Annotated in this window: 103 protein-coding genes, 3 pseudogenes and 2 other annotated features (1 of these 108 cut by a window edge); of the genes and pseudogenes, 95 read left to right on the forward strand and 11 right to left on the reverse strand. The window is 38.6% G+C overall.

Annotated elements, in window-relative coordinates:
• Positions 1–478, reverse strand: partial view of a LysR family transcriptional regulator gene (locus EW028_RS17500; protein WP_054548523.1) — the 5' portion only. 404 nt of this gene lie to the left of the window's left edge; the window shows 478 of its 882 coding nt (coding positions 1–478); the start codon lies at positions 476–478; its stop codon lies off the left edge, out of view.
• 113 nt (positions 479–591) lie between these two features.
• Here EW028_RS17500 and EW028_RS17505 point away from each other — a divergent pair, with 113 nt between their 5' ends.
• Positions 592–1,611, forward strand: a complete 1,020-nt coding sequence (locus EW028_RS17505; RefSeq protein WP_131521789.1) for a YeiH family protein — start codon at positions 592–594, stop codon at positions 1,609–1,611.
• Positions 1,612–1,722: 111 nt separating this feature from the next.
• Here EW028_RS17505 and EW028_RS17510 read toward each other — a convergent pair whose 3' ends face one another.
• Positions 1,723–2,055, reverse strand: a complete 333-nt coding sequence (locus tag EW028_RS17510; RefSeq protein ID WP_048395499.1) for a heme oxygenase — start codon at positions 2,053–2,055, stop codon at positions 1,723–1,725.
• Positions 2,056–2,274: 219 nt separating this feature from the next.
• Here EW028_RS17510 and EW028_RS17515 point away from each other — a divergent pair, with 219 nt between their 5' ends.
• The 12 genes from EW028_RS17515 (at position 2,275) to EW028_RS17570 (ending at position 14,184) form a co-directional block, all read left to right on the forward strand.
• The gene (locus EW028_RS17515; RefSeq protein ID WP_103119010.1) at positions 2,275–2,961 is read left to right on the forward strand and encodes a response regulator transcription factor; all 687 of its coding nucleotides are present in this window, start codon (positions 2,275–2,277) and stop codon (positions 2,959–2,961) included.
• A complete protein-coding gene (locus EW028_RS17520; protein ID WP_131521790.1) occupies positions 2,945–4,360 on the forward strand; it encodes a sensor histidine kinase in 1,416 nt (471 codons plus the stop codon). The genes EW028_RS17515 and EW028_RS17520 overlap by 17 nt, the downstream gene beginning before the upstream one ends.
• Before the next feature lie 209 nt (positions 4,361–4,569).
• Entirely contained in the window at positions 4,570–5,271 is a 702-nt protein-coding gene (locus EW028_RS17525) for a polyphosphate polymerase domain-containing protein (RefSeq protein ID WP_131521791.1), read from the forward strand.
• A gap of 19 nt (positions 5,272–5,290) precedes the next feature.
• A complete protein-coding gene (locus EW028_RS17530) occupies positions 5,291–5,974 on the forward strand; it encodes a DUF4956 domain-containing protein (protein WP_131521792.1) in 684 nt (227 codons plus the stop codon).
• 42 nt (positions 5,975–6,016) lie between these two features.
• Positions 6,017–7,801: a CotH kinase family protein gene (locus EW028_RS17535; RefSeq protein WP_131521793.1), complete on the forward strand. Its 1,785-nt coding sequence runs from the start codon at positions 6,017–6,019 to the stop codon at positions 7,799–7,801.
• Positions 7,802–7,888: 87 nt separating this feature from the next.
• Positions 7,889–8,491, forward strand: a complete 603-nt coding sequence (locus EW028_RS17540; RefSeq protein ID WP_131521794.1) for a class I SAM-dependent methyltransferase — start codon at positions 7,889–7,891, stop codon at positions 8,489–8,491.
• Between the two features lie 403 nt (positions 8,492–8,894).
• Positions 8,895–10,115 carry an ABC transporter substrate-binding protein gene (locus EW028_RS17545; RefSeq protein WP_016992165.1) on the forward strand — a complete coding sequence of 407 codons (1,221 nt, stop codon included), beginning with the start codon at positions 8,895–8,897 and terminating at the stop codon, positions 10,113–10,115.
• Between the two features lie 146 nt (positions 10,116–10,261).
• On the forward strand, positions 10,262–11,137 hold the full coding sequence (locus EW028_RS17550) for a branched-chain amino acid ABC transporter permease (RefSeq protein ID WP_131521795.1): 876 nt from the start codon (positions 10,262–10,264) through the stop codon (positions 11,135–11,137).
• Between the two features lie 12 nt (positions 11,138–11,149).
• Positions 11,150–12,085, forward strand: coding sequence for a branched-chain amino acid ABC transporter permease (locus EW028_RS17555; protein ID WP_016992163.1), 936 nt, complete (start codon positions 11,150–11,152; stop codon positions 12,083–12,085).
• Positions 12,085–12,864: an ABC transporter ATP-binding protein gene (locus tag EW028_RS17560; RefSeq protein ID WP_131521796.1), complete on the forward strand. Its 780-nt coding sequence runs from the start codon at positions 12,085–12,087 to the stop codon at positions 12,862–12,864. The genes EW028_RS17555 and EW028_RS17560 overlap by 1 nt, the downstream gene beginning before the upstream one ends.
• Positions 12,864–13,571: an ABC transporter ATP-binding protein gene (locus tag EW028_RS17565; RefSeq protein WP_048395515.1), complete on the forward strand. Its 708-nt coding sequence runs from the start codon at positions 12,864–12,866 to the stop codon at positions 13,569–13,571. Before EW028_RS17560 ends, EW028_RS17565 begins: the two co-directional genes overlap by 1 nt.
• 115 nt (positions 13,572–13,686) lie before the next feature.
• The gene (locus EW028_RS17570; protein ID WP_131521797.1) at positions 13,687–14,184 is read left to right on the forward strand and encodes a cupin domain-containing protein; all 498 of its coding nucleotides are present in this window, start codon (positions 13,687–13,689) and stop codon (positions 14,182–14,184) included.
• A 41-nt stretch (positions 14,185–14,225) separates the two neighbouring features.
• On the opposite strand, the gene EW028_RS17575 is transcribed toward EW028_RS17570, so the two are convergent.
• Together EW028_RS17575 and rluF are read right to left on the reverse strand one after the other, a co-directional pair.
• Entirely contained in the window at positions 14,226–14,945 is a 720-nt protein-coding gene (locus EW028_RS17575; RefSeq protein WP_131521798.1) for a DUF6904 family protein, read from the reverse strand.
• A gap of 27 nt (positions 14,946–14,972) precedes the next feature.
• Complete coding sequence (gene rluF, locus EW028_RS17580; RefSeq protein WP_131521799.1) at positions 14,973–15,674, reverse strand: 23S rRNA pseudouridine(2604) synthase RluF; 702 nt, start codon at positions 15,672–15,674, stop codon at positions 14,973–14,975.
• A 241-nt stretch (positions 15,675–15,915) separates the two neighbouring features.
• On the opposite strand from rluF, the gene adh reads away from it, so the two are divergent.
• From adh to EW028_RS17605, 5 genes are all read left to right on the forward strand, one after another.
• Positions 15,916–17,436: an aldehyde dehydrogenase gene (adh, locus tag EW028_RS17585; protein WP_004233561.1), complete on the forward strand. Its 1,521-nt coding sequence runs from the start codon at positions 15,916–15,918 to the stop codon at positions 17,434–17,436.
• Positions 17,437–17,457: 21 nt separating this feature from the next.
• Positions 17,458–17,817: a DUF779 domain-containing protein gene (locus EW028_RS17590; RefSeq protein WP_131521800.1), complete on the forward strand. Its 360-nt coding sequence runs from the start codon at positions 17,458–17,460 to the stop codon at positions 17,815–17,817.
• 437 nt (positions 17,818–18,254) lie between these two features.
• Entirely contained in the window at positions 18,255–19,223 is a 969-nt protein-coding gene (locus EW028_RS17595; protein ID WP_131521801.1) for a DUF4003 family protein, read from the forward strand.
• Between the two features lie 43 nt (positions 19,224–19,266).
• Positions 19,267–20,694 carry an aldehyde dehydrogenase family protein gene (locus tag EW028_RS17600; protein WP_131521802.1) on the forward strand — a complete coding sequence of 476 codons (1,428 nt, stop codon included), beginning with the start codon at positions 19,267–19,269 and terminating at the stop codon, positions 20,692–20,694.
• 69 nt (positions 20,695–20,763) lie between these two features.
• Positions 20,764–21,243: an acyl-CoA thioesterase gene (locus EW028_RS17605; RefSeq protein ID WP_131521803.1), complete on the forward strand. Its 480-nt coding sequence runs from the start codon at positions 20,764–20,766 to the stop codon at positions 21,241–21,243.
• Positions 21,244–21,280: 37 nt separating this feature from the next.
• Here the strand turns inward: EW028_RS17605 and EW028_RS26090 are convergent, their stop codons facing one another.
• Together EW028_RS26090 and EW028_RS26095 are read right to left on the reverse strand one after the other, a co-directional pair.
• On the reverse strand, positions 21,281–22,063 hold the full coding sequence (locus EW028_RS26090; RefSeq protein WP_255501697.1) for a methyl-accepting chemotaxis protein: 783 nt from the start codon (positions 22,061–22,063) through the stop codon (positions 21,281–21,283).
• Positions 22,046–22,606, reverse strand: a pseudogene (locus tag EW028_RS26095) (protoglobin domain-containing protein); the annotation flags it as partial. The pseudogene EW028_RS26095 and the gene EW028_RS26090, both read right to left, overlap by 18 nt.
• Before the next feature lie 269 nt (positions 22,607–22,875).
• Here EW028_RS26095 and EW028_RS17615 point away from each other — a divergent pair.
• Entirely contained in the window at positions 22,876–23,085 is a 210-nt protein-coding gene (locus EW028_RS17615) for a hypothetical protein (protein WP_066038316.1), read from the forward strand.
• 44 nt (positions 23,086–23,129) lie between these two features.
• Here EW028_RS17615 and corA read toward each other — a convergent pair whose 3' ends face one another.
• Positions 23,130–24,092 (reverse strand): magnesium/cobalt transporter CorA, encoded by a 963-nt coding sequence (gene corA, locus EW028_RS17620; RefSeq protein WP_048395530.1) that lies wholly within the window; start codon positions 24,090–24,092, stop codon positions 23,130–23,132.
• 33 nt (positions 24,093–24,125) lie between these two features.
• On the reverse strand, positions 24,126–24,809 hold the full coding sequence (locus EW028_RS17625; protein ID WP_131521805.1) for a class I SAM-dependent methyltransferase: 684 nt from the start codon (positions 24,807–24,809) through the stop codon (positions 24,126–24,128).
• Positions 24,810–24,934: 125 nt separating this feature from the next.
• On the opposite strand from EW028_RS17625, the gene EW028_RS17630 reads away from it, so the two are divergent.
• From EW028_RS17630 to rpsI, 72 genes and pseudogenes are all read left to right on the forward strand, one after another.
• The gene (locus EW028_RS17630; protein WP_048395538.1) at positions 24,935–25,240 is read left to right on the forward strand and encodes a DUF4870 domain-containing protein; all 306 of its coding nucleotides are present in this window, start codon (positions 24,935–24,937) and stop codon (positions 25,238–25,240) included.
• A 267-nt stretch (positions 25,241–25,507) separates the two neighbouring features.
• Entirely contained in the window at positions 25,508–25,978 is a 471-nt protein-coding gene (locus EW028_RS17635) for a CtsR family transcriptional regulator (RefSeq protein WP_004233573.1), read from the forward strand.
• 13 nt (positions 25,979–25,991) lie between these two features.
• Positions 25,992–26,534, forward strand: a complete 543-nt coding sequence (locus tag EW028_RS17640; protein ID WP_004233574.1) for a UvrB/UvrC motif-containing protein — start codon at positions 25,992–25,994, stop codon at positions 26,532–26,534.
• Complete coding sequence (gene mcsB / locus EW028_RS17645; protein ID WP_131521806.1) at positions 26,531–27,640, forward strand: protein-arginine kinase McsB; 1,110 nt, start codon at positions 26,531–26,533, stop codon at positions 27,638–27,640. The genes EW028_RS17640 and mcsB overlap by 4 nt, the downstream gene beginning before the upstream one ends.
• Positions 27,630–30,074, forward strand: a complete 2,445-nt coding sequence (locus EW028_RS17650) for an ATP-dependent Clp protease ATP-binding subunit (protein WP_016992144.1) — start codon at positions 27,630–27,632, stop codon at positions 30,072–30,074. Before mcsB ends, EW028_RS17650 begins: the two co-directional genes overlap by 11 nt.
• Positions 30,075–30,165: 91 nt before the next feature.
• Positions 30,166–31,542 carry a DNA repair protein RadA gene (gene radA, locus EW028_RS17655; protein ID WP_004233577.1) on the forward strand — a complete coding sequence of 459 codons (1,377 nt, stop codon included), beginning with the start codon at positions 30,166–30,168 and terminating at the stop codon, positions 31,540–31,542.
• 282 nt (positions 31,543–31,824) lie between these two features.
• Positions 31,825–32,910: a PIN/TRAM domain-containing protein gene (locus EW028_RS17660; protein WP_131521807.1), complete on the forward strand. Its 1,086-nt coding sequence runs from the start codon at positions 31,825–31,827 to the stop codon at positions 32,908–32,910.
• An 11-nt stretch (positions 32,911–32,921) separates the two neighbouring features.
• On the forward strand, positions 32,922–33,617 hold the full coding sequence (gene ispD, locus EW028_RS17665) for a 2-C-methyl-D-erythritol 4-phosphate cytidylyltransferase (RefSeq protein WP_131521808.1): 696 nt from the start codon (positions 32,922–32,924) through the stop codon (positions 33,615–33,617).
• 302 nt (positions 33,618–33,919) lie between these two features.
• Positions 33,920–34,861: a serine O-acetyltransferase EpsC gene (epsC, locus tag EW028_RS17670; protein ID WP_131521809.1), complete on the forward strand. Its 942-nt coding sequence runs from the start codon at positions 33,920–33,922 to the stop codon at positions 34,859–34,861.
• Between the two features lie 141 nt (positions 34,862–35,002).
• On the forward strand, positions 35,003–35,479 hold the full coding sequence (gene ispF / locus EW028_RS17675; RefSeq protein WP_131521810.1) for a 2-C-methyl-D-erythritol 2,4-cyclodiphosphate synthase: 477 nt from the start codon (positions 35,003–35,005) through the stop codon (positions 35,477–35,479).
• A 90-nt stretch (positions 35,480–35,569) separates the two neighbouring features.
• Positions 35,570–37,030 (forward strand): glutamate--tRNA ligase, encoded by a 1,461-nt coding sequence (gltX, locus tag EW028_RS17680; RefSeq protein ID WP_131521811.1) that lies wholly within the window; start codon positions 35,570–35,572, stop codon positions 37,028–37,030.
• Positions 37,031–37,080: 50 nt separating this feature from the next.
• Positions 37,081–37,299, forward strand: a binding site (T-box leader).
• 60 nt (positions 37,300–37,359) lie between these two features.
• Positions 37,360–38,760, forward strand: a complete 1,401-nt coding sequence (gene cysS / locus EW028_RS17685; protein WP_131521812.1) for a cysteine--tRNA ligase — start codon at positions 37,360–37,362, stop codon at positions 38,758–38,760.
• Entirely contained in the window at positions 38,745–39,185 is a 441-nt protein-coding gene (locus EW028_RS17690) for a Mini-ribonuclease 3 (RefSeq protein ID WP_175400791.1), read from the forward strand. The genes cysS and EW028_RS17690 overlap by 16 nt, the downstream gene beginning before the upstream one ends.
• Entirely contained in the window at positions 39,185–39,937 is a 753-nt protein-coding gene (gene rlmB / locus EW028_RS17695) for a 23S rRNA (guanosine(2251)-2'-O)-methyltransferase RlmB (protein ID WP_131521813.1), read from the forward strand. The genes EW028_RS17690 and rlmB overlap by 1 nt, the downstream gene beginning before the upstream one ends.
• A gap of 2 nt (positions 39,938–39,939) precedes the next feature.
• On the forward strand, positions 39,940–40,452 hold the full coding sequence (locus EW028_RS17700) for an NYN domain-containing protein (protein ID WP_054548958.1): 513 nt from the start codon (positions 39,940–39,942) through the stop codon (positions 40,450–40,452).
• A gap of 68 nt (positions 40,453–40,520) precedes the next feature.
• A complete protein-coding gene (gene sigH / locus EW028_RS17705; RefSeq protein WP_004233587.1) occupies positions 40,521–41,168 on the forward strand; it encodes an RNA polymerase sporulation sigma factor SigH in 648 nt (215 codons plus the stop codon).
• Positions 41,169–41,245: 77 nt separating this feature from the next.
• Positions 41,246–41,392, forward strand: coding sequence for a 50S ribosomal protein L33 (gene rpmG, locus EW028_RS17710; protein ID WP_004233588.1), 147 nt, complete (start codon positions 41,246–41,248; stop codon positions 41,390–41,392).
• Positions 41,393–41,440: 48 nt separating this feature from the next.
• A complete protein-coding gene (gene secE, locus EW028_RS17715; RefSeq protein ID WP_004233589.1) occupies positions 41,441–41,626 on the forward strand; it encodes a preprotein translocase subunit SecE in 186 nt (61 codons plus the stop codon).
• A gap of 355 nt (positions 41,627–41,981) precedes the next feature.
• The gene (nusG, locus tag EW028_RS17720; RefSeq protein ID WP_004233590.1) at positions 41,982–42,515 is read left to right on the forward strand and encodes a transcription termination/antitermination protein NusG; all 534 of its coding nucleotides are present in this window, start codon (positions 41,982–41,984) and stop codon (positions 42,513–42,515) included.
• 229 nt (positions 42,516–42,744) lie between these two features.
• The gene (gene rplK / locus EW028_RS17725) at positions 42,745–43,170 is read left to right on the forward strand and encodes a 50S ribosomal protein L11 (RefSeq protein ID WP_004233593.1); all 426 of its coding nucleotides are present in this window, start codon (positions 42,745–42,747) and stop codon (positions 43,168–43,170) included.
• Between the two features lie 116 nt (positions 43,171–43,286).
• Complete coding sequence (gene rplA / locus EW028_RS17730; RefSeq protein WP_004233594.1) at positions 43,287–43,985, forward strand: 50S ribosomal protein L1; 699 nt, start codon at positions 43,287–43,289, stop codon at positions 43,983–43,985.
• A gap of 53 nt (positions 43,986–44,038) precedes the next feature.
• Positions 44,039–44,184: a sequence feature (ribosomal protein L10 leader region), on the forward strand.
• A 32-nt stretch (positions 44,185–44,216) separates the two neighbouring features.
• A complete protein-coding gene (gene rplJ / locus EW028_RS17735; protein WP_004233596.1) occupies positions 44,217–44,717 on the forward strand; it encodes a 50S ribosomal protein L10 in 501 nt (166 codons plus the stop codon).
• 73 nt (positions 44,718–44,790) lie between these two features.
• On the forward strand, positions 44,791–45,150 hold the full coding sequence (rplL, locus tag EW028_RS17740) for a 50S ribosomal protein L7/L12 (protein WP_004233598.1): 360 nt from the start codon (positions 44,791–44,793) through the stop codon (positions 45,148–45,150).
• A gap of 76 nt (positions 45,151–45,226) precedes the next feature.
• Positions 45,227–45,829: a class I SAM-dependent methyltransferase gene (locus EW028_RS17745; protein ID WP_131521814.1), complete on the forward strand. Its 603-nt coding sequence runs from the start codon at positions 45,227–45,229 to the stop codon at positions 45,827–45,829.
• Between the two features lie 242 nt (positions 45,830–46,071).
• A complete protein-coding gene (rpoB, locus tag EW028_RS17750; RefSeq protein ID WP_176408505.1) occupies positions 46,072–49,647 on the forward strand; it encodes a DNA-directed RNA polymerase subunit beta in 3,576 nt (1,191 codons plus the stop codon).
• Between the two features lie 202 nt (positions 49,648–49,849).
• A complete protein-coding gene (rpoC, locus tag EW028_RS17755) occupies positions 49,850–53,533 on the forward strand; it encodes a DNA-directed RNA polymerase subunit beta' (RefSeq protein ID WP_131521815.1) in 3,684 nt (1,227 codons plus the stop codon).
• Positions 53,534–53,671: 138 nt separating this feature from the next.
• Positions 53,672–53,920 carry a ribosomal L7Ae/L30e/S12e/Gadd45 family protein gene (locus EW028_RS17760; protein WP_004233607.1) on the forward strand — a complete coding sequence of 83 codons (249 nt, stop codon included), beginning with the start codon at positions 53,672–53,674 and terminating at the stop codon, positions 53,918–53,920.
• 99 nt (positions 53,921–54,019) lie between these two features.
• Complete coding sequence (gene rpsL, locus EW028_RS17765) at positions 54,020–54,439, forward strand: 30S ribosomal protein S12 (RefSeq protein ID WP_004233609.1); 420 nt, start codon at positions 54,020–54,022, stop codon at positions 54,437–54,439.
• A 44-nt stretch (positions 54,440–54,483) separates the two neighbouring features.
• The gene (gene rpsG / locus EW028_RS17770) at positions 54,484–54,954 is read left to right on the forward strand and encodes a 30S ribosomal protein S7 (protein ID WP_004233610.1); all 471 of its coding nucleotides are present in this window, start codon (positions 54,484–54,486) and stop codon (positions 54,952–54,954) included.
• 42 nt (positions 54,955–54,996) lie between these two features.
• On the forward strand, positions 54,997–57,075 hold the full coding sequence (gene fusA / locus EW028_RS17775) for an elongation factor G (RefSeq protein WP_131521816.1): 2,079 nt from the start codon (positions 54,997–54,999) through the stop codon (positions 57,073–57,075).
• Positions 57,076–57,211: 136 nt separating this feature from the next.
• A complete protein-coding gene (gene tuf / locus EW028_RS17780; RefSeq protein ID WP_004233614.1) occupies positions 57,212–58,399 on the forward strand; it encodes an elongation factor Tu in 1,188 nt (395 codons plus the stop codon).
• Between the two features lie 158 nt (positions 58,400–58,557).
• Positions 58,558–59,238, forward strand: a complete 681-nt coding sequence (locus tag EW028_RS17785) for a response regulator transcription factor (RefSeq protein WP_082148187.1) — start codon at positions 58,558–58,560, stop codon at positions 59,236–59,238.
• 15 nt (positions 59,239–59,253) lie between these two features.
• A complete protein-coding gene (locus tag EW028_RS17790; RefSeq protein ID WP_131521817.1) occupies positions 59,254–60,270 on the forward strand; it encodes a sensor histidine kinase in 1,017 nt (338 codons plus the stop codon).
• Between the two features lie 96 nt (positions 60,271–60,366).
• On the forward strand, positions 60,367–61,128 hold the full coding sequence (locus EW028_RS17795) for an ABC transporter ATP-binding protein (RefSeq protein WP_048395566.1): 762 nt from the start codon (positions 60,367–60,369) through the stop codon (positions 61,126–61,128).
• A complete protein-coding gene (locus EW028_RS17800) occupies positions 61,118–63,097 on the forward strand; it encodes an FtsX-like permease family protein (RefSeq protein ID WP_131521818.1) in 1,980 nt (659 codons plus the stop codon). Before EW028_RS17795 ends, EW028_RS17800 begins: the two co-directional genes overlap by 11 nt.
• A gap of 157 nt (positions 63,098–63,254) precedes the next feature.
• Positions 63,255–64,565 carry a Na+/H+ antiporter family protein gene (locus tag EW028_RS17805; RefSeq protein WP_131521819.1) on the forward strand — a complete coding sequence of 437 codons (1,311 nt, stop codon included), beginning with the start codon at positions 63,255–63,257 and terminating at the stop codon, positions 64,563–64,565.
• A gap of 352 nt (positions 64,566–64,917) precedes the next feature.
• Complete coding sequence (gene rpsJ / locus EW028_RS17810) at positions 64,918–65,226, forward strand: 30S ribosomal protein S10 (protein WP_004233624.1); 309 nt, start codon at positions 64,918–64,920, stop codon at positions 65,224–65,226.
• Positions 65,227–65,271: 45 nt separating this feature from the next.
• Positions 65,272–65,901, forward strand: coding sequence for a 50S ribosomal protein L3 (rplC, locus tag EW028_RS17815; protein WP_004233625.1), 630 nt, complete (start codon positions 65,272–65,274; stop codon positions 65,899–65,901).
• Between the two features lie 26 nt (positions 65,902–65,927).
• Positions 65,928–66,551, forward strand: coding sequence for a 50S ribosomal protein L4 (gene rplD, locus EW028_RS17820; RefSeq protein WP_004233626.1), 624 nt, complete (start codon positions 65,928–65,930; stop codon positions 66,549–66,551).
• Entirely contained in the window at positions 66,551–66,835 is a 285-nt protein-coding gene (gene rplW / locus EW028_RS17825; protein WP_004233628.1) for a 50S ribosomal protein L23, read from the forward strand. Before rplD ends, rplW begins: the two co-directional genes overlap by 1 nt.
• 47 nt (positions 66,836–66,882) lie before the next feature.
• Positions 66,883–67,713: a 50S ribosomal protein L2 gene (gene rplB / locus EW028_RS17830; protein WP_009373990.1), complete on the forward strand. Its 831-nt coding sequence runs from the start codon at positions 66,883–66,885 to the stop codon at positions 67,711–67,713.
• 60 nt (positions 67,714–67,773) lie between these two features.
• Positions 67,774–68,052, forward strand: coding sequence for a 30S ribosomal protein S19 (gene rpsS, locus EW028_RS17835; RefSeq protein WP_004233637.1), 279 nt, complete (start codon positions 67,774–67,776; stop codon positions 68,050–68,052).
• Positions 68,053–68,074: 22 nt separating this feature from the next.
• Positions 68,075–68,419: a 50S ribosomal protein L22 gene (gene rplV, locus EW028_RS17840; RefSeq protein ID WP_004233639.1), complete on the forward strand. Its 345-nt coding sequence runs from the start codon at positions 68,075–68,077 to the stop codon at positions 68,417–68,419.
• Positions 68,420–68,422: 3 nt separating this feature from the next.
• Positions 68,423–69,076 (forward strand): 30S ribosomal protein S3, encoded by a 654-nt coding sequence (gene rpsC / locus EW028_RS17845; RefSeq protein ID WP_004233642.1) that lies wholly within the window; start codon positions 68,423–68,425, stop codon positions 69,074–69,076.
• A 1-nt stretch (position 69,077) separates the two neighbouring features.
• Positions 69,078–69,512 (forward strand): 50S ribosomal protein L16, encoded by a 435-nt coding sequence (gene rplP, locus EW028_RS17850; protein WP_004233644.1) that lies wholly within the window; start codon positions 69,078–69,080, stop codon positions 69,510–69,512.
• Entirely contained in the window at positions 69,502–69,702 is a 201-nt protein-coding gene (rpmC, locus tag EW028_RS17855; protein ID WP_004233646.1) for a 50S ribosomal protein L29, read from the forward strand. Before rplP ends, rpmC begins: the two co-directional genes overlap by 11 nt.
• Positions 69,703–69,720: 18 nt before the next feature.
• Positions 69,721–69,984: a 30S ribosomal protein S17 gene (rpsQ, locus tag EW028_RS17860; protein WP_004233648.1), complete on the forward strand. Its 264-nt coding sequence runs from the start codon at positions 69,721–69,723 to the stop codon at positions 69,982–69,984.
• 43 nt (positions 69,985–70,027) lie between these two features.
• The gene (rplN, locus tag EW028_RS17865; RefSeq protein WP_004233650.1) at positions 70,028–70,396 is read left to right on the forward strand and encodes a 50S ribosomal protein L14; all 369 of its coding nucleotides are present in this window, start codon (positions 70,028–70,030) and stop codon (positions 70,394–70,396) included.
• A gap of 35 nt (positions 70,397–70,431) precedes the next feature.
• Positions 70,432–70,740: a 50S ribosomal protein L24 gene (gene rplX, locus EW028_RS17870; RefSeq protein ID WP_004233652.1), complete on the forward strand. Its 309-nt coding sequence runs from the start codon at positions 70,432–70,434 to the stop codon at positions 70,738–70,740.
• A 28-nt stretch (positions 70,741–70,768) separates the two neighbouring features.
• Positions 70,769–71,308, forward strand: coding sequence for a 50S ribosomal protein L5 (rplE, locus tag EW028_RS17875; RefSeq protein WP_004233654.1), 540 nt, complete (start codon positions 70,769–70,771; stop codon positions 71,306–71,308).
• A 21-nt stretch (positions 71,309–71,329) separates the two neighbouring features.
• A complete protein-coding gene (locus EW028_RS17880) occupies positions 71,330–71,515 on the forward strand; it encodes a type Z 30S ribosomal protein S14 (protein WP_004233656.1) in 186 nt (61 codons plus the stop codon).
• 29 nt (positions 71,516–71,544) lie between these two features.
• Positions 71,545–71,943 (forward strand): 30S ribosomal protein S8, encoded by a 399-nt coding sequence (gene rpsH / locus EW028_RS17885; protein ID WP_004233658.1) that lies wholly within the window; start codon positions 71,545–71,547, stop codon positions 71,941–71,943.
• A 30-nt stretch (positions 71,944–71,973) separates the two neighbouring features.
• Positions 71,974–72,513 (forward strand): 50S ribosomal protein L6, encoded by a 540-nt coding sequence (gene rplF / locus EW028_RS17890; protein WP_004233660.1) that lies wholly within the window; start codon positions 71,974–71,976, stop codon positions 72,511–72,513.
• 32 nt (positions 72,514–72,545) lie between these two features.
• Entirely contained in the window at positions 72,546–72,905 is a 360-nt protein-coding gene (gene rplR / locus EW028_RS17895) for a 50S ribosomal protein L18 (protein ID WP_004233662.1), read from the forward strand.
• A gap of 21 nt (positions 72,906–72,926) precedes the next feature.
• Positions 72,927–73,430, forward strand: coding sequence for a 30S ribosomal protein S5 (gene rpsE, locus EW028_RS17900; RefSeq protein WP_004233664.1), 504 nt, complete (start codon positions 72,927–72,929; stop codon positions 73,428–73,430).
• Positions 73,431–73,443: 13 nt separating this feature from the next.
• Complete coding sequence (rpmD, locus tag EW028_RS17905; protein ID WP_004233668.1) at positions 73,444–73,626, forward strand: 50S ribosomal protein L30; 183 nt, start codon at positions 73,444–73,446, stop codon at positions 73,624–73,626.
• Positions 73,627–73,660: 34 nt separating this feature from the next.
• Positions 73,661–74,101 carry a 50S ribosomal protein L15 gene (rplO, locus tag EW028_RS17910; protein WP_004233670.1) on the forward strand — a complete coding sequence of 147 codons (441 nt, stop codon included), beginning with the start codon at positions 73,661–73,663 and terminating at the stop codon, positions 74,099–74,101.
• Entirely contained in the window at positions 74,101–75,396 is a 1,296-nt protein-coding gene (gene secY, locus EW028_RS17915) for a preprotein translocase subunit SecY (RefSeq protein ID WP_004233672.1), read from the forward strand. The genes rplO and secY overlap by 1 nt, the downstream gene beginning before the upstream one ends.
• 70 nt (positions 75,397–75,466) lie before the next feature.
• Complete coding sequence (locus EW028_RS17920) at positions 75,467–76,120, forward strand: adenylate kinase (protein ID WP_004233689.1); 654 nt, start codon at positions 75,467–75,469, stop codon at positions 76,118–76,120.
• Between the two features lie 249 nt (positions 76,121–76,369).
• Positions 76,370–76,447 (forward strand): annotated as a pseudogene (locus EW028_RS17925) (type I methionyl aminopeptidase); the annotation flags it as partial.
• Positions 76,448–76,533: 86 nt separating this feature from the next.
• Complete coding sequence (gene infA / locus EW028_RS17930) at positions 76,534–76,752, forward strand: translation initiation factor IF-1 (protein WP_004233690.1); 219 nt, start codon at positions 76,534–76,536, stop codon at positions 76,750–76,752.
• A 37-nt stretch (positions 76,753–76,789) separates the two neighbouring features.
• The gene (gene rpmJ / locus EW028_RS17935) at positions 76,790–76,903 is read left to right on the forward strand and encodes a 50S ribosomal protein L36 (protein WP_000868344.1); all 114 of its coding nucleotides are present in this window, start codon (positions 76,790–76,792) and stop codon (positions 76,901–76,903) included.
• A 24-nt stretch (positions 76,904–76,927) separates the two neighbouring features.
• A complete protein-coding gene (gene rpsM, locus EW028_RS17940) occupies positions 76,928–77,293 on the forward strand; it encodes a 30S ribosomal protein S13 (protein WP_004233729.1) in 366 nt (121 codons plus the stop codon).
• A gap of 25 nt (positions 77,294–77,318) precedes the next feature.
• Positions 77,319–77,708: a 30S ribosomal protein S11 gene (rpsK, locus tag EW028_RS17945; RefSeq protein WP_004233731.1), complete on the forward strand. Its 390-nt coding sequence runs from the start codon at positions 77,319–77,321 to the stop codon at positions 77,706–77,708.
• Positions 77,709–77,847: 139 nt separating this feature from the next.
• Positions 77,848–78,792 carry a DNA-directed RNA polymerase subunit alpha gene (locus EW028_RS17950; RefSeq protein WP_004233733.1) on the forward strand — a complete coding sequence of 315 codons (945 nt, stop codon included), beginning with the start codon at positions 77,848–77,850 and terminating at the stop codon, positions 78,790–78,792.
• 57 nt (positions 78,793–78,849) lie between these two features.
• Positions 78,850–79,230, forward strand: a complete 381-nt coding sequence (gene rplQ / locus EW028_RS17955) for a 50S ribosomal protein L17 (protein WP_008181938.1) — start codon at positions 78,850–78,852, stop codon at positions 79,228–79,230.
• A gap of 426 nt (positions 79,231–79,656) precedes the next feature.
• A complete protein-coding gene (locus EW028_RS17960; protein ID WP_131521820.1) occupies positions 79,657–80,502 on the forward strand; it encodes an energy-coupling factor ABC transporter ATP-binding protein in 846 nt (281 codons plus the stop codon).
• Positions 80,478–81,350 (forward strand): energy-coupling factor ABC transporter ATP-binding protein, encoded by an 873-nt coding sequence (locus tag EW028_RS17965; protein ID WP_131521821.1) that lies wholly within the window; start codon positions 80,478–80,480, stop codon positions 81,348–81,350. The genes EW028_RS17960 and EW028_RS17965 overlap by 25 nt, the downstream gene beginning before the upstream one ends.
• Positions 81,347–82,144 (forward strand): energy-coupling factor transporter transmembrane component T family protein, encoded by a 798-nt coding sequence (locus EW028_RS17970; protein ID WP_004233739.1) that lies wholly within the window; start codon positions 81,347–81,349, stop codon positions 82,142–82,144. The genes EW028_RS17965 and EW028_RS17970 overlap by 4 nt, the downstream gene beginning before the upstream one ends.
• Positions 82,145–82,157: 13 nt before the next feature.
• Positions 82,158–82,898 carry a tRNA pseudouridine(38-40) synthase TruA gene (gene truA / locus EW028_RS17975; protein WP_131521822.1) on the forward strand — a complete coding sequence of 247 codons (741 nt, stop codon included), beginning with the start codon at positions 82,158–82,160 and terminating at the stop codon, positions 82,896–82,898.
• A gap of 178 nt (positions 82,899–83,076) precedes the next feature.
• Positions 83,077–83,514: a 50S ribosomal protein L13 gene (rplM, locus tag EW028_RS17980; protein ID WP_004233742.1), complete on the forward strand. Its 438-nt coding sequence runs from the start codon at positions 83,077–83,079 to the stop codon at positions 83,512–83,514.
• A 25-nt stretch (positions 83,515–83,539) separates the two neighbouring features.
• Entirely contained in the window at positions 83,540–83,932 is a 393-nt protein-coding gene (rpsI, locus tag EW028_RS17985) for a 30S ribosomal protein S9 (RefSeq protein WP_004233744.1), read from the forward strand.
• 304 nt (positions 83,933–84,236) lie between these two features.
• Here rpsI and EW028_RS17990 read toward each other — a convergent pair whose 3' ends face one another.
• A complete protein-coding gene (locus EW028_RS17990) occupies positions 84,237–84,842 on the reverse strand; it encodes an ankyrin repeat domain-containing protein (RefSeq protein WP_131521823.1) in 606 nt (201 codons plus the stop codon).
• 542 nt (positions 84,843–85,384) lie between these two features.
• On the opposite strand from EW028_RS17990, the pseudogene EW028_RS17995 reads away from it, so the two are divergent.
• The 3 genes and pseudogenes from EW028_RS17995 to EW028_RS18005 form a co-directional block, all read left to right on the forward strand.
• Positions 85,385–86,251 (forward strand): annotated as a pseudogene (locus EW028_RS17995) (DUF4822 domain-containing protein); the annotation flags it as partial.
• Positions 86,252–86,382: 131 nt separating this feature from the next.
• Positions 86,383–87,096: an N-acetylmuramoyl-L-alanine amidase gene (locus tag EW028_RS18000; protein ID WP_004233756.1), complete on the forward strand. Its 714-nt coding sequence runs from the start codon at positions 86,383–86,385 to the stop codon at positions 87,094–87,096.
• Between the two features lie 72 nt (positions 87,097–87,168).
• On the forward strand, positions 87,169–88,224 hold the full coding sequence (locus EW028_RS18005) for a P-loop NTPase (protein ID WP_004233758.1): 1,056 nt from the start codon (positions 87,169–87,171) through the stop codon (positions 88,222–88,224).
• 55 nt (positions 88,225–88,279) lie between these two features.
• Here the strand turns inward: EW028_RS18005 and gerD are convergent, their stop codons facing one another.
• Positions 88,280–88,888, reverse strand: coding sequence for a spore germination lipoprotein GerD (gene gerD / locus EW028_RS18010; protein ID WP_131521825.1), 609 nt, complete (start codon positions 88,886–88,888; stop codon positions 88,280–88,282).
• 151 nt (positions 88,889–89,039) lie between these two features.
• On the opposite strand from gerD, the gene EW028_RS18015 reads away from it, so the two are divergent.
• Positions 89,040–89,714 (forward strand): KinB-signaling pathway activation protein, encoded by a 675-nt coding sequence (locus tag EW028_RS18015; RefSeq protein WP_131521826.1) that lies wholly within the window; start codon positions 89,040–89,042, stop codon positions 89,712–89,714.
• A 42-nt stretch (positions 89,715–89,756) separates the two neighbouring features.
• Here the strand turns inward: EW028_RS18015 and EW028_RS18020 are convergent, their stop codons facing one another.
• Positions 89,757–90,413 carry a hypothetical protein gene (locus EW028_RS18020; protein ID WP_131521827.1) on the reverse strand — a complete coding sequence of 219 codons (657 nt, stop codon included), beginning with the start codon at positions 90,411–90,413 and terminating at the stop codon, positions 89,757–89,759.
• Between the last annotated feature and the right edge of the window lie 292 nt (positions 90,414–90,705).

Below are 90,705 nucleotides of genomic sequence, written 5' to 3' on the forward strand. Positions count from 1 at the left end.
ATGGCTTAATGACTAGTTCATTATCATGAGCCTGTCCTTCAATTAGACCTATATCGACTTGCAGTAATTTTGTATATTGAATGATTTCTTTTGTATTGCCAATAATAATTTGAAGTTCAAGTTGTGGGAATTGTTGCTGTAAGCTTGCAATAATGGGAGGTAATATATATTCGCCAATTGTAAAGCTTGCCCCAATGACTAGCGTACCTTGTACCTCTTGATGATAGGCAGCGATATCTTCTTTTGCAGCTTCAGCTATCGCCATGATTTGCTTTGCTCGTTTATAAAGAATTTCACCAGTTGGTGTAATTTGCACCGATTTTGGGGAGCGAATAAATAAGGTTGTTTGTAATTCTTGCTCTAGATTCTTAATGTGTAAGCTAACACTTGGTTGTGAAATATGAAGTATTTCAGAGGTCTTTGTAAAATTATTGACCTCAACCAGTGTGATAAACGTTTTTAAAGCATCCAATTGCATATCTTCACCCCTATTATTAGAAATATTAATAATAATAATTATATATATGTATTTTACTAATAGTGCACTCTTTATTAAAGTAATAATCAACAAGGGAGAAAGAAGTGAACATCATGGTTAATAGACAGCATAAATTAAAATCTACTCTTAATCCAAATTTCTTGAAGGGGATATTGTTAACGCTTCTTATTGCTTTAGTAGCGAAATATATTGCCACATTTCCTTTCTTTTCAATATTGGGACAGTTGGTTATTGCCATTATATTAGGGATGACCTGGCGAGCAACATTTAAAGTACAAGATTCTTGGCAAGTAGGTATTTCATTTTCCAGCAAGAAGCTATTACGCTTTGGTATTATTTTATTGGGTATGCGCTTAAATTTGGCAGATATTTATCATGCGGGTGCTAACGTTTTTTTAATTGCAGTCATTAATTTGCTATTTGCCTTAATGGTTGTGTACGGCCTAACAAAAATATTTAAAGTCGATCAAAAGCTAGGGATATTAACGGCTTGCGGGACTGCCATTTGCGGAGCTGCTGCAGTAGTGGCAATTGCACCTCAAATTAAAGCAAATGAAAAGGAAACGGCGGTAGGGGCAGCGATAGTTGCGTTATTGGGGACTATTTTTACACTTATTTATACGGTACTTTATTCCATCATCGATTTAACACCTACTGCGTATGGTATTTTCGCAGGGGGGACATTACATGAAATTGCGCATGTAATTGCAGCTGCATCTGCTGGTGGAAATGAAGCAATTGATATAGCCGTCATCGTGAAATTAACACGAGTGGCCCTACTTGTACCTGTAGCAATTGTTATTGGTATTTTCTATCGAAGAATGGACAAAAGTGAAGAGAAAAAGGCATTTTCTTTATCCATCATACCGTGGTTTATTTTAGGATTTTTAGCGATGAGTGCTATCAACTCTTTAGGGATTATACCGACAAATGTATCGCAAGCATTTGTAAATATTGCTTATATCTTAATTGCGATGGCAATGGCTGGTCTAGGGCTAAATGTTGAGATGAAAACATTTAAGGAGCTAGGTGTAAAGGCATTTATTGCAGGTTTAATTGGCTCGGTCTGTCTATCCGTGTTGGGCTATATACTAGTCATTCTTTTATATTGATTTAATCAATGTTTCTTATATCAAAAAAAAAGACCCTGCATGATCGTTCAACATGCAGGGCTTTTTAGATAGAATCAGAAGATAATGTATAAGTAATTTAATCGTCGTTTATTAATTTAAGGCTTCAATAGAAGAAGCTAATTCCGCCACCACTATTTTGCTGCCGATAATTGGACTGTCAGCCTTTTCTCCCTCAGAGCCCGAATTTGGGCGTTGATGGGCTGCAGCAAATGCATCGCTATTACGCCATGCTTGGAAATGCTCCTTAGATTCCCAATACATATTAACACTCATTTCATCATAAGTAGGATCATCAGTTGAAATTAATACCTCTACTTTATGAAAGCCTTCAAACTGTTGCAGAGGCCCTGGCTTTGTAAAATTTGGTGCCATTCTCGCAGCAAAACCGGGTTTTACTTGAATACGATTCGTTACAATAATCATGCTTTTACCCCCCTTAATTTCATTTACTAGGTTGTTGAATGAATTATCATTGATTATCATTCGCACTCAATGATAAGTGGCTGAGGAAGACATTGTCAATAGATGTCCTCTATATAATCTGTGCTAGTAGTTTATGGGTAATGGATAGGCTGACATTTAACTGACATAATCCAGTGCTATAATGAATATAAGAGTGAACTCGTAGCGAGGTGATTGACTTTGGCAAACATTCTAGTAATAGAAGACGAATATCCAATAAGCCAGGTTTTAAAGGTGTATTTACAAAAAGTGGGTTATAGTGTGACACAATGTTTCAATGGTGGTCAAGCCTTGGTCATGTTTCGTGAAACACAGCCAGATCTAGTGTTGCTAGATATTATGTTACCAGAAAAAAATGGTTGGTCCATTTTAAAAGAAATAAGAGAACGAAGTACTTGCCCAGTTATCATGTTAACAGCATTAGGTGAGGTTAATTACCGTCTAGAGGGGTTTGATCATGGGGCAGATGATTATATTGCCAAGCCTTTTATCGCAGATGAAGTTGTTGCAAGAGTGAGGGCTGTTTTAAGACGTGCTGTAGGTAGTTCTGATTCAGCTACTAGTAAGCAGTATGGGTCTCTAGTGATTGATTGTAAAGCGCATAAAGTGCTTTTGGGTGGAGAAGAGATTGTATTAACGCCAAGAGATTTATCAGTGCTCATGTTTTTAGCTGACCACCCCAATCAAACGTTTACCCGGGATCAGCTTATAGATCAAGTTTGGGGATGGGAGTATGAGGGTAGTGATCGTGCTGTAGATTTAGCTATAAAGAGGCTTAGGAAGGCTTTAAAAGAATGGGATGAAGCGGAAGGAGAAATAAAGACACTTCGTGGATTGGGGTATCAGCTAAGTGTTCAAAAAAAATAAGCGAATATCCTTACTTCAATATTGGACGAGCCGATATTTACTGACACTTTTTATAGGCTTAGCTATTATATCTTTAATCTCAGCAGCGTGGATTCGACATACAACATTTGAAAATCGATTAGAATTAATGGAGTTTTTAGCAGACGAGACGGTCTATCGTTTAACGGATACAACAAATCCTAATAATGGACCTATAAATGGTATTCCAGGTTTCATAGGGGATCGTCAGCGTTTTAATATGAAAGAGATCGATCCGATTTTGTATGTTGTAGATACAGAGGGAAATATACTGACTAGCAACCGTCCTGTACCCCCTGGTAGTGCTAAAAATGTAGCTGGAATGTTAGATGGAAAAGAAGGTACTAAGGAAATAAAGGATGGACTTGAACCTGAATATATAGTGAAAAGAAAGATAGAAAATAATCATGAGTTATTGGGCTGGGCCCTGGTGATGGAGAAGAAGGAGAATTTAACAAGAGTTAAACAAGCATATGGACAGCTTGCCATATTAATTGGAGCACTAGCATTATTAGGCTGGATCGCTATTTACTTTCTGTCAAAGCGTTTGGCCCATCCCATTAAACAAGTAGCTGAGGCTGCCAAGCATGTACAGGAAGGCAATTATGCAATTGATTTGCCTCAATATAGTAAGGAAAAGGAGATCTATGAGCTTGTTTCCTCCTTCAAAAATATGGCAAATAAATTAGAACAGCTGGAGAAAACTCGAACGGAATTACTAGCAGGTGTCACCCATGAATTGAAAACACCTGTCACCTCTATAAGTGGTTTATTACAGGCTGTAAGAGATGGTGTTGTAACGGGACAGGATGCTATAGAATTCATTGAAATGGCTATGGTCGAAACGACAAAAATGAAAACAATGGTTGGTGACTTACTTGCCTTTAACCATTTTGCTGTCGATGCTATTCCTGTGCAGATAGAGTCAGTAGATGTTAATCAGCTACTACGAGAGGCAGTGGCACAGTGGGAAGTCATGCAGGAAGATGAACATGTAAAAGTCCGTTTACATTTGTTAGAAAAACCTGTGCTTGTACAGATAGATATTGTTCGTATCCAACAGATCATTACAAACCTATTAACCAATGCTAAACAGGCGATGGACAAAGGAACAATAACCTTGAGGTTGATAGAACATGGCGAGGCTCTGTCAGTGATGGTGAAGGACACAGGACAAGGAATCCCTCTAGAGGATCAGTCATTTATTTTTGAGCGCTTTTATAGAGGGGAAAATAAAAAATATACTGTTCGCGGCTTGGGTTTAGGATTACCACTTAGTAAAATGATGGCCCAATCTCTTGAGGGCGATTTGCGATTAATTGAAAGCAATCCCTCTGGAACACATTTTGAATTAGTGTTGCAAAAGGCTACTACGCTATAAGAGCGTAGTAGCCTTCTTAGTGTTGGTTTAATCCTTCTCCCAGAAATCTGCTTTGTTTTGTAAAAGAGAGTTGAAGAATTTGTAAAGCTGACATCTGCCTGACACAAAAGCCCTTTATAGTAAACGATGGAGACGGGAAATGAACAAAGGGACGAGCAGCATTAAAGGTTCGTCAGTCTGACACTAATACAAGTAGGGAGAGTGATGAAATGCCAATAGTTACTTCATTTAATCCAAATGGTCGCCAAGAAATAAAACAAGCGATCTCCTATCCAGATTATGCATTATTAAAAGTCAGGCTTCAGCATGTTATGCAGCGAGATCATCATGCTGGGTTAGACGGTAAATATTTGATTCGTAGTACGTACTTCGATAATTTTGCTAATAAAGTGTTAAATGAGAAAAAAGAAGGCTTTATTAATCGAGATAAATATCGAGTACGCATATACGGCAAGTCTAGTGATGTTATAAATCTTGAGCGGAAGAGTAAGCGTAACAATGTGACCTTTAAAACAAAATGTTCAATATCTCAAGCTGAGTATGAAAAACTACGTATTGGCGAGATAGCATGGATGGAGAATGATGACCGAGCGCTAATTCGAGATTTATATCATGAGATGAATTACAACCAGTTGCGACCTACTACGGTAGTGGATTACGAGCGAGAAGCCTATATCTATCCGTTTGGCAATGTGCGTGTGACATTTGATAGTAAGGTGCAATCGAGTCTACGCAACACGGATATGTTTAATCAAAACTTGCCTATGGTCGATGTGCTGGAGCCTAATCTTGTAATTTTAGAGGTAAAGTACGATGAATATCTACCAGACATCATCAAATATTTACTACAGTCAGTGGATACTCGTGCGGAGGCCTATTCAAAATATCAACTTAGTCGTATGTATGGCTAATAATAAAGGAGAATGAACAATGGATACAATTAAATTTAGTGATATTTTTAAATCTAACTTTTTAGAAAAAACAACCTCGTTTTCATTAATCGATTCAATTATTGGTTTAGTAGTCGCGTTTTTTATTGGGCTTTTCATTTATGCTGTTTATAAGAAGACCTTTAATGGAGTCATTTACTCACATTCCTTCAATATCTCACTGCTTATAATGACAATGGCAACAGCACTAGTGATTATGGGAATCAGTTCAAATGTTCTGCTGTCACTTGGTATGGTTGGTGCCTTATCTATTGTACGTTTCCGTACACCTATTAAGGATCCCATGGATTTAGTCTATATTTTCTGGGCAATTGTTTCAGGTATTTTATGTGGTGCTGGCTTTATTCCATTAGTGATTATTGGTGCTGTTTTAATCGGACTTGTATTGCTAATATTCGTTAATAAAATAACGGTAGAAAATCCGTATTTACTGATTGTAAAGTTTGAAGAGGAATTGGCTAATGCTGAAATTGAGCGAATTATTGCTGCGCAAACGAAAAAATTCGCTCTCAAATCGAAATCCATTATGCAACAGAATGAAATCGAAACAACTTATGAAATTCGTGTAAAACAAAATGATGCAAAATTGATGGATGAACTAACAAAGGTAGCTGGTGTAAAATCAGCTATTATGCTGAGCTATGATGGGAATTTCACAGCGTAATGACCTCATTAACAAATAGAACTACGATGAGAGGTGACGGCTATGATTAAAACACGAATTGTCTATCTATGCATGGTGATTTTACTCCTTCTCTTTGTCGTGATATATGCTGTACTTCCGAATGTAGGCATTGAAACGAAAAATTCTGAGTTCTCCTATGAGAATATAGTATTTAATAAAAATAAAGTAACAAGAGTTGATATTGAAATTGCTGAGGAAGATTGGGCTGACATGCTCGAAAATGCTTCTGCTGAAGAATTAAAACAAGCAGATATTACAGTAAACGGCAAGAAAGTTGAGAATGTTGCTATTCGTACAAAGGGCAATCTATCATTACGATCGGTTGTCAATAGTGACTCAGATCGCTATAGCTTAAAAATCGATTTTGATTATTATGATGATACACAAAGCTTGTATGGCTTAAAAAAATTAAATTTAAATAATAATTATAGTGACGCTACATTAATGAGAGAGTATATCTCCTATGAACTGATGGAGCAAATGGGTTTACCAACACCAGCACACTCCTATATGTATGTCACAGTGAATGGTGAGGAGCGGGGTTTGTTCTTAGGGGTAGAAGCTGTGGATGAGACATTCCTGGCTAATAATTACGGCTCTAATGATGGTTTTTTATTTAAGCCAGATGGGACAGGCAGCGATTTAAAATATATAAGCGACGATATCGAAGACTATACAGGTATCGGATTAAAAACAAATGAAGGTACTATTAATCAATCCAAATTAGTTGAAATGCTAGACGCAATTAATAATGGTGGAGACATAGAAAAGTATATCGATGTGGATGAAATGTTACGTTATTTTGCCGTCAACACAGCACTTGTGAATTTAGATAGTTATCAAGGGAATATGAAACATAACTATTATTTATATGAACAGAACGGTGTGTTTTCTATTATTCCTTGGGATTACAACATGTCCTTTGGTGGCTTTGGGGCTGGAGGCGGTAGAATAGCAGGAGGAAACGGTGACAATCAAGCTGACGCTACTACTAATATGGAAAAACCAGTGGCACAAAACAATGAACAACCCGATCAAACTGGTGATAGGGGTATGCAGCAACAACGAGGTGGCGGCGTTGACATGGGAATGGGCATGTCGGGCAATCTAATAAATGATAGTGCTATTAATTTTAGTGTGACAACACCTGTTTCTGGCACAACATTAGAGGAGCGGCCACTCTTGAAGGCATTGCTTTCGAATGATGAATATCGTGACAAATATGAAGGTTATTTAGAAGAGCTAGCGACAACTTATTTAACAGAAGCTTACGTGCAATCTATTACTAAAAAATTAGCTGTGCTATTAACTACTTATGTGGAGGCGGATCCAACCAAATTCTCTACTACGGAGCAGTTTTTAGAAGCAGTTGAAGGTGAAAATAGCTTGCCGGAATTTGCCAATCAGCGCTCAGAATCTATATTAAAGCAACTGTCTGGGGAGCTTGTTGTGGAAGCATCTACGTCTTCTCAGGGCAATATGGGTATGCCAATACCAAGTGAAAATGGTGAAATGGATTGGATGCCAGATGATTTTGATCCAAGTCAGCTACCAGAGGACTTTGATCCATCAAAGAGCCCACCTTTTAATAGAGAGGGCGAGGGTCCGAGAAATGGACAAAATGGAGAACAAATGCAACCTCCTGATGGAAATGGAGCCCTAATGGGAATGCCTGGGGCGAATAGTGAAGCTGCGAATCTCGAGCCTGTTATTGATAAAAATACAATGTTTACAGCCATTACATGCCTAGTGCTACTCCTTCTTGCACTTCTCTTTGTTGTTAAATTTAAACGTAGAGGTCGTTAGAAAATAACCATATCCAATATCTTTGGGTATGGTTTTTGCTTTTTATCGTGTTAAAATAAATCATTCTTTTCTGAGGAGTCCTTTCATATGAATGAACAGCAATTTGATAAACATTTGCATATAAACACAGTGGGAGAGCAATATGGCTTTCCTAAGCTTGCACACTATCATCGTTATGAGCCAACACCCTACAGTGGATTGGAGCAATTATTCGCTGCGTATCAGATGCCTGACAATCCAGTATTTATTGATATGGGGTGCGGAAAAGGGCGAGTTCCTATTTATGTGCATCATAAGTTCCATATACCAACCATTGGGATAGAAATGGATGCAGGGTTTTATACGGAGGCTGAAGAAAATAAACGTAGTTATCTTCAAAAAATGAGAGCACATGCCCCTATTAAGTTTATTCATACAATAGCCGAATCATATGAAATAAAGTCACGTGATAATGTGTTTTTCTTTTTTAATCCCTTTTCCATCCATATTTTTCGCGCAGTCATTCATAATATTTGGAAATCCTATGAGCAACGAATGAGAGATATTCATATAATTTTATATTATCCGCCTTACGATTATTTACAATTTTTACATCATGGAACACCATTTGAGTTGCTTCATGAAGTGCATTTAGAAAATGAAACAAATATTAATGAGCGCCTTTGTGTCTTTGAATTAAAAAAAGCTTAGAGTATGGGGAAACCCACTCTAAGCTTTTTCCTGTTAGCAGTACAGATATAAGCAATTAGTTATTCGTATTCTTTTGATTATTTTCAGGGAAATAATTGTAATAGAGGAAGTGATTCTATAAATTATGCAGACTTTATGTTGAAAAAACAATTTCATCTGATAGTTTTGTACTAGTCTATAGTTTGAATTAAAAGATAATTCACAAATAACTAATTATACTGAAAAATCACTCTAGACTAAATATAAAGAATGTTTTACAATGAAAAAGGCTTATATGAATAATATTTTCTTTTGTTTTTAGATAGTTATAAATAATTATTTTGGCTATTGAGTAAATGAATTTAATTGTTTATAATTATCAGAAATATCTAATATTTGAGAAATTTTCAGGGGGAATTTAATTATGAGAGAGAGCAAAAAGCTTAAGAAGTTCGGTTCACTTTTAGTAGCATCTTCATTACTTGCTGGTGTTCTTGCTGGTTGCGGTAACGGAGACGATTCAAGTTCTGGCGGAGGCTCATCATCAGGCGGAGGTTCATCTGATGGCGATACAATTAAAATCGGTGCCAACTTAGAGCTTTCAGGGAATGTAGCATCTTATGGTTCCTCTATTGGGCTAGGTGCAGAACTGGCTGTAAAAGAAATTAATGATGCTGGCGGTATTGATGGTAAAAAAATTGAACTGATTAAAGTAGATAATAAATCAGAGAACTCTGAAGCAACTTCAGCTGCTATTAAACTAGCAACGCAGGATAAAGTAGTAGCAATGCTAGCACCTGCAACTTCAGGTAATACAGTAGCAACTGTTCAAATTGCAAATGATAATAAAATTCCTATTGTTACGGGGTCTGGTACAGCACCGAATATCACGGTAAACGAGGATGGCAGTGTTAATGAATATGCTTTCCGTACATGCTTTATTGACCCATTCCAGGGGATTGTAGCAGCTAATTTTGCTTCAGGTGAGCTAGATGCGAAAAATGTAGCTATTTTTGCAGATAATGCATCAGACTATGCAAAAGGCTTAGCAAAATCCTTTAAAGAAACGATTACGAAGAGTGGCGGAAAAGTTGTAAAAGAAGAAGCTTATGTAGCGAAGGATACAGATTTCCGTACACAATTAACAAATATTAAAGCGGCAAATCCAGACTTTATCTTTATCCCTGGATATTATGAAGAAGTAGGTTTGATTGTTAAACAAGCACGCGAAATGGGCATTGATGTACCTCTGATGGGTGCTGATGGTTGGGATTCTCCAACTTTAATTGAATTAGCTGGCGCGGATGCATTGAATAACACATTCATCACAAACCACTATTCTGCTGAAGACCCAGATCAAAAAATTCAAGATTTCGTAAAGGCATTTAAAGCGGCAAATGGTGACAAAGCGCCTGATGCATTCAACGCACTTGGTTATGACACAATTTACTACATTGCTGATGCAATTAAACGTGCAGGCTCTACAGATGGGGAAGCAATTAAAAATGAATTAGCTGCAACAAAAGATCTTTCTTTAGTAACAGGTACTTTCTCAGTTGACGAAAATCATAACCCAATTAAAACAGCAACAGTTCTTGAATTTAAAGACGGTAAACAAGTGTTCAACTCTAAAGTTAATCCTTAATGTTTTGTAAGCAAGGGGGAGGCGGGTAAACACGCCTTCCTTTTTTGTGTGTTAGATAACTAGAATCGTAGAGCAAAACATAACTTTTAGTATCGATCTATGTACTTATTTTTCAATTTTCAGAAAATTTAAAGGAGTGAATGCGCATGGAATGGATACAGCAACTTGTGAACGGTATTTCACTTGGAAGTATCTACGCGTTAATAGCGTTAGGGTATACGATGGTATACGGTATTATCAAGCTGATTAACTTTGCTCATGGTGATGTCTTCATGATTGGGTCATTTATTGGCTTTTACGCTATTGCTAAATGGGAGCTTGGTTTCTTCCCAGCATTATTATTGGCGATGTTAGTTTGTGCAATTTTTGGTGTATTAATTGAACGTATTGCCTATAAACGTTTACGAAATGCGACACGTATTGCAGCTTTAATTACAGCGATAGGTGTATCGCTATTAATTGAATATACAACGATTTTCTTCAGAGGTGCTCAACCAGCAGCATATCCTGAAGTTTTCAAAAATAAATCATTCGATATTTTTGGCGTTCAAATCAGTAGTACTTCCATCTTAATTTTATCAGTCGCAGTTGTACTGATGATTCTTTTACAATTCATCGTACATAAAACGAAAATCGGTAAAGCGATGCGTGCTGTTTCCCACGATGCAGATGCAGCTCGCTTAATGGGTATTAACGTTGACAATACAATCTCTGCAACGTTTGCGATTGGTTCAGCTTTAGCTGGCGCAGCAGGTGTTATCTTTGGGGTTTATTATACAAAAATTGACCCGTTAATGGGTGTTATTCCTGGGGTTAAAGCATTTATCGCAGCTGTTCTTGGTGGTATTGGTATCATCCCAGGCGCTATGGTTGGTGGTATGTTACTAGGTGTTGTAGAGTCCTTAGTAAGTGCACTTGGCTTCTCGTTATGGCGTGATGCAGCGGCATTCGTTATTTTAATTTTAATCTTAATCTTCAGACCATCGGGTATCTTTGGTAAAAACGCCCGTGAGAAAGTGTAGGTGAGCGGTTTTATGAAAAAGTCTAAAGTTTTCTGGGGCTATGCCGTAATAGCGCTAGTCATCTATGCAGTTGTACAATTGTTGATTACAACAGAAGTAATTGATTTGTACTATAAAAATATGTTGATCACAATGTGTATTAACATCATGTTGGCTGTTAGCTTGCATATTGTTATTGGTGTTACTGGACAGTTTTCAATTGGGCATGCTGGATTCCTTGCAGTGGGAGCATATGTATCAGCTATTATTACAACAAAGTTAATGTTACCATTCCCATTGGCCATCCTATTAGGGGCTGTAGCAGCAGCAGTTGCTGGTTTAATCGTAGGGATTCCAACGCTTCGTTTAAAAGGGGATTACTTAGCGATTGCTACACTTGGATTTGCAGAGATTATTCGTATTATCTTTTTAAATACGGATTATGTTGGTGGCGCCGCAGGGATGCAGGTTAAATATTTATCGAACTGGACATACGCATTCTTTGGCGTAGTGTTAACGATTCTAGTGATCTCAAACTTTACAAATTCTCGTCATGGGCGTGCGTGTATTTCCATTCGAGAAGATGAAATAGCAGCAGATGCGATGGGTATTAACACAACTTACTATAAAGTTGTTGCATTCGCTATTGGGTCTTTCTTCGCAGGTCTAGCGGGAGCCATTTTTGCACATAACTTTTACATTATCCAACCGACAACATTCGGTTTCTTAAAATCATTTGATATTTTAATTTACGTTGTACTTGGTGGTTTAGGAAGTCTTTCTGGTTCAGTGATTGCAGCGATTTTCCTAACAGTCGTGTCTACTTATCTAGCAAACTTCCCAGAAACGCGTATGATTATTTACAGTTTAGTATTAATTATCGTGATGCTTTATCGTCCAACAGGCTTAATGGGAACGAAAGAGATAACACAATTATTTAAGTTTGGTAAAAAGGGAGGTACGAAATAATGACTGGAAACCTTCTTATCAATGTTGAAAATATGGGTATTCAATTTGGTGGTTTAAAGGCAGTACAGGGTGTTAATATGTACCTTAACCAAGGCGAGTTGGTAGGACTTATTGGGCCAAACGGAGCTGGGAAAACAACTAGCTTTAATATGTTAACAGGGGTATATACACCTACGGAAGGTACAATTACTTTTAATGGTCTGAAATTGAATGGACTTGCACCCTATCAGGTTACACAGAAAGGGATCAGCCGTACGTTCCAAAATATTCGATTATTTAAAGAGCTATCTGTTCTTGACAATGTAAAGGTAGCCAATCATTCACTTGCAAAGCATTCTATGTGGGCTTCTATTTTTCGTTTACCTATGCATTTCAAAGGTGAGGCCGAAATGGAGCAACAGTCCATTGAGTTCTTAAAAATCTTTGGCTTAGATGTCTATAAAGACGAGCTAGCTAAGAATTTGCCATACGGGATGCAACGTCGTTTAGAGATTGCTCGTGCGTTAGCGGCAAATCCCAAACTGCTTTTATTGGATGAACCAGCAGCAGGGATGAACCCACAAGAAACCCATGATTTAATGGAGCTAATTGCATTTATTCGTAAAGAGTTCGGCTTAACAATATTGCTGATTGAGCATGATATGAGCTTAGTTATGGGTATTTGTGAGCGCATTTACGTACTTGATCACGGACAATTAATCGCTGACGGAACACCAGAAGAAATTCGCAACAATCCAAAGGTAATAGAAGCGTACCTTGGTGAGGAGGTTATCGGCTAATGCTAAAAGTACAAAATATCGATGTTTTTTATGGCAACATCCAAGCATTAAAGGGCCTCTCTTTAGAAGTAAACGAGGGTGAAATTGTAACGTTAATCGGTGCAAACGGTGCTGGAAAAAGCACGCTCTTAAAGACATTGTCAGGTTTATTAAAGCCAAAAGGTGGCATTATTGAATACGAAGGCTTTTCGATAGCTGGGAAAGCGGCACAGACTATTGTTAAATCAGGGATTTCTCACGTTCCAGAAGGACGCCGTGTTTTTGCCAATATGTCAGTTGAGGAAAACTTAGAGCTTGGTGCGTATCTGCGTAATGATAAAGCAGGTATTAAGAAAGATATGGATCATGTTTTCGAGTTATTTCCACGATTATTAGAGCGCCGAAAACAGCAGTCAGGTACATTGTCTGGTGGGGAACAGCAGATGCTGGCGATGGGGCGCGCCTTAATGGCAAAACCAAAACTGTTATTAATGGATGAACCTTCGATGGGTCTTGCACCGTTGATGGTGAAAAATATCTTCAATATTATTGAGCAGGTTAATAAAGAAGGAACAACCGTATTACTTGTAGAGCAAAATGCTAATATGGCATTATCTGTCGCTAACCGTGCATATGTACTGGAAACAGGGCGTATTGTTTTATCTGGTTCAGCAAAAGAGCTACAAGAGAGCGAGCAAGTAAAGGCAGCTTATTTAGGCGGATTATAAAAATGGTAGGACATCTCATGCTGAGATGTCCTTTTTGGCTTGTATGTTGAAAGAAAATCAGAGGTAGCATTTCCACTTTACTTTTTGGTAAGGTTGAAAAAAGGAGTGATGCTTTTTGAAGTATTCAGCACAATATTTTATTGAACATTTAAAGTTAGCCGAACATCCTGAAGGGGGCTATTACATTTCATCGTTTCGTGCATCGGACGATATAGCAGTGAGAGATGTACAGAGACCAATTTATACTAGTATATATTTCCTCCTGCGCTCACAGGATATCTCACATTTTCATCGTCTACAATCGGACGAGCTATGGTATTATCACGCAGGAAGCCCTCTAACCGTTCATATGATTTTCCCAGATGGGACATATGAAGCGAAGAAGCTTGGCTTGAATATAGAAGCGGGTGAAGTCCCTCAGCTTGCAGTACCAAAGCATACAATTTTCGGCTCGTCGGTGGAGGAATCTGAAACGTTTAGTTTAGTCGGATGTATGGTGGCGCCAGGCTTTGACTTTGAGGACTTTGAATTGTTCACACAGGAAGAGCTTTTAGCAGATTATCCTCAGCACCAGGAAGTTATTTATAAAATGGCCTACAAAACAATTGAATAGAATAACAGCCGTCTCGATTATTTTGAGACGGCATGATTCGTTCACCACAATATTTCTTCAGGATAATTAAGTTGAATTTGAATATCATGTAATGCTTGTTTCGTTGCAATAGCTGCTTCCATTAGATGGGATTTTAATGCTACATATTCATGGTCCTCTACCAGTAATCGCACAGCAAATGCAGCTAAATGTGCCTGACGTTCCTCTTTACTTAATTCAATATATTCTAGATTTAGAATATCCACGTATTGAGTTGCAAAACGGAAAGTTAAGGGATTTTTAGCATGTAACATTTTTAAAAACACACCATAATCTTCGTCACTTATCTCCTGCTCTAAACATTCAGCAATAGCCGCTTGAAATTTGCGTATAATAGCTATCTCATGATTCCATATAGAAGCATTGTTTAATTTTTGGTGCAGTTCAATAAAATCATTTAATGCGATTGCACTAAAGATAATTTCTGGCCAAAGAATGTCTGTTGAAAAATAGACATTCTTATTTGGAAAGATGAGTTCATGTTGTGTTAGAACGCTCTTATTCAGTCCATTACTAACAAACTCTAGGTGATTCTCACCAAGCATAGCATGTCTTAGTTTATAGCAAACGCTTAAAATACGTAGTCGAGGACCCTGATAATCATAGTATTTATTTTCGTCACCAGTTACTTTATAAATAGCATTAATTAGTTCATTTAAATCCCAATAATCCGCGCTAATTCTTACCCCTGTTAGTTGTTCTGTGCTTTGAATGGATATCATAGTCCTCGTCCCTCCCTTTGGATGTATCTATTTTGGTGTGTAATTGAGTAGTTTGAATAGTTCTGTTCGTTCCTTCTCCGTTAAATCACGCCATTGCCCTACCTTTAAATTACCAAGCTTAATATTCATAATACGAATGCGTTGTAGACGCTTAACGGAATACCCTAGTGCTGAGCACATTCGACGAATTTGGCGGTTTAAGCCTTGCTCTAAAATGATTTTAAATACTTTATCTGAAATCTTTTCCACATGGCATGGTAGGGTTGTTGTATCTAAAATATCGACACCTGCACCCATTTTTTGGATGAATTGAGCAGTTATAGGCTTATCAACTTGAACAATGTATTCTTTTTCATGATGATTTTCAGCACGTAGAATTTTATTGACGATATCACCATCATTCGTTAATAACAATAGCCCCTCTGATTCCTTATCAAGACGCCCGATATGAAAAATACGTAGAGGATGATTGACAAAATCAACAACATTGCCTTTTATATGACGCTCTGTCGTACTTGTAATGCCGACAGGTTTATTTAGAGCAATGTAAACAAGCTGTTGTTCTTTCTTTACCTCTTTTCCATCCACGCAAACAATGTCTCCTGTTTCAACTTGACTACCAACTGTTGCCACTTCTCCGTTAATTGTTACCTTTCCTTCTGCTATCCATTTATCAGCGCCACGACGAGATATGATGCCTGTTTCACTTAAATATTTATTAATACGCATATTGTTCTCCTATATTTTATATTATTTTTAAGTATACCTTAACGTTGCACTTACAGTGAATGCTAGAAGCTTTTCTAGCAAAAATAAATTAGTTGGAAAAGTTTTTGAAAAAGTTGAAATTATTTTATGTTTCTGACAATATATTAGGTGAGAGGGTTTCTATGAAAATATTGTTATTCCGATATAAAATAACGTTTTTTGTAGATAGTTCTCATTAAATTGTGTAAAGGGGAGAAGTAAAATGGTTTATGCATTTCCAAACACTGAAGGATCGGTAGTTCAATTCAAAGAGAAATATGATAATTATATCGGTGGCGAATGGACACCCCCAGTGAAGGGTCAATACTTTGATAACGTTACTCCTGTTACTGGACAAGTTTTTACACAAATAGCACGTTCCACAGCTGAGGATATTGAACATGCATTAGATGCGGCACATGCTGCTAAGGATGCATGGGGCAAAACATCACCAACAGAACGCGCAAACATTTTACTTAAAATTGCGGACCGTATTGAGCAAAATTTAGAAAAGCTAGCCGTTGCTGAAACATGGGATAACGGTAAAGCGGTACGCGAAACATTAAATGCAGACATCCCTCTTGCAATTGATCATTTTCGTTATTTTGCTGGGGTATTACGTGCTCAAGAGGGCTCAGTAAGCCAAATAGATAACGATACAGTTGCTTATCATTTCCACGAGCCAATTGGCGTAGTTGGCCAAATTATACCTTGGAACTTCCCGTTATTAATGGCTGTATGGAAGCTTGCGCCAGCACTTGCAGCTGGAAACTGTGTCGTATTAAAACCTGCAGAACAAACACCAGCATCTATTATGGTGCTTTTAGAATTAATAGAAGATTTACTACCACCAGGTGTCATTAATGTTGTGAATGGATTTGGCTTAGAAGCAGGGAAACCGCTTGCATCAAATCCACGCATTGGTAAGATTGCCTTTACAGGTGAGACAACAACAGGGCGTTTAATTATGCAATATGCTTCTCAAAATCTTATTCCAGTAACATTAGAACTGGGTGGTAAGTCGCCAAACATTTTCTTTGAAGATATTATGGATAAAGATGATGCCTTTTTAGATAAAGCTGTTGAAGGCTTTGTGCTATTCGCTCTAAATCAAGGGGAAGTATGTACTTGTCCTTCCCGTGCACTGATTCAGGAATCTATTTACGATAAATTTATGGAGCGCGTATTACAGCGAGTAGAAGCCATTAAAGTTGGCAACCCACTTGATCCAAACACAATGATGGGTGCACAGGCATCTAGTGAGCAAATGGAAAAAATTCTTTCTTATTTAGATATTGGTAAGCAAGAAGGTGCAGAATGTCTAATTGGAGGAGACAAAAATAATGTGGGTGAAGGCTTCGAAAATGGCTACTACATTAAACCAACTGTTTTCAAAGGACATAATAAAATGCGTATATTCCAAGAAGAAATTTTTGGACCAGTAGTTGCTGTCACGACATTTAAAACGAAAGAGGAAGCATTGGAAATTGCGAATGATACATTATATGGTTTAGGATCAGGTGTTTGGACGAGAGATATTAATACGGCATATCGCTTCGGTCGTGAAATTCAAGCTGGTCGTGTTTGGACAAACTGTTACCACGCATATCCTGCACATGCTGCATTCGGTGGCTACAAAATGTCGGGTGTTGGTCGTGAAAATCATAAAATGATGTTAGCGCATTACCAACAAACGAAAAACTTATTAGTAAGCTATAGCGAAAACAAACTTGGTTTCTTCTAATTCGTAGGGAGGTGCATGAGCGTGGTTGAACGTGTATTAGCTACGGAAGAAGCGCTAGCACTAATCGATCTATTAAAAGGGAAACATGGGCCCGTTATGTTTCATCAATCAGGCGGATGCTGTGATGGCTCCTCACCAATGTGTTATCCAGAAGGGGATTTGCTAATAGGAGATCAGGATGTGTGCCTTGGTGTAGTGGGTGGTGCTCTTTTCTATATGCACAAAAATCAATATGATTACTGGAAGCATACACAAATCATATTGGATGTGGTGGACGGCAGAGGCGGCATGTTTTCACTCGAGGGAGTAGAAGGAAAACGTTTCCTAACAAGGTCAAGAGCCTTCAAATCTGAAGAGCTGCAAGAGCTAGGATTAATTTAACAGATTATCTGTACAGCGGCAAAGTTTTTCTGCCGCTGTTTTTTTATCTGGAAGTAGAAAAGTTATTGTATGGAAAGGGAGGCTTTAGGACACATGACTCTTTTCTTATAGGAATGATGAATATTGATTTTGGGCGTTCAAGTGTTTTGATATTAATTTTTATGGAAAAGAGTATGTAAAGCGATATTATTGGATGAATTTTTTAGGAAAAGGAATAGATTTAATCGATCCTTTAAGGTCATGGTAAATAATAGTTTCTTTGTGGTTTTTGCTAACATCGGCCATACCTCCTTTATAGGTTGTTAATATTTTCTATTAAATCAAATAAAGTAAGTAACATACATTAAATTATGTTTACTTTTTATGTTAATTGTTACAAAGAGGGTGAATCTTTCTCACATTATGTTACGTAAAACGGGTAAAGGAGTGTGATAAATATGGATTATGTGATGATTGAAAATGAATTTGCCAATACAGTAGAGGAGGTATCAAAGGCTGCAGGCTGGACGGTGGACCGTAAAATTGTGTTAGCTATTGCTAGTACATTTGTAGCCTCAGGAAAAACTTTTGATGCAATGAAGTATAAAAATGTTTTACAAGAGATGAAGAAGCAATCTTCATGGCTGTCTCCTTTACGGACAACCGTTGGATATAGTATTGCTGCCAACCTCATGGAGCAAGATGATGCAGAAAAGGCAGTGAAGAATTTACTTACAAATGTGAGCATCTTAAAGGAAGCGAAATTCAGAAGCGGCAATTTTAGCTATATTGGAGCACAATTCTTGACGGAGGATGAACAGGATAAAAAGACGCATGCACAGGTGGCAAGAGCCTTATTTGATGCTATACGTAAACATCATCCATTTTTAACCTCATATGAGGACATTCCTTATGCCATATTATTAAGCAGTCCATCTGATGATGTTGAATTGCGCGCGGATACCATGAATCGATACTATAAAGAACTAAGAACATATAATTTTAATGCTGGCAATGAGCTACAATGGCTTTCACAGGTATTAACATTTTTATCACCCAAATTTGATGGTCAGCTAGTACCCGATGTTGTAACCCTTCGTGATGGGCTCAAAAAGCAAAACGTTAAAGTCAAGGCTATGCATTATCCTTTACTTGGCTTTTTAGCCATACTTAACCTGGATAAAGCACAACTTCAAGGGTTGATTGATTTATACCATGAATTAAAAGACATGAAGTTATTAAAATGGCATCGTGAATTTGTGCTCTTTATGGCTGTACAATTTGCTATTTATGATATGGCAAAGGTACAAAAGTCTTTGTCCATGACCATTATGTCTTCTATTGAGCTATTAATCCAAGCACAGCAAGCAGCAATGATTGCAGCGGTTAGTGCAGCTGCCATTGCGTCTAGTTCAAGTTCTTCGTGATAGAATAAAGAAGAACATGATTATTTGGAGGTGCATTTGAAGGATGAAGGATACAAAACTTTGGATTAATGGTCAGTGGCATGATGCAGAGGAAAGCTATGAGCTAGCTTCTCCATATAGCGGTGAGGTTATTGCTCATGTAGCTAAAGCATCTATTCAAGATGTAGAGAAAGCTATCGAAGGTGCGCAGCAGGCATTCCAATCGTTTAAAAAGACAACAGCCTACGAACGTGCCGAAATATTATATAAAGTCGTTGATATAATGCGACAAAGAAAAGAAGAACTTGCAGAGATTTTAGCCTTGGAGGCTGGAAAACCTATTGTTGCAGGTTTAGCTGAAATTGACCGTACAATCGCAACCTATCAATTTGCGGCTGAGGGAGCTAAACAATCAAAAGGTGAGACGGTTCCAATGGATGCAGCCCCTGGAGCAGGGGATCGAATAGGCTGGACAAAAAGAGAACCTTTAGGTGTAATATCTGCCATTACGCCATTTAATTTTCCATTCAATTTAGTGGCACACAAGTTAGGTCCAGCATTTGCAGTAGGCAATACAGTTGTATTAAAGCCAGCAACACAAACGCCACTAAGTGCTATCGTTATGGCTGAAATTTTCCGAGAGGCAGGATTACCTGATGGGGCATTACAAATTGTGACAGGAAGTGGAGGCGAGCTTAGTGATACGCTTGTCACACATCCATACGTCAAAAAAGTAACCTTTACAGGTAGTGGTAAGGTTGGTTTGAAAATTAAAGAAAAAATAGGCTTACGTAAAGTAACTTTAGAGCTAGGTTCTAATGCAGCAGTAATTGTCGAACCATCTACGCCGATAAATAAAATTATCAGTCGTTGTGTAAGCGGTGCTTTTAACTTTGCGGGACAAGTATGCATTTCGTTACAACGTATATATGTGCATTCCTCCATTATTGATGAATTTACTAAAGCATTTGTTGCAGAAACAGAAAAGCTTATAGTAGGAGATCCATTAGAGAAGACAACAGATGTTAGTGCCATGATAAATCCAAATGAAGTGGAACGTATTAGGGAATGGATTGAGGAGGCACAAGAACAGGGGGCTATGATTGCAACTGGAGGCGTATTTACTGAACGTACTTTAACGCCAACAGTTATGACGAATGTGTCAGCTGATATGAAAATTGTTTGTCAGGAAACATTCGCACCAATCGTCTCAATTGTTTCATATGAAACATTAGACGACGCAATTCGACTTGTAAATGGGTCGGACCTTGGCCTAAATGCAGGTATTTACACGAATATATTGTCAGATGCTTTATATGCAGCAGATGAATTACAGGCTGGTGCTGTCATTATTAATGATATTCCGACATTCCGAGTAGATAACATGCCATATGGTGGAGTAAAGATGAGTGGTTATGGACGTGAAGGAATTAAGTGGGCTATAGAAGAAATGACTGATATGAAATTTATTTCGATGAAAAAATCGTTCTAAATTTGCATCAGCTCTTTTTCTGCGATACGATGACGAAAGAACAACATGAGAAGGGAAGTTGCAAGAATTATGCTAAACAACGCTGTACCCATGAGCCAATCACGTACGGTTCAATCGCGTCTCGTATTACCCCCAGACACAAATAATCACAATTCTATTTTCGGTGGAAGAGTGTTAGCTTATATTGATGAAATTGCTGCTATTACAGCAATGAAACATGCGAAAGGCCTTGTAGTGACAGCTTCTATTGACTCGGTTGATTTTTTATCCGCTGCACATGTAGGAGATATTCTTGAAATCGAGAGTATTGTTTCGTCTACAGGACGTTCTTCAATGGAGGTTTATGTTCGCGTTGTTTCTCGCAATATTGAGACTGGCGAGGAAAAATTAACGACAGAATCATTTGTCACGATGGTTGCAGTAAATGAGGAAGGGAAACCCGTACCAGTTCCCTCAATCTATCCTGAAACAGATGAAGAGAAGCGTTTATTTGAAACTGGGCCAGCAAGACGAGAGCACCGTAAACAAAAACGTGCATTGCCGCATTAAGGAAAAAGGGAACTCCAAATGAGTTCCCTTTTTTATTTTACATATTTAGTTCATTGACAACATTAATGAGCGAGTCGGAAGAAGAAGAGACTAGTGTAGCACCCTGTGATAATTCAGTGATTAAATTGGAAATGGCAGAAATATCTCTAGATGTATTTACGTATTGCTGCTGAATGCCAGAAACTGCATCAGCAATATCATTAAATGACTTGGATAAACTTTCTTGTGTATTGACACTATGTTGAATTTTTTGATCAACATTAGTAACTGAATTAGCCATAGTCGTAATATTACTTTCTGTTTCCTTAATAAGGTGAGAAACATTTTGGACGGCATTTTTTGTTTCCTCCGCAAGCTTACGAACTTCCTCAGCCACTACTGCAAAACCTTTCCCATGTTCTCCAGCTCGTGCAGCCTCAATAGAAGCATTTAATGCTAATAAATTGGTTTGATCAGCAATGCCTGTAACTAGCCCAACGATTTCAGAAATTTTTTGAGAAGAGGTACGTAGTTGGTTCATCGTTACCTCAAGACCATTGACACTTTGCAAAATAACTTGGATTAAATCATTTTGTTCTTTCAATTGCTGTTGGCCTCGTCTTGATTTTTCTTGTGTATCTGCTACGAAGCTCAATCCTTGCTTGGTTGCTACAGCAATATCATCTGTTTGTGAGGAAATCACTAATAATGATGCGGCTGTTTCTTCACTAATGGCATTAAGCTCTTCTGCAGTACTTTGGATCGTCGTTACTAGGGAATTTTTTGTTGCATCTGCTGCTGAGCGAATACGTTCTTCCTCTTTTTCATATGCCTCAATCACGAGTTGTTGCTCAAAATTAATAATTTTACAAAATGCGTTTATAGCACGAATAGCATCTGTTTTAGAAATATCCACCTCATTCACAAAGTTTGCAAAAGTAGTAGTGAGTGACTGGAATGAGGCAATATACCACTTTGACTGCAAGCCAATTCGAACGTGAGCCTCAGCAATGGCTTTTCGTTCAGCAATGTAGGCATCATTAATATGACTTTCAAAAATGTCACTTAAATGTTTATGTAACGTGATTTTTAAACGATCAATATGTGATGTTCTATTAATAATATCAAGTAAATCTTGGCTCAAACTAATGGCTGCATAAAATTTCTCCACCATTTCAGGAATTAAGTCTTTAGCTAAAGGCTGTAGCTGCTTAATGATAGCTAAATCCTCAAGTGTTAAATTTAAAAGTTGTAATTGTTTTTGAAGATTGGGGTGGTTCAATACATCTAACTGTACACCGCTCTTAAAATTTTCAGGTGTTAATGTAATTGCGTAGCTAGAACTACTATTTTTTGAAAACCAACTCATTATTATTTGCTCCATTCTTAATATCCATAATAAATTGTAAGTAAATAAGCACTTTTGAAATTTGTTAGGTTTGTATATTTAATAAATAAATGGGATTAAATCTATTTTACTATTATTTGCTGAATATTTGGTTAAAAAATTGGATATTTCTTTATTTTTTTACTTTATTGTTAGTCCAAATGGTGAAGCGATGTAAATTTGAATTTAAAATAGGAAACCTGTAAAATACGAACTGTTTAGCAATCTAAAAATCGTACGAAAATAAAAATGGAAGGAGGGGTGGTATGGAGAAAAAACGTTTTAAATTTGTTATTCCTGTCATGGTGATTGTTGCCATTGGTTCTGTTTATATGCTACGAAACTACCATGCTGAGGTACCAGATATTGAGCAATTATTAATTACCATATGTGCAGCTTTGGGATCAGGGGTATTAGCCTACTTTTTATTTCCACAGCAGGGTGATAATAAGATTGATGACAGAGGACCGTATTAATAGATTAAAAAAACTGCTCGTTTTCATTAAAACGAGCAGTCTTTTTATGGTTTAAACAGTTTAAACCAGCCTTTATGTTTAAAGACAGCCAACATAAAGATAACGATAATTATCATAATCCCAAGTACAATAAAATAGCTGTATTGCCCATGTAGCTCAGGCATGTTATCGAAATTCATCCCATACACACCAGCAATGAAGGTAAGTGGTATAAAGATAGTAGATACAATTGTTAAAGTCATCATAATGCCATTCATGCGGCTAGAACTCATAGCCATATAACTATCCCGCATGTCTGCTGTAAGCTCTCGATTAGATTCAACCATCTCTGTTAGCTTAAGTAGATGGTCGTAGATATCTCCAAAATAAGCTCTCTCCGATTTTTTTAGTGAGAAACGGTAAGAATTGAGAATGCGATATAAAAGATCACGCATTGGTAAAATAGTACGTCTTAAGTCAAGCAAGTCACTACGGAACTCGAAGACAATTTTCATGGCATTTACATTACTTTGGTATGTAAGTTCACCTTCTAAAGCATTTAGATGATCTTCAATTTTGTAAACGAGTGGAAAATAACTGTCAACAATTTTATCGATAGTTTGATACGTTAGGTATACAGTACCTCGCTCCCAATTCTTCGGTTGGTTTTCCAGCATCTTTTGCACCTTCTCTATCTCAGGGACAGGATTTTTATGGAAGGTTATGATGAATTTATTGGAGGCAAAAATATTAACCTCCTCCGCAGCTAACGTCTCTTCGTTTACCCGATGAATGACAAAGAAATGAAAATCATCATAAAAATCGAGCTTAGGACGCTGCAACCTCATTAAGCAATCTTCAATAGCGAGAGGGTGAAAGTGGAAAAATGTATCCAACAATGATTCCTCCTCGGCTGTAGGACAATTAAAATCAACCCAATACCATTCAAATTCTTGCTGATGTATCTCTTCTAATGGAAAATCCTTTAACAATTGTTGTTGCTTTGTAATGCCAATGGTGCTTATCACGGTTTTCACCTCAAATTATTTACTACAAAATTGTTAGCGCTCCTCTTTAAAGCATACCCAACCACCGAACAAAGTAGTGGCAAAAAATCTAGAAGGTTTAGTAAAACCCGCACTTTGTAAAAGTGTTAAAATTTCCTCTTCACTCATAAAAGAAAGGGAACGAATGGATTTTTCCATCTCTGCTACATCGGATAAAGAAAGTCTAGTATGCTGTAGCCAATAAGAACGCCATAAATCAAATTGTAGTTCTGTTTCTAAAGAGCCTAGCTGACCATATTTTGAAACAAGGACAAATGGTGCTCCAGGTTTCAAATGTCTTGCTATTTCTGTTATTGTTTCGAGCTTTTCTTTATAATCATGAATAAAATGCAAGACGAGAACACAACTTGCCGCATCATACTGAGTAGAAGGCAGCGAAGCATCAAGTATTGTAGCCTGATGGAATGACATATCATTAGGAAGAGTGAGTAAACGCTCTTTAGCTATAGTAAGCATGGATTCTGATGGATCAATGCCAGTGAATGACCAGTGAGGTCTTCCTTCTGCAAGCTGTATAATTTCATTGCCACTTCCTGCTCCCACGACTAGCATGTTAGCATTTTCTGATAGCCTAGAATGATAAAAAGTTTGTATTAAACGTAGCATGGCATCATAACTAGGCAATGTACGGCGAATACCCTTTTCATATTCATTTGCTAATGTGTTGTTAAATTCCAACGCTCCTCACAGCCTTTCAAAAAAATTTTAAAAAATCTTTCTTAATGTGAAACTATTGCGGGTATAGTTCCGTAAATAGTAGTACATAAAACATAGAATAAAGTTCAAAGAAAGGGTTGATATAGATGGAGACTAAATGGTCTAAAGTAATCATACACGCAAGTGCATTTTTTGCGCCATGGTTAGTGCCCATTATTTTCTTTTTAATTAGTTCGGATGAGGAAGTAAAGGCAATTTCTATTCAAGCACTGCTATTCCAAATTGTCATGGGTGTTTTAATTGCTATCTCTGTTGGTTTAAGCTTTGTCCTTATTGGCTTACCATTTTTAATCATTTTCGGCATTATGGTATTTGTGGTACCGATCATCGGTATCGTAAAAGCATTGTCTGATGAACCTTGGCGTTATCCAATTGTTGGTCGCTGGGTATAATTTTCATAGACGCAAGTATATGCTAGTTGCATATGCTTGCGTTTTTTCTATGACGAATAAGGGTACATTAGGTGTATAAGGAAATTATTAAACCGTAAACAAATAATCGAAAAAGGGCTCTTTTCGGCTCTTAAAAAGCCTTTTTCAAGACTTTCCACTTTTCTATGGGCGAAATCATTGCAATTTTTTTCAAGCGTTTTGTATAATATACTCAAAGAAAGTCAAAGATAGTCAAAGTCAGTGAAGCAAGCGAGGTGTATTCCTAAAATGCGTAATATATCAGACATCATAGAGGGTTACTTAAAGCAAGTACTTGAATTAGGTGGAGAAGGGCATATTGAAATTAAACGTAGTGAAATCGCTGATAAATTTCAATGTGTACCATCACAAATAAATTATGTTATTAATACAAGATTTACTGCCGAGCGGGGTTACCTTGTTGAGAGCAAACGTGGTGGTGGTGGATACATTCGAATTTTACGTGTCCGCGCGAATTCACAGATTGATTTAATCGACGATGTTCTCAGGCAAATTGAAGGTGGGGCATCACAAACAATGGCAGAAGATTTGGTTTATCGACTCATTGATGAGCAGGTAATTTCCAAGCGAGAAGCGAAATTAATGTTAGCAGCAATTGATCGCTCCACGATCGACTTGCATCTCCCATTAAGAGATGTCATTCGATCAAAAATATTGCGAGCAATGCTGACAACAATAAAATACGAACAACAAAAATAGTGAGGTGATGGAAATGATATGCGAACATTGTAAACAACGTAATGCGACAGTTACAGTAACACAAGTTCAAAGTGGGCAAAAAGTAGAGCATCATTATTGTGACGTCTGCGCCTCACAATTCCATCCATTTCATGCAGAGTTTAAACAAGAGCCAGTATCTATTCAACAGTTATTGTCTAACTGGTTTGGCTCTCCTACATGGCAAAAGGTGGGGGAAAAACAACAGGTACAACCACAACAGCAAACATGCCCACAATGTGGATTTTCGTATAAGCAATTTTTAAAAGAAGGAAAATTCGGGTGCCCAAGCTGTTATGACACATTTGGAGATCATTTGCCAAAGCTTTTTAATCGTATTCAGGCAGGTCCACAACACATTGGAAAAATGCCTGGTGCTCGCAGTAATGTGTATGTTATTAAAAAGCAAATAGAAGATATCCGCAAGCGTATGAAATCCGCCGTAGATGAAGAACAGTTTGAAGAAGCGGCGAAGCTACGTGATGAAGTCAAAGAGCTAGAGAAGCATCTACAATTTGAAGGTGGTGATGTGACATGATGATTGAATCGTTTTTAGAGCGTGCGACACCAACTTGGATGCATATCAAAGATGATTACTCAGATATCGTCATTAGTACACGGATCCGCCTTGCACGAAATTTAGATGGCTATCGTTTTCCATTAGCGTTTTCAGAAAATGAGGCACTGCAAGTGGAACAGGCCGTTACACATGCAATCAGCGATAGCCCAACTCTTCAAAATGATTATGCTTATTTTGCTATAAAGGATTTAACCCCTTTACAGCGTCAAATTCTTGTAGAAAAGCATTTGATTAGCCCGCAACTGGCTAAAAAAGAGCAAGTGGGCTCTATACTACTCTCTGAAGACGAATCCGTTAGCATTATGGTGAATGAAGAGGATCATTTACGCATTCAATGTATGACAGCAAGTTTTCAACTTCAAAGTGCCTATGAACAAGCAAATAAGATTGATCGTATCCTAGAGAAAGTATTACCGTATGCTTTTCGAGATACTTTTGGTTATTTAACAAGCTGTCCAACGAATATTGGTACGGGTCTACGAGCATCCGTCATGATGCATTTACCCGCCCTTACATTAACTGGGCAAATGAATCAAATTATAAATGCCATGACACGCTTAGGAATGACTGTAAGAGGTATATATGGTGAAGGAAGCGAAAATTTAGGGAATGTTTATCAAGTGTCTAACCAAATTACACTTGGGAAGACAGAGGAAGATATTTTAGCAGATATACAAAGTGTCGCCGAAAAGATTATTCAAAAAGAGCGGCATGCAAGAGGTAAATTAATGGAAAAGGCAGAGCTTGCGCTAGAAGATCGCGTATATCGAGCTTTAGGAACCCTTACACATGCAAGAATTTTAACAAGTGAGGAAGCTGCTACTTGCCTATCTAATGTTCGTTTAGGAGTAGATTTACAATTGATTGATGGTATACAAGCAACGACTTTAAATGAATGTGTTGTTAGTATGCAACCAGGTTTTTTACAGCACTATGCAGGTGAGGCATTACCACCTGCTGAACGGGATCGTGTACGAGCGGAGATGCTTCGTGAGACATTATCTCAAGAACATGCGAATAAGCCTATAAATGGGGAAAAAGGAGAGGATTTATATGATGTTTAATCGTTTTACACAACGCGCGCAAAAAGTATTACAGCTTGCTCAGGAAGAGGCTATTCGTTGGAAGCACGAATCTATCGGTACAGAGCATATTCTATTAGGGCTTATACGTGAAGGCGGCGGTATTGCTGCGAAAGCGTTAGAAGCCATTGATATTAGTCCTCAAATGATTGAAGCTGGCATTGAAGAATTAGTGGGTAAGGGCAAAGAAGATGTCGGTCCAATCGTTCATTATACGCCAAGAGCTAAAAAGGTAATTGAATTATCTGTTGATGAGTCACGTAAATTAGGTCACTCCTATATCGGCACAGAGCATTTATTATTGGCGCTTATACGTGAGGGTGAGGGCGTGGCAGCTCGCGTTTTAAACAATGCGGGAGTCGGTTTAAATAAAGCTCGCCAGCAAGTATTATTGCTATTAGGTAATAATGATAATGCACAATCTGGCCAACAAGCAGCTCAAGCTGCCAATACACCTACATTAGATAGCCTAGCACGTGATTTAACCCAAATTGCACGTGAAGGTACATTAGACCCTGTTATTGGTCGAAGCAAGGAAATTACACGAGTTATTGAAGTTTTATCGCGTCGTACGAAAAATAACCCTGTATTGATTGGTGAGCCAGGTGTTGGTAAAACAGCGATTGCTGAAGGATTGGCACAGCAAATTATTAATAACGAAGTGCCAGAAATCCTTCGTGACAAACGTGTAATGACACTAGATATGGGGACAGTTGTGGCAGGTACAAAATATCGTGGAGAATTTGAAGATCGTTTGAAAAAAGTGATGGATGAAATTCGCCAAGCAGGCAACATCATTTTATTTATTGACGAATTGCATACATTAATTGGTGCGGGTGGTGCTGAAGGTGCGATTGATGCATCAAATATCTTAAAACCATCTTTAGCACGTGGGGAGCTTCAATGTATTGGTGCCACAACACTTGATGAGTACCGCAAGTACATTGAAAAGGATGCAGCCTTAGAGCGTCGTTTCCAACCAATCCAAGTGGATGAGCCGACAGTGGAAGAGGCTATTCTAATTATTCAAGGCTTACGCGATCGTTATGAAGCGCATCACCGTGTGAAAATTACAGATGAAGCGATTGAAGCAGCGGCAAAAATGAGTGATAGATATATTTCTGATCGATTCTTACCAGATAAAGCGATTGACTTAATCGATGAAGCAGGTTCTAAAGTACGCTTACGCTCATTCGCAGTACCACCAAACTTAAAGGCGCTTGAGGATAAGCTTGAAAATGTTCGTTCTGAAAAAAATGCAGCCGTATCAGGTCAAGAATTTGAAAAGGCAGCAGCGCTAAGAGATACAGAGCAAAAGCTGAAGGATGAAATTGAAGCTACTCGAAAAAATTGGAAAGAAGAGCAAGGTAAAGCCGAATCTAAAGTGACTGTGGATGATGTAGCAGCAGTTGTCTCAATGTGGACAGGAATCCCAGTAGCTAAAATTGCTTCTGAAGAATCTTCGAAGTTATTACAGCTTGAAGAAGAGTTACACAAACGTGTAGTAGGGCAAGGAGAAGCAGTAGAAGCGATTTCTCGTGCAATACGTCGTGCAAGAGCAGGCTTAAAAGATCCAAAACGACCAATTGGTTCATTTATCTTCTTAGGACCTACAGGCGTTGGTAAAACAGAGCTTGCAAGAGCACTTGCTGAAGTAATGTTTGGCGATGAGGATGCGATGATTCGTGTTGATATGTCCGAGTATATGGAGAAACATTCGACTTCTCGTTTGGTAGGTTCACCTCCAGGCTATGTAGGCTTCGATGATGGTGGCCAACTGACAGAGAAAGTTCGCCGTAAGCCATATTCAGTCGTTTTATTAGATGAAATTGAAAAGGCACACCCTGATGTATTCAATATTCTATTGCAGGTGCTTGAAGATGGTCGTTTAACAGACTCTAAGGGACGTGTAGTAGACTTCCGCAATACAGTGGTCATTATGACTTCAAACGTTGGTGCGGATGCATTAAAATACCAAAAGAGCCTTGGTTTTAATGTAGGCGGTGCAGAGTCTAAACATAAAGACATGAAGGGTACGATGTTAGAAGAATTGAAAAAAGCATTCCGTCCAGAATTCTTAAACCGTATCGATGAAATGATTGTCTTCCACGCATTAGAAAAAGAGCACTTAAAAGAAATCATTGCAATGATGGGCAATGCTTTAACAAAACGCTTGAAAGAGCAAGACATTTCGTTAGAGCTGACTGACGCAGCACTTGAAAAAATTGCTGAAGAAGGCTATGACCCTCAATATGGTGCTCGTCCACTACGTCGTGCATTACAAAAACAAGTAGAGGATCGATTATCAGAAGAATTACTAAAAGGTAATGTAGAAAAGGGTAATCAGGTTGTCATTGATTACGTAAACGATGAGTTTGTTGTAAAGAAAAAAGAGGGAGTATCCATCTCTAAATAATTTCAAGGAAAGACAGTAAGGCTTTAAGTGCCAAGCTGTCTTTTTTTCTGTACAATTAAGGATAAGAACAAATATTCGAGGTGAAAGCAATTTGGCAAAGAAAAAAACGAAATTTGTATGTTCAGGCTGTGGCTATGAATCTGCTAAATGGATGGGAAGATGCCCTGGGTGTGGTGAATGGAATAAAATGGTGGAAGAAGTAGAAATGGTTGCTAAAGGTCCACGTGGAGCTTTTCAACATTCTGCTACAGTTACTCAAAAGGCAATCCCGATTATCCAAGTGGAAGCTACTGAAGAATCGCGTGTAGCAACAGAAATGGGCGAACTCAATCGCGTATTAGGCGGTGGCATTGTACCTGGTTCTCTAGTATTAATTGGGGGCGATCCTGGAATAGGGAAATCAACATTACTATTACAGGTCTCCGCATTACTCTCGAATAAAGGGCATCGCGTACTTTATATATCTGGAGAGGAATCTATTCGTCAAACGAAATTACGAGCAGAGCGTTTAGGAGTGATTTCTCAAGAGCTTTACATATACTCCGAAACAAACCTAGAGTTTTTAAACCAAACTATTGATGAAGTACAACCTAAATTTGTCATTGTCGATTCCATACAAACCGTCTTTCATCCAGAAGTAACAAGCGCCCCAGGTAGTGTCTCACAGGTTCGTGAATGTACAGCTGAGCTGATGCGAATCGCTAAAACAAAAGGCATTGCTATTTTTCTAGTAGGACATGTCACAAAAGAGGGACAAATTGCAGGGCCACGTATTTTAGAGCATATGGTGGATACTGTACTGTACTTTGAAGGGGAGAGACATCATAATCATCGTATTTTAAGAAGCCAAAAAAACCGATTCGGATCTACAAATGAAATTGCTATATTTGAAATGCTTCAAGGTGGGTTAAAGGAAGTGCTAAACCCTTCTGAGTTATTTTTACAGGAGCGGTCACAAGGTGCGGCGGGGTCAACTATTGTAGCCTCAATGGAGGGGACAAGGCCAATTCTTGTTGAAATTCAATCCTTAGTTACGCCTACAAGCTTTAACTATCCTAAACGTATGGCCACAGGTGTCGATCAAAATCGAGTACAATTGCTAATGGCTGTACTAGAAAAGCGTATGGGTCTCATGCTACAAGCTCAGGATGCATATATTAAAGTTGCTGGTGGTGTCAAGCTGGATGAGCCAGCAATAGATTTAGCGGTGTTGACAAGCATTGTATCTAGTTTTAAGGATCAGGCAGTGCGTGCAACGGATTGCTTTATTGGTGAGGTCGGACTGACAGGTGAGGTCCGTCGGGTATCACGTATAGAACAGCGAGTCATTGAAGCGGCGAAGCTTGGATTTAAAAGAGCTTTCATTCCTTCTTCGAATATTGGTGGTTGGGAATTTCCGCAGGGAATTGAAATTGTTGGTGTAGAAACGATTAAAGATGCACTAAATGCATGCTTTAGAGAGTTATAAAGGAGGTTGTGCATGTTGGATATTATTCTGACATGCATTTTCCTTCATTTTTAATGCTAATATCGGAAACTCATATAAAAGAATAAACGTCCTAAATAATAGCTGATGAATGAATAAAGGATTTCATCTAGTACGAACAAAATAGAAGTTTGTAAAATTTTGTATAACTATCTTATCCTTGTTTCACAACATCAAAAATAATGAGATTTTGACTGAGCTCATGAAAGATTTTCTACCGTAAACTATGTATAATCTTAACTAACAATTAGGAGGTGACAGCTTGTGAAAAAATTTGTTCAAATTGCGTTTTTACTGATTGGAGGAGCATTGGGCCTTGTTTTCTTACCGCCATTATACGAATTGCTTCATTTATCATCTAATCCTTGGCTAGATAATCCTTATGTATCAGTAGCTCTAGGCGCACTTTTACTGTTTACACTATCTTTTGCATTTTCCGATTACTTTGTAAGGCTCATTAGCTGGATGGAAGAAGTTCTGTTTAAGGTTCCTATCGGAGATTTATTATTTGGAACGTTTGGTTTAATAATTGGGTTGATTGTCGCTTACTTTTTAGGTTTTGCTATTGATAGTGTAAAATTCCCTGTTATTACGGAAGTCCTCCCTATTATCCTGTCATTTGTATTAGGCTATTTAGGGTTCCGTCTAGGTTTTAGAAAAAGAGATGAGCTCATACAGCTTTTTACATTACGTAGTACTAATACGAAGAAAAAAGCTGCTGAAGGTGCTGAAGCTCAGGAGGTTCGTGGAAGCTACAAACTGCTAGATACAAGTGTAATTATCGATGGTCGAATTGCTGATATTTCTGAAACAGGCTTCATTGAGGGTATATTAGTTGTACCTCAATTTGTGCTCACAGAGCTTCAGCATATAGCTGATTCTTCTGATACCTTAAAGCGCACAAGAGGTCGGCGTGGTTTAGATATTTTAAAAAAATTACAAGATGAGCGTAAGACAAAAGTTGAAATTACGGACGAGGATTTTGAAGATGTACAAGAGGTAGATTTAAAGCTTGTTCGTCTTGCAAAAAAAATGGGCAATGATACATGCATTGTTACGAACGATTTTAACCTGAATAAAGTCTGTGAGCTCCATCATGTAAAAGTGTTAAATATCAATGATTTAGCGAATGCAGTGAAACCTGTAGTTATACCAGGTGAAGATATGCAGGTTGTGGTTATAAAGGATGGTAAAGAGCATAACCAAGGAGTTGCCTATTTAGATGATGGTACGATGATTGTGGTTGAAGGTGGTCGTAGTTATATCGGACAGGCAATTACAGTTACAGTTACTAGTGTGCTGCAAACATCGGCAGGTCGTATGATATTTGCTAAGCCGAAGGACGATTAGGATGTGTGAAAATGCAATATGAAGTGGTTCTACCTGCTGCCGGAAGTGGGAAGCGTATGGGTGCAGGGCAAAATAAATTATTTTTAAAGCTTTTAGAGAAACCTATTCTGGTACACACGCTAGAAGTGTTTCAACATGATCCCGCTTGCACAGGTATTTGGCTCGCTGTAAAACCAGAAGAACGTGGATTTATTCAAAAAATGCTAGAAGACTATAGAATTACCAAAGTGAAGGGTTTACCTGATGGGGGTGCTGAGCGACAGCATTCGGTTCATTCGTGCATGAAAGAGATGCAACAGGTAGATATTGTGCTTGTCCATGACGCAGCTCGCCCGTTTATTACGCATGATATCATTGCAAAGCTTGTACAGAACGCGCATCATCACGGTGCAGCAATTGCAGGGGTTCGTGCGAAAGATACAATGAAAAAAGTATCAATGAATGGCATTATAGAGGAAACGGTTGATCGAGAAAGCCTTTGGATGGTGCAAACTCCACAAGCATTCCGTTTTGAATTAATTATGGAAGCAGAGGATGTAGCTGAAAAAGTAGGCTTTCTTGGGACAGATGAGGCAATGCTAATGGAGCGTCTCGGACATCAGGTACACATCGTAGAAAGTAGTTATGAAAATGTAAAAATGACAACACAAGAAGACTTAGTATTTGGTGAGGCAATCTTGCGTAAGCGTGGCTCATACAATCATTAAGAAATATTATTTATGAGGCTATTCATTCGTAGTTTTTTGAGAATGGATAGTCTTTTTTATTTGTTTTGGTTGGGGAAAATTGTATGGTCACAATGCCAAATCTGTTCATCCATATATGTATGATACTAATGACATTTTGCTAGTCGAATTAGAAGCGAAGGCTTAGGAAGAGAATAAAAAGTTGGAATAGCTCCAATAAAGTGGGTTTATCCATTTGTGATCGTTTTACGTGTAAAATGAAATAGTGGATATATGATTAATAAGGTAATAGAATAGATGAAAAGATGTGAGGGGTGTTTATTGTGTCATTAAATGATTGGTTAAATCAAAAGGTTCCAGAAATTACAGGTTCATTAACTAGTATAAATAAACAGTACATCGACGTTGACAACTCAATAGGCTTTGATGGACGGGATCGGGTTATAAAAATAATCGATAATTTCCATGAGGTGCTGTTTCCTGGCATTTATATGAAAAGACCTATTGATGAAACAAGGGTGAACGTAGTTTGCAGTAATAAGCTGCGTGAAACAGCATTAGATTTGCGGGATATTATCGAAAAAGTATTATTTTATAATATGGAGGACAGTGATCCTGCCAATTGCGAGAAGTATTGCCGTGAACAAGCAGACAAAATTGTTATGAATTTGATTAATCGATTTCCTGCCATTCGCCAAGTGCTACAAACAGATATTCAAGCGGCGTATAATGGTGACCCAGCAGCTCTTTCCACAGAGGAAATTTTGCTAAGCTATCCATCTATTGTGGCTATTTATATTCATCGCATCGCACATGAATTATACGAAATGGGCGTACAAATTGTGCCTCGAATTATGTCAGAATATGCGCACCGATTAACGGGTATCGATATTCATCCAGGGGCTACAATAGGAGAATCATTCTTTATTGACCACGGAACAGGTGTCGTTATCGGTGAAACTTGTACTATCGGTAAGAATGTAAAAATTTATCAAGGTGTAACATTAGGGGCACTAAGCTTCCCATTAGATGAAAATGGTAATCCAATTAAGGGCATTAAGCGTCATCCAAATATTGCTGACAATGTTGTCATTTATGCTGGTGCTACTATTTTAGGGGGCGAGACGACGATTGGGCACGATTCCGTCTTAGGGAGTAATATTTGGCTAACACACTCTGTTCCCCCTTATTCACGTGTCTATAATTCACAGCCATCTCCGAATATTAGCAACAGTCAAATGAAAAATATAGAGTATCATATTTAAAGAATGTGGGGCAGTCTAGAGAGTGAAGCTTTCTAAACTGCCCATTACTGCTATAGGAGGATAATTATTAAAGCGCTTTTCAAACAACCTAGGACAAATTTTGATATGATAATGTTAAATATTAATTAAAGGAAGATGAATATGTTTCGAATTGGACAAGGTTTTGACGTACATGCATTTGAAGAAGGTCGTCCATTAATTATTGGTGGCATTACCATTCCGCATGAAAAAGGACTAGTAGGACATTCAGATGCGGATGTTCTCTTACACACTGTCACAGATGCAGCTCTAGGAGCAATTGGAGAAGGAGATATTGGCCGTCATTTTCCAGATACAGACCCTGCATTTAAGGACGCAGACTCAGCAAAATTATTAGCGTACATTTGGAAGATTGTTGAGGATAAGGGTTATTCTCTAGGGAATGTCGATTGTACCATTATGGCACAGCGTCCTAAAATGGCCCCCTATATTGGACAGATGCAACAACGTATCGCTGAATTATTACATGCAGAGCCTTCACAGGTAAATGTTAAAGCAACTACAACTGAACGATTAGGTTTTACAGGTCGCGAGGAAGGTATTGCGGCAATGGCAACAATTCTATTGATCAAGAAATAAATGTGGATGAACCCCGCTTTTATTTCCTGTAACAGAGTGGTAAAATGAACAAAGTCAATTTTTGATCGAAAATTTAGGAGGCTTTTAATTATGACGAAAGAAGTTCGCGTTCGTTACGCGCCATCTCCAACAGGTTATTTACATATCGGTGGAGCGCGTACAGCATTATTCAATTATTTATATGCAAAACATCATAACGGTAAATTCATTGTACGTATTGAAGATACGGATATTGAACGTAATGTAGAGGGCGGAGAAGCATCTCAGCTAGATAACCTAAAATGGTTAGGTATTGAATATGATGAGTCCATTGATATTGGTGGACCTTATGCGCCTTATCGTCAAATGGAACGTCTTGATATTTATAAAGAACACGCTGAAAAACTATTAGAGCAAGGTGTAGCCTATAAGTGTTTCTGTTCTTCTGAAAAGCTTGAAGCATCTCGTGAAGAACAAAAAGCAAGAGGTGTAGCTGCTCCTACTTATGATGGTACATGTCGCCACTTATCAGCAGATGAAATCACTGCTAAAGAAGCAGCAGGTGAGCCATACACAATCCGTATGCGTGTACCTGAAAATGTAACATATGAATTTGAAGATTTAGTTCGTGGACAAGTTACATTTGAGTCTAAAGATATTGGTGATTGGGTACTTGTAAAAGCAAATGGTATTCCAACATATAACTATGCAGTTGTTTTAGATGATCACTTTATGGAAATCTCTCACGTTTTCCGCGGTGAGGAGCATTTATCAAATACACCAAAGCAAATGATGATTTTTGATGCATTTGGTTGGGAATATCCACGCTTTGGTCATATGACCTTAATTATTAACGAAAACCGTAAAAAACTATCTAAGCGTGATGAATCGATTATTCAATTTGTTACGCAATATAAAGATTTAGGTTATCTTCCTGAAGCGATGTTTAACTTCTTTGCGCTACTTGGTTGGTCTCCAGAGGGAGAAGAAGAGATTTTCTCAAAAGAAGAATTTATCAAAATGTTTGATGAAAAACGTCTTTCAAAATCACCATCTATGTTTGATAAACAAAAGCTAACATGGATGAATAATCAATATATTAAAAAATTGTCTTTGGAAGAAGTGGTAGCATTATCTTTACCACACCTACAAAAAGCAGGCTTATTACCTGAAGAGCTTACTGCAGAGCAACATGCTTGGGCGACGGATTTAATCGCGCTTTATCACGACCAAATGAGCTTTGGTGCAGAAATTGTCGAATTATCTAGCCTATTCTTTAACGACCATATTGAATATGATGAAGAAGCAAAAGAGGTTTTAGCAGGAGAGCAAGTACCTGAAGTAATGGCGGCATTTAAAGCACAATTGGAAGAGCTAGAAGAGTTTACACCAGATGCAGTAAAAGCTGCGATTAAAGCTGTACAAAAGACAACTGGTCATAAAGGTAAAAATCTGTTCATGCCAATCCGTGTTGTAACAACAGGTGAAACACATGGGCCAGAGTTGCCGAACGCCATTTGTTTAATTGGTAAAGAGAAAGCAATTGACCGTGTAGAAAAATTTGCACAATAAAGATAAATTTATTGACAATTCATTCGTTCGTTGTAAAATGTATTTACATTGAAAAAGCGTTGATAAGGAGAAGTAAGTGGCGCATGCTCTTAAGAGAGGACCATCATCGGCTGAAAGTGGTCTGAGCCTAGGCAAAACTGAAATGCACCTTTGAGCATAAAGCTGAACGAGAGTAGGCTTTATCGAGTCATCCCCGTTAATGGATGTCCAAAGTGGAAGGCTTTTTGTCTTCAATCAGAGTGGAACCACGCAAATCGAGCGTCTCTGTCATTCCTTTTAGGAGTGATAGGGGCGCTTTTTTATTCAACAGAAAAGGAGAGTGAAATACAATGGGTATTCAAATTTTTAACTCATTAACACGACAAAAAGAAACCTTTGTACCGCTAGAAGAGGGCAAGGTAAAAATGTATGTATGCGGTCCTACGGTTTATAACTATATCCATATTGGGAATTCACGCCCTGTAATTGTTTATGATACAGTACGTCGTTATTTTCAGTATAAAGGCTATGATGTAAAGTTTGTTTCCAATTTTACGGATGTAGACGATAAAATTATTAAAGCAGCAAACGAGCTAGGTGAAGAAGTGCATGAATTAACTGAGCGTTTTATTGCAGCCTATTTTGAAGATGTTACAGCACTGGGATGCAAAAAAGCGGATGTTCATCCACGCGTGACAGAGCATATGAACGATATCATTCAATTTATTCAAGTGCTAATTGAAAAGGGCTACGCTTATGAGTCTGCTGGAGATGTGTATTACCGTACTCGTAAATTTGATGGCTACGGTAAATTATCACACCAATCAGTTGACGATTTAAAAATCGGTGCTCGTATTGAAGCGGGCGAGAAAAAAGATGATGCGCTAGATTTTGCTTTATGGAAAGCTGCTAAGCCAGGTGAGATATTCTGGGAAAGCCCATGGGGAGATGGTCGTCCAGGGTGGCATATTGAGTGTTCTGTAATGGCTCGTGAACATTTAGGAGATACTATTGATATTCATGCTGGTGGGCAGGATTTAACTTTCCCTCACCACGAAAATGAAATTGCTCAATCAGAGGCACACAATGATAAAACATTTGCGCGTTATTGGATGCATAACGGGTATATTAATATTGATAATGAAAAGATGTCCAAATCTCTTGGGAATTTCATTCTTGTGAATGATATCCGTAAACAAATTGACCCGCAGATATTACGTTTCTTCATGTTATCTGTCCATTATCGTCATCCAATTAACTTTGCGAAGGACCTAGTAGAAGCTGCTGCGTCAGGTTTAGAGCGCATTCGTACAGCATACAACAATGCGAAGCATCGCCTTACGACTACTGTAAGCTTAGGTGATCATTCAGAAGAATGGCTGAACAAAATTGCGGAACAAAAAGCGCATTTTGAAGAGGCAATGGATGATGATTTTAATACAGCCAACGCTATTTCTGTATTATTTGAAGTAGCTCGTATTGCTAATATTTACTTAAATGAAGCCAATACTTGCAAGAAGGTATTAGAAACCTTTATTGAAACCTTTGAAGTATTAGGTGACGTCTTAGGTATTGAATTTGCAAAAGAAGAAGAACTATTAGACGAAGAAATTGAAGCATTACTACAAGAGCGCGTCGAGGCACGTAAAAATCGTGATTTTGCTCGATCTGATGAAATCCGTGACCATTTGCAAGCCCAAGGTATCATTTTAGAAGATACACGACAAGGAACTAGATGGAAACGAGGGTAATTAAGTTGGATAAACTTCGCAATGAAGATGTTAAACAATTAAAAGCGCTGGCGTTAGCCTATATGGGTGATGCCGTATTGGAACAAAAGGTCCGAGAATACTTGCTACGCTCTGGTCGTGTTAAACCTAACACACTACATCGAGAGGCAACTCGCTACGTCTCAGCAAAAGCGCAATCGATGATCGTTCATCGCATGATGGATGAAAATTATTTAACAGAGGAGGAATTGGCTGTGTTCCGTCGTGGACGCAATGCCAAATCCGGCTCTGTACCAAAAAATACGGATGTCCAAACCTATCGTAATAGCTCAGGCTTTGAGGCGGTGCTTGGTAGTTTATATTTATTGAATGAACTAGAACGCGTCTACGAAATCATTGCATATGCTATTCAAATAATCGAGGAATCAAAAGGAGTGTCTAAATAATGGCAGAACAGAATGGTGAAATTATTGCCGGTAAAAACCCAGTGTTAGAAGCACTTCGTTCAGGCCGCGATATGAATAAAGTATGGATTGCAGAAGGAGTAAAAAAGTCTGGCGTCAATGAACTGCTAGATCTAGCCCGCGAACGTGGTGTCATCGTTCAATTTGTTCCAAAAAAGAAAGTTGATCAATTAACAAGTGCTAATCATCAAGGAATCGTTGCTTCTGTTGCCGCTTATAAGTATGCTGAACTTGAGGATTTATTTGCAGCAGCAGCTCATAAACAGGAAGATCCTTTTTTCTTAATCTTAGATGAGTTAGAGGATCCTCATAATCTAGGGTCTATTATGAGAACGGCTGATGCTATAGGAGCACATGGTATTATTATTCCTAAGCGCCGATCAGTGAGTTTAACAGCGGTAGTGGCTAAGGCATCTACAGGAGCGATTGAACATGTTCCAGTTGTACGTGTAAACAATCTTGCTCAAACAATAGATGAATTAAAAGAACGCGGTATATGGATTGCAGGGACGGATGCAAAGGGATCTGCAGATTATCGAAAAATGGATGCAACATTACCATTAGCTATCATTATCGGTAGTGAAGGCAAAGGGATGGGGCGTTTATTAAAAGAAAAATGCGATTTTTTATATCACTTACCGATGGTTGGGCATGTCACATCACTGAACGCATCAGTAGCAGCGGCTTTATTAATGTACGAAGTGTATCGTAAACGTCAAGAAGCGATTGAGTAACAATGAAAAACATTTTGCTTGTTGATGGCTATAATATGATTGGATCTTGGAAAGAGCTGCGACCATTGCGTGATACGAATTTTGAGGATGCGCGAAGAAGGTTGATAGAACTCATGGCTGAATATAAAGCAGCAATGGGTTGGCGTGTAATTATTGTTTTTGACGCACATCTTGTACCAGGAGTAGAGCAATCTTATATAGAAAATGATGTAGAAGTCATTTATACACGAAAAAATGAAACAGCAGATGAACGTATTGAAAAAATGACACATGAATTAAAGGCAAGAAATGTACAAATTCATGTAGCAACTTCTGATATGGCAGAGCAAAGTGTTATATTTGGGAATGGTGCCTTAAGGAAATCGGCAAGAGAGCTAGAAATTGATACAAGTATTATCCAACATAAAATTACCCATGATGTGAAGCGGAAGCAAGAAAGTAAGCCGCCTTCTCGTATAGAATTAAAGCCAGATGTTGCGCTCGCCTTTGAAAAATGGCGACGAGGGTTGAAATGATTGATTGACGCATATTTTCCAATTCCGTTATACTGTTTCTAATTATCTGTTGTGGCTGAGGTGATACCATGTTTAAAAATAGCATTGTACAAGTGACACAAGATTTTGAACGATTCAATGATGAAGAGCTTATTGAAATGGTGCATCAAGGTAATACAGATGCGTTGGATTATTTAATTACGAAATACCGTTTGTTAGTAAGAGCGAAGGCAAGATCCTATTTTTTAATCGGAGCAGATAAGGAAGACATCGTACAAGAGGGCATGATAGGCTTATATAAAGCGATTCGTGATTTTAAAGGAGATAAGCTTGCATCATTCAGGGCTTTTGCAGAGTTATGTATTACAAGACAGATTATCACAGCTATTAAAACAGCTACTAGGCAAAAGCATATACCTCTAAATTCCTATATCTCTTTGGACAAGCCTATATTCGACGAAGAGTCAGACCGAACGCTTATGGATGTACTAACGGGTGCTATTATGGATGATCCAGAAGAATTGATGATTCATAGAGAAGAGTTTGGATATTTAGAAGAAAAGATGAGTGAGATTTTAAGTGAATTAGAGCTACAAGTTTTAGCCTTATATCTAGACGGTCAGTCTTATCATGAAATTTCCGCCAAATTAAATCGTCATGTGAAATCTATCGATAATGCATTGCAGCGGGTTAAACGTAAATTAGAACGTCATTTAGTCCTTGAGGAAATGTCTTAGCCTATATAGGCCTTTATTGACATTGACAAATATAGGTGTTAGTCTTAAAAAGACAAAGTGCCGAAAAAGGTGATTATATGGCAAAAAAAGTCGTGCTAAATTGTGAGAAATGTGGTTCGAGAAATTACACGTTCCCAGCTAAAGAAGGTTCAACTGTACGTCTCGAATTAAAGAAATTTTGCTCACACTGCAATGAACATACAATGCATAAACAAACGCTATAAAATGATATGTAAATAGACAGATTTGATTGATTCGGAGGTTAAGCTAGAATGGGCAAGATCAAAAGCTTTTTCAGCGATGTAATGTCAGAAATGCGCAAAACAAGCTGGCCGAAAAGTAAAGAACTGACGAAGTATACAGTCGTTGTAATTTCAACTGTTGTCATTATGGCTTTATTTTTTGTGTTAGTTGACTTAGGTATTTCATCATTATTCCGCTGGTACTTAGATTTATAATTTAGTAAATAGCATATTTTTGAAATAGCCCGTCCATTGCAATAACGGGTTTTTTCGTTTGTTTTATCTTCATTCAGCAGAAAACTCCATCTAAATTGGATCGATGAGATGGGTGAAGTGAAGCGCAAAGCAGTAAAATCTCCTCATTATGATAAATACTACTAGGAGAGTATGATAGTAGCGATAGATGACTATGCTAGTTTCGGTATATATCATCGAGCTTTCGCAAGCAATTAGCGAAAGCTATATTTTTCTAATGAGATGTTTGTGAAAAGAGTAAAAATGCATTGAGCGTATCGCGATTCATTTTCACTTTTATTTGTAAGGGAGGGACGGACGAGGAGTCCTAGTAGTTATGGAGAAAAATTGGTATGTTGTTCATACGTATTCAGGGTATGAAAACCGTGTAAAAGCAAACCTAGAGAAACGTGTAGAAACAATGGGAATGCAAGATAAAATCTTCCGTGTGATTGTTCCTGAGCATGAAGAAACAGAAATGAAAGATGGAAAAAAACGTACAATGATGCGTAAAGTTTTCCCTGGTTATGTGTTAGTAGAGTTAATCATGACAGATGACTCTTGGTATGTAGTTCGAAATACGCCTGGTGTTACGGGCTTTATCGGTTCATCAGGTGGAGGAGCAAAACCAACACCGTTATTACCTGAAGAAGCAGATCGTTTACTGCAACAAATGGGTATGACTGATAAAGTTGTTGAAGTGGACATTACTGTTGGTGAAGCAGTAGAAGTATTAGAAGGGCCGTTTGCTCATTTCCAAGGGCGTGTTGAAGAAATTGACACAGAAAAAGGTAAAATTAAAGTGACGGTTGATATGTTTGGTCGCGAAACGATTATGGAGCTAGATTTCGAACAAGTTCAAAAATTATAGTTCTAAGAATAGAACTTTACATGCAAATTGGTAGATGTTTCGCAGATTTTGTTAATTACTACTTGCTTAAAAAAATTAAAAGTGGTATCATTTCATAGGTCAGACTGTCATACTTTTGTTTGACGTCTGTAATGATAATTTTAATGTTATCGGCACTTAGCTGACAGACAGATATTGAGTGGGAGGGGCAACCCAATTACCACATCACGGACTTAAGGAGGTGTGTCTCGTGGCTAAAAAAGTTATTAAAGTTGTTAAACTTCAAATCCCTGCTGGTAAAGCTAACCCAGCTCCACCGGTTGGTCCTGCATTAGGTCAAGCGGGTGTGAACATCATGGGATTCTGTAAAGAATTTAATGCGCGTACTGCTGATCAAGCTGGTCTTATTATCCCAGTTGAAATTTCAGTATTCGAGGATCGTTCTTTCACTTTCATTACAAAAACTCCACCTGCAGCAGTTCTACTTAAAGTAGCAGCTGGTATCCAATCTGGATCTGGTGAACCAAACCGTAAAAAAGTGGCAACGGTTAAACGTGATAAAGTTCGCGAAATCGCTGAAACTAAAATGCCAGACCTTAACGCTGCTTCAGTAGAAGCTGCTATGTTAATGGTTGAAGGTACTGCACGAAGCATGGGTATTGTTATCGAAGACTAATCCCATTTACTTGATGTTTTGTTTTTTGGAAGGTTGCGAAGTTTCTTTGTGAACACGCAACCTTTATTCGTGGGAGGTAAAATCCGCTATAACCACAATCAAGGAGGAAATATATAATGGCTAAAAAAGGTAAAAAACTGCAAGATGCAGCGAAATTAATTGATCGTAACGCACTATACACTGCACAAGAAGCAATCGAACTTGCTCAAAAAACTAGCACAGTAAACTTCGACGCTACTGTAGAAGTTGCTTTCCGCTTAGGTATTGATACTCGTAAAAACGACCAACAAATCCGTGGTGCAGTAGTGCTACCAAACGGTACTGGTAAAACTCAACGTGTATTAGTATTTGCAAAAGGTGAAAAACTTAAAGAAGCTGAAGCAGCTGGTGCTGACTATGTAGGCGATGCAGAATACATCCAAAAAATCCAACAAGGTTGGTTTGACTTCGATGTAATCGTAGCAACTCCTGACATGATGGGTGAAGTTGGTAAACTTGGTCGTGTATTAGGACCTAAAGGTTTAATGCCAAACCCTAAAACTGGTACAGTTACTTTCGATGTAACAAAAGCTATCGAAGAAATCAAAGCTGGTAAAGTAGAATACCGTGCTGATAAAGCTGGTATTATCCACGCTCCTATCGGTAAAGTTTCTTTCTCAGCAGAAAAATTAGTAGAAAACTTCTTAGCTGTTTTTGATGTAGTACAAAAAGCAAAACCTGCTGCAGCTAAAGGTACTTACATGAAATCTGTAAATGTTACAACTACAATGGGTCCAGCGGTTAAAATTGACGCTTCTAACGTAGTAGTAAAATAATTTATATATATGTATTGACGATAGTGGCTATACGTGATACTATAGTTGCTGTTGTGAATTATCCATTTGTACCGTAGACAGTAGGAGTGACTTGTCACTTAATGTTCCTACCGAGGACATCGGAATTCAGATTCTTATTTAAAGATGATGACTTTCAGCCTCTGTGTCTATTTGACTCGGAGGCTTTTCTTTTGTCGGTATAAATGACCCATTCTAATAGGAGGTGTCATCATGAGCAAAGCAATCGAAAACAAACAAGTACAAGTTCAAGAGATTACTGAAAAATTCCAAGGCGCTGCTTCTGTAGTAGTTGTGGATTACCGTGGTCTTAATGTTGCACAAGTAACAGAGCTTCGTAAACAACTTCGTGAAGCTGGCGTTGAGTTCAAAGTTTACAAAAACACTTTAACTCGTCGTGCTGCTGAAGCTGCTGGCCTTGAAGGAATCAACGACGTATTAGTTGGTCCTAACGCAATTGCGTTCTCAAATGAAGATGTTGTAGCGCCTGCTAAAATCATCAACGAGTTCGCTAAGAAAAACGAAGCTTTAGAAATTAAAGCTGGTATTATTGAAGGTACTATCTCTTCTGTTGAAGATGTTAAAGCACTTGCAGAACTTCCATCACGCGAAGGTCTACTTTCTATGCTTTTATCTGTACTTCAAGCTCCAGTGCGTAACTTCGCACTTGCAACAAAAGCTGTTGCAGAACAAAAAGAAGAACAAGGCGCGTAATTTAGTACGCACTAATACTTCTGCGGCCTGATCGCAAAAAAATAAAACATTATCCAATTAGGAGGAAATTATAATGAATAAAGAGCAAATCTTAGAAGCTATCAAAGCTATGACAGTTCTTGAATTAAACGATTTAGTAAAAGCTATCGAAGAAGAATTCGGTGTAACAGCTGCTGCTCCAGTAGCAGTAGTTGCTGGCGGTGCTGCTGCAGCTGAAGAAAAAACAGAATTTGACGTAGTATTAGCATCTGCTGGTGCAGAAAAAATCAAAGTAATCAAAGTGGTTCGTGAAATCACTGGTTTAGGTCTTAAAGAAGCTAAAGAAGTAGTAGATAACGCTCCTAAAGCTCTTAAAGAAGGCGTTTCTAAAGATGAAGCTGAAGAAATCAAAGCTAAACTTGAAGAAGTTGGCGCATCTGTAGAAGTTAAGTAATCTCGCGTTACTTTTTAACAAAAGGAAAGCTCGTCATTTTGGCGAGCTTTTTTCTTCATTCTGAGGAGGCGTGAAAATGTCAGATCACTATTATACAAGTAAGCCTCAAACTGAAAGTAAACCACGTCACTGGACATTCAAGTTACTAGGGCATACGTTTTCATTTGAAACGGATGCTGGTGTATTTAGTAAAAGCGAAGTAGATTTTGGATCCCGTGTTTTAATAGACGCTTTTCAAATGCCTGATATTGATGGTGCGATTTTTGATGTAGGTTGTGGATACGGGCCGATAGGGTTATCGATTGCCAAAGCTAATCCAGACCGTACCGTTTTTATGATGGATATTAATGAACGTGCAGTTGCGCTTTCGCAAAAAAATGCGCAAGTGAACGGTGTTCAAAATGTGCGAATATTTGTGAGTGACGGCCTATCGATGGTTGATAAAGATGTAGATGCAGCAGCTATCTTAACGAATCCACCAATTCGTGCGGGGAAGGAAACGATTTTCCGCTTTTACGATGGAGCTTACGATCGGCTAGTGTCTTCGGGTGAGCTCTGGGTAGTCATTCAGAAGAAACAAGGAGCGCCATCGACAGTAAGTTACTTAGAAGAAAAGTTTTCAGAAGTCGATGTAGTAGAAAAGAAAAAAGGGTACTGGATAGTACGCGCAAAAAAATAAATGAAATATGTATAATTTATTGACTTGACAAATCGGCTATGATAATATGATACAATGCAAAAATATTATTTTGAGGTCGTATGCCCTTTTTGTATAGAATTGTTTTAATATGGGTATACTTGCCAAGATAAGTTTAGTTAACCGAAAATGAGATCTTTTTGAAGACTCGTTTTCTTTTTGTCTTTCGAAATCATACACTATTTGTATGATTTTGCAAAGACCTAATATCGCTTTATTGAGGGGTGAATGAGTTGACAGGTCAACTAGTTCAGTACGGACAACACCGCCAGCGTAGAAGCTTTGCGCGTATTAAAGAGGTGCTTGAGCTTCCAAATCTGATTGAGATTCAAACGGCGTCTTACGAGTGGTTCCTTGAAGAAGGTTTACGTGAAATGTTCCGTGACATTTCGCCGATCGAGGACTTTACAGGTAATCTTTCATTAGAATTCATCGATTATTCATTAGGTGAGCCTAAATATGATGTTGATGAGTGTAAAGAGCGAGATGTTACTTACGCAGCTCCATTACGTGTGAAAGTACGTCTTTACAACAAAGAAACAGACGAAGTGAAAGAACAAGATGTCTTCATGGGTGATTTCCCGTTAATGACAGAAACAGGTACGTTCATTATCAACGGTGCTGAACGTGTTATCGTTTCACAATTAGTTCGTTCACCAAGTGTGTATTTCCATGATAAAACTGATAAAAACGGTAAAAAGGGCTTTGGAGCTACAGTTATTCCAAACCGTGGTGCTTGGTTAGAGTATGAAACTGATGCGAAAGACGTAGTTTATGTGCGAATTGATCGTACTCGTAAGCTACCAGTAACAGTGTTACTACGCGCATTAGGTTTTGGTTCAGATCAAGAAATTATCGATATTATCGGTGATAACGAGTATCTACGTAATACGTTAGAAAAAGATAACTCTGAAAGTACAGAAAAAGCGCTTTTAGAAATCTACGAACGTTTACGTCCAGGTGAGCCACCAACAGTAGAAAGTGCGAAGAGTTTATTATACTCTCGTTTCTTCGACGCTAAACGCTATGATTTAGCGAATGTTGGTCGCTACAAAATGAATAAAAAGCTTCACATTAAAAATCGTTTATTCAACCAAACGATTGCTGAAACGCTTGTAGATCCAGAAACAGGCGAAATTTTAGTAGAAAAAGGTACAGTACTAGATCGTCGTACTTTAGATAAAATTCTACCTTACCTAGAAGATTCATCAAAAGGTATTGGTTACCGCACTTTATCACAAGTCGGTGGAGTACTTGAAGATGATGTAACCATCCAATCTATTAAGATTTATGCTCCAAAGGATGAAGCGCAAAAAGAAATCAATATTATTGGTAATGCGTACATTGATGAAGAAGTGAAGAATATTACACCTGCTGATGTTTTATCTTCAGTAAGCTATTTCTTTAACTTACTTTATCAAGTAGGTGCAACAGATGATATTGACCATTTAGGTAACCGTCGCCTACGTTCTGTTGGTGAGTTACTACAAAACCAATTCCGTATCGGTTTGTCTCGTATGGAACGTGTAGTACGCGAGCGTATGTCAATTAATGACACAGCTGCGATCGTACCACAACAATTAATCAATATTCGTCCAGTGATTGCGTCCATTAAAGAGTTCTTCGGAAGCTCTCAATTATCACAATTCATGGACCAAACAAATCCATTAGCAGAGTTAACGCATAAACGTCGTCTATCTGCATTAGGTCCTGGTGGTTTAACGCGTGAGCGCGCTGGCTTCGAAGTACGTGACGTTCACTACTCTCACTATGGTCGTATGTGTCCAATCGAGACACCAGAGGGTCCAAACATTGGGTTAATTAACTCATTATCTTCATTTGCCAAAGTAAATAAATTTGGCTTCATTGAGACACCTTATCGTCGTATTGACCACGAAACAGGTCGAGTAACGGAGCAAATTGATTATTTAACAGCTGATGAAGAAGATAACTACTATGTAGCACAAGCAAATTCACCGTTAAATCCAGATGGTACTTTTGCAAATGATGAAGTAGTAGGTCGTTTCCGTGGTGATAACACGGTATTCAATAAAGCACAAATGGACTACATGGATGTATCTCCTAAACAAGTTGTTTCTGCAGCGACTGCATGTATACCGTTCTTAGAAAACGATGACTCGAACCGTGCACTTATGGGTGCCAACATGCAACGTCAAGCAGTTCCACTACTTAACCCAGAAGCACCATTCGTTGGTACTGGTATGGAACATGTTGATGCGCGTGATTCAGGTGCAGCTGTAGTAGCGAAGTATGATGGTATTGTTGAGCATGTTGAAGCTCGCTCTATCCATGTACGCCGCATTGAAGTTGTAGACGGCAAAGAGGTTAAAGGCGATTTAACAAAATATAAATTACAGAAGTTCATTCGTTCTAACCAAGGTACTTCATATAACCAACGCCCACTTGTAAAAGTAGGCGAACGTGTGAAACCTCGTGACATTTTAGCAGATGGTCCATCAATGGAAAAAGGCGAACTAGCTCTTGGACGTAACGTACTGGTTGCCTTCATGACTTGGAACGGCTTTAACTATGAGGATGCTGTTATTATGAGTGAGCGCCTTGTAAAAGACGATGTCTATACATCTGTTCATATTGAAGAATATGAATCAGAATCTCGTGATACAAAGCTTGGACCAGAAGAAATCACTCGTGATATTCCAAACGTCGGAGAAGATGCACTTCGTAACCTAGACGAACGTGGTATTATCCGTATCGGTGCGGAAGTACGTGACGGTGATATTCTTGTAGGGAAAGTAACGCCTAAAGGGGTTACAGAATTAACGGCTGAAGAGCGTTTATTACATGCAATCTTCGGTGAAAAGGCTCGTGAGGTTCGTGATACTTCATTACGTGTACCACACGGTGCTGGCGGTATCATTCTTGATGTTAAAGTATTTAACCGTGAAGATGGCGATGAATTACCACCAGGTGTTAACCAATTAGTTCGTGCTTACATTGTTCAAAAACGTAAAATTCGTGTTGGGGACAAAATGGCCGGACGTCATGGTAACAAAGGGGTTATCTCTCGTATCTTACCAGAAGAAGATATGCCATTCATGCCAGATGGCACGCCTGTTGATATCATGTTAAATCCACTTGGTGTACCTTCCCGTATGAATATCGGACAAGTTTTAGAGTTACACTTAGGTATGGCTTCTCGTTACCTAGGCGTTCACATGGCAACACCAGTATTTGATGGTGCTAATGAAGAAGACGTTTGGGAAACAATGGAAGAGGCTGGCATGAACCGTGACGGTAAAACAATCCTGTATGATGGACGTTCTGGTGAACCATTCGATAACCGTGTATCAGTAGGTATCATGTATATGATCAAACTAGCTCACATGGTTGATGATAAACTTCATGCACGTTCAACTGGTCCTTACTCACTTGTTACGCAACAACCACTTGGTGGTAAAGCGCAATTTGGTGGACAACGTTTTGGTGAGATGGAGGTATGGGCACTTGAAGCTTATGGTGCTGCGTATACACTTCAAGAAATCTTAACGGTTAAATCTGATGACGTTGTTGGTCGTGTGAAAACATATGAAGCCATCGTTAAAGGTGAAAGTGTACCAGAGCCAGGTGTTCCTGAGTCATTCAAAGTATTGATTAAAGAACTTCAATCTCTTGGTATGGATGTTAAGATGTTAACAGTTAATGATGAAGAAGTAGAGCTTCGCGATTTAGACGAAGAAGACGATCTTCAGCCAGCTGATGCACTTAACATTGCACCACAGCCAGATACAGAAGAAGAGCCAGTAGAGTCTTTTGAATAATGGAAAACCAAATTCACAAATGTGAATCTGGTCAAACTTATTTTTCAAATTAGCCGGGCAGGATTTAACGCCCTGCCTGGCTTTTTCTTTTAATAAATCATTCTATTTCTAATCCTTTGCCAAAGAGGCAATCTTTGCAAACGATTATCGAGCTGCGTAAAAGAGTCTTTATAAAGACCTATACTAGAGGGAGGTAGGCTCCTTGATAGACGTTAATGAATTTGAATATATGAAAATTGGTTTAGCATCACCTGACAAGATTCGTTCTTGGTCATATGGAGAGGTTAAAAAACCTGAAACAATTAACTACCGTACACTAAAACCAGAAAAAGATGGTTTATTCTGTGAGCGTATTTTTGGTCCAACTAAGGACTGGGAGTGTCACTGTGGGAAATATAAACGTGTACGCTATAAAGGCGTAGTTTGTGATCGCTGTGGCGTTGAAGTAACACGTGCTAAAGTTCGTCGTGAACGTATGGGACATATCGAATTAGCAGCACCAGTTTCTCATATCTGGTACTTCAAAGGTATTCCTAGCCGTATGGGTCTAATTTTAGATATGTCACCTCGTGCTCTTGAAGAAGTTATCTATTTCGCTTCATACGTTGTGATCGATGCAGGTGCTACTAATTTAGAAAGTAAACAATTACTTTCTGAAAAAGAGTATCGTGCATACCGTGAAAAATTCGGTAATACATTCGAAGCATCAATGGGTGCAGAAGCAATCAAAAAATTATTAGGTAAAATCGACCTAGAAGATGAAACACAATCTTTAAAAGAGGAGTTAAAATCTGCTCAAGGTCAAAGACGTACTCGTGCCATTAAACGTCTAGAAGTTGTTGAATCTTTCCGTAACTCAGGAAACTCACCTGAATGGATGATTCTAGATGTACTACCTGTTATTCCACCAGAGCTTCGTCCAATGGTGCAATTAGATGGTGGTCGTTTCGCGACTTCAGATTTAAACGATTTATACCGTCGTGTAATTAATCGTAATAACCGTTTAAAACGTTTATTAGATTTAGGTGCTCCAAGCATCATCGTACAAAATGAAAAACGTATGTTACAAGAAGCTGTTGATGCATTAATTGATAATGGTCGTCGTGGACGTCCTGTAACAGGTCCTGGTAACCGTCCATTAAAATCCCTTTCACATATGTTGAAAGGTAAACAAGGTCGTTTCCGTCAAAATCTACTTGGTAAACGTGTTGACTACTCTGGTCGTTCGGTTATCGTAGTAGGTCCAAACTTAAAAATGTACCAATGTGGCTTACCAAAAGAAATGGCTATCGAATTATTCAAGCCATTCGTTATGAAAGAATTAGTAGAGCGTGGTCTTGCTCATAACATTAAATCTGCTAAACGTAAAATCGAGCGTTTAAATAACGACGTATGGGACGTTTTAGAAGATGTTATCCGTGAGCATCCAGTATTATTAAACCGTGCACCAACGCTTCACCGTCTTGGAATTCAAGCATTTGAACCAACACTAGTTGAAGGTCGTGCTATTCGTCTTCACCCATTAGTATGTACAGCCTATAATGCTGACTTTGATGGTGACCAAATGGCGGTTCACGTACCATTATCAGCTGAAGCTCAAGCTGAAGCTCGTCTTCTAATGCTTGCTGCACAAAACATCTTGAATCCAAAAGACGGTAAACCTGTTGTAACACCTTCTCAAGATATGGTATTAGGAAACTACTACTTAACACTTGAACGTGAAGGCGCACGCGGTGAAGGTACTGTTTTCTATGGTCCAAATGAAGTTTTAATTGCCTATGATACAGGTCATGTACACTTGCATACACGTATCGCAATTAAAGCAAGTTCATTAAATAATCCGACATTCACTGAAGAACAAAATAATATGTTCTTATTAACAACTGTCGGTAAAGTAATCTTTAATGAAATCTTGCCAGAATCATTCCCTTATATTAATGAGCCAACTGATTTCAACTTAGAGCAAGTAACACCAGAAAAATACTTTGCTAAGTTAACAATTGATGAAGAAACACTTAAAGAGCTTGAATCAGATAGTGCTTATAATAATTTAGATGAAAAAGGGAAAATTGATGCACAACGTACAGCTGTATTGCGTAAATACTTTGCATCAGTACCTGTTGTAAACCCATTCCGTAAGAAATTCTTAGGAAATATCATTGCTGAAGTATTTAAACGTTTCCACATTACGGAAACATCTAAAATGCTTGACCGTATGAAAAACCTAGGTTTCAAATATTCAACACGTGCAGGTATTACTGTAGGTGTATCTGATATCGTGGTATTACCTGATAAAGGTGAAATTTTAGCAGAAGCTCAAGAGAAAGTAGATAAAGTTCAAGCGCAATTCCGTCGTGGTTTCATTACTGAGGATGAGCGTTATGATCGCGTTATTTCAAGCTGGAGTGCTGCAAAAGATGAAATTCAAGCGAAGCTGATGAAGTCACTTGAGAAAACAAACCCAATTTTCATGATGTCTGATTCAGGTGCCCGTGGTAATGCATCTAACTTTACTCAGCTAGCTGGTATGCGTGGTCTGATGGCCAACCCGGCTGGTCGTATTATCGAACTTCCAATCAAATCTTCATTCCGTGAAGGTTTAACAGTATTAGAGTACTTCATCTCAACTCACGGTGCTCGTAAAGGTCTTGCCGATACAGCCCTAAAAACTGCCGATTCAGGTTACTTAACGCGTCGTCTTGTTGACGTTGCACAAGATGTTATCGTTCGTGAAGATGACTGTGGTACTGACCGTGGCTTAACGATTGGTGCATTAATGGAAGGCACAGAGTTAATTGAAGCTCTAGATGAACGTATTGTTGGTCGTCATACGAAGAAAACTATCTTCCACCCTGAAACTGGTGAAGTAATTCTTGCAAAAGACGGTTTAATCGACCAAGATATCGCTCGTGCAATTATCGAGGCTGGTATTGAAGAAGTGACAATCCGTTCAGCATTTACATGTAATACAAAACACGGCGTTTGTAAAAAATGTTACGGCATGAACTTGGCGACAGGTGAGAAGGTTGAAGTTGGGGAAGCAGTTGGTATTATTGCGGCTCAATCAATCGGTGAACCAGGTACACAGTTAACAATGCGTACATTCCATACAGGTGGGGTTGCCGGTGATGATATTACACAAGGTCTTCCACGTATCCAAGAGATCTTTGAAGCACGTAATCCAAAAGGTCAATCTGTTATTTCAGAAATTGCTGGTACGGTTTCAGATATCACAGAAATTCGTGAAGGCTTAAAAGAAATTACAATTCAAGGTGACGTAGAAACTCGTAAGTATCAAGCACCTTATAACGCTCGTTTGAAAGTTATCGAAGGTGATAATGTAGAACGTGGTCAAGTTTTAACAGAAGGTTCTATCGATCCAAAACAATTGCTAAAAGTCAAAGACGTTTCAACTGTTCAAGAATATTTATTAAAAGAAGTTCAAAAAGTATACCGTATGCAAGGTGTAGAAATTGGGGATAAACACATTGAGGTAATGGTTCGCCAAATGCTTCGTAAAGTGCGTGTAATTGAAGCTGGAGATACAGAATTACTACCTGGCTCATTATTAGACATCCACCAATTCACAGAGGCAAACGTAGACGCTGTGATGAATGGCAAAAACCCTGCAACTTGTCGTCCTGTTATCCTTGGTATTACAAAAGCTTCTCTTGAAACAGAATCATTCTTATCTGCAGCATCGTTCCAAGAAACAACACGCGTGTTAACAGATGCAGCAATTAAGGGTAAACGTGACGAGCTTCTTGGATTAAAAGAGAACGTAATTATTGGTAAACTTGTTCCTGCAGGTACTGGTATGCAACGTTATCGTCAAATCCGCATCGAAAAAGATGAGCTTGACACAGAAGTCGTTTCTGCTGAATAAACATTAAATTAGGCCGAAGAGATGCATATTTTCATCATCTCTTCGGACTTTTTCAAGATATTAGTTGACAGTGTAAATGAGTAATGATAATATATTGAAGGTTGATAGTTAACTGTCTGTACTTCGGAGGATATGTAAATGTCTTATGATAAAGTAAGGGCTAGTCAAACAATCATAGGTACAAAGCAAGCAGTAAAAGCAATGCGAGCTGGTTCAGTGAAAGAACTTTTTGTGGCACTTGATGCAGACAATTGGGTAACCGATTCGGCCATATCTTTCGCGAGAGAAATCGGTATACCAGTTATTCTTGTTGAGTCCAAAAAGGAACTGGGCAAAGCCTGTGGAATCCATGTTGGAGCTGCGGTAGTTGCGATTACTGTAGAGTAGTTTTTGTGTAAAATGCACAAAGACTTTGTTTTTACCCAAAAAATGAACCACCTGGATGTGTGGTATTAAAAAAAGAAGGAATGAAGGGAGGAAAAATCGATGCCTACAATTAACCAATTGGTACGTAAGCCTCGTAAATCTAAAATCACGAAATCAAATTCACCAGCGTTAAACAAAGGATATAACTCATTTAAAAAATCTTTAACTGATGTTAAATCTCCACAAAAACGTGGTGTTTGTACTCGTGTAGGTACAATGACGCCTAAAAAACCAAACTCAGCGTTACGTAAATACGCTCGTGTACGTTTAACTAACCAAATCGAGGTTACAGCGTACATTCCTGGTGAAGGCCACAACTTACAAGAGCACAGTGTTGTTCTTATCCGTGGCGGTCGTGTAAAAGACTTACCGGGTGTTCGTTACCATATCGTTCGTGGTGCTCTTGATACTGCTGGTGTAAACGGTCGTATGCAATCACGTTCTTTATACGGTACAAAACGCCCTAAAGAAAAAAAATAATTTAAATCCCACAATATATTTACTCAATGAAAGGAGGAAAACACATGCCTCGTAAAGGTCCTGTTTCCAAACGTGACGTGTTACCAGATCCAATTTATAATTCAAAACTAGTAACTCGTTTAATCAATAAAATGATGATTGATGGTAAAAGAGGTACTTCTCAAAAGATTTTATACGGTGCGTTCGAACTAGTTAAAGAACGTTCTGGTCAAGATCCAATCGAAGTATTCGAAGCTGCTCTAAATAACGTAATGCCAGTTCTTGAAGTACGTGCTCGCCGTGTTGGTGGTTCTAACTACCAAGTACCAGTTGAAGTACGCCCAGAACGTCGTACAACTTTAGGTCTTCGTTACCTAGTTAACTATTCTCGTCTTCGTGGTGAAAAAACTATGGAAGAGCGTTTAGCTAACGAAATCCTTGATGCTTCTAACAACACTGGTGCATCAGTTAAGAAACGTGAAGATATGCACAAAATGGCAGAAGCGAACAAAGCATTCGCTCACTACCGTTGGTAATCTAAACATAGCATAAGCCCAATATGGAAGGAGAAATACCTAATGAAACGCGAATTCTCACTAGAGAATACTCGTAATATTGGGATCATGGCTCACATTGATGCTGGTAAAACAACAACAACTGAGCGTATCCTTTATTACACAGGTAAGATTCACAAAATCGGTGAAACTCATGAAGGCGCTTCTCAAATGGACTGGATGGAGCAAGAGCAAGAACGTGGTATCACAATCACTTCTGCTGCGACAACAGCTCAATGGAAAGGCAACCGCGTAAACATCATCGATACTCCTGGACACGTAGACTTCACTGTAGAAGTAGAACGTTCTTTACGTGTACTTGACGGCGCAGTAACTGTACTTGATGCTCAATCTGGTGTTGAACCTCAAACAGAAACTGTATGGCGTCAAGCTACAACTTACGGTGTACCACGTATCGTATTCATTAACAAAATGGATAAAATGGGTGCAGATTTCCTATATTCTGTAGGTACTTTACACGAGCGTTTACAAGCAAATGCTCATCCAATCCAATTACCAATTGGTGCGGAAGATGAGTTCAAAGCAATTATTGACCTAGTTGAAATGGATGTAACTTACTACGATAACGAAGAAGGTACAGCATTACGTGAAGGTCAACCAATTCCTGAAGAATTCCAAGCGCAAGCTGAAGAATACCGTGAGAAGTTAATCGAAGCAATCGCTGAAGTTAACGAAGAAATCATGGAAAAATACTTTGCTGGTGAAGAAATTACAAAAGAAGAGCTTAAAACGGCTATCCGTAAAGCGACAATCGCTGTAGAATTCTATCCAGTAATCTGTGGTACAGCATTCAAACACAAAGGTGTTCGTAAAATGCTTGACGCAGTTATCGACTACTTACCATCACCAGTTGATGTACCTGCTATTAAAGGTACAACTCCAGATGGTGATGAAACTGAACGTCCATCATCAGACGAAGCGCCATTCGCAGCTTTAGCATTTAAAGTTATGACTGACCCATTCGTAGGTAAATTAACGTTCTTCCGTGTGTACTCTGGTGTTCTTGAATCAGGTTCATACGTACAAAACTCTTCAAAAGGCAAACGTGAACGTGTAGGTCGTATCCTACAAATGCACGCTAACAGCCGTGAAGAGATTTCAAAAGTATTTGCTGGTGATATCGCAGCTGCTGTAGGTCTTAAAGATACAACAACTGGTGACACTCTTTGTGAAGAGAAAAACCTTGTTATCCTTGAGTCTATGGAGTTCCCAGAACCAGTTATCTCTCTTTCTGTAGAACCAAAATCAAAAGCTGACCAAGATAAAATGGGTCAAGCTTTACAAAAACTACAAGAAGAAGATCCAACATTCCGTGCACATACAGACCAAGAAACTGGTCAAACAATTATCTCAGGTATGGGTGAGCTTCACCTTGATATCTTAGTTGATCGTATGCGCCGTGAATTTAAAGTAGAAGCTAACGTAGGTGCTCCAATGGTATCTTACCGTGAAACATTCCGTGGCTCTGCTCAAGTTCAAGGTAAATTCACTCGTCAATCTGGTGGTCGTGGTCAATACGGTGACGTATGGATCGAGTTCTCTCCAAATGAAGAGGGTAAAGGCTTTGAATTCGAAAATGCTATCGTTGGTGGTGTAGTACCACGTGAATATATTCCAGCTGTAGAAGCAGGTCTTCGTGACTCGCTTGACCGCGGTGTAATCGCTGGTTACCCATTAATCGACATCAAAGCGAAATTATTCGATGGTTCTTACCATGATGTTGACTCAAACGAAATGGCATTTAAAATCGCTGCATCTATGGCACTTAAAGCTGCTGCATCAAAATGTAGTCCAGTTCTTTTAGAGCCTATGATGAAAGTTGAAGTTGTAATTCCAGAAGAATATCTTGGTGATATCATGGGTAACATCACTTCTCGCCGTGGTCGCGTAGAAGGTATGGAAGCTCGCGGTAACGCTCAAGTTGTTCGTGCGATGGTTCCACTATCAGAAATGTTTGGATATGCAACAACTTTACGTTCTGCAACGCAAGGTCGTGGTGTATTCTCAATGGTATTCGATCATTATGAAGAAGTACCAAAATCAATCTCTGAAGATATCATCAAAAAAAATAAAGGTGAATAATTGAAATTTCATCTTGCATAAAGTATAACTAATTTGTAAGCTATGATTGCAGGATAGGGGATGGGCCCGTTCTCTATCAGCATTCATTCTATAAATTTTAAATCTAAAACATACAATTTTGAGGAGGCAATCTCTAATGGCTAAAGAAAAATTTGACCGTTCTAAAACGCATGCTAACATTGGTACAATCGGACACGTTGACCATGGTAAAACTACTTTAACTGCTGCAATCGCTACAGTTCTTTCTAAAAAAATGGGTGGTACAGCTAAATCTTACGCTGATATCGATAACGCTCCAGAAGAAAAAGAACGTGGTATCACAATCAATACTTCTCACGTAGAATACGAAACTGAAACTCGTCACTATGCACACGTTGACTGCCCAGGACACGCTGACTATGTTAAAAACATGATCACTGGTGCTGCTCAAATGGACGGCGGTATCTTAGTAGTATCTGCTGCTGACGGCCCAATGCCACAAACTCGTGAACACATTCTTTTATCTCGTCAAGTAGGTGTTCCATACTTAGTAGTATTCATGAACAAATGTGATATGGTTGACGACGAAGAATTATTAGAATTAGTAGAAATGGAAATCCGTGACCTACTATCTGAATATGACTTCCCAGGTGACGATATTCCTGTAATCAAAGGTTCTGCTCTTAAAGCTCTTGAAGGTGAACCAGAATGGGAAGAAAAAATCGTTGAATTAATGGACGCTGTAGATTCTTACATCCCAACTCCAGAACGTCAAACTGACAAACCATTCATGATGCCAGTAGAGGACGTATTCTCTATTACTGGTCGTGGTACAGTTGCAACTGGCCGTGTTGAACGTGGTCAAGTTAAAGTTGGTGACGTAGTTGAAATCATCGGTATCGCTGAAGAAGCTAAATCTACTACTGTAACTGGTGTAGAAATGTTCCGTAAATTATTAGACTATGCTGAAGCTGGTGACAACATCGGTGCTTTACTACGTGGTGTTGCTCGTGAAGAAATCCAACGTGGTCAAGTATTAGCTAAACCAGGTTCAATTACTCCACACACTAACTTCAAAGCTGAAGTTTACGTTTTATCAAAAGAAGAGGGTGGCCGTCATACTCCATTCTTCTCTAACTACCGTCCTCAGTTCTACTTCCGTACAACTGACGTAACAGGTATCTGTAACTTACCAGAAGGCGTTGAAATGGTAATGCCTGGTGATAACATCGAAATGACAGTTGAACTTATCGCTCCAATCGCTCTTGAAGAAGGTACTAAATTCTCTATCCGTGAGGGTGGCCGTACTGTAGGCGCTGGCGTAGTTGCTTCTATCCAAAAATAATTTTAGCTTTCGCTAATTTCTAACCAATCTGTAGGGACGCCTACAGATTGGTTTTTTGTGTTAAAATAAAGGAAAATTAGAGTTTTAATTAGTGTATGTGTACATAACAACAAGCATGTCCTCTAGCGTAAATAATTAAAGGGAAAGGGGAACTAAGTATGGACATGAAAATTTTGCTGATTGAAGATGATCCTTCTATTTTTAGCATGATTCAAGAACGTTTTGAGCAGTGGTCACTAAACGTGGTTGGACCTAAAAATTTTCAGAAGGTGATGGATGACTTTATAGAGGAGAAGCCCCATCTCGTGCTAATTGATATTCAATTGCCTGCCTATGATGGCTTTCATTGGTGTCGTGAAATTCGTCATTTATCCAAAGTGCCAATCCTTTTTCTTTCTTCCCGAGATCACCCGATGGATATGGTGATGGCTATGCAAATGGGGGCTGATGATTTTATTCAAAAGCCTTTTCATATGGAAGTTTTACTCGCAAAAGCACAGGCTATTTTACGTAGAACCTATGATTACGTTGAAGAAAAAATGGATGTTACACGTTTTAACGATGCCATAATTGATTATGCGAGAAGTGAAATTATGTATAATGGTGCCATTGCTTCTTTAACAAAAAATGAACTTTTTATTTTAAGAATATTAGTGGAGCAGGCTAATCATATCGTTTCAAGAGACGAGCTAATGAGAAAACTATGGGATGACGAACGTTTCGTAAACGATAATACTTTGTCTGTAAACGTTAATCGGTTACGTGCAAAGCTAGAGGATATTGGTTTACATGAGGTAATACTAACGAAAAAAGGACTTGGTTATATGGCAGTAAGCTGAGGGATGTGAGGGAAGTTGCTATTATTATTTATTAGAGAACGCTTTGCTTGGATAGGATTTTTTATTTTTACTCTGATAATTCTAAATGTACTATTTTCTTTAGATGTTGGTTTAAATGGAATTTCTATTGGGTATGTAAACGTTAGTTTACTTGTAAGTTTTACACTCTTTTTTTGGTGTCGCTATGTCATCGAAGTTGGGAAATTAAAAGATTTCCTGGGAAATATGGATAGCCACCTTGATGATGCACATAGAAATAGTTTAGCTTTATCTCCTTTTCAAGAAGTATACTTTCAAAAAATGGAGGATGCCTTCTTTGAAAAGAATTTAGAGTTAAATCAAGCCAAAGTGCTGATACAGGAGCATTCTGATGAGCTATTAGCTTGGGTCCATGAAGTAAAAGCACCTTTAACTGCCATTAATTTAATGTTTGAACATATTGAGGATTTACAGCTACGTCGAAAATTAGAGAATGAATGGCTAAGACTACATCTTTTGGTTGATCAACAACTGCATCAAACAAGATTATACGCTATTGAAAAAGATAATTATTTAAATGAGATTGAACTGAAGTCCATTGTTTATAAAGAAATCAGAGCGATGCAAGCTTGGTGTCTTGAAAAAGGCATTGGCTTTGAAATTGGTGAACTGACAGAGATTGTTATGACAGATGGCAAGTGGTTAGCTTTTATTATTCGACAAATTCTTTCGAATGCCATCAAGTATAGCCCAGTAAATTCTGAGATAACAATCTTTACAGAATATGATTCTACAGGTGCTACATTACTACATATTAAAGATATAGGTAGGGGTATACCTTTAGACGATTTACCTAGAATTTTTCAAAAATCTTATACAGGAACAGCGGGAAGGGAATCCTCTCAATCAACAGGTATGGGTCTCTATTTAGCATCTAATGTAGCCCATAAAATTGGTATTCGTATTAATGTTCAATCTAAAGTAGGGGAAGGCTCGCTATTTACACTACGTTTCCCCTTACAAAATGAATATGCGAAACTAACAGGTAGATGACGAAAATGTCACCTACCTTTTTATATTGTCATGTAAAACGCACGAATGTTTAGGTTTGACAGGGTACACTTGAACTATAGAAAGGGGCGTTATGAAGTGACAGTTTTAATAGGACGTAAAATAAAGAAAGTGTATGGAAAAAAATCAACGGCTCAGGAAGTATTAAAGGGTATTGATGTAGAAGTGAATAGAGGAGAATTTGTAGGTATTATGGGACCTTCTGGCTCTGGTAAAACAACGCTTTTAAATGTCTTATGCTCAATTGACTTTGCGACAGAAGGTGTTATTGAGATAAACGGTCATAGTTTACGTGGTATGAAAGAAAAGGCTTTAGCAAACTTCCGAAGAGAGCAGCTAGGATTTATATTTCAAGACTATAATTTATTAGATACCTTGACAGTAAAAGAAAATATTCTTCTACCGTTAGCCATCAGTAAGTTACCAAAAGCTGTTGCCGAAAGTCGAGTGAAGGAACTCACTTCTTTGTTGGGAATCACGGAAATTTTAAATAAATATCCCAACGAAATATCAGGTGGACAAAAACAGCGTACCTCTGCTGCACGTGCACTTATTACCAATCCGTCATTGGTATTTGCAGACGAGCCCACTGGGGCACTAGATTCTAAATCAGCTACAGCCCTGCTTCAAAATCTACAAAATATAAATGAAACAAAAGAAGCGACAATTATGATGGTTACACACGATGCTGTAGCCGCAAGTTTCTGTACACGTGTGTTATTTCTAAAGGATGGCCTTATCTATAGTGAACTTTATAAGGGCGATAAAACAAGGCAGGCCTTTTTCAAAGAAATCATGCATACACAAAGTGTGCTAGGCGGTGACGGGTATGAGTCTTAGTAAGTTAGTACTTCGAAGTATGAAGAAAAATATGAAGCACTACTATCTATATTTCTTTGCACTTATTTTTAGTGTTACCTTATACTTTTCGTTCGTCACCTTGCAAAATAATACGGAGGTGTGGGCTGCTGTTCAAATGAGTGGAACAGCTACGGCAGGATTTAAGGCAGCAACTTATATTCTTTATTTTATCGTTTTGTTCTTCGTTCTGTATGCAAACCATTTATTTATGAAGCGTCGTAGTAAGGAAATAGGTTTGTACCAACTGATTGGCATGACTAAGGGGCTAATCGTGCGTTTATTAGCGATTGAAAACATTCTCTTATTTGTTGGAGCCGTTATTATAGGTATGTTGGCAGGCTTCTTTAGCTCTCGTGTGTTTGCAATGATTTTGCTTCGTGTGCTTGAAAAAGAAGCTCTCGTAACCATGACTTTTAGTACACAAGCTTTACTGCAGTCGATGATTGTATTTACTATCTTATTGATCATCGTTCTTATACAGATGGCTTGGATGATTCATCATGTGTCATTGTTATCATTATTTAGTGCAGCAAAACAAGCAGATGAGCGTGTAAGACGCTTTAGTGCGTTCCAGATGGTTATTGGCTTTTTGGGTCTTATACTGATTGCTTATGGCTACTATGCATCGACAAAGCTGTTCGATATCGAATCTGCTGGTAATTTATTTATTAATATGATTATTATTTTAGCTACTACAATTGGTGGAACATTCCTTGTTTTTCGTTTCTCTGTAGCGTTTATTATGAATACTATTCGTCTAAAGAAAAAAGGGCATTTATCCATAAAGGATGTATTAGCATTAACGCCCATCATGCATCGCATGAAGAGCAATGCAAAGTCATTAACGCTAATCACTGTGTTAACAGGCGTTTCTCTAGGCGTGACGACGCTTTCCTATATCGCCTACTACTCCTCGGAAGCATCTGCATATAGCCAAGTACCAGGTGATTTCATATTGCTTGAAGAGCAAGGGGAGGAGTTTTTAGAGAAGTTAGAGGAAAATAATATTGCTTATGATAAAATTGACTACCGTCTTCAGGGAGTAACTGCTGCTGTAGGTCAATTGATGTCTAAAAAACAGCAGGATAACCCTTTATATACAATGGAAGGCACAATTTATACCATTCCGCTTTCAGATTATCAGCAGAGTGTTCCAGAGGCTAAGCTATCAGGAAATGAGGTTATCTTAACAAACTATGGTGGTTATATGGCTGAAATGTTCCCGTTAGAGAAAGATCATGATTTAGTAGTATCTGCAGGAGAACTTGAAGAAACTTTTCATGTCGTTGATATCCACGATAAAAGTGTGATAAGTGGTATTGTAACGGCTGGGGGTGGTGGACCTATCTTTGTTGTGACAGATGATATGTTTAAAAGTTTAACTACACAGGCAGCTCTTTATCCTTGGCATCATCAAACAACAATAACTTTAAAATCGAAAGAAGATATTGCAACAGCAGAAAAATTATATATTCAATCAAATGCAGGTATTATTACGGCTGTAGATGATAAAGGGGAGACAAAGCAATATACACAATCATCCTATGAAGGAAAACGTAAAGACAATATTGAATCATTGGGTCTTACCATCTTTACAACAGCATTTTTAGGGCTTGCGTTCTTAATGACCACAGGTAGTATTCTATACTTTAAACAAATGTCTGAGGCAGAGGAAGAACGTGATTCCTATACAATCCTGCGAAAGATTGGTTTTGCTGAAAAAGATATCATGAAGGGTATTTATATGAAACAGGCCTTTAATTTCGGTGTTCCATTAGTTATTGGGTTATTGCATAGCTACTTTGCTGTTAAGTCAGGATGGTTTTTATTTGGGACAGAGTTAACAACCCCCTTGTGGATTGCAATGTGCTGTTATATAGCCTTATATACGATTTTTGCCATTCTATCGGTAGGCTATTATAAAAAGGTTGTACGTCAATCGTTGTAAAATTAAATAAGAAGAAACTCGGAAACAGTGTGGTGGTTATCATTACACTGTTTTTTAGTGCAAAAATATAGAAATTACAAAAAACCTTGACTTTCAATTATCAGAATAATAAAGTTTAACATGTTAGTAATTTAGTGTATGAAAGTAGAGTGTGACAATGAATGCAGTAATTGCGGCTGTTGCCGTTATGTTAATATTAAGCTTGCTTCGTATCAATGTAGTTCTCTCGTTAGTTTTAGGAGCATTTGTAGGCGGTCTAACTAGTGGGATGGGCATTGAGTCAACAGTCCAATCATTTACGGAAGGATTAGGGGCAGGAGCAACCATTGCATTAAGTTATGGCTTACTTGGTGGTTTTGCAATCGCCATTGCCAAAACAGGAATACCCGAATTAATGATAGCGGGGGTGTTAAAAATATTAAAGGGTGAAAGTAATAGAAAAGGACTTGTGAAGGTATTAATTTTCTTCCTTATTTTTGTGATGTCTATTTTATCTCAAAATGTCATTCCTATTCATATTGCCTTCATTCCATTATTAATTCCTCCTATTTTAAAGATTTTAAATATGCTAGAAGTTGACCGACGTATAATCGCAACGTTGATTGCAGTAGGCTTAATTGGTACTTATAGTTTTGTACCTGCTGGTTTTGGAGCAATCTTTCAAGATATCGTTGCTACACAAGTGTCAGAGGCAGGAATGGCTGTATCTTCTCGTGATGTCCCTGTAGCAATGGGTATGCCCGTATTAGGAATGCTAATCGGATTGATAATTGCTTTTGCTGTATACCGCAAGCCAAGACATTATAAGCATAGAGAAGTAGAGACGGAATCTTTAAATATAAACGTCAGCAAATTTATTATGTTTTCTACAGCTCTGGCATTAGTAGTATCACTATGCGCTCAAGTGTTAACGGATTCAATGATTGTAGGGTCGTTTGCAGGTATTATGATTATGTATTTTACAGGTGCCCTTAAATGGAAAGAAGCCGATGATATTCTTTCTGAGGGAATGAAGATGATGGCCTTTATTGGCTTTGTTATGATTGCGGCAAATGGTTTTGCGGCGGTAATCAATGCAACAGGTGATGTGGACAGCTTAATTACTAATTCACTCACCTTATTAGAAGGAAATAGAAGTCTTGCTGTCTTCATCATGTTAGTCATAGGATTAGTTGTAACGATGGGGATTGGTTCGTCCTTCGCAACAGTGCCTATTATCGCTACACTATTTGTTCCGCTAGCACAAGGTTTAGATATGAGTCCTTTAGCGATATTATGCTTAATCGGTACATCAGGTGCTTTAGGAGACGCAGGTTCACCAGCATCCGATTCTACATTAGGACCAACAGCAGGCCTAAATGTTGACGGCCAGCATCATCATATTTGGGATACCTGTGTTCCTACGTTTATTTTCATTAACATACCACTAATCCTGTTTGGTTGGATTGCCTGTGTGTTCTTTCTATAATAAGGAGGTAGTTTCTATTTAAATAGAAACTACTTTTCTTTTAGAGTTATTTGAAATGTGCGAAAATGTTGATATGACAACCTTAAGTGTTGCAATATGTATAGAAATTTTATATACTAATAAACGGCTTAATAAAGCGAAGAAATAGTAGTACTAAGAATATCTGCAACATTTAAAAGAATTTAGCGAAAAGACTTGCTTATTCTTTTTTTATTGTATATAATGTTGAATGTTGGTCTTTGACTGCGATGAAGCGAGAGGTTGCCGACACACCCGGCCGCTTTGCCATGGCGGTGTGTGGGAAAATTTTCGTGGAGAATGTCTAGAAAATAGGCGAGAAGGAGGGAAAATAATGGCAAAACAAAAGATTCGTATTCGTTTAAAAGCGTATGATCACCGTATTTTAGATCAATCTGCTGAGAAAATTGTGGAAACTGCAAAACGTTCAGGTGCAAGTGTATCAGGTCCGATTCCACTTCCAACTGAGAAGTCTGTGTACACAATTCTTCGTGCGGTTCACAAGTACAAAGATTCTCGTGAACAATTCGAAATGCGTACGCATAAACGTCTGATCGATATCGTTAACCCAACACCACAAACTGTTGACGCGTTAATGAAACTTGATTTACCATCTGGCGTTGATATCGAAATCAAACTTTAATGGTAAAAACAATATAACTTTTAAAACTTACAGGAGGTGTGACAAATGGCTAAAGGAATCTTAGGTAGAAAAATTGGTATGACACAAGTTTTCGCTGAAAACGGCGATTTAATCCCGGTAACAGTTATCGAAGCTACTCCAAACGTAGTTCTTCAAAAGAAAACTGTTGAAACAGACGGCTACGAAGCAATTCAAGTTGGTTTCGAAGACAAGCGCGTTAAGCTTTCTAACAAACCAGAACAAGGTCACGTAGCAAAAGCGAACACTGCTCCTAAGCGCTTCATTCGTGAATTCCGCAACGTGAACGTGGAAGAATACGAAGTTGGTCAAGAAGTCAAAGTAGAAATTTTCGCAGAAGGCGATGTAATCGATGTAACAGGAGTTACTAAAGGTAAAGGTTTCCAAGGTGTTATCAAACGCCACGGACAATCTCGTGGTCCTATGGCCCACGGTTCTCGTTACCACCGTCGTCCTGGTTCAATGGGTCCAGTTGCTCCGAACCGCGTATTCAAACAAAAGAAATTACCTGGTCAAATGGGTGGCAATGTAGTTACAATCCAAAACTTAGAAATCGTGAAAGTTGACACAGATCGTAACTTACTACTTGTTAAAGGTAATGTTCCTGGTTCTAAAAAAGCTCTAGTTACAGTAAAAACTGCAATTAAAGCTAAGTAATCACTTAAGGAAAGGAGGAAACAGGAATGACAAAAGTATCTGTACTTAGTCAAACAGGTGCTTCAGTTGGTGAAATCGAATTAAACGATGCGATCTTCGGAATCGAGCCAAATGAAGCAGTATTATTCGACGCAGTAGTTGCTCAACGCGCTTCTCTTCGTCAAGGTAATCACAAGGTTAAAAACCGTTCTGAAGTTGCTGGTGGTGGTCGTAAACCATGGCGTCAAAAAGGAACTGGTCGTGCTCGTCAAGGTTCTATCCGTTCTCCACAATGGCGCGGCGGTGGTATCGTATTCGGTCCTACTCCACGTAGCTATTCTTATAAATTACCTAAAAAAGTTCGTCGTTTAGCTCTTAAATCTGCTTTATCAGCTAAAGTAGTAGAACAAAACTTCTTAGTTCTTGATGCTCTAACTCTAGCAGCACCAAAAACAAAAGAATTCACAAAAATCCTTAAAGATCTTTCTTTAGAGAAAAAATCTTTATTCGTAACTGCTGACCTAGATGAAAACGTAGCATTATCTGCTCGTAACATCCCTGGTGTAACAGTTTTAACTGCAAACGGAATCAACGTTCTTGATCTATTAGGTCATGATAAAGTTGTATTCACTAAGTCTGCAGTAGAAAAAGTTGAGGAGGTGCTTGGATAATGGAAGCACGTGATATTTTAAAACGTCCGGTCATTACTGAGCGTTCTTCAGAACTTATGGCAGAGAAAAAGTATACTTTCGAAGTAGACACTCGCGCTAACAAAACTCAAGTAAAAGACGCTGTAGAAGAAATCTTTGGCGTAAAAGTTGAGAAAGTAAACGTTCTTAACTACAAAGGTAAATTCAAACGCGTAGGCCGTTACGGTGGTTACACTAACAAACGTCGTAAAGCGATCGTTAAACTAACTGCTGATAGCAAAGAAATTGAATTATTCGAAATGTAATCCTCACGGATTTATGATTTGAACACTCAAGAAGGAGGGAAAACACAATGGCGATTAAAAAGTATAAACCTACCTCTAATGGTCGTCGTAACATGACGTCATTAGACTTTGCGGAAATTACAACTAACAAGCCTGAGAAATCATTGCTTGAACCAACTAAACGCAAAGCTGGTCGTAACAACCAAGGTAAAATCACTGTTCGTCATCATGGTGGTGGTCATAAGAAGCAATACCGTGTTATCGATTTCAAACGTGTTAAAGATGGCATTCCGGCAAAAGTTGCTACTATTGAATATGATCCAAACCGTTCTGCGAATATCGCATTAATCAACTACGCTGATGGAGCAAAAGCTTACATCTTAGCACCAAAAGGTCTAGAGGTTGGTCAAACAATCGTTTCTGGTCCAGATGCTGATATTAAAGTAGGTAACACATTACCATTAGCAAACATTCCAATGGGTACTACAATCCATAACATCGAGTTAAAACCTGGTAAAGGCGGACAATTAGTACGTTCAGCTGGTACTTCTGCGCAAGTACTTGGTCGTGAAGATAAGTACGTTATCGTTCGTTTACAATCTGGTGAAGTACGTTTAGTTTTAGCTACTTGCCGCGCTACAATCGGTCAAGTTGGTAACGAACAACACGAACTTGTACACATCGGTAAAGCAGGTCGTAGCCGTTGGTTAGGTAAACGCCCAGAAGTTCGTGGTTCTGTAATGAACCCTAACGATCACCCACACGGTGGTGGTGAAGGACGTTCTCCAATCGGACGTAAATCACCAATGACTCCTTGGGGTAAACCAGCACTTGGTTACAAAACTCGCAAGAAGAAAAACAAATCGGATAAATTTATCATCCGTAGTCGTAAAAAATAAAGTGGTTAAACTACGGTTCTATGTGAGAGCCGTGGTGGAATCACGGAGGGAGGTTCCTACATGGGTCGCAGCTTGAAAAAAGGACCTTTTGTCGATGACCACTTAATGAAAAAAGTGGAAGCGCAAGAGGCTTCTGAGAAAAAACAAGTTATCAAAACTTGGTCACGCCGTTCTACAATCTTCCCGAACTTCATCGGTTTAACGATTGCTGTATATGATGGACGTAAACATGTTCCTGTATACGTAACAGAAGATATGGTAGGCCATAAACTTGGTGAGTTCGCACCGACACGTACTTATAAAGGTCACGGTGCAGACGACAAGAAAACAAGACGCTAATTTTGAGAGGAGGTAAATCCTAATGACACAAGCTAAAGCTATCGCTCGTACAGTACGCATTGCTCCTCGCAAAGTACGTCTAGTTGTAGACTTAATCCGAGGTAAGCAAGTTGGTGAAGCAGTTGCAATTTTACGTCATACTCCAAAAGCGGCGTCTCCAGTCGTTGAGAAAGTATTAAAATCTGCAGTTGCTAACGCTGAGCACAACTACGATCTTGACATCAACTCTTTAGTAGTTTCTGAAGTATTCGTTGACGAAGGTCCAACTTTAAAACGTTTCCGTCCACGTGCACAAGGACGTGCAAGCGCAATTAACAAACGCACAAGCCACATTACTCTAGTGGTATCTGAGAAGAAGGAGGGTTAATCCGTGGGTCAAAAAGTACATCCAATAGGACTACGCGTTGGTATTATTCGTGACTGGGAGTCAAAATGGTACGCTGAAAAAGACTATGCAACTCTACTTCACGAAGACATCAAAGTGCGTAAATATATTGAAACGGCTCTTAAAGACGCTTCAGTTTCTAAAGTAGAAATCGAACGTGCTGCAAACCGTGTAAACATTACAATTCACACTGCGAAACCAGGTATGGTAATCGGTAAAGGTGGTACTGAAGTTGAAAATCTTCGTAAATACCTTAGCGATTTAACTGGTAAACGTGTACACATCAACATCATTGAAATCAAACGTGCAGATCTTGACGCTCGTCTAGTAGCTGAAAACATCGCTCGTCAATTAGAAAATCGTGTATCATTCCGTCGTGCGCAAAAGCAAGCGATCCAACGCACAATCCGCGCTGGTGCAAAAGGAATTAAAACACAAGTATCTGGTCGTTTAGGTGGCGCTGATATCGCGCGTGCTGAACACTATAGTGAAGGAACTGTTCCACTTCATACTCTACGTGCTGACATCGATTATGCACACGCAGAAGCTGATACTACTTACGGTAAATTAGGCGTTAAAGTATGGATCTACCGTGGTGAAGTTCTTCCTACGAAGAAATCTGTGGAAGGAGGCAAATAATATGTTATTGCCTAAACGCGTTAAATACCGTCGTGAACACCGCGGCAACATGCGTGGCGAAGCGAAAGGCGGTAAAGAAGTAACTTTCGGCGAATGGGGCTTACAAGCTCAAACTGCTAGCTGGATTACTAACCGTCAAATCGAATCTGCTCGTATCGCGATGACTCGTTACATGAAACGTGGCGGTAAAGTTTGGATTAAAATCTTCCCACATAAACCTTACACTAAAAAACCTCTAGAAGTCCGCATGGGTTCTGGTAAAGGTTCTCCTGAAGGTTGGGTAGCAGTAGTTAAACCAGGAAAAGTAATGTTCGAAATTGCTGGCGTATCTGAAGAAGTTGCACGTGAAGCACTTCGTTTAGCATCACACAAACTTCCTGTTAAATGTAAGATCGTAAAACGTCAAGAAACTGGTGGTGAATCTAATGAAAGCTAATGAAATCCGTGACCTTGCTACTTCTGAAATAGAATTAAAAGTGAAATCACTGAAAGAAGAGCTTTTCAACCTTCGCTTCCAATTGGCGACTGGTCAATTAGAAAACACAGCTCGTATTCGTGAAGTGCGTAAAGCAATCGCGCGTATGAAAACTGTTATTCGTGAAAGAGAAATCAGTGCAAATAACTGATAAAGGAGGTTTTCAAGTATGACTGAGCGCAATCAACGCAAAGTTTACACGGGCCGCGTTGTTTCAGATAAAATGGACAAAACTGTTACTGTTTTAGTTGAAACTTACAAAAAGCACAAGCTTTATGGTAAGCGTGTAAAATACTCTAAAAAGTTTAAAGCTCATGATGAGTTAAACACAGCGAAAATCGGTGATATCGTACGTATCATGGAAACTCGCCCGCTATCAGCTACTAAACGTTTCCGTCTAGTAGAAGTTGTAGAAAAAGCGGTTATTATTTAATAACTATTTCGGAACAACCAATTTCCGAAGGGAGGTAACCTAAGTGATCCAACAAGAAAGTCGTATGAAAGTTGCTGACAACTCAGGTGCACGTGAAGTTCTTACAATTAAAGTGCTTGGTGGCTCTGGCCGTAAAACTGCTAACATCGGTGATATCGTTGTTTGTACAGTTAAGAAAGCAACACCAGGTGGCGTTGTCAAGAAGGGTGACGTTGTTAAAGCTGTTATCGTTCGTACTAAATCAGGCGTTCGTCGTAAAGACGGCACGTACATCAAATTTGATGAAAATGCTTGTGTAATTATTCGTGATGATAAATCACCACGCGGAACTCGTATTTTCGGACCTGTTGCACGTGAACTACGTGACAGCAACTTCATGAAAATCGTTTCTCTAGCTCCAGAAGTTCTTTAATTTCATGACAGTGCCAATCAAGGAGGTGCGACAGCATGCATGTAAAAAAAGGTGACAAGGTTAAGGTAATCACTGGTAAGGATAAAGGCAAAGAAGGCGTAATCCTTGCTGCTTTCCCAAAACAAGATCGCGTTCTTGTTGAAGGTGTGAATATCGTGAAAAAACACGTTAAACCTAACCAATTGAATCCACAAGGTGGTATTGTTAGCCAAGAGGCTGCAATTCACGTTTCGAACGTAATGCTAATCGATCCTAAATCTGGCGAGCCGACTCGTGTAGGTTATAAAATCGAAAACGGTAAAAAAGTTCGTGTAGCAAAAAAATCAGGTGCAGTAATCGACTAATTAGTATAAATAGAAGGGAGGTACACACATGAGCCGCCTAAAAGAAAAATATTTAAATGAAGTTTCTCCAGCTCTTATGAGCAAATTTGGATATAAATCAGTTATGCAACTACCGAAAGTTGAGAAAATCGTTATCAACATGGGTGTTGGTGATGCAGTTCAAAACTCTAAAGCGTTAGATGCAGCTGTTGAAGAATTAACAATTATCACTGGTCAAAAACCAGTAGTAACTAAAGCTAAAAAATCGATCGCAGGTTTCCGTCTTCGTGAAGGTATGCCTATCGGTGCTAAAGTTACATTACGCGGTGAGCGTATGTATGAATTCTTGGACAAATTAATCTCTATCTCACTACCTCGTGTACGTGACTTCCGTGGTGTTTCTAAAAAAGCATTCGATGGTCGCGGTAACTACACTCTAGGTGTTAAAGAACAATTAATTTTCCCAGAAATCGATTACGATAAAGTTTCAAAAGTACGCGGTATGGACATCGTGATCGTAACGACAGCGAACTCTGACGAAGAAGCTCGCGAGTTATTGACACAATTCGGTATGCCGTTCCAAAAGTAATCAAACAAGGAGGGCGAAAACGTGGCTAAAAAATCTATGATCGTTAAACAACAACGTAAGCAAAAGTTTAAAGTGCAAGAGTATACACGTTGTGAACGCTGTGGTCGTCCACATTCAGTATATCGCAAATTCAAACTTTGCCGTATTTGTTTCCGAGAACTTGCATATAAGGGACAAATTCCTGGCGTGAAAAAAGCCAGCTGGTAATCCCCTAATTTGGGAAGGAGGTAAATGTAATGACAATGACTGATCCGATTGCAGATATGCTTACTCGCATTCGTAATGCGAACATGGTTCGTCACGAGAAGTTAGAAGTACCAGCTTCCAACGTGAAAAAAGAAATCGCTGAAATTTTAAAGCGTGAAGGTTTCGTACGTGACGTAGAATACGTGGAAGACAACAAACAAGGTATCATCCGTATTTTCTTAAAATATGGAAAAGATAACGAGCGCGTTATCACTGGCTTAAAACGTATTTCTAAACCTGGTTTACGTGTATATGCTAAAACAAATGAAGTACCTAAAGTATTGAACGGTCTTGGTATCGCTTTAGTGTCAACTTCACAAGGTTTATTAACAGATAAAGAAGCTCGCGCTAAACAAGTTGGCGGAGAAATTCTAGCATACGTTTGGTAATTAGCAATAAATGAATGGAGGTGCAGCTAAATGTCTCGTGTAGGTAAAAAAATTATCGAGGTACCTGCTAACGTAACTGTTACTGTTGATGCAAACAACACTGTTACTGTTAAAGGTCCTAAAGGCGAACTTGTTCGTTCTTTCCACCAAGATATGAAAATTGAGCAAGAAGGTAACGTAATCACTGTAGTACGTCCTTCTGATTCAAAAGAACACCGCACAAACCACGGTACTACTCGTGCGCTTCTTGCGAACATGGTTACTGGTGTTTCTGCAGGTTTCGAAAAAGCTTTAGAACTTATCGGTGTTGGTTACCGTGCGCAATTACAAGGTAATAAACTTGTACTTAACGTAGGTTACTCTCATCCAGTAGAGTTCACACCTGAAGATGGTCTACAAATTGAAGTTCCTTCAAATACAAAGATCATTGTTAAAGGTATCAGCAAAGAACGCGTTGGTGCTCTTGCATCTAACATCCGTGACGTTCGTCCACCAGAGCCTTATAAAGGTAAAGGTATTCGTTATGAAGGCGAATATGTTCGTCGTAAAGAAGGTAAAACAGGTAAATAATGCAGCTTAAGCATTAGAAAGGAGTGACCCTTGTGATTACGAAACAAGATAAAAATCAGGTTCGTAAAAAACGTCATGCTCGCGTTCGTTCTAAAATTTCGGGTACTGCTCAGCGTCCACGCTTAAACGTATTCCGTTCTAACAAGAACATTTACGCGCAACTTATCGATGACGTAGCAGGCGTAACAATTGTTAGCGCATCTTCTCAAGAAAATGGTTTCGAAGGTGCTGGTAGCAATGTTGACGCAGCAACTAAAGTCGGTGAAACAATCGCAAAACGCGCTGCGGAAAAAAATATTACTGCTGTAGTATTTGACCGTGGTGGTTACTTATATCATGGACGTGTTAAAGCTTTAGCTGAAGCTGCACGTGAGAACGGTTTAGAATTTTAATAAGAAGGAGGGACACATTTCATGAGTCGTATTGACGCAAACAAACTTGGAGAACTTGAAGAACGCGTAGTTACTATTAACCGCGTTGCTAAAGTTGTTAAAGGTGGACGTCGCTTCCGCTTCACAGCATTAGTTGTAGTTGGCGATAGAAACGGTCATGTAGGTTTCGGTACTGGTAAAGCTCAAGAGGTGCCAGATGCTATCCGCAAAGCTGTTGAAGATGCGAAGAAAAACTTAATCGAAGTGCCACGCGTAGGTGGAACAACTCCACACTTAGTGCAAGGTCGCTTTGGTGCAGGAGAAATCCTAATCAAACCTGCTGCTCCTGGTACAGGGGTTATCGCTGGTGGTCCAGTACGTGCTGTACTAGAACTTGCTGGTATTACTGATATTCTTTCAAAATCACTTGGATCTAACACACCAATTAACATGGTGCGTGCAACAATTCAAGGTTTAACTGAATTAAAACGCGTAGAGGACGTAGCTAAATTACGTGGTAAATCAGTGGAAGAACTATTAGGATAAGGGGGGAAAGATAATGGCTAACAAATTAGAAATCACCCTTACTAAATCTGTGATTGGTACTAAACCTGCACAACGCAAAACTGTTGAAGCTTTAGGTTTACGTAAATTACACCAAACTGTAGAGAAAGCTGATAACGCAGCTACTCGCGGTATGCTTGATAAAGTAGCTCACTTAGTTACTGTAAAAGAAATTTAATTTCCAATTATTGAACAAGGAGGTGCCACCCACTATGAAACTGCATGAGTTAAAACCAGCAGAAGGTTCTCGTAAGCAACGCAACCGCGTTGGTCGTGGTATCGGTTCTGGTAACGGTAAAACAGCAGGTAAAGGTCATAAAGGTCAAAACGCTCGTTCTGGTGGCGGTGTTCGCCCAGGCTTTGAAGGCGGTCAGAACCCATTATTCCGTCGTTTACCAAAACGTGGCTTTACGAACATTAACCGTAAAGAATACGCGATCGTTAACCTTGATGCTTTAAACCGTTTCGAAGACGGTGCAGAGGTAACTGCTGCATTATTACTTGAAACTGGTCTCGTGAGCAATGAAAAAGCTGGAATTAAAGTTCTAGGCAACGGAACTCTTAATAAAAAGCTTACTGTCAAAGCTCATAAATTCTCAGCTTCAGCGAAAGAAGCAATCGAGAATGCCGGCGGAACTACTGAGGTGATTTAATGTTTCAGACAATCTCTAACTTTATGCGTGTTCGAGATATAAGAAATAAAATCATTTTCACACTTTTAATGTTAATCGTTTTTCGTATTGGAACTTTCATTCCAGTACCTAACGTTGACGCTAATGTATTAAAGGCAACTGATGAGTTTAACCTCGTTGGTTTCCTCAATACTTTTGGCGGTGGTGCTTTAAAGAACTTCTCCATCTTTGCAATGGGGATTATGCCTTACATCACAGCCTCAATTATTGTTCAGTTATTGCAAATGGACGTAGTACCGAAATTTGCTGAGTGGGCAAAGCAAGGTGAAGTCGGAAGACGTAAACTTGCGCAATTTACACGCTACTTTACTATTATTCTTGCTTTTATTCAATCATTCGCGATGTCATTTGGTTTTAATAGAATGTATGGTGGGTCATTGATTAAGGAAGAAGGGGTTTTAACATATGTTATAATCTCTATTGTATTAACAGCGGGTACAGCATTCCTAGTATGGCTTGCTGATCAAATTACTGCGCATGGCGTTGGTAATGGTATTTCTGTTGTAATCTTCGCAGGTATCGTTGCGGCATTACCTACAGGTATCAACCAAATCTATGCACAACAAATCGAGGGTGCGGGTGATAAGCTATTTATCAACCTAATTATCCTTGGTCTACTTGTTTTAATCTTGCTTGCGGTTGTTATTGGAGTTATCTATGTGCAACAAGCACTACGTAAAATTCCAATTCAATATGCAAAACGAGTTACTGGGCGAAATCAACAAACTGGTGGTCAACAAACGCATTTACCGTTAAAAGTAAATGCTGCAGGGGTTATTCCTGTAATCTTTGCTTCAGCGTTTCTGATGACACCTCGTACGTTAGTTCCGTTCTTCGGTGAAAATAATGTTACAACATTCATTAACAACACGTTTGATCATACAAAACCTGTTGGAATGATTATTTATGTGGCATTAATCATCGCATTCACATATTTCTATGCATTCGTACAAGTGAATCCAGAAAATGTGGCAGATAACTTGAAAAAGCAAGGTGCTTATATTCCAGGTATTCGTCCTGGTGAAAACACTCAAACGTATTTAACAAGCGTGTTATATCGTCTGACTTTTGTCGGCGCGATTTTCTTAACTGTTATTTCAGTAATGCCGGTTATATTCATAAACTTTATGAATCTACCTGCCTCAGTGCAGATCGGTGGTACTAGTATTATTATCGTAGTCGGCGTAGCGCTCGAAACGATGAAGCAGCTAGAATCTCAACTTGTTAAACGTCACTACAAAGGCTTTATGAAATAATGTTGGTTTTTAGGGAACGTTCCATCGTTTCCTTTAATCAGCAAACCTTTTGTGGGAGGAATATTTCCTAATGAATATCGTTTTAATGGGTCTGCCAGGTGCTGGTAAAGGTACGCAGGCAGATAAAATTGTTGAGAAGTACGCAATTCCTCATATTTCTACAGGCGATATGTTCCGTGCTGCAATTAAAGAAGGTACTGAACTAGGCTTACAAGCTAAGTCGTTTATGGATCAAGGTGCACTTGTACCTGATGAAGTGACGATTGGTATTGTTCGTGAGCGACTGGCTAAACCTGATTGTGAAAAAGGGTTCTTATTAGATGGTTTCCCACGTACTGTTCCTCAAGCTGAAGCCTTAGATAGCATTCTTGCTGACCTAGGTAAAGCTATTGAGCATACATTAAACATTCAAGTTGAAAAGGATGAGTTAATTGCTCGTCTTTCAGGTAGACGTATTTGTAAAACTTGTGGTACATCCTATCATTTAATTTTCAATCCTCCTGCTGAGGAAGGAAAATGTGATAAAGATGGTGGCGAGCTTTATACACGTGCAGATGATAATCCTGAAACGGTTGCGAACCGTCTGGAAGTAAATATGAAACAAGCACAACCTCTACTTGATTTCTATCAAGCTAAAGGCGTGTTAACTAATATAGATGGACAGCAAGATATTAACAAAGTGTTTGCTGATCTTGATGCTCTATTACAGAGCAGCCGCAGCTGATACCCGGCTCCGGGCGCAGAGTACTGCTTCCGCGGGAGGCATGCGGGAGCAACAACGAAACATAATTTTTTTGAGAGTTGCAAAAGCATATTGTGCCCGGTATATATTTCTTCTTAAAAGTGCAACATACCTTTTGGAGGAGTATAATGGGTTTCGTGGAAGCATCTGTGTAACGGGTATGAATATCTCATCCAAGACATTCCGGTATTCGTGTAAACATGGGAGATTCAGTGCCCTTACTGGTTCTGTATATTCCGTGGATTGTGTGAAGCGAAACCAGACGAGCGTCTTTCAAACATCTCTCATACAATCCAAACATATGTTGAAACGAGGTTGCTTCTAAAGTTGCAGCAGATATCCGTTTGATGTAACGATGAGAACTTTAATTTGCATATAGAGAGGAGACAGAGTAGATGGCGAAAGATGATGTAATTGAAGTCGAAGGGACAGTTGTTGAGACTTTGCCAAACGCGATGTTTAAGGTAGAATTAGAAAATGGACATGTGATTCTAGCACACGTATCTGGTAAGATTCGTATGCACTTTATCCGTATTCTACCTGGAGATAAGGTTACTATTGAGTTATCTCCTTATGATTTAACTCGCGGTCGTATCACATACCGTTTTAAATAATCTTTTGCGCTCCGGACTACTAAGGAGGTTAGGTTAGATGAAAGTGAGACCATCTGTGAAACCGATCTGCGAAAAATGTAAAGTAATTCGCCGACGCGGTAAAGTAATGGTAATCTGTGAAAATCCTAAACATAAACAAAAACAAGGTTAATTCTAAAGGAGGTGCACAACGTACATGGCACGTATTGCTGGTGTTGATATTCCTCGCGACAAACGCGTGGTAATTTCATTAACGTACATTTTCGGTATTGGTAAAACTACAGCTCAGAAAGTACTAGCTGATGCAGGTATTTCAGAAGATACACGCGTACGCGACTTAACTGAAGATGAGTTAAACAAAATCCGTGAACAATTAGATTCATACAAACTTGAAGGTGACTTACGTCGCGAAACTTCATTAAATATTAAACGTCTGATGGAAATCGGTTCATTCCGTGGTATCCGTCACCGTCGTGGCTTACCTGTTCGTGGTCAAAATACGAAGAACAATGCGCGTACGCGTAAAGGTCCTCGTAAAACAGTTGCGAACAAGAAAAAATAATTGGTAAAGGAGGTTCCTTCTTAACATGGCTCGTAAACAACAAACTCGTAAACGTCGTGTGAAAAAGAATATCGAATCTGGTATCGCACACATTCGTTCTACATTTAACAATACAATCGTAACGATTACAGATATGCAAGGTAACGCTGTATCTTGGTCAAGTGCTGGTGCTCTTGGTTTCCGTGGTTCACGTAAATCTACACCATTCGCTGCTCAAATGGCTGCAGAAACTGCTGCTAAAACATCCCTTGAACATGGTCTGAAAACGTTGGAAGTAACTGTTAAAGGTCCTGGTGCTGGTCGTGAAGCTGCTATTCGTGCACTTCAAGCTGCTGGTTTAGAAGTAACTGCTATTAAAGACGTTACTCCAGTTCCTCATAATGGTTGCCGTCCGCCAAAACGTCGTCGCGTGTAATGGGTGCGTCTCATATTGTATGAGAACATCATTTTTTGTACAGACTGTCTTGTGCAGATAATAAACGATACGTCATTGACGATCGAATCTATGATGGAAAGAACCTATACATTCGATGTTTTGAAGGAGGGTAAATAAAATGATCGAAATTGAAAAACCAAAGATTGAAACGGTGGAGATCAGCGAAGATTCCAAATATGGAAAGTTTGTTGTAGAACCGCTTGAACGCGGATATGGAAACACTTTGGGTAATTCTTTACGTCGTATCCTTCTGTCTTCATTACCAGGAGCTGCTGTCACTTCAATTCAAATTGATGGTGTTCTTCACGAATTCTCAACTGTAGAAGGCGTAGTAGAAGATGTAGCTTCAATCATTTTGAACGTGAAAAAACTAGCTCTTAAAATCTACTCTGACGAAGAAAAAGTTATTGAGATTGATGTTAAAGGCGATGGTACAGTTACGGCTGCTGACATTACACATGACAGTGACGTAGAAATTTTAAACCCAGATCTATATATTGCAACAATCGCTAAAAACGGTCATTTACGTATGCGTATGTATGCACAACGCGGCCGTGGTTACACTCCTGCTGATCAAAACAAACGTGAGGATCTTCCTATCGGCGTGATCCCGATCGACTCTATTTACACTCCAGTATCACGCGTCAATTTCCAAGTGGAAAATACTCGTGTTGGTCAGTCTTCTGACTACGACAAACTTTCTCTTGATGTGTGGACAGATGGCAGCATCGGTCCGAAAGAGGCGATTTCGCTCGGAGCAAAAATTTTAACCGAGCATCTTAACATCTTCGTTGGCATGACAGATGAGGCACAAACTGCTGAAATCATGGTCGAAAAAGAAGAAGATCAAAAAGAAAAAGTTTTAGAGATGACTATCGAAGAGCTTGATCTTTCTGTTCGTTCTTATAACTGTTTAAAACGCGCTGGTATTAATACAGTACTAGAACTTGCGAATAAATCAGAAGACGACATGATGAAAGTTCGTAACCTTGGACGCAAGTCATTAGAAGAAGTAAAAGCGAAGTTAGAAGAGCTTGGTTTAGGATTACGCAAAGAAGACTAAGCGATTTAAACACAACTAACAAGATCAGATTTTTTTCTATAAAGGAGGGAAACATCCATGGGTTACAGAAAACTTGGTCGTACAAGTTCTCAACGTAAAGCGATGTTACGTGACTTAGCTACTGATTTAATCATCAACGAGCGTATCGAAACTACTGAGGCTCGCGCTAAAGAAGTACGTAAAGCTGTTGAAAAAATGATTACTTTAGGTAAACGCGGAGATTTACATGCACGCCGTCAAGCTGCTGCATTTATCCGTCGTGAACTAGTAACAACGACTGATGCAGAAGGTAACGAATCAACATCATTTGCACTTCAAAAGTTATTTGATGATGTTGCACCACGTTATGCTGAGCGTCAAGGTGGTTACACTCGTATTCTTAAAGTAGGTCCTCGTCGTGGCGACGGTGCACCTGTTGTTGTGATTGAACTAGTTTAATCATAAGAGAAAACTTGTGGTGAAGAGGGTGGGAATCACCACCCTCTTTCTTTATAAATGATTTATACGACAAATAATTAAGCTGAGCGTTATGATGAGCGGACACTTATTAGTGTGGCGTCTCGTTTAGCTCTCCGCACCTCATTCAGGAGAAATAAGGGCTTGAGCACCCATATTTCTTGTAAATGTAACGACTAGCGCATTTCTATCGAATGAGGTGCGCGCTTTTTTATTAGATTAGATGGCGCCAATTTGTGGTGCTTTTTTTAATATATGGGTGTTATTTTGTTATTTATTTAACCAATATCAATTTGAGTTGTTATTGTAGTATTTTTCTTTTATCGACATACGGATTGTAGTAGAATTCATACATAAAAAAGTGTAAGTTAATTAGTAGAGCTGAGCGTAGGGAGAGGAGTTCTAGATATGCCTGAAATTTTATCTTTAAATAATGTAACTTTTTCATATACACCAGAAAATCCAAATAGTCGTAATGCTGTTGAAAATGTTAGTTTTGCTGTGGAAGAAGGTGAGTGGATTGCTATAGTAGGACATAATGGTTCTGGTAAGTCCACTATTGCCAAGCTGATGAATGGTTTATTGTTTCCTCAACAGGGAGATGTACGAATATTGCGAGAACCCTTGAATGAAGAAAATCTTTGGGAATCTCGCTCCTTAATGGGAATGGTCTTTCAAAACCCTGACAATCAATTCGTTGGAGCAACGGTACAGGATGATGTAGCATTTGCTTTAGAAAACAACGGGATCCCCTTTGAAGAAATGGTGAAACGTGTACATGCAGCACTTGAACAGGTAAAAATGAGTCAGTTTTTAGACCATGAGCCACATCATTTATCTGGTGGACAAAAACAGCGTGTAGCCATTGCTGGCGCACTTGCATTAAAGCCGAAGCTTTTAATTTTAGATGAGGCTACATCCATGTTAGATCCTCAGGGGCGTGCAGAGGTGTTACAAACGGTTCAAACATTACGTGCAGAAACAGGATTAACAGTTTTATCTATTACCCATGATTTAGAAGAGGCAATGTTAGCGGATCGTATTCTTTTTATGAATGATGGTAAGAAATTTGCAGAAGGTACACCTGCTGAAATCTTTGCACTTGGGGACAAGCTAGTTGAATTTGGACTAGATTTGCCATTTGCCTTGAAGTTATCAAAGCTATTGCAAAAGGAAGGTGTTCCATTAATGGGGCAACATATGACAGAACAAGAGTTGGTGAATGATTTATGGACATCAAACTTCAACAAGTAAGCTATGCCTATGCACAAGGAACACCCTTTGAAAAACGGGCATTATTCGATGTGGATTTTGGCATTCCATCTCATACTTATCAAGCGATAATTGGCCATACGGGTTCTGGAAAATCAACGATTTTGCAGCATTTTAACGCGCTTCTAAGACCTACTTCAGGAGAAGTACATATAGGAGATCGTCTTATTGTAGCTGGGAAAAAAGCAAAGGATTTAAAAGCTGTAAGACAAAAGGTCGGTATTGTCTTTCAATTTCCAGAGCATCAACTATTTGAAGAAACCGTGTTGAAGGACATTATGTTTGGCCCAATGAACTTTGGTATATCAGAGGAGGAGGCCGAAGCTCGTGCTAGAGAACTTGTCAACTTAGTCGGTTTACCAGATAACGTTTTGGATAAATCACCGTTTGATTTATCAGGTGGTCAAATGCGTCGAGTAGCGATTGCAGGTGTTTTGGCAATGGACCCTGAGGTTATTGTCTTAGATGAACCCACAGCAGGTCTTGATCCACGAGGTCAAAAGGAAATAATGGATATGTTTTATCAGCTCCATCAAGAACGTCATCTTACAACCATTCTAGTAACCCATAGTATGGAGGATGCAGCTCGATATGCAGATAATATTGTGATCATGCATGAAGGAAAGAATGTCTTAAGTGGATCACCACGGGTTATTTTTAAAGATATTGCAACATTAAAGAATTTCCGTTTAGAGCCACCACGTATTGTCCGCTTCCAACAAAAGATTGAGCATATGATGGGGCATTCCTTTTCTAAAGTTTGCTTAACAGAGGAAGAGCTTGCTGTGGAAATTGCTCAAGCACTTAGAGAGGAGCGTGCAGAGTCATGATGGAAAAAATGATCTTTGGTCGCTTCTTACCTGGTGATTCACCCGTTCACAAGCTTGATCCGCGGTCAAAGCTGATCTTTGTGTTCGCCTTTATTATTATTGTGTTTTTAGCCAATAATACCGTGACATATGCTATGTTACTCGCATTCACACTACTGATTGTATTAGTATCGCGCATTCGTCTATATTTTTTAATAAATGGACTCAAACCAGTACTCTTTTTGATGGCCTTCACATTCCTTCTCCATATTTTTATGACGAAGGAAGGCGTCCCTGTGTTTGAATCTAAATTCATTACGATTTATGACGAAGGGATTAGGCGAGGAATATTTATCTCAATTCGTTTTCTAGTATTAGTATTTATGACGTCAATCTTAACGTTAACTACATCACCGATTTCTATTACTGATGGTATCGAGGTTCTACTGAATCCATTAAAAGCAATAAAAGTACCTGTACATGAATTGGCTTTAATGATGTCCATCTCATTACGCTTTATTCCAACCTTAATGGATGAGACGGATAAAATTATGAAGGCACAAATGGCAAGGGGCTCTGATTTATCATCTGGACCAATTAAGGACCGTATAAAGGCAGTAGTACCATTACTTGTGCCTCTCTTTGTCAGTGCATTTAAACGAGCTGAGGATTTAGCAACAGCGATGGAAGTAAGAGGCTATCGCGGTGGTGAAGGACGCACTAGGTACCGTAGGTTAAAATGGGATATGGGGGACACATTTGCGATTGTGTTATTAGTAGCAATAGGCGTATTGCTATTCTTCTATAGAAGTTAAAGGAGTAGGCTATATGCGACGATTAAAAGTAATTATAAGCTATGATGGTACACTTTTTTCGGGCTATCAGGTACAGCCAGGGGAACGCACAGTGCAGGCTGAGCTTGAGCGTGTTCTAGCCATTATGCATAAGGGAGAACAGGTTAAGGTAACTGCAAGTGGTCGTACAGATGCTAAGGTACATGCGACAGGGCAAACAGTGCATTTCGACACACCTCTTGCCATTCCAGCAGAAAAATATAGTAAGGCTTTGAATGTGCAGCTGCCAAGAGATATTCGAGTATTATCGGTTGAGGAAGTGGCACATGACTTTCATGCACGCTACGACGTGGCTGGAAAAAGATATCGCTATATTTGGTCTTGTGAGCCTATCCAAAGTCCATTCCGCAGATATTATACTGTGGAGACAAATGGGGTCAAACCTAACGTAGAGGCGATGCAAGAGGCAGCTAAGGCTATTATTGGTACACATGACTTTTCTTGTTTTTGCGCGGCGAATACAAGCGTGAAAGATAAAGTACGCACAGTAACATCGTTACAATTTGAATGGCATGGTGAAGAGCTACATATGGTGATTGAAGGGAATGGCTTCTTATATAATATGGTACGTATTATTGCAGGTACTCTTTGGGAGGTTGGGATAGGTCGACGTAAGATTGACAATGTGTCCCAGGTAGTTGCTTCAGGTAATCGTGATAAGGCGGGAAAAACCGCTCCACCACAAGGGCTATACTTAGAAAAAGTGTTCTATTAGTGGCGTTCTACAATTCTGAACAACTTCACCAGGTGTTTAATGAAATTGCTTGACTTTAAAAGTCATTCATTATATGATAACAGATGGTATTTTCATTACCACCACAAATAAGCCCCGAAACTTATAGTGTAGTCTAATGAAAAATAACGGTAATCGAATCGATTAGGAGGATATATACATGCGTACAACATTCATGGCTAAAGGTCACGAAGTAGACCGTAAATGGTTAGTAGTTGATGCAGAAGGCCAAACTCTTGGACGTTTAGCTTCTGAAGTAGCTGCAATCTTACGTGGTAAACATAAACCAACATTCACACCAAACGTTGACACAGGTGATCACGTAATCATCATCAACGCTGACAAAATCCATTTAACTGGTAACAAATTAGAGGGTAAATTATACCGTCACCACACTCAATTTGCGGGTGGTTTAAAAACACGTACTGCTGGTGAAATGCTAGATAAGTACCCAACAAGAATGATCGAATTAGCAGTTAAAGGAATGCTTCCTAAAAACTCTTTAGGTCGCAAAATGTTCACTAAACTTAATGTTTACACTGGAACAGAGCATCCACATGCTGCACAAAAACCAGAAGCATACGAGCTTCGCGGATAATATAAATTAAGAGGAGGATATTACTTTGGCACAAGTTCAATACATCGGCACTGGTCGCCGTAAAAGCTCTGTAGCTCGCGTACGTTTAGTACCAGGTACAGGTAAAATTGTTATCAACAAACGTGAAATCGAAGAATACGTACCATTCGCTGCATTACGCGAAGTAATTAAACAACCATTAGTAGCTACTGAAACTACAGGAAGCTATGATATCCACGTAAACGTTAATGGTGGTGGATACACTGGTCAAGCTGGTGCTGTTCGTCACGGTATCGCTCGTGCTCTACTTCAAGTAGACCCAGATTTCCGTGCTGCATTAAAATCAGCTGGATTACTTACTCGTGATTCACGTATGAAAGAACGTAAAAAGCCAGGTCTTCGCGGCGCTCGTCGTGCACCTCAGTTCTCAAAACGTTAATATCAGCATTTTCAAACCCTGCCCCATTTTTATGGGACAGGGTTTTTTTATGTTTGAAAACGTGCTAACTGAAAAAACTATATGAAACATTATAAAATCCTTCAAGCACGCCCCTTTCAGAACTTAAACTTAAACATCTACCCCAAGACTCTTTCTACTTTCGAGGAAAGAGTATTTTTGTCATTCCATCATAAAAAGCAATCTGTGAAGTAACCTCAAAGATTGCTTAACGTTATTTCTTATGAAACAGCTAATTCCGAAGTGAGGACATCTAGAAAAGTATATGAAAAAACCTCCTATAGTGTTAACTGTTATTTCGTTCGGATGCTGCTTCTTTTAAAATTTGCTCAATCTCATAAAAGCCTAGTTTTATTGCATGCTGTAATGGTGTAACACCATCTCGATCTCCAATAGTTATATCAGCACCATGATCCACCAATAATTGTACAATTTCTTGATGTTTCTCCCCGCCATTGCCTAGTATGACTGCCTCCAATAGAGCTGTCCAATGCAAATTATTAATGTGATTGACATGAATGTCTGAATGATTAAGTAGCTCTCGGACCACCTCAACATGTCCCCGTTCGGATGCAGGGATAATGGCAATTCCACCAAAGCGATTAGTTAGCTTTGTATCTGCCCCTGCAGATATAGCAAGTTTAACGATTTCTAAATAGCCTGATGCCCCTGCATGTAAAAGTACGTTCTCAAGGTTATTATCTCTAATATTAATATCAGCACCATGTTGAATGAGCACCTTCACAGTATCCACCTGATTATTATAAGTTGCAGCTAAGACAGGGGTTCTTCCATACCGATCCGTTGTATTAATATTGATGCCATTTTGCAGAAGTGCTAATACTTTATCAGTATCACCGTTCGCTGCTGAAAGTATTAATTGATCATTCATTTTTCCACCCTCTTTTCTTTAGTTAAAAGGCCAAATGACTAGTGGTATATCACTGTAGCCTACTTTTCCGTTTATACAAATATGGTAACACGGAGCGAATTGTACGAGTACTATTAAAAAGATATGCTAGGCTTAGCTTTTTCCTATAATTAATAATGTTGAGATACTCGTTTGTGAGAAATGTCGTTCACCTATAAATTAAGTATATGTAAAAAAATAAGTATCTTTTTTACAAAACTTACTATTAGTGTGCAGATTTAATATATATTAAAAATATTTTCGTATAAGTTTATGTTTTTTTAAGAAATTATTTAGAGGGAGTTTAACACTCCACTTTAATATAGTTTTTAGAAGGTACAACAAACCTTTCATTTTAAAAAATGGTCATTATGGGTTTGAAGTAACTCAAAATATAAACTAACCGACGGAGGTAAGTAGGTATGAAAAAATTATTAATAGTATCTGTTGCAGCAATTGCATTACTTGCAGCATGTCAAGATAAGGAACCTGCAAAAGGCAATACGACGAATAGTGAGGAAGTTAAAACAGAAAGTGCTGCAACAGATAATACTACCAAAGAGCAATTAACAAAGGGACAAGAAATGGCTAACATTCTAAATAGTACGAATTGGCAAGGTACAAAAGTTTATGATCAAGCTAACAATGATTTAACTGCGGAGAACGCAAACTTCATTGGCTTAGCAAAATATGATGCCCAGACAGGTCATTATGAATTCTTTGACGTGGCTACAGGTAAAAGCCGTGAGGATAAAGGGACATTCTTTATCACAAATGATGGGAAACAAAGAATATTAATTTCCGAATCAAAAAACTACCAAGCAGTTGTCGAGATCACTGAGCTCAACGATAGTATCTTTACTTATAAGAGAATGGGTAAAGATGCTGCAGGCAATGATGTAGAAGTATTCGTGGAACATATTCCATATAAAGAAAAAGAACTGGCATTTACTGATTCCGATAAAACGTTAGATGCTTCTACAGGTCAAATTGTTACAGACGTTGACGGAGATAAAATTCTCGCTGATACACTGTGGCATGGAACCGTTGTGTTAGATGAAGCGGGTAATGATGTAACAGAATTCAATTCAAATTTCATCAGCATTGCAAAGTATGACGCAAATACAAATAAATATGAGTTCTTTAATCCTGAAACAGGTGAAAGTCGTGGAGACTATGGTTACTTTAATGTCATTCATGATAATAAAATAAGAGCGCATGTTTCTGTCGGTGATAATAAGTATGGTGTAGCTCTTGAAATTACAGAAATCAACGATAAGAAGTTCACGTATAAACGAGCAGGTAAAGACAAAGATGGCAATGATATAACTGTATTTGTAGAGCATGAGCCATATACAGGTGAATTCAAACCTACTTTTACAAACCAATAAAATTGTTCTTCCTCCCTTAATATAGAAGAAATTGAAAACTCTCAAGTTTGTGACTTGGGAGTTTTTTTTACTTTCTGGCATAGTTCATCCACTAATTTCGTACACTAAATGTAAAAGGGTGGTGTATATGGGTGAAGCGCTGGCTTGCACTAGGAGTAATTATGCTTATGAGTATAGTGGTCGTGGCATATGAAACAAATGCTTCGGACCGTAACTTCTTCTTACCGGACCCACTTGGTGGCATAAAAATTGTCATTGATGCAGGGCATGGTGGTGAGGACGGAGGAGCTTCAAAGGGCGAAGTGATTGAAAAGGATATTACACTTGCAATTGCTCAGCATGTAGAGAAGCAATTAAAGAAAAAAGGCGCAACGGTTATAATGACACGAACAAAAAATGGTGATGTAATCGATGAGCATGCGCCATCAGAAAAATATGGAACAATGAGAGAACGGAAAAAGCAAGATATCTTCCTAAGAAAGGATATCGTGGAAAAGGAAAAGCCTGATGTATTTATAACGATTCATGCAAATGCCATACCTGAAACAAAATGGCGTGGCGCACAGGTATTTTACCATAAGGAAGGACATGCTGACGGAGAGATTCTTGCCAAGAGTATTCAACAATCCATTCGCACTAATTTAAAAAATACAGACCGTGAAGCATTGTCTATTAAGCAAATCTATTTATTGAAGAAAGCGGAAGTACCTGCAGCTTTAGTGGAGACTGGTTTTATTAGTAATGATGAGGAACGAGCATTATTAGTGGACAAAAACTATCAAGAAAAAATGGCAGATGCCATAGTTGAAGGTATAGAAGACTATTTATTAGCCAAAATTGAGTAGAGCAACATCTACAACGTAAATCAAATCATTATGATATACTAATATTGAGACAATATAAGGGGAGTGTTCGTCGTGATTACTGAACAACAAGTACGAGAAATACTGGGACAACTACAAGATCCATTTTTACATAAATCGCTTGCAGAAACAGATGGTATTACGAACGTAGCAATAAAAGAAGAAAAAAATCATGTCAGTGTAAAAATTGCCATTGCTAAACTGAATACACCGGAACAATTACAACTACAAATGAAAGTTGTTGAGGTGTTGAAAGAAGCAGGTGTAAACACGGTTGGTATTCGTTTTGAAGAACTATCAACAGAAAAATTGCAAAGCTTCCGTGGCACAGCAACAGAGTCGGAAGCACAAGATATTTTATCTCCATTAAGCACAGTCCAAGTAATTTCAATTGCTTCTGGTAAAGGTGGAGTTGGTAAATCGACAGTATCAGTTAACTTAGCTGTTGCTTTAGCTCGTCTAGGAAAGAAAGTCGGCTTAATTGACGCAGATATTTATGGATTTAGTGTACCTGATATGATGGGTGTAACGGATATGCCTAAGGTAGTCGATAATCGTATTTTCCCAGTAGATCGCTTTGGGGTAAAAATGATTTCAATGGGCTTCTTTGTAGAAAATAACGCACCGATCGTATGGCGCGGACCCATGCTTGGTAAAGTATTAGATCAATTCTTCCGTGATGTCGAGTGGGGTGAATTAGATTATCTATTATTAGATTTACCTCCTGGCACAGGTGACGTTGCATTAGATATCCATCAAATGTTGCCATCATCAAAAGAAATTGTTGTAACAACTCCACACCCAACAGCAGCATTTGTTGCAGCTCGTGCAGGGGCAATGGCGCTTCAAACAGACCATGAAATTTTAGGAGTTATCGAAAACATGGCTTGGTTTGAATCTAAATCAGGTGACCGAGAATTTGTCTTTGGGCAAGGAGGAGGACCAAAGCTAGCTGACGAACTACGTACAGAGTTGCTTGGACAAATCCCGCTTGGGCAACCAGATTGGACAGATGAAGATTTTGCTCCTTCTGTATACGCTGAAAAACATACAACAGGACAAATTTATTTAGACATCGCGACGAAAATCATCGATAAATTAAATAAATAATAAAAAACGGATTTCCACCAGTTTTATGGGGAAATCCGTTTTTACATTACCAAGGTTACTCGGTACTTTTTTGTCCCTTATCCGATCCGCCACCACTATCGCCACTCGCTTCTTTCTTATCGCCACTTCCTGATGAACCTGCTTCGCCACTTTTCTTAATAAGTTCCTGCCATTTAGATTGCATTAAAGGGCTTTCGATCGTTTCCTTTACAACTTCCTCCATTTGCTTGCGCATATTGGATGATTTAAGGATAGTCTCCAACTGCTTTTGCATATCGGGTTGCCCGAAAAATGCCTCCATATCCTTTTGGAAAGTCGGATCTTTTATTAAGTTCTTCATAATATCCTGTTGCTGTTTTTGCATACTTTTCGCAACAGTTTCTTTAAACTTTGGATCTTCAAAGGTTTTTTTCCAAAAGTCTTCTGCTTCCTTGGAAAGTAAAGTTTCCTCGGTAGCCTTTTTCACTTCATCATGCTCTAAAATCAAGAGCTCACGGAAACTCGGCTCTTCTAAAAGCTGTCGCAATGCCTTTTTACCATCCTCTGTTTGTAAAGAGTCAATCATGATTTTTTTTATTTCATCATAGGACATGGTAGAGGTTTTATCTTGTGAACAGGCAGAAAGAAAAAGCATTAGAATCAGTAATAAGGTGAATTTTCGCATCGACAATCAGTCCTTTCTCTAGATAGACTCTTTCAATTATTGTTCACATTTCTCAGGACTTTATGTATTGGTTAGGATGAGAAATAGCTTTTTTAACAAGGCATTGATAAAATAAGGACAGATATATTGAGAAATTGGGGGACTTTTAGTTGTGACGATACGAAATTGGGCAAAGTTTTTCTTCTTTGCAATGCTCGTTGGTGGTGCAGTCAACGGAGTTTTTAGTTTATTTATTCGCTGGGAATTCTTCCAACCATACATAGCAAACGGTCAATGGGGTGAGTTTTTCGCTGGACTTTTATGGATGGTTTTCTTAGGGTTTACAATGAGTGTTATAGCGCAAGCTGGCTTTTTTGCTTATTTAACACTTCATCAGGTAGGTGTTAATATTTTTAGAACACTGACATTATGGAATTGGGTACAGCTGGTATTAATTGCCATAACGATTTTCGATATAATTTTCTTCCGCTTTATTCCTGGTGTGAAGGATGGGCAAAGCTGGTTGTTCTATGTAGGATTATTAATTGTCCTCATATTTGGGGCAATAGCAACAGCTGTTCAAAAAGTAAAATTAACAGGGAAAAAACATGTAATGATTTCGGCACTATTCTTTATGATTGTCATTACAACGTTGGAATGGACAATTGCATTGATGGGTCGCGACGAAAATATTAATGAGTATGTTGCGCTTTTATTATTCCCATTATTGGCGGTTAATGCGTATCAATTATTAGTATTACCTAAATATAATGCAAAATCCGATGAAGATCGTCAAAAATTAGAAGCACGACGTAAAGCTCGTCGTGAACAGGCTAAAAATGCATAAGGAAAAAAAAAGAATTGCCTCACTGAAGTGGAGGCAATTTTTTTATGGCGCTTTTTTAGTTTGAACCTTATAACCGAATATATTTTCTTCAATCGACATAAACTTATGCTGTTGTATTAGCATGTTAAGCTCTTTAAAGGATATTTGATTATTTTGATGGAGCGGGAAAAAGACAAAATCACCTTTTTGTAATTTTGGAGTTTTCTCACCTTGCCAAATAAGAGAAGGAGATAATAAATTCATTTGTTGTTGGAATAAGGCTTTCTGTAAATCCTGTGAATATTGGTGATTTCGGGTAGCAAACCATAAAGGTCTTTCTTTTAAATATTTTTCATAAGTATCAATATCCTTTTGGATGAGCGCAATGTCAACGGGTTCTTCTACTGAATCATCAGGCCCAAGTAATCCTGTAGGCAATTTGCGTTGTTGGATAATTTTTAAATGATCGGGTGACCGTTTTATCCAATCAGCATCTAAAAGTAGAAGTGGATAAGGCTCCTTCACCGTTTGGAGCCATTCTAATAGAGAGTCATCAGAGAAAGAAATCTCTACAATAAGAGATGTGCCATAATGTCCCTTCGTGACCACTACTGGTGCATTCGCAATATTAAATACAGAAATCATCGTTGAATTTATAGGCTTTAAAAAGGCAAAGAGCGTTACGATTAAAAGCAGTGAAATCAACGTTTTACGGACCATAATGATAACCTCGTTTCTAAAATTTAAAATAAAAAATGAATCTCTTTAAAAAAACTTATGATTTAGTGTTGACTTTCATGAATAATCGATGTTATTATGTATAAGTCGCCAAGAGGTGACAACGAAATAAAGAAACATGAACCTTGAAAACTGAACAAGCAAAACGTAATCAATAAAGTTTTAAGTAACTAGCTTCGGTTAGTGAACAAAACAAAAATTTTGGACATCAAACATGATGCCAGCAAAACAATTTGAGCTAATCAAATTTCTTTTATGGAGAGTTTGATCCTGG

Source organism: Lysinibacillus sp. OL1 (genome assembly GCF_004332175.1).
Classification (GTDB): domain Bacteria; phylum Bacillota; class Bacilli; order Bacillales_A; family Planococcaceae; genus Lysinibacillus; species Lysinibacillus capsici.

What these genes read in the sequence shown, in the direction of transcription:
- EW028_RS17505 (WP_131521789.1), top strand. Translation starts at nt 592, where the DNA reads ATGGTTAATAGACAGCATAAATTAAAATCTACTCTTAATCCAAATTTC.
- EW028_RS17510 (WP_048395499.1), bottom strand. Translation starts at nt 2,055, where the DNA reads ATGATTATTGTAACGAATCGTATTCAAGTAAAACCCGGTTTTGCTGCG.
- EW028_RS17525 (WP_131521791.1), top strand. Translation starts at nt 4,570, where the DNA reads ATGCCAATAGTTACTTCATTTAATCCAAATGGTCGCCAAGAAATAAAA.
- EW028_RS17530 (WP_131521792.1), top strand. Translation starts at nt 5,291, where the DNA reads ATGGATACAATTAAATTTAGTGATATTTTTAAATCTAACTTTTTAGAA.
- EW028_RS17535 (WP_131521793.1), top strand. Translation starts at nt 6,017, where the DNA reads ATGATTAAAACACGAATTGTCTATCTATGCATGGTGATTTTACTCCTT.
- EW028_RS17540 (WP_131521794.1), top strand. Translation starts at nt 7,889, where the DNA reads ATGAATGAACAGCAATTTGATAAACATTTGCATATAAACACAGTGGGA.
- EW028_RS17545 (WP_016992165.1), top strand. Translation starts at nt 8,895, where the DNA reads ATGAGAGAGAGCAAAAAGCTTAAGAAGTTCGGTTCACTTTTAGTAGCA.
- EW028_RS17550 (WP_131521795.1), top strand. Translation starts at nt 10,262, where the DNA reads ATGGAATGGATACAGCAACTTGTGAACGGTATTTCACTTGGAAGTATC.
- EW028_RS17555 (WP_016992163.1), top strand. Translation starts at nt 11,150, where the DNA reads ATGAAAAAGTCTAAAGTTTTCTGGGGCTATGCCGTAATAGCGCTAGTC.
- EW028_RS17560 (WP_131521796.1), top strand. Translation starts at nt 12,085, where the DNA reads ATGACTGGAAACCTTCTTATCAATGTTGAAAATATGGGTATTCAATTT.
- EW028_RS17565 (WP_048395515.1), top strand. Translation starts at nt 12,864, where the DNA reads ATGCTAAAAGTACAAAATATCGATGTTTTTTATGGCAACATCCAAGCA.
- EW028_RS17575 (WP_131521798.1), bottom strand. Translation starts at nt 14,945, where the DNA reads ATGATATCCATTCAAAGCACAGAACAACTAACAGGGGTAAGAATTAGC.
- rluF (WP_131521799.1), bottom strand. Translation starts at nt 15,674, where the DNA reads ATGCGTATTAATAAATATTTAAGTGAAACAGGCATCATATCTCGTCGT.
- adh (WP_004233561.1), top strand. Translation starts at nt 15,916, where the DNA reads ATGGTTTATGCATTTCCAAACACTGAAGGATCGGTAGTTCAATTCAAA.
- EW028_RS17595 (WP_131521801.1), top strand. Translation starts at nt 18,255, where the DNA reads ATGGATTATGTGATGATTGAAAATGAATTTGCCAATACAGTAGAGGAG.
- EW028_RS17600 (WP_131521802.1), top strand. Translation starts at nt 19,267, where the DNA reads ATGAAGGATACAAAACTTTGGATTAATGGTCAGTGGCATGATGCAGAG.
- EW028_RS17605 (WP_131521803.1), top strand. Translation starts at nt 20,764, where the DNA reads ATGCTAAACAACGCTGTACCCATGAGCCAATCACGTACGGTTCAATCG.
- EW028_RS17615 (WP_066038316.1), top strand. Translation starts at nt 22,876, where the DNA reads ATGGAGAAAAAACGTTTTAAATTTGTTATTCCTGTCATGGTGATTGTT.
- EW028_RS17630 (WP_048395538.1), top strand. Translation starts at nt 24,935, where the DNA reads ATGGAGACTAAATGGTCTAAAGTAATCATACACGCAAGTGCATTTTTT.
- EW028_RS17635 (WP_004233573.1), top strand. Translation starts at nt 25,508, where the DNA reads ATGCGTAATATATCAGACATCATAGAGGGTTACTTAAAGCAAGTACTT.
- EW028_RS17640 (WP_004233574.1), top strand. Translation starts at nt 25,992, where the DNA reads ATGATATGCGAACATTGTAAACAACGTAATGCGACAGTTACAGTAACA.
- mcsB (WP_131521806.1), top strand. Translation starts at nt 26,531, where the DNA reads ATGATGATTGAATCGTTTTTAGAGCGTGCGACACCAACTTGGATGCAT.
- EW028_RS17650 (WP_016992144.1), top strand. Translation starts at nt 27,630, where the DNA reads ATGATGTTTAATCGTTTTACACAACGCGCGCAAAAAGTATTACAGCTT.
- ispD (WP_131521808.1), top strand. Translation starts at nt 32,922, where the DNA reads ATGCAATATGAAGTGGTTCTACCTGCTGCCGGAAGTGGGAAGCGTATG.
- ispF (WP_131521810.1), top strand. Translation starts at nt 35,003, where the DNA reads ATGTTTCGAATTGGACAAGGTTTTGACGTACATGCATTTGAAGAAGGT.
- gltX (WP_131521811.1), top strand. Translation starts at nt 35,570, where the DNA reads ATGACGAAAGAAGTTCGCGTTCGTTACGCGCCATCTCCAACAGGTTAT.
- cysS (WP_131521812.1), top strand. Translation starts at nt 37,360, where the DNA reads ATGGGTATTCAAATTTTTAACTCATTAACACGACAAAAAGAAACCTTT.
- EW028_RS17690 (WP_175400791.1), top strand. Translation starts at nt 38,745, where the DNA reads ATGGAAACGAGGGTAATTAAGTTGGATAAACTTCGCAATGAAGATGTT.
- rlmB (WP_131521813.1), top strand. Translation starts at nt 39,185, where the DNA reads ATGGCAGAACAGAATGGTGAAATTATTGCCGGTAAAAACCCAGTGTTA.
- EW028_RS17700 (WP_054548958.1), top strand. Translation starts at nt 39,940, where the DNA reads ATGAAAAACATTTTGCTTGTTGATGGCTATAATATGATTGGATCTTGG.
- sigH (WP_004233587.1), top strand. Translation starts at nt 40,521, where the DNA reads ATGTTTAAAAATAGCATTGTACAAGTGACACAAGATTTTGAACGATTC.
- rpmG (WP_004233588.1), top strand. Translation starts at nt 41,246, where the DNA reads ATGGCAAAAAAAGTCGTGCTAAATTGTGAGAAATGTGGTTCGAGAAAT.
- secE (WP_004233589.1), top strand. Translation starts at nt 41,441, where the DNA reads ATGGGCAAGATCAAAAGCTTTTTCAGCGATGTAATGTCAGAAATGCGC.
- nusG (WP_004233590.1), top strand. Translation starts at nt 41,982, where the DNA reads ATGGAGAAAAATTGGTATGTTGTTCATACGTATTCAGGGTATGAAAAC.
- rplA (WP_004233594.1), top strand. Translation starts at nt 43,287, where the DNA reads ATGGCTAAAAAAGGTAAAAAACTGCAAGATGCAGCGAAATTAATTGAT.
- rplJ (WP_004233596.1), top strand. Translation starts at nt 44,217, where the DNA reads ATGAGCAAAGCAATCGAAAACAAACAAGTACAAGTTCAAGAGATTACT.
- rplL (WP_004233598.1), top strand. Translation starts at nt 44,791, where the DNA reads ATGAATAAAGAGCAAATCTTAGAAGCTATCAAAGCTATGACAGTTCTT.
- EW028_RS17745 (WP_131521814.1), top strand. Translation starts at nt 45,227, where the DNA reads ATGTCAGATCACTATTATACAAGTAAGCCTCAAACTGAAAGTAAACCA.
- EW028_RS17760 (WP_004233607.1), top strand. Translation starts at nt 53,672, where the DNA reads ATGTCTTATGATAAAGTAAGGGCTAGTCAAACAATCATAGGTACAAAG.
- rpsL (WP_004233609.1), top strand. Translation starts at nt 54,020, where the DNA reads ATGCCTACAATTAACCAATTGGTACGTAAGCCTCGTAAATCTAAAATC.
- rpsG (WP_004233610.1), top strand. Translation starts at nt 54,484, where the DNA reads ATGCCTCGTAAAGGTCCTGTTTCCAAACGTGACGTGTTACCAGATCCA.
- fusA (WP_131521816.1), top strand. Translation starts at nt 54,997, where the DNA reads ATGAAACGCGAATTCTCACTAGAGAATACTCGTAATATTGGGATCATG.
- tuf (WP_004233614.1), top strand. Translation starts at nt 57,212, where the DNA reads ATGGCTAAAGAAAAATTTGACCGTTCTAAAACGCATGCTAACATTGGT.
- EW028_RS17785 (WP_082148187.1), top strand. Translation starts at nt 58,558, where the DNA reads ATGGACATGAAAATTTTGCTGATTGAAGATGATCCTTCTATTTTTAGC.
- EW028_RS17800 (WP_131521818.1), top strand. Translation starts at nt 61,118, where the DNA reads ATGAGTCTTAGTAAGTTAGTACTTCGAAGTATGAAGAAAAATATGAAG.
- EW028_RS17805 (WP_131521819.1), top strand. Translation starts at nt 63,255, where the DNA reads ATGAATGCAGTAATTGCGGCTGTTGCCGTTATGTTAATATTAAGCTTG.
- rpsJ (WP_004233624.1), top strand. Translation starts at nt 64,918, where the DNA reads ATGGCAAAACAAAAGATTCGTATTCGTTTAAAAGCGTATGATCACCGT.
- rplC (WP_004233625.1), top strand. Translation starts at nt 65,272, where the DNA reads ATGGCTAAAGGAATCTTAGGTAGAAAAATTGGTATGACACAAGTTTTC.
- rplD (WP_004233626.1), top strand. Translation starts at nt 65,928, where the DNA reads ATGACAAAAGTATCTGTACTTAGTCAAACAGGTGCTTCAGTTGGTGAA.
- rplW (WP_004233628.1), top strand. Translation starts at nt 66,551, where the DNA reads ATGGAAGCACGTGATATTTTAAAACGTCCGGTCATTACTGAGCGTTCT.
- rplB (WP_009373990.1), top strand. Translation starts at nt 66,883, where the DNA reads ATGGCGATTAAAAAGTATAAACCTACCTCTAATGGTCGTCGTAACATG.
- rpsS (WP_004233637.1), top strand. Translation starts at nt 67,774, where the DNA reads ATGGGTCGCAGCTTGAAAAAAGGACCTTTTGTCGATGACCACTTAATG.
- rplV (WP_004233639.1), top strand. Translation starts at nt 68,075, where the DNA reads ATGACACAAGCTAAAGCTATCGCTCGTACAGTACGCATTGCTCCTCGC.
- rplP (WP_004233644.1), top strand. Translation starts at nt 69,078, where the DNA reads ATGTTATTGCCTAAACGCGTTAAATACCGTCGTGAACACCGCGGCAAC.
- rpmC (WP_004233646.1), top strand. Translation starts at nt 69,502, where the DNA reads ATGAAAGCTAATGAAATCCGTGACCTTGCTACTTCTGAAATAGAATTA.
- rpsQ (WP_004233648.1), top strand. Translation starts at nt 69,721, where the DNA reads ATGACTGAGCGCAATCAACGCAAAGTTTACACGGGCCGCGTTGTTTCA.
- rplX (WP_004233652.1), top strand. Translation starts at nt 70,432, where the DNA reads ATGCATGTAAAAAAAGGTGACAAGGTTAAGGTAATCACTGGTAAGGAT.
- rplE (WP_004233654.1), top strand. Translation starts at nt 70,769, where the DNA reads ATGAGCCGCCTAAAAGAAAAATATTTAAATGAAGTTTCTCCAGCTCTT.
- rpsH (WP_004233658.1), top strand. Translation starts at nt 71,545, where the DNA reads ATGACAATGACTGATCCGATTGCAGATATGCTTACTCGCATTCGTAAT.
- rplF (WP_004233660.1), top strand. Translation starts at nt 71,974, where the DNA reads ATGTCTCGTGTAGGTAAAAAAATTATCGAGGTACCTGCTAACGTAACT.
- rpsE (WP_004233664.1), top strand. Translation starts at nt 72,927, where the DNA reads ATGAGTCGTATTGACGCAAACAAACTTGGAGAACTTGAAGAACGCGTA.
- rpmD (WP_004233668.1), top strand. Translation starts at nt 73,444, where the DNA reads ATGGCTAACAAATTAGAAATCACCCTTACTAAATCTGTGATTGGTACT.
- rplO (WP_004233670.1), top strand. Translation starts at nt 73,661, where the DNA reads ATGAAACTGCATGAGTTAAAACCAGCAGAAGGTTCTCGTAAGCAACGC.
- secY (WP_004233672.1), top strand. Translation starts at nt 74,101, where the DNA reads ATGTTTCAGACAATCTCTAACTTTATGCGTGTTCGAGATATAAGAAAT.
- EW028_RS17920 (WP_004233689.1), top strand. Translation starts at nt 75,467, where the DNA reads ATGAATATCGTTTTAATGGGTCTGCCAGGTGCTGGTAAAGGTACGCAG.
- infA (WP_004233690.1), top strand. Translation starts at nt 76,534, where the DNA reads ATGGCGAAAGATGATGTAATTGAAGTCGAAGGGACAGTTGTTGAGACT.
- rpmJ (WP_000868344.1), top strand. Translation starts at nt 76,790, where the DNA reads ATGAAAGTGAGACCATCTGTGAAACCGATCTGCGAAAAATGTAAAGTA.
- rpsM (WP_004233729.1), top strand. Translation starts at nt 76,928, where the DNA reads ATGGCACGTATTGCTGGTGTTGATATTCCTCGCGACAAACGCGTGGTA.
- rpsK (WP_004233731.1), top strand. Translation starts at nt 77,319, where the DNA reads ATGGCTCGTAAACAACAAACTCGTAAACGTCGTGTGAAAAAGAATATC.
- EW028_RS17950 (WP_004233733.1), top strand. Translation starts at nt 77,848, where the DNA reads ATGATCGAAATTGAAAAACCAAAGATTGAAACGGTGGAGATCAGCGAA.
- rplQ (WP_008181938.1), top strand. Translation starts at nt 78,850, where the DNA reads ATGGGTTACAGAAAACTTGGTCGTACAAGTTCTCAACGTAAAGCGATG.
- EW028_RS17960 (WP_131521820.1), top strand. Translation starts at nt 79,657, where the DNA reads ATGCCTGAAATTTTATCTTTAAATAATGTAACTTTTTCATATACACCA.
- EW028_RS17965 (WP_131521821.1), top strand. Translation starts at nt 80,478, where the DNA reads ATGGACATCAAACTTCAACAAGTAAGCTATGCCTATGCACAAGGAACA.
- EW028_RS17970 (WP_004233739.1), top strand. Translation starts at nt 81,347, where the DNA reads ATGATGGAAAAAATGATCTTTGGTCGCTTCTTACCTGGTGATTCACCC.
- truA (WP_131521822.1), top strand. Translation starts at nt 82,158, where the DNA reads ATGCGACGATTAAAAGTAATTATAAGCTATGATGGTACACTTTTTTCG.
- rplM (WP_004233742.1), top strand. Translation starts at nt 83,077, where the DNA reads ATGCGTACAACATTCATGGCTAAAGGTCACGAAGTAGACCGTAAATGG.
- EW028_RS17990 (WP_131521823.1), bottom strand. Translation starts at nt 84,842, where the DNA reads ATGAATGATCAATTAATACTTTCAGCAGCGAACGGTGATACTGATAAA.
- gerD (WP_131521825.1), bottom strand. Translation starts at nt 88,888, where the DNA reads ATGCGAAAATTCACCTTATTACTGATTCTAATGCTTTTTCTTTCTGCC.
- EW028_RS18020 (WP_131521827.1), bottom strand. Translation starts at nt 90,413, where the DNA reads ATGGTCCGTAAAACGTTGATTTCACTGCTTTTAATCGTAACGCTCTTT.